Below are 115,343 nucleotides of genomic sequence, written 5' to 3'. Positions count from 1 at the left end.
CAGCATCGTTCCCGGATCGACTCTCGACGGCGGATTCCACATCTTCGTCAGCCAATGGAACACCGGCGCGGCCGACGGCTGGCCCTATCGGGCCATGCAATTCAAGATCCCCGTCGACCCGGTAGTGCCACTCCTGCGGGGCGTCACCGCCCCCGCGCCGATGGAAGCCCCGGGGCTCTCCCGGCAGGTACTCCGACAATTCCGGGTACCGACCGGTTGAGCCCGCGCGGCCGCCTGGTTCCCGAGGCGGAGATGAAAGAACTCAGCAAAGGTGAAGATACGACATGAGCAAGGACGATTATGCGAACGCGATCATTCGAGAAGGCCGACGCATGGGTATTACGCCCCGAGGGATCGTAATCGCTCTGGCAACTGCGCTCGTCGAATCCAACTTGGTGATGTACGCCAACCGGAACGACCCGGATTCCCTCAACTATCCATATGAGGCGCTGAGCTCCGATGCGAACAGCAGCGGACTTTTCCAGCAGCGCGCTCCGTGGTGGGGTACCGCCGCGGACAGGATGGATCCGGCGCGCAGCGCGCGAATGTTCTACAGCGCGTTGAAAGGGCTGCGCGAGGATTACAACGATACTTCACGCTCTCCCGGTTGGTATGCCCAGGCTGTGCAGAAATCGGCATTTCCGGGTAGATACGATCAGCGGATGGGGGAGGCGCAAGAACTCTACGACCGGCTGAGCGAAATTTCGCCCGCAGTCGGCGCGGCGCCCTCACCCGCTGGGTTCGGAAATGCGGGATGGGGTGAAATAATTCATAATTTCAACGGCCAGCCGGTCAGCCGCGAAGACATGATCAAATATATGGATGCTCGTCTGGAACGCGTCGAGCGAATGGTCATGGTTCTGCTCGACCGGGTCGGTGGCGCTGAGGCCGGGAATGCGGTAGCGCGGTCCCGCACTCCTCTGGAGCCGGTATCGGGGTGATTCGAGGACAGTCATGGTCATGTCTGGGCGGAGAGTTTCGTCCGCACCGCCGAGCCGGCGCCGGGATATGCCGAAACCGGTTGCTTTCGTGGTGATGCCGTTCGGCAGAAAATCTGTCGACCGTATCGAACCGCACATTCCGGCCGCCGTGGACTTCGACGCGCTGTGGGAAAACGTCTACAGGCCCGTACTGACCCACATCGGCTACGAGGCGGTACGCGCTGACCGTGACATAGGCGCGCTGATCATCGTCGATATGATTCAGCGGCTGACCCTCGCCGATCTGGTCGTCGCCGATCTGACTTTGCCCAACGCGAACGTGTATTACGAGATCGGTGTGCGTCACGCGGCCCAGCCGCACGGGTGTGTTCTCGTCGCGGCGGACTGGTCTCGGCCGGTGTTCGACCTCGCCCAGATGACTCAACTCCGCTTCCCGCTACCCGACGGCGCCGTTCCCGTATGGGTCGCCGAGCAGGCCAAACTGAAGCTGCGCAAGGACCTCGAGCGCTTCATCGACGGCACCTCACCAGTTTTCGCCGCCGTATCCGGTTATCCGGACCACATCGAACTGGTGCAGGCGAGGGCGTTCCGGGACATGGTTACGCGGTTGTCCTCCTTCGACGCCGACATCAGGTCGGTCCGTTCCCGGCCGCCCGCCGAGCGTGCCGCCGTCGCTCGTCGAATCGCGTCTCGCTACGGCCACCACCCCGCGGTGCGTGATGCCGTCGCGCTGCAATTGCTCCGATTGCTCTGTGAGACAGCGAAGACGCCCGCGGACTGGGATTTCGAACTCGAATACATCGACCAGCTTCCCGCCCGTCTGGTTCGCCACGACTACGTCGTCGGTCAGCGGGCCTTCGCATTGGCGAAGAAGGGGGAGATCACGGCGGCCGTCGGAGTCCTGGAGCAACTGATCGCCGACTACGGCGGAACTTCCGAGCGGTACGGACTACTCGGCGGACGCTACAAACAATTGATGCGGGCCGCGGACACGCCGGCGCAGCGGCGTTGGTATCTCGGCAAGGCGATCCAAAGCTACGAGAACGGTATGCGGCTGGACCTGAATGCCAATTACCCGGCATCCAACCTGCCGAGGTTGTACCGGGAACGCGGGCACGTGGACGATTCGCGGCGTGCCGAGGAGGCCGCCGTGATCGCGACGGAGGCGTGCCGTCGCGCGCTCGCGCTGGGGCTCGAGGACGAATGGAGCAAACCGACCCTGCTCGGGATGGCCTTCTACCGCGGTGACGTCGTCGCGGCGCGTGCCCTCCGCGGCCGAATCGAGGCCGAGGGGCCCGGGGCGTGGCAACTGGAGACGACCATCGAGGACCTCCGCGCCGACGCCGCACACCACCCCGACCGCGAAGTGCGGACGGAACTGACCACCGTGCTCGCAGCCCTCGAGGCACTGCTGCTCGAAATGGCTCCGACCGATGATCCCGCATCGACCCACTCCTCGGAGGGATCATGTCCGAGGAGCCCGTGACGGTCCTGGTCAGCGGACATATGGTCGACACACCGGAGCGTGTTCGGCCGCGATTTCCGCAGAGCGAAGTCGGTCGGGTCGCTGCCGAAATCGACCACATCTTCGAGGCCTGGGGGATCGGACCGTCGAGTACGGTCATCACCGGTGGAGCCCGTGGGGCTGACATTCTCGCCGCGGAGAACGCTCTCGGCCGTGGTGCCCGGGTCGTACTCTGTCTGGCCCATCCGCCGAGGCGATTCGAGCAGACCTCGGTCGAACTGCCCGGTACCGACTGGGCCGACCGGTTTCGGGGGCTGCTCCCGCGAGTGGAGGTCGACGTCGTCCAGGCCGAAGATCCGGCTTCGGATGACGTCTACGCGACCACCAACGCTCGAATTCTCGATCGGGCTCGAGCGCTCGATCCGCACCCGTATGTGCTGCTGGTGTGGAACGGGGAGGGCAGCGACGGACCCGGCGGCACCGGTGATCTCCTCGGTCGCCTGCGATCCGGCGTGCCCGACGACCGGGTTCGAGCCATCGATCCCACCGCGCGTCGCTACCAGGTTCGCCAGACCGCGCCCGGCAAGAAGAAGTTGCTGGCTCTCGACGGTGGCGGCGTCCGCGGGGTCCTCACCCTCCAGATCCTGCGCGGTATCGAGGAACAGTTGCGACGGCGCTACGGTGACGATCTGGTCCTCGGCGACTACTTCGACTACATCGGTGGCACCAGCACCGGCGCCATCATCGCGGCCGCTCTGGCGCACGGCCATCCAGTCGAGAAAGTCCAGAACCGATATCGAACACTGGGGTCGAGGGTTTTTCGAAAGCGGTTCTTGCCGATGCGGATGCGTTCGCTGTACCGCGACACCAGTCTGACTCGCGAGCTCGACGATTTCTTCGGCGCCGGACTCACGCTCGGCGACCCGGCCTTTCGCTCTCTACTACTGGTGGTATTGCACAACACCAATACCGATTCGGCGTGGCCGCTGAGCAACTGTACCGGCGCTCGATACAACCGCGCCGACCGATATCTCCAGCCTGCGGCCGACCGCAACCTGGATCTGCCACTGACGAAACTGATTCGGGGAAGCACCGCCGCCCCGGTCTACTTCCCACCCGAAAGTATACGAATCGGAGCCCGGGACATCGTTTTCCAAGACGGTGGCCTGACACCGTTCAACAATCCGGCACTGCTGATGTTCCTGATGGCGACTCTCCCGGAATACGGGCTGCGGTGGCCCACCGGTGAGGACAACCTCTTGATCGTCTCGGTCGGAACCGGATCCGCGGCGATGACACACAGCGGTATACGGACCGAGAATGTCAACCTCCTGTTCAACGCCCGCAATCTTCCGGCCGTATTGATGCACGGCGCCTCGGTCGGCCAGGACCTGATCTGTCGTTCCTTCGGGCGATGCCTTGCCGGCCCGCCGATCGACCGTGAGGTCGGCGCACGACTCGATGGCTCCGGCGCCGGCGGAAACAAGCTGTTCACGTATCTGCGATACGACGCCGACCTATCCGACGAGTCGCTGATCCGGGCGGGGATCACCGCCAAGCGAGACCGACAACAGATCCGTCGGCTCGACGCCCTGGCCGGTATGCCGCATCTGGAGGCGATCGGTACCGCTGTCGGCCGGAATATCGACCTCACCGAGCACTTCGGGGGTTTCCTATGAATTCGCACTTTCATGGCATGGGGTCTCGGAATAGATCGGTTTTCCGGTTGTCGTGTCGCGAGCCGATGTATCCGAAACCGGGAGGAGCCGGTGCATGTGTGTGAACGAGGATTTCTGGGATGATCTGCTCGCCCACGTCCGGCAGCAGGTGTTGATCCCGGTAGTGGGGCCCGATTTGACGACGGTGGAGGTCGGCGGTGCCGAACAGACGCTCACCACGCTCATCGGCCGACGCCTTGCCGAACGGTATCGGCTGACCTCGCCACCGGGGACGCCCACCATGGGCGAAGCGGTGGCGGCGTTCCTGCGAGAGCGCGGACGGGACGAGTTCGAGCGGTTGTATCGCGTGATCAACGGCATCATCGGGGAGTTCGATCCAGCGCCGGGGGATCCGCTTCGTGACCTCGCCGCGATCGCCGACTTGCGCCTGTTCGTGACCACGACGCCGGACCGGGTACTTGCGCAGGCGCTCGATGAGGTTCGTTTCCGAGGGAGGCCGGCCACGCGTGAGATCAGGTTCTCGCCGAGTCAGTCGACCAGCGAACAGGCGCGGAACGCGCAACCGGCCGCACCGGCCGATACCGTCGTGCTGAGTTTGTTCGGCCAGGCGGCCTCCACTCCGCAATACGCGATTCACGAGGAGGACCAGCTCGAGTGGCTGCATGCGCTGCTCAGCGATACGGCGAGCCTTCCCGACTGGCTTGCGTATCCGCTCAAGCATCAGCCGATGCTGTTCGTCGGCTGCGAGGTTCCCGACTGGCTCGGCCGCATTCTGCTGCGCATGGAGAGCACTACTCGGCTGTCGCTCGAGTCCAAGCAGTTCTTCTTCGTCCGTCCCTCGACCGCGGGGGAGGCGCCGCTATCGAACTTTTTCGCAACATACTGTCGCAAAACGCAGGTCCAGCAACTGCAGATGGAACCGGCCGCGTTCGTCGCGGAGCTGCGTAAGCGGTGGGAGGGGCAATCCGCCTCGACCCGACGCCTCCCGGTCGATGTCATCGGCCCGCCCGCTTCGAACGCGCCGACGATCTTCATCAGCTACATGCGTGAGGACGCCGACGCCGCCCGGAGGCTGTCGGACGCGATCAGCCGGCTGGGCGGGGATGTCTGGCTGGACGAGCGCCGGCTCCGCGCCGGGGACGTCTGGGAGCAGGACATTTTGACCGCCATCCGCAAGAGCGTCCGCTTGTTCGTCCCGGTCGTCTCGGCCAACACCGAGCGGGAGGAGGAAGGTTACGTGTTCCGGGAGTGGGACGAGGCGGCAGATCGATCGCGCTCGATTCCGCGTCGCCGCTTCATCGTGCCCGTCATCGTCGACCGGGACTACGCGGGTGATCCGAGTCGGTACCGGCAGATCCCAGATGTCTTCAGGCGCTTGCAGTTCGGTCGCGCGCCGGCAGGCGATCCGGATGCGCAGCTGCTGACGACGCTGACCTCCGAAATCCGTGCCATGCGACGGGCCGAGGTGGTGGCATGACCACCACAGCGGTGACCACGCAGCTCGACGCCGACAACCCGTGGCCGGGACTGGCGGCGTTCGAGGAAGACGCGCGCGAGTTCTTCCACGGGCGCGACCTCGAGGCGGAATTGTTGTTGCAGCACGTGCTCGACGCACCGGTGACGGTCTTGTACGGACGGTCCGGTCTCGGGAAGACGTCGCTGCTGCGAGCCGGCCTGTTCCCCCTGCTGCGCGAAAAGAAATTTCTGCCGGTTTACGTGCGCTTCGACGTCGAGCCGGGGGCTGCGCCGCTCACTCGCCAGTTACATCGGTTCGTCCGGAACGCGATTCGAGCCGAGGCGCCCGATACGATCCTGCCCTCGGACGACGAATCTCTTTGGGAATACCTGCATCGCGCCGACTTCGAGCTGTGGAGTGCGCAGAATTATCCCCTCACGCCGGTGATCGTGCTCGACCAGTTCGAAGAGCTCTTCACGCTCGGCGAGCGGATTGGCGATCTCGTCCGGGCGTTCCGGGATGATCTCGGTGACCTGGCCGAGAACCGCATTCCCGCCGACCTGGCCGCGCGGATCGACGCCGACGAGGCCCTGACCGCACGATTTCAGTTGCGGTCCCGCAATTACCGACTGGTGATCGTTCTGCGGGAAGATTTTCTTCCCGAGCTCGAAGGATGGCGTCGGCTCATTCCCGCGCTGGGGCGCACGCGGATGCGCCTGCTCCGGTTGCGGGGACGCGAAGCATTCGATGCGGTGCGCGAACCGGCCGGCGATCTGATGACGGATGCGCTGGCGCGCCGGGTGGTGAGCATCATCGCAGGCGAAGAACTGAACGCCGGCCGCGACGAGACCGCCCTGCCGGATGACGCCCATCTCGGTGACGGACTCGACGGCCCGGAAGTCGAGCCCGCGCTGCTGAGCCTGTTCTGCCGCGAGCTCAACGAGGAGCGGAAGCGGCGCGGCCAGTCGTTTTTCGACGAACAGCTGGTCGAGGACGCCAAGCGCGACATTCTGTCGAATTACTATTTATCGTGTGTGCGCGATCTGCCGCCTCGCGTCGCGCACTTCATCGAGTCTCAGCTGATCACCGAAAAGGGATATCGCAACAGCTATGCCCGCGAGGACGCGGTGCCTTCGTATCTGACCGACGACGAACTCGCCCGGCTGATCCGCAAGCGGCTGCTACGCCTCGAGGAGCGCTACGGCGCACAACGAATCGAACTGACTCACGATGTCCTCACCGGCGTCGTACGCGAACATCGCGACAAGCGGCGCGCCGAAGAAGAGAAGGCGGCGCTGGCAGCGCACACGGAACGTCAGCGAGCCGAACTCCAAGCCACCCAGCAATACGCGGCCGCGCTGCGGAAACGTTCGCGGATCCTCGCGGCGGTGCTGGCGATTACCGCCGTCATCACCGTGGTGGCCGTGGTTCTCGGTTTTTGGGCTCTCAGAGCAGGAAATGAGGCGCGGAACAACTTCCAGGACACCACCAGCATGAAGCTGGAGACTGAAGGACAGGGCATGCTGGAGGGCATCGAACCCGGGGGTGACATTCGTGCCCTTCAAGAGATACTTGCTGCCGAATCGCTGACCGATACGCCCCATGTCGGCTCTCTCTATGCCGCAGTTGTGCAGCGAGCGAACACAGCCAGGGCCATCAAAATTCCAGGAATCCACAAGAATGCACCCATGGCGTTGAGTGCTGATGGAAGCCGTCTGGCGTCGATCGCCGAAGATTCGCATCGTGTCGATATCTGGGATACGCGAACCGGCCAAGCTGTCGGTCAACCTCTCACAGGTGGGGAGAATAAGTTCTACAGTATCGCTGTAAGCCCCGACGGGACGCGCATTGCGGTGGGTTGCGCCTCCGGGGAGATGCTTTTCTGGGACGCACGAAACGGTCAGCTGATCGGGCGCTCCGAGCCGGCGGATTCACCAGACGTGGCAGTAGTCGAATTCAGTCCTGATGGTCGACGCCTGGCGTCCGGCAGCACTGGCGGGACCGTTCGCGTCTGGGATCCGGCCACCGGTCAGGCCATCGGGCAGCCACTGGCGGTCGAACCACTTTCCAACGTACCGTGGTGGGGTATTCAATCGGTGGCGTTCAGTAATGATGGCGAGCGCCTCGCGGCCGGGGCCAGCGACAATTCCGTAAGGTTGTGGAATATCGACACCGGTCAGCCTATCGCCCAGCCGCTCATCGTCCCCGTGCCGCCCGGCCACAACCCGGAGGTGCACAGCGTGGCATTCAGCCCAGTCGACCATCGCTTGGTTTCCGGGCACGGCGGCGGATTCATCGGTCTGTGGGACGGCGATACGGGTCAGCCCATCGGGCATCCGATCGTTGCCGACAGGATCGGAGTAAACACCCTGACGTTCAGCCCTGACGGGCATCATGTCATCTCCGGCGGCGAAGACGGAACCCTGCGGTTGTGGAACGGCGACACTATTGCGCCTATCGGTCAACCACTACGTGGCCACACCGGCCCCGTTTACGGTATTGCGTTCAGCGCTGATGGCAGCCGTATCTCTTCGGTAGATTTCGACGGGACAATCCGGTGGTGGGACGCGTATCGAGTTCGGCCGCTCATTGAACTGAGCGCCATCCGAGGAGCCGTATTCAGCGGCGACCGCAATCGTATCGCAATTGCTACCGGAGACGGCGCGGTGCATGTGTTCGACGAGGCAAACGGAAATTCCCTCGGCCCGCCACTCACCGGCCATGAAGATGTGATCACTGAGGCGCTCGACACTGATGGGCGTCGCCTGGCAACCGGCGATCACGACGGAACGCTTCGACTTTGGAACACCGACACCGGCAAGCAAATTTTCAATGTGAATACCACTCAAGATATAATCAACTGGATTGCATTCAGTCCTGACGGTCAGCGCGTTGCTACATCGGGCACGGACGGGACAGTTCTGGTGTGGGACGCTCGTACGGGTCGGTTGATGATGCGGGTAAATGAAGACCGCAAAGTCTTCGCAATTATTTACAGTCCGGATGGCAAGCGGATCATCGCCGAAGTCGGCTCGACCATCAGGCAATTGGACGCTCGTACCGGCGAACATATCGGCCGACCCATACGGGGACATGACTCACGGATCAATGACATCGCCTTCAGTCCCGATGGTCGCCGTATCGCCACCGCCGGTCAAGATGGGACTGTCAAGCTGTGGGATGCCGAGCACTGGAAAAATATACGAACGCTCCCCAGTCACCAGAAGCAGGTGACGAGTATCGCCTATAGCCGTGACGGCCGTTTGCTGGTCTCGGGCGACGCATCCGGGACATTCCGTCTGTGGAATGCCGAGAACGGCGAACCTGTCGGTGCGGCCATAGGCGCGCACGAGGACGTCATCACCGGGCTGGCTTTCAGTCCCGACGGACAGCGCATCGTTTCCGCCAGCTATGACGGCACGGTACGGGTCTGGCCGGCGCACGCGAACCAGGCAGATCTCTGGAGAGATCTCTGCAGCAAGCTCACGGTGAATATGAGTCACCAGGATTGGCGGAACTGGGTCTCGCCCAAGATCGGCTACCGCACAGTCTGCCAAGATCTGCCTGTCGCACGGGATGACGGTTCCCGCTGACGAGGATTGCGTACGTGTGGGCTGATGGGGTGATGAAACTGTCTGGCGGGGTACGCATCGCGATTCCGAGCCGAGTGCCCGCCGGATCGGCCGAAGTGCAGTGCCGGTGCATTGCTCGAGAGCGTTCGCGGGGGTGGGCGAGGCACGGCCGGGTTCGCGGTGTCCGGCGGTGACGGGCGGGCGTGGCTGAACCGGCTCGAAGCCGGAGTTCGGCCGACACGATTCGGTGTGTCGCTACAGATCCGCTGAATTCTGCTCGTCCGGGGTATTTTCGGAAACCGGTGCGACGTCGGGCACTGCCGCTGTTCCCTGGCTTGCCGGATTACCGGACTGTCCCACTGCTGCACGATCTTCGGTTCGAGTACAACTCTCAACTCTCACAGGGCGGGTGTGTTGTCGTGAAATGTCTACGGAGCGTTGCGGTCACGATGGTGATGGGTTGTTCGCTGACGCTGGGGCAAGTACCGGCCCTGGCCGAAAGCCCGCCGTCCGAGTCGCCCGCGTCGCCTACCTCCGCTCCGGCCGATCCGGCTACCGCGGACCAGGGCGTGCGGTCCACCTCCGAGCCGGATGCGCCGCCCGGGTCCAGCCGGGCCCAGCCGTCCGCTGCCGAGCCGTCCGCCTCTGACCAGGCTGCGCCGTCCGCCTCTCGACCGGCCACCCCACCCGCTTCCGAAGCCGCTCATCCGGATCCGGGTCCGTCGCCGTTCCAGCGATGGGTCGATGGCCATATTCCCGCGCCGTCGGCGGTCCTGCCGGGGACCGGTTCCGCTGCCTCCGCACCCGGTGTGCCGCCGGACTCCGCGGCGCTGTGGCACGCGATTCAATCCAGCCCGACCGGTGATCCGTTCTTCGACGCCACACCGGCGAATATCGCGCAGTACGCACCCGGTGACATCATCGAGTCGCGTGATGTCAGCTGGCCCGCGGTGCCGATGGTCTTCCTCACGGTGGTGACGCCGGTGCAGCGGGCCGTTCAGGTGAAATTCCGTACCACGAACTCCGCCGGTGCGCCGTCGTTCGGGACCGCGACGCTACTGTTGCCGTTCGGCCGGTGGACCGGCCCGGGAAGTCGCCCGGTGCTGCTGAACGCGCCGCCGATCAACGCGCTCAATCGGCGCTGCACTCCCGGTTACGTGTTCTCCCACGGATACGACATCACGGCCGGCAACGGGAACGATTTCGTCCCCTCGCCGACCATGTGGGCCGCGAGCCGGAACTACGCGGTGGTGATCCCGGACCACGAGGGGCCTTTGATGGCCTACGCCGAGCCGACCGTCGCGGGACACATCATGCTCGACACCGTGCGCGCGATTCGCCACCTGATGCCGGACCAGTTCGGACAGAGCCGATTCGCCATGACCGGATATTCCGGCGGCGCGATCGCCAGCTACGCCGCGACGATGCTGTCCAGCGAATACGCTCCGGAGTTGGCCCCCTACCTGGCCGGGGCCGCGATGGGCGGCCTGCCCACCGACTACGAATCCTTCGCCAAGACCTTCGACGGCACCTATGCCTCGGGACTGATGCTGAGCGTCACGCTCGCGCTGGCCCGGGAACATCCCGAAATACTCACCCGCATGAACCATGCGGCGCAGTGGGCGGCGATTTCCCCGATCAAGGATGTGTGCAGCTCCACCATCTCGGATATCGGGGCGTTCGTACCCTATGCGGCCGTGGCGAATATGCGCGACCCGCTGCACACCGAGTTCGCCGACATGATGTTCCGGCGATTGAGCCTGAAAGGCAGGAAGGCGGGCATGCCGATCTACATCTACAACGGCGTGCACGACCCCTGGATGCCGGTCGCGAATGCTGAGAAATTCTATGGCGAACAATGCGCTCTGGGAGTCGCGGCCACGAAGAGCATCGTGGGCGGTGAGCACATTATCGGGTACTTCAACGGCTTCTCCGGGTCGACGCAGTGGCTGGGCGAGCGTTTGTCCGGTGTCCCCGCACCCAACAACTGTGAGGTGGCGCCGCGTTCGGATGCCGCACCCCGATCCGGGACACCCTCCCCAGGACGGTGACCCGGGCCGCGGACAGCCGCTGAACAGACCCCGGCCAGGTAATCCGGCCACGGCGGCGATCGCCGTTCGTCGGGTCCGGATTACCTTGTCCCCGTGGATGATTCCCTTTGAGGGGACACAGCGGGCCGGCGGTCGTCAGCTCGGCATCGGAGCGACGGGTGTGACGAGCATTCGACCGGCGGTCGCGACGGATTGCTCGAGGGTTTGCAGTGTCATCCCGAATAGCATCTTGTTGTCGCGCTGCATCCACAGCACCTGGGTGGTGGCCCAAGCGGCGTCTCGGGCGCGGGTGATGCTGAAGCTGCTCAGGATGTGTTTGAGCGCTTCGGCATCCTTTGTCGCCAGCTTCAGCAGTGCGGGCTCGTATTCGGCGCGGACCTGAGCCTCGATTCTGGCGAGCAACTCGTTCACCTTGAGGTAATCGGCGTGCACCGGTTTGGTCTCGGGCGTGGTGTTCCGCTCCTTGCAGGTCTTGACCACCGCGATCGCCAGATCGTGATTGATATGCGCGTTCATCCCCGCCAGCGCGAACTGCAGTGGCCACACGGTGTGGTTCGACCTCGAATCGAAGACCGGCTTCCAGACCACGTTGGGGTGCTGGTTGTGCTTGCCCGCGTCGACCGCGTCGAAATACAGCTGCGCGAAGACGACATCGAGGCGCTCGATGAAATCGGGGTCCGCGAAGAAACCCGCGGTGAGCTGCTCCCCGACCAGTTCGGTGACACGCAGGTACATGTTGTTGAAGCTGGCGACTCCGTCGCGCGGATCGAGTTCGTCCTTGATGGCGTGCATGCGTCGGATAACTTCGTCGACGGGTCCGGGGATCTGGATAGATGTCATGCTGTCATCCTCCGTAGGTCGTTTCGTCCGTCATGCGGCATCATGTCGACGCCGCGTTGAATGCCGTGCGTGAACCATTCGTGCGGTGTCGTTCTCGATACGGTGCGATCATGCGGAAGCGGAACGCGACAGGTCCGCGGTGCTCATCGCCATCCTCGTCCGGGACCGGGCGGCTTCGGCACAGCATCGAGAGTACAGGTGGCAGTCCGGCCGGAGAAGCACGATCGGCGAATTCGAACGCGGGAGCGAGTACGGCGCGGTCAGATGACGTTGGCGGTGATCAACAGATTCCAGATCTCGTTCTGGTCGATGACTTCGACGCCGAGTTTCTCTGCCTTGGTGAGCTTGCTGTCGCCGACTCCTGCGCCGGTGATGAGTAGGTCGGTGTTGGCCGAGACCGACGATGCGGTTGTGGCACCGGCCTTTTCGCAGAGGCGCTGGAATGTCGGGCGGGCGACCTTCTCGCCGGAGCGGGGGTCGTTGATGGCGCCGGTGATCACCACTGTTTTGCCTTCCAGGGGTGCTCCCGCCGCGACGACGGGGGGAAGGTCCTCCTCGCGGACATCCAGGCTGACGCCTGCCTGCCGCAGTCGTTCGAGTTCCGGGCGCAGGCGGGTGAGGTTTTCGATGAGGGAGGCCGCGACCTTCGGTCCGATGTCCTCCACCGCGACGAGCTGCTCCTCGTCCGCGTCGGCGACTTCCTCGAGGGTGCGGAATCCGGCTCGGGCCAGGCGGGCGGCGGTCCCGTCGGAGGCCATCGGGATCGCCAGGCCGATCAGTGCGCGGCGCAGGCCGACCCGGCGGCTGGCGTCGATGGAGTCGATCATGCGGGTGGCCGAGACCTCGCCGATGCGATCGAATTCGAGCAGGCGTTCGGCGGTGAGTGTATAGAAGTCGGACGGGTGTTCGAGGATGCCCGCCTCGGCGAGGCGTTCGATCCACACCTGGCCGATGGCGTCGATGTCGGCGGCGGCCCGGGATGCCCAGTGAATGAGTCTGCGGACGGTCTGGGCGGGACAGGAAACGTTGGTGCAGAACAGTTCTCGGCTGTTGCCCTGCTCGGTGACCGGTTGTCCGCACGAGGGGCAGACCGTGGGTGGCACGATCTCGCGTTCGGCGCCCGTGCGCCGTGCGGCGTCGAGCACGCCCGCGACGAACGGGATCACATCGCCGGCGCGGCGGACCAGTACGGTGTCGCCGATCTTGATGTCGCGGGCGCGGATCACCTGCTGGTTGGCCAGGGTGGCCTTGGTGACCGTGGTGCCGCCGACGAACACCGGTTCCAGCCAGGCGACCGGGACGATCTTGCCGGTTTTGCCCACGTCCCAGACCACCTCGGCCAGCAGTGTGGTCTTCTCCTCGGCGGCGAACTTGAATGCCAGCGCGCCGCGCGGGGAGTTCGAGCGCGTCCCCGCCGCGGCGTAGGCGTCGCGATCGGCCAGGCGCAGCACGGCGCCGTCGATGTCGTAATCCAGTTCGTTGCGGCCCTGTTCGATCGCGGTGATCGCGGCCTGGGCCTGCTCGGCGTCCGCGCACAACCGCATCTGCGCGCCCGCGATTCCCAGGGCTCGCAACCCTTCCTCGAGGTCGACCGATGTGTTCTCGGCGGAGGTGTCCAGGTCGAAGCCGAAGAACTGGAGGCGGCGTTCGGCGACCGTGGCCGGGTCCTTGGCGCGCAGCGTGCCCGCCGCGGCGTTGCGCGGATTGATCAGCGGCTTGTCCGGATGCGCGGTGTTGTAGGCCAGGAAGGTCGAGCGCAGCATCACCGCCTCGCCGCGCACCTCCACCCGTCCCGGGACGGCGATCCGGCTCGGGACGCCGTCGATCAGGGCGCGGACCAGCATGGTCACGTCGTCACCGGTGGTGCCGTCACCGCGAGTCACCGCACGCACCAGTTGCCCGTCCTCGTACACCAGGGCCAGCGACAGCCCGTCGAGCTTGGGCATCACCACCACCGACTGACCGCCGAAGCGATCGAAGAAGGCCGCGACCTGCTCGGGTTTGGTGGCCTTCTCGAGCGAGAGCATCGGACGTGAGTGCCGGATCGGCGCGTGCAGCGCCGCGGGCGCACCGACCCGTTCGAGCGGATTCGGGTCGGGCGCCAGATCGGGGCGCGATTCGATCAACCCGCGCAACTCGTCCTCGATCGCGTCGTACTCGGCGTCGGCGACCAGCGGCGAGCCCTGGTAGTAGGCATCACGCAGCGCCACGACCCGGTCCGCGAGCTCTTGGATTCGTTCCCCGGTTTCCACAGCACAGGACGCTACCCAGACCCACCGACACGAAACCGTCAGGGCGGCGCATGTCGCCGAGTGACCTGCCGGAATCGGTGTGCGGTCATCCGGACCGGCATCAACGCGGTGACGGCGTCGCGGTGAAGAACCACGAGGCTGCTCGCGAACCGGCCGGGTGCGGTAGCCAAGTCGGTGTATTCGCCGGAGGAGGGCCGACACACCCGGTGCGGTTTCGGTGGTGTCCCAGGAGATCGGTTCGGGTGGATCAGCTGATCCGCTCGTAGGCGGCTGCCGCGCGCAGCACTGTGGCGTCGTCGAGGTGCCGGCCGATGAGCTGGATGCCGACGGGCAGGCCCGTGGCGGTCGTGCCCGCCGGCATGCTGATCGCTGGCTGGCCGGTGAGGTTGGCTATCGGGGTGAAGCCTTGCCAGGCGGTGGGTGACACCGCGCGGCCGTCGACTTCGGTGGGGCCCTCGATGTCCAGCGGGAAGGCGGGGACGGCCGCGGTGGGTGTGAGCAGCAGGTCGAAGCGGGTCATGATTCGGGCCATCCGGTTCGCGACGGTCTTGCGCATCAGGTTCGCCCGAGTGAAATCCTCTGCGGTCCAGCCGGTTTCGAGCATGGCGACCAGGTGTGGTGACATGCGTTCCCGGAATTCGGGCAGCAGGGCGCGCATGCCCACCAGGTCGGTCTCGGCCATGATCAGTGCCGTGAAGTGCTGCGCCGGATTCTCCCAGTCGGGCACGAATGCCGTTACCGCACAGCCGAGTTCGGATTCGAAAGCGGCGGCGGCGCGGTCCGCGGCCGCGCGCACCTCCGGATCGACGGCGAGATAACCGAAGTCGGCGCTGTAGCCGATGCGCAACCCGCGTACGTCCGGATCGCGGACGGCGGCCTGCCAGCCGACGTCCCCGGCGGGCAGCGTGTGCCGGTCGCGCGGGTCGGGTCCGGCCAGCACGGTCATCGCCAGGGCGACGTCACCCACGGTGCGCGCGATCGGGCCGATGTGTTCGATGCTCTCCCATCCCGAGACGCCCGGGTAACGCTCGTCGCGGCAGCCCGGATACACCGGCACGCGCCCCATCGAGGGTTTGAATCCGACCGTCCCGGTGAGCGCGGCCGGGATGCGGATCGAGCCGCCGCCGTCGCTGCCGAGCGCGAACGGGACGATGCCCGCCGCCACCGCGGCAGCCGATCCCGCGCTGGATCCACCAGGGGTGCGCGAAAGATCCCACGGGTTGCGGGTGGTGGGAAATAGCGGATTGGTTCCCGTTGCGCTGTAACCGAATTCGCTGGCGTTGGTCTTGCCCAGGCTGATCGCACCGGCGCGGTCCAGCCGCTCGACGCAGATGTCGTCTTCCTCGGGCACGAAATCGGCGTACACCACTGAACCCGAGGTGGTTCGAATGCCTTTGGTACAGATCAGATCCTTCACCGCGTACGGGATTCCGGCCAGCGGCCCGGCCGTTCCGGCGCGCAGGTCCCGCTCCAGCTGCCGGGCCCGGGTGCGGGCGATTTCGGGTGTGGGAGTGCAGAATGCGTGCAGTTCCGGGTCCGACTCGGTGAGCCGTCCCAGGGCTTCCTCGATGATCTCGACCGGGGACAGCGCACCGGCGGCGAGCTGCTGGACCAGCTCCGCGGCACTCGGTTGTGTGGTCCGCGCGCCGATCATGCCTGTGCCGCCTGGGTTTCGGTGACCATCGCGGAGACGGTCCGGGGCCGGCGCAGCTTCTCCATCGCGGTGTACACCAGTCCGGCGGCAGCGATGCCGACCACCGCATCGACCGAGCCCGGCATCAGATAATGCGCCGCGGTGGCGGCCGCGGCGCCCAGCGCCCACGCGGCGAAAGCGGTGGGGCGCAGAGACTCTCGTCCGATCGCGCGACGCAGCGCCAACTGGTCGACGATCAGCACCGCGCCGATCGGCGGCACGAAGATGCCGAGCAGGTTGAGCCAGTCCAGGAAATGACTCCACACCCCCGTGAGCGCGGTGACCAGGCCGACCACTCCGAGAATCAGTGCGACCGGGCGCATTCCGAGGCGGGTGATGCCGGACCAGCCGAGCGCGCCGTTGTACAGGCAGTGCGAGGCCACCGATCCGAGGTTGATGTACACGAACGCGACCGCGACGATGGTCAGCAGCGCGCTGTGCCCGGTCAGCAGGCCCAGGAAGCCGCCGCCGTCGGTGGCCGGATGCGCCGATCCGCCGACCGCGACGACCAGTCCGCCGATGGCGTAGGCGATGAAGTTCGACACCGGGAAGGCCCAGAAGGTCGCCCCGACACCGGCGCGGCCGCTCTTGGCCCAGCGCGTGAAATCGGCTGTCATGGTTCCGGAGTCGGCGAATCCGGCCACCACGATGCTGACCGCCGCTCCGAACGACAGCGCCGTGCCGCCGCCGTGATAGCCGAGCACCTGATGTACGGACAGCCCGTTTCCGGATGCGCCGAAACACAGCGCGACGACGGCCAGCACCACGAACAGCGGCGCGGCGACCATGCCGAGCCACGAGAGGGCCCGGATGCCGACGATGGTCACCAGGGTGTACAGCACACATCCGACCGCCGCTGCCGCCAGCGCGGGCCAGCCCAGCGCATCGCGCAAAGTCGTTCCCGTGAGCCCGATCTGGAAGGAGAACCAGCCGATGACGACGGTGGCGAGGAAGGCCGTGGCGATCCGGCGTCCGGTGCTGCCGAAGGTGGCCGCGGCCTGTTGCGAGAAGCTCTTGCCGGTGCGCCCGGCGATGTAGCTCAGCGCGCCGACGTAGGCGAACAGGATGAGGTTGCCCAGCAGCAGCGCGGCAAGGCCCGCGGCGATGCCGAGGTTGTAGACGATCACGCCGCCGAAGACCGCGTTGCCCAGGTTCATCGGGAAGCCGAACCAGACCGCGGCGATGGACAGCGTGCTGCGGCGGGCCGTATCGGGGACGGGCTCGTGCTCGTATTCCTCGGCCAGTTCGAGGTGCGGCTCGTGGGAGTTTTCGGACATGACTGCTCCAACGGAAGAGAGGGGACGCCTCCGGCCTCTTTGGTATTCCAAATAGCCGGACAGCACAGAGATTCGGGGTCGGCGTGCCGGATGTCAACCGCTTCTCCCTGCGGTGCTGTCATCGAGAAAATGGCGATCTACCTGTGTTTACATAGTCAGCCGAGGAGTATCGCGGGGAATTTGGCATACCAAACTTAACGTGCCGTTTTCAGTAGAAACAGACTGAGAACGTGCGTGTAACAGGCGGGGCGATTTGGCATACCAAACTCGGTGCGAGGATCCGGTCGACATCTGAAGGAGTGACACGTGCATCGAGTCGGAATGATCGTCCCCTCGTCGAACACCTGCCTGGAACCGGCGACCTATCGGATGCTGTCCGAAAACGACGGGGTGTCGGCGCATTTCGCCCGGGTGCCGGTCACGCGGATCGGACTCGACTCGGCCGCGGCGAGTCAGTTCGCGATCGAGCCGATGCTGGCGGCCGCCCGGTCCCTGGCCGACGCGGGCGTCGACATCATCGCCTGGAACGGCACCGCGGGCTCATGGCTGGGCATCGACCACGACCGCGCGCTGTGCGCCGCGCTCGCGAACGCGACCGGAATCGAGGTCATCACATCGACTTCGGCGCTACTGGACGCCTGCCGCGCCTACGGCGTCACGAGTCTCGGTCTCGCCGTGCCCTATACGGCCGAGGTGACCGAACGGATACGCGCGGTGTATCGGGACGAGGGAATCGACTGTGTCGCAAGCGAACACCTCGGTCTCACCGACAATGCCGCGTTCGCCGAGGTTCCGCAGGACCGGGTGCGGCGGATGGTCACGGCCGCGGGAACTCCCGACGCGCACGCGGTCGCGGTGGTGTGCACGAACGTCTTCGGCGCGGCCGTTGCCGCGAGCGCCGAGGCCGAGTTGGGCATTCCGGTGTTCGACAGCGTCACCGCGACGCTCTGGCGGACCCTGCGGTCCACCGGGGCCGCGGTGCCCGGCTGGGGTGATCTGCTGTGGTCCGGCAACTTGCGCAACGAATTCCAGCGCACGGTCGAGGCGCTACGCGATGCGACCGGAGCCGACCGAACCACCTTGCGCATCGATCTGCCCGAGCGCGGATTGCGGGTCGATCTCACCGCGGCGGAAGCATTGCGCGACGGGGTGCGTTCGATACGGCGGGACGCCTCGCTCGACCAGCGTCGGCTGAACACGGTCCAATGGCTGGAACGGCATCGTGAACCGTTGGTGCAGAACGATTTCCGCGACGATCCGCAGCCGCCGACCGCGCTTCGCGACGTCTACGGCGTGCGGGCGCAGATGCTCGGTCCGGTCGTGCGCGACGGAGTCATGGCGGGGTGGCTCTCGGTGCACAGCCTGAGCGAGCGTGAGTGGAGTGGAACGGACCGCAAATCCCTGGACGTCTCGATCGATGCGATTCACGGGATCCTGGACGAGGCCGGAAGACTCTGAAACGTGCACCGGCCCGCCGCTGTCCACGTCGTCGGGTGAAATCCCCAGGGGCTCAGGGCACCCGGTCATTGCCGAATAGTACGTGCAGCGCGATCGCCCGATTCTCCCGCACATGGCGCAGCGCGTGGTCGGCCGCGATGTCCGCGTCGCCCGAGGCGATCGCCTCGTACAGCGCCCGGTGTTCGCACCACAGCTGTCCCGGGTCCTCGATCTGCTGGAACAGCCATCGCAGCCGCCCTTCCAGCGGCCGCAGCAGTTCGGCCAGCAGCCGATTGCCGGCCATATCGATGATGTGCCGGTGGAATTCGGCGTTGGCCCGGCTGATCCGGTCGGGATGGCCGGACAGAGTCGCCCTCCGGGCCTTCTCGACCAGGTTTTTCAGCGTGCGCAGCTCTGCTTTGTCGGCCCGCAGGGTGGCCTCGCGGGCCGCGTATGTCTCCAGTGCCTCCCGGACGCCGAACAGTTCCTCGACATCACGCCGGGAAACTCGCTTCACCACGATCTTGCGCGGGGACAGCACCTCCACGAAGCCCTCGGTGATCAGCGTCTGGATCGCCTCCCGGACCGGAATCCGCGACACCCCGAACTGCTCGGCGAGATCGCGTTCCACGAGCCGGTATCCCGGCTGGAACTGCCCGGCGATGATCCGATCCCGCAACTGCTCGCAGACCTCGTCGCGCAATCGCGTCCATTCGAGGGCCGTTGTCATAGCCTGATCACCTCATCGGTCGAATATCGGTATCGCCCCGTCGCGTCGATATCACGGTATACCAAAGTGATTCCGCAACGCTGGGTTGTTCGTGCTCGGGTGGTGGCGACGGCCGTGACAAACGCTTCATAGCAGTTATTCACCGGTGAAAACGTGTTAATCCCTGATTAAGGTATACCAAGAAATCTTGACCCGATGAACTCCGCTGGGCATGCTTTGGCATACCAAAACTGATTGCGACGGAGGTTGTCGTGCGACGAGTGCACTTGACTGGGCCGCCACCCGTGAACGGGGCGATGATGTGCGTGGACCGCCGTCGGCCGTGCTCACGCGTCCTGGGCGGGACCGAGCGTCAGGGAGTGTCCGAGTGGGCCCGGATCGCCGCGACGGTGGCACTGTGACCACGGATCGCATGCCGGATCTCGTTGTCGCCCATGGGCTCGCTGTCGACGCGACGCATATCCGGCCCGCGCACATCGTCGTGGATCGCGGGCGGATCGCGGCGGTCCTCGACGCCGCGGAACCGGTTCCGGCGGCCACGCGGGTCATCGATGCGGCGGGCCGGGTCGTCATCCCCGGCGGCGTCGACGGCCACTGCCACGTAGCCCAGATCACCGGCCGCTACCGCACTCTCGACGACTACGAACTCACCTCCCGTGCGGCGCTGTGGGGCGGCACGACCACGATCATGGACTTCGGCATACCCCGCGACCGCACCGAGACCCCGCTCGCCGCGGCCCGCGCCAAGCTCGAACTGGCCCGGCGGGCGCGGTGCGATGTCGCGCTGCACGCGTGCGTGATCGACTGGGACACAACGGTTCCCGATCAGCTTGCGGAGCTGGCGGACCTCGGCATCCGGTCGGTGAAGGTGTACACCACCAATCGCGGGACCACGATGGCCGACGACGACACGGTGCTGAAGGTCATGCGGGAGATGGTCCGGCTGGACGGACTGACCTACGTCCACGCCGAGCACGACGCGATGATCGTCGACTGCACCGAGCGTCACGCCGCCGCTGGCACTGCCGGAATCCGGCATCTGCATCGAACCCGCCCGGAACTCGCCGAGGAGGCGTCCGTGCGTGAAGTGCTCGCCGTGGCCGAATATACCGGTGCGGCAGTGTATTTCGTCCATCAGTCGACGCCGGGCGCGGTCGATCTGGTCGGTGCGGCGCGGGCCCGTGGGCTCGACGTGCACTCCGAGACGTGCCCGCACTATCTGGCGCTCGACGAGCGCGTCTACTCCGCCGAATTCCCGGAGTGGTTCGCCTGCTGCCCGCCGATGCGATCACCGCAAACCGTTGCGGCGCTGCGGAAAAGGTTCGCCATCGGGGCGGTCGATACGATCGCCAGCGATCATTCCTGCTACGACCTGGCGCAGAAGCGCGAGCGTAGCGACGACGTCCGGCATATGCCGCACGGCCTGCCCGGGGTCGAGACGCGGATGCCGGTCACCTTCACGACGCTGTCCGACGCACTGGGCGCACCGTCTGATCCCGCCGTGCTCCAGCGGTTCGTCGAGGTCTTCTCGGCGGCCCCGGCCCGAATCAACGGTCTGCCCGGCAAAGGGCGCATCACCGTCGGCTACGACGCGGACCTCGTCGTCTTCGACCCGGACCGAACCCGCGCCGTCGCCGCGGCGGAGCTGCACATGGGCACGGACTTCTCCCCGTTCGACGGGCACGAGTTGCGCGGATGGCCGCAGATCGTCGTCGCCCGCGGCCGAGTCGTACTCGACGACAACGGATTCCACGATCCCGGCCCGACCGGGCGGTTCGTGCCGCGCGACGGGTACCGGGCGGGCGGCCCCGTTTCACGACACACGGATTCGCGTGACGGGAATTACGTCTTTTCGTAAGGTAGGTCGTAGACCGGGCATTCGGCTACACCGATAGTTTCCCGTGTGATCGCCTCGACCTGCTCCTGAGCCTTTTTCGCATCGTTCACCCAGGTCTTGTAGAAGTCGAAGGGGCATTCGGCGATGCCCTTGTCGCCGTCGCCGGAATTCCAGACCCCGGTATAGCCGCGGTGCAGCAGTTTGAACAGATGGTTCTGCGCCTGATCGTATCGACGGGCGGCGCGTATTTCGGGAATCGACAATTGTGCGTATTGGATTCCGTACTCTTCCGTGCCGGTCTCGCCGAGGGTGCGTCCGTCGAAGCCGATGATCGACGAGTGGCCGAAGTAGGTGTAGACGCCGTCGAACCCGGAGCAGTTGGCCACTGCCACATAGCAGTTGTTCGCCCACGCCATCGCCTTGGCCATCAGTATCTGCTGATCCTTCGCCGGGTACATGTAGCCCTGACAGCGAACGATCAGTTCGGCGCCCTTCATGGCGCAGTCCCGCCAGATCTCCGGATAGTTCCCGTCGTCGCACACGATCAATGAGAGTTTCATGCCCTTCGGGCCGTCGCTGACGTAGGTCTCCCCGCCGGGGTACCAGCCTTCGATCGGATTCCAGGGCAGAACTTTCCGGTACTTCTGGACGATTCGGCCTTCGTCGTCGATGAGGACGAGGGTGTTGTAAGGCGCCTTGTCCGGATGCTCCTCGTGCCGTTCGCCGGTCAGGGAGAACACACCCCATGTCTTGGCCTTCCGGCACGCGGCAGCGAAGATCTCCGTCTCCTCGCCGGGCACCGTGGCCGCGGTCGCGTACATTTCTTCCCGGTCGTACATTATTCCCATCGTCGAATATTCCGGGAATATTATGAGGTCCATGCCGGGCAGGCCGGTTTTGATTCCGACCACCATGTCGGCGATCTTCTTCGCGTTATCGATCACGTCGGCTCTGGTGTGCAGCCGGGGAATCTTGTAGTTGATCACCGCGACCCCGACCGTGTCGGGACTCGAGCCGATATCTCCATGACGCATGAGAGTCGCCCTTCCGCTGGCTCCGGCGAACCTCGCCGGATGTCATCGGATGAAACTATCTCGCATGGAGTCGGCGTCGTAATGTCGGCCGTGTAACAAAGGTATTTCTCATCCGGGGGTCGGTCGGATGACGGCTACAGCGGCAGCGGATCGGTCACCCGGATACGATCCATCAGAGCTGTCAGCAATTGTGTGACCTGTTCACTACCGATGGTGATCGAGGAAATGCCACTGTCGGCGAGCGCCTGATTCATGACCTTGTGCGTGAGCTGACCGCGCCGGGTCGGATACACCAGGACTCTGCGCCGGTCGGCGGCGTCGACGTTGCGATGCACCAGGTTGTCGGCGATCATGGCGTCGATCAGGCGGGTGAGCGTGGCGGCGTTGAGTTGCGTGACCTCGGCCAGTTGCGACATCGAGCGGCCCTGACCGTCGCTGACGGCGTTGAGTACGTGCCAGCGCCCGGGGGACGCCTCGCCCAAGCAGGTGGCGACAGTCTTGTCCAGTTCCTGTGATACCCGTCGCAACAGTCGGGCAAGCTCGTCCAGCCCGGCGAGGGCGGTACTATCCTCCACAATCAGCACTATACAGCGCCGTATGAGTCATTTTCAGTTGCAAGTATTACGGTGGTGGTTGCCATGACCGTTCGGAGCCTTCGTGATCGTCGTGAGTCGGTGGATCTCGCGCTGGCGGTGCCGCTGAGCGGCTCGGCGGGAATGTTCGGGCCGTCGTGCGAGGCGTCGGCAGAGCTCGCGATCGAGGACATCAACGCCGCGGGCGGCATCCTGGATCGGCCGGTGCGGTTGCATCCGATCGACGCCGCGGCGCCCTTGCCTGCGGTGGCCGCCCAGATCGACCGGATGATCGGCCAGGGGGTGATCGATGGCGTCGTCGGCTGGCATCTGTCGAATGCGCGCAAGGTGATCACCCCGCGGACGGCCGGTCGAATTCCCTATGTGTACACCACCTTCTACGAAGGGGGTGAGGATTCCGACGGTGTGTACATGGTGGGGGAGACCCCGGATCAGCAGTTGTTTCCCGCGCTGCGGTGGATGCGCGCCGAGTTCGGCGTCCGACGCTGGTGCATCGTCGGCAACGACTATGTCTGGCCCCGCGAAACAGTCAGGGCCACACTCGAATTCGCTGCCGATACGGATATCGAGGTGGTTGGCGCGAGTTTCGTCCCCCTGGGCGGGCGGGATTTCGGCGCCGCCCTCGAATTGATCCGGTCCTCGGCGGCGCAGGGTGTGCTGCTGTTTCTGGTCGGCGCGGACTGCGCGGCGTTCAATCGGGCGTTCGCCGCGGCCGGTCTCGATGAGCGCCGGGTCCGGCTCGGCATGATGATCGGTGAGGATGTCCTCTACGCCGGCGGCGTCGACAGTACTCGTGGATTGTTCACCGCCTGCGGCTATTTCGAGAGTGTGGTGTCGCCGGAGGGGATGGACTTCGGGGCCCGGTACACCGGCCGTTTCGGGGCACTGGCTCCCGCGTTGAACAACATCGGCGAGTCCTGTTACGAGGGACTGCTGTTGTTCGCGTCGCTGGCCGAGCAGGCGCGCAGTCTCGATCTGCGCGCCATCGAACGCACTGCCGCCGGCGCCGGCTACCACGGTCCGCGCGGCGAGGTCCGGGTTCGCGGCGTGCACACCACCCAGCCGGTCTATCTCGCCGGGGCCGATCGGCTGGATTTCACCGTTCACGCCGAACTGACCTCCTGATCGGTGCCGGGCTGGGGCCGAACATGTTCGGCCCCAGCCTGTTTCGGGACATCTCAGTCATGCACGGGCATGGCCTGCAGGCCCAGGTCCTCGGCCACGACCGTGTCGGCGTAGGAGGACGACTGGCACTGTTCGGCGCAATTCTTGGTGAGTGTGCACGTGAGCGAGGACACCGCACCGCCGTGGAAGGGGCAGTGGTGCACCATGTCCGGCAGTTCGTACCGCTTGCCGTCCACCACATCGAGCAGGGTCTGCCCGGCCCACAGCGGTTCCTTCTCGATCTCTTCGCGAAGCGGATTCGGCCGCGCCAGATAGTATTTGCCGCGCGTGAGGATCGCGATGATCGGTGTCAGCACGACGGCAACGGCCAGCGCGAGATAGGGCGACCATGCCTCCAGCAGGCTGCCGAACGCGCCGAAGTAGGCGAGAATGGACAGCACCGACCCGGCGAGCATGGACCCGAATCCGACCGGATTGATCGGATACAGATAGGCCCGCTTGAACTCGATGTACGGCGGGCTGATCTTCAAAATCCCCTTGTTGATCACCAGGTCCGCGACGATCGCGCCCACCCAGGCGATCGCGACGTTGGAGTAGAATCCCAGAATTGTGTTGAGCACGGTGAACATGTTGCCCAGCATCAGGGCCAGCGCGATCGCGATGTGCAGTGCCAGCCAGACCACCCGGCCGGGATGTACATGCAGTACCCGGCTGAAGAAGTTCGACCACGACAGCGACCCGGAATACGCGTTGGTCACGTTGATCTTGATCTGTGACAGCAGCACCATCACGGTCGCGATGGCCAGAGCCATTGCGTGACTGTGGATCAACGCGCCGTAGCCGCCGAGAAACTGCTCGATCGGCTCGGTGGCCCGGGTGAAGCCCACCTGTCCCGCGATGTAGAAGGCGAGGAAGGCCCCGCACAGCTGCTTGGCCGCCCCGAGGATCACCCATCCCGGACCGGCCGCCAGCACCGCGGACCACCAGCGCAGCCGGGGCGTCTCCGACTTCTCCGGCATGAATCGCAGATAGTCGACCTGCTCCCCGATCTGGGCGATGAGTGACAGCGCGACTCCGGCGCCCGCGCCGACGCCGATCGCCGTCACCCGTGCGCTGCCGCCGTTGCCCGCCCACGACAGGAATCCGTCGAATCCGGATGGGTCGCCGATCGCGATCATCACCAGCGGCGCCGCGAACAGGATCAACCACAGCGGTTGTGTCCACACCTGGAACTTCGCCAGCGCCGACATCCCGTACAGCACAAGCGGAATGATCAGCAGCGAGCCGATGACGTAGCCGAGCGGGAGCGGGATGTGGAACGCCAGCTTCATCGCCTGGGCCATGATCGATCCCTCGAGGGCGAAGAAGATGAAGCAGAAGCTGGCGTAGATGAGGCTGGTCAGCGTGGACCCGAAGTAGCCGAATCCGGCCCCGCGGGTCAGCAGATCCATGTCCAGGTTGTACTTGGCGGCGTAGTAGGCGATCGGGACGCCGGTCAGGAAGATCGTCGCGGCGGCCACCAGGATCGCGATCACGGCGCTGGAGGCACCGTGGGTCACGGCGATCGATGCTCCGATGGAATAGTCGGCCAGATAGGCGATCCCGCCGAGTGCGGTGACCGCGCACGCCAGCGGACTCCAGCGGCGGAAGGACTTCGGCGCGTACCGCAGCGAGTAGTCCTCGATGTCGTCGCGAGCGGCCCAATCTTGGAAACGGCGCCACCGGGAGGGGGCCGCGACCGGGGTCGGTTCTGTCGTCATGGTGTCGTTCTCCTCGCATTCGAGGCCGTTGGCTGCACGGGCTCGGTGAGGACAGACGCTATATTCGATACTTTCAAATGACTATAATTCATATGAAAATTAATGATCGGGAAACATGGGGCGAGTCTCGTAACGGCAGCTTAACCATCGGTTTTCGTGGCTGCGACACGGACCGCATTCGATTGTGGCCATACGAAATATGCTCAAATGAAAATGATGGTCCGGGCGATGGCTCGGCAGTCGGAGGTCGCTGATGCCCAGCTACGAATTCACCTGTCCGACGTGCGGGGGATTCGACCGCCGCCACCCCATGGCCGAGGTACCCGAGTCGGTGCCGTGCCCGCGATGCCGGCGGCAGGCTCGGCGACGTATCTCGGGCGGGGTCCTGCTGCGTTCCGGTTCGGCGGGCACACGTCTGCTCGACGCTACCGCGCGCACGGCGGCCGAACCGTCGCTCGTGGCCGCGCCGCCGCCGCGTCGCAGCCCGCGCGTCACCCGAAATCCCTTGCACCGCAAGCTCCCACGTTCCTGACGACTCCTACGCTCCGACGTCGAAGAGAGGTATCTCATGCCCGAGTTGCTGTACCCGCTGGATTCGTCCAAGCGGTTCACGGACCAGAAGTTCGTCGGCCACAACCGGTGGCATCCCGACATCCCGGCCGCGGTCACCGTCCGGCCCGGCGACGAGTTTCGGGTGCATGTGCGCGAATGGTTCGACGGGGCGATTCACAACGACGATTCGGCAGACGATGTCCGCAATGCCCCGCTCAGCACCGTGCACTGCCTGTCGGGGCCGTTCGCAGTCGAGGGCGCCGAACCGGGCGACCTGCTGATCGTCGACATCCTCGACATCGGTCCCATCCCGCAGGAGGACTCCGGCCCGCTGGCCGGTCAAGGCTGGGGTTACACCGGGATCTTCGCCACCGACAACGGCGGCGGATTTCTCACCGAGCACTTCCCCGACGCCTACAAGGCGATCTGGGATTTCAGCGGGCACACCACCACCTCCCGGCACGTGCCCGGGGTGAAGTTCACCGGGATCATGCATCCCGGCCTGATGGGTACCGCGCCCTCGGCCGACCTGCTGAGCACCTGGAACACCCGGGAGGCCGCCCTGATCGCCACCGACCCCGAGCGGGTCCCGCCACTGGCATTGCCGCCCGAACCCCGTGACGCGATCCTGGGTTCGCTGACGGGGCCCGAATTCGATCGCGTGGCCGCCGAGGCGGCGCGCACCGCGCCGCCCCGCGAGAACGGCGGAAACCAGGACATCAAGAACCTCACGCGCGGCAGCCGCGTCTTCTATCCGGTCTTCGTGGACGGCGCGAACCTGTCCGTCGGCGATCTGCACTTCTCGCAGGGCGACGGGGAGATCACCTTCTGCGGTGCGATCGAGATGGGCGGATTCATCGACCTGCGCGTCGATGTCATCAAGAACGGCATGCAGCTCTACGGCGTCACCGAGAACGCGGTCTTCCTGCCCGGCAACGAGGGCCCGGTGTACTCCGAGTGGTTGGCCTTCTCCGGAACCTCGGTCACCCTCGACGGCGAACAGCGGTACCTGGACTCGCAATTGGCATTCGAACGCGCCTGCCTGCACGCCATCGACTACCTGACCAACTTCGGGTACAGCCGGGAGCAGGCCTATCTGCTGCTCGGTGCGGCGCCCATCGAAGGACGTTTCTCCGGCGTCGTCGACATACCGAACTCCTGTGCCACCGTGTACATTCCGACAGCCATCTTCGACTTTCCGATAACCCCGTCCGCCGCGGGACCGGTGCGAATCGACCCGGGGATCGGAGCGCCCCGCACCGCCCGCTGACGCGAGTTCCCCTGCGCTACTTCAGCTCTGGGTGTTCGGAGTAGAGCTCGCGCAGGATGGACAGGTCGAACAGTTGCTCGGCCTTGATATCGATCTTGGCCTTGGCCAGGGCCTCGATATTTCGTGCGATCAGCTGATCGGTCATGGAGAACAGGCCGTTGGCCTTGGTGTCGTCGGAGACGACGAGATCGTTCTGCGCCTTGGCCTCGTCGGTCTGCTCGGCGAGGTCGAGGCGCTGGTCCTTGCCGTAGACGTCGACCGCGAGATGGGCGCTTTGCGGCGAGTCGGCGACGGCGTCCTTCCAGCCCTTGATCTCCGCGGTGAGAAATGCCTTCAACTTGTCTCGTTCGGAGTCGATGGTCTGCTGGCGCACGGTCAGCGTTTCGGCGGTGAGCGGGAGGCCGAAGTCCGCGAACAGGAAGTGCGCGGTCGGAAATCCCTTGGCCGCCAGGGTGATCGGCTCGTTGGTCACATAGCTGACCCAGCCGTCCACCTCGCCGTTGGCCAGCGGCGTCGGGTCGAACTGGGCGGGGACGATCTTGACGTCGCTGGATGTCATGCCATTCGCGGCGAGCAACGCCCCGAAGATCAGCTGATTGGTATCCTGCACACCGATCTTCCGGCCTTTCATCTCCGCCGGTGAGGTGATCGGCTTCGCCGCCGAACTCACGATGCAGAACGGGTTCTTCTGATACGTGGTGCCGACGATCTTGGCCTTCAGCCCGTCCAGAACCGCGGGCGCGGTCGTCTGCGGCGCGGAGGTGCCCAACCAGATCTTGCCGGTGTCCAGGCCCGCCTCCACCGAGGTGCTGGCTGCGCCGCCGGAGATCAGATCGACGTGCCCGAAACCGGCGTCGCGGTAGTAGCCCTTGCTGTCGGCGAAGTACTCACCGGCGAATTCGATGTTCTTCAACCACGACAACTGGACCGCGACGGTGCCGTATTTCGACCCGTCGGCGGTGGTGCCGTTGTTCCCTGCCGACGACGAGCTCTTGCCGCAGGCCGCCAGCACGCCGGTGCCGCCGAGCGCGACGCCGGCGAACGCGGAAAAGCGGAGGAAGGACCGACGGTCCAGGGATGAAAGCTTCTGGGCCGACGAGGGGCCGTGCACGCGTGTCATGCCGGAAATGTAGGGCGCTTCGATTTCGAATACTTTGCTATCGGGATAATTCCGGCGGCGCGTCAGCTCTTGCCGGTCTCCGCGCCGAAGCGAGCCAGGACCAGGTTCTCCAGCACGCCCACGATCGCGTACAGCAGGACCGACACGATGGTCACCAGCGCGATGCACGCCCAGAGCTTGTTGTACTGGAACGTGGGGATGGCCCGGATCAGGGTGGCGCCCAAACCCGTTCCGCTGCCGAGCCATTCGCCCAGCAACGCACCGATCAGCGCGCCGGGCACCGAGATGCGCGCCGCCGCGAACACCGCCGGCAGCGCGGCGGGCATCGCGACCATCCGCAGCCGCGTCCAGCGCGAACCACCGTATGCGGCAACGAGTTCCATCGCCTGCCGGGAGGCCGAGCGCAGACCGGTGATGATCATGACCAGCGCCGGGAAGAACACCACGATCGCCGCCAGCACAGTCACTCCGAGAACCCCGCGACCGAAGACCAGCACGACGATCGGTGACAGCGCCACCAACGGTACCGACCGCAGCAGCATCGCCACCGGCATGAACGACTGCTCCACCGCGGGCAGTGTGACGAACAGCGCCGCCGCCGCCAGCGCCGCGAGCATGCCGATGCCGAACCCGGTCGCCGCGTCCTTCAGGGTGATTCGCAGATCGGACAGGATCGCGTGACGAGCGGTGTCGGAGTCGGGCCCGGTGATCAGATAGGACCACACATCGCCCGGTGTCTTGCCCACTCGTGGCCCGACCTGCGGGAAGGCATACAGGAACGCGTACCAGATCACGAGCATCAGAATCAGCGAGATGACAAGCGGAAGAAGGAATTTCACGATTCGCACGAGGATGTTCACGAGCGCGCCTCCCGTGCGGTCCACGGCGCGAGCGCCCGCGCCAGCACGGCGACCACCGCGTAGCCCAGGCCCGCGAGTGCCGCGGCGGCCAGCGCCATGCCCCAGGTTCGCGGCACGTTGTAGGACGTCTGGGCCGCGGTGAGCGCGACGCCGATACCGCTGTCGACACCACCGAGATATTCACCGATGATCGCACCGAGCACCGCAGAGGGCGCGGCGATCTTCAACGCCGCCAAGGTATTCGGCAGGGCGGCGATGAGCTGCACGCGCCACAGTCGTTGCCAGCGCCCGCCGCCGTAGGCTCGCACCAGATCGAGGCTGGTCCGGTCGGCCGAGCGCAGGCCCGACACCGTGCCGACCATGGTGGTGAAGAAGCAGTACATGGCGGCGAGGAAGACCGTCGGCGTGCGGCCGCCGAATACGACGAGAATGATCGGCCCCAGCGCGAGCAGCGGTGTGCAGTAACTGAGTATCGCCAACTGCGTGACCAGCGACTCGATCGGCGGTACCAGCATCACCAGGATCGCCAGCGCGATCGCCAATGCGTTGCCCGCCGCAAACCCTTGCAGTGCACCGTAAGCCGTGATCCGGAAGTTCGGCCCGTACAGCGACCAGCCATCGGTGTACATGGTGTGCAGCACGCGCCACGGGCTCGGTACGGTGCCACCGGCGACCTCGAGATCGGCCAGCAGCCACCACAGCGCGAGCAGCGACGCCAACCCGAGCAACCCGCCGACGCGCTTCATCGCGCCGTCTCCGGAACATCCAGCGCCGCTTCGGCTTCCGCTTCTATCCCGCCCTGACCACCGCGGCCGAACAGCAGCTCGGACAGATAGTCGTGCAGCTCGTGGAAGTCCGGGCTGCGCATCATGTCGGGTGTCCGGGGGCGCGGCAGGTCGATCTTCACCGTCTCCACGACCCGGCCCGGCCGGGGGCTCATCACCGCCACGACATCGGACAGGAACACCGCCTCGCCGATACCGTGCGTGACCATCAGCGTGGTGGCGGGTTTCTCGGTCCAGATGCGCAGCAGTTCGAGGTTGAGCCGCTGCCGGGTCATATCGTCGAGCGCGCCGAACGGCTCGTCGAGCAGCAGTACGCTCGGCTCCAGCACCAGCGCCCGCGCGATCGAGACCCGTTGTCGCATACCGCCGCTGAGTTGTGCGGGCTTGGCCTTCTCGAAACCCTCCAGCCCGACCAGCGCGATCAGATCGGCGATCGCGGCGGCATCGACCGGCAGCCCGGCGACCTGTAACGGGAGTTTGATGTTGGATTCCACACTGCGCCAGGGCAATAGCGCGGAATCCTGGAACGCGATCCCGAACCCGTGCCGCCGCCGCAGCTCGGCCGGTGTCGCACCGTTGATACCGGCCGCACCGGCCGTGGGCGTCTCGAGCCCGGCCAGAATGCGCAGCACCGTCGACTTCCCGCACCCCGAGGGACCCAGCAGGGACGCGAACGCACCCTGCTCGGTATCCAGGTCCACCGAATCCAGCGCCGACACCGTGCGCCGCCCCGCTCGAAACGTCTTGCTCAGGCCGCTGATGTGAATCCCGGTGCCCGCGGCTTCCTTCTCCATGCGGTAACCCTAGGAGCAGCCGGTTGCGCCGATATTGCGAATCGGCACACCAGATTTCCGGGGCGTTACGGTGATGTGGCGACCGGTGCGCGCGTAGAGCCACCGCCGCCCTCAACGCCCGCGCACGGCCATGGATTTGGGGCCGACCAGCCCCGAAACCGAGGACCTTACGCCACCGTTTCATCTACCGCTTTTGAGGAACACGGCACTGAGCGACGCAGATGTCGACGACCAGCACTGCGGGACGTTCACCGGCCCCGAGCCGGGCGGCGAAGCCGCGGCGGCGGTAGTCCTCGGCCAGATCCGACCTGTGGCATCTCCTCGGCCTCGCCGTATCCTTGGCGAAACGGTGAGCGAGATCAAGGACTACCAGGTGTTGATATGCCCGGGTGACCACGTGCCGCTGTGCGTCTCCCGGGTGACCGCCGGGTTCGCGGGGACCGCGGACGGGTCGATCGGCGTGAGGCGTTGCAGCTCACCCCAGTCCTGATCCCAGTTGTCCTCCAGGTAGGTGGCCAGGGTCTGCGAGCGCAGGAGTTGCTGGCTCCAGCCCAGCGGGCCGCCGCCGACGTGGCTCTCCCACATCGTGGTGTCGTGCGCGCCCAGCCGGTTGGGCAGAATGCGCCAGCTCGGGACCTGGGCGATGCCGTCCTTGTGGTCGAACGGCCGCTGGCACGGGAACTGCAGGCCCACAGCCCAATCCAGGAGCACGGGCTGTGTCGAGCCGACCAAGTTCTGGAGTGTGCGCGTGCGCGGGATGCGCGGCGGGGTCAGCGCGACCCACCGTTGCGGGTCGAGGTTGTGATCCTTGGCCATGATGCGAATCACGTTCGCCTGCACGGGAATTCGATCCAGCGGCACCCGCAGGTCGCGCCAGGACGGGGCCGGGCCGATATCGATCGGGGTCAGCTTTCCCAGCGGGCGTGCGCTCGTCGCGGAATCGGTTGTGCCGTATTGGATCTGCACCGGCTCACCGCCCACGGGCCGGCCGTCGGGGCCCTCGGCCTGGATTCGGCCCGCCGCGGCGATCGAGATGATGTCGTTGTGGTCGTGCTGATCGGGCAGCCGGTACCAGCCGGTGACCAGGTCGGCCGGTTCCTGCTGGTCGTAGGTGCCGAGCTCGGGCGTGGTCGTCGAATCGAGGCCGTACGGCAGTGGGGCGCCGCCGGTTTGGGTGGCCGCGTCGGTGCGGGTCTCGGTGGCGGACTTGTCTCCGAAGGATTTGGCGATGCTGGTCGACTCGCCCTTCTCGTCGGGGGAGCTGACGTCACCGACGCCGTTCGGCACGAAACCGTGTGCGCCGCCGGTGAACGTGGTGAAGGCGTCGCCCGTGAGCGGCTTCATCATCGAAGCGCCGGGGTCGGGCTCGACCAGCACCTTGTCCGCCAGCGCGCACGGATCGCCCAGTGCCGCATGGATATTCGAGGATGCCAGGGAGAATCCCGGATGCTGGTTCAGCGCGCCCGCGGCGAACGAGGCGACCTGGAACACGACCAGGATGGCCGCGGCCGCCGTCAGCGGCGGGAACTTCGCCAGACGCCAGGCGCGCGGTGACACTCGATGCGGCGTACCGGGTTTCGGCGCCCGCACATGCCACCAGATCGCCAGCAGCAGACACAGCGCGGCGATCATCAGGAATATCTCGCTGAACCCGGTGCCGTCGACGGACGGTGACCGGTCCCACCACGGGATGCCGAAGCTCGACACCCACCACCACTCGTTGACGCTGGTGAAGATCTGCGCCAAGGCCAGCGACACCACCGCGGCGAACAACGCCCGATTGCGCGGCGAACGCATCACCCGAGGTCCCACCGCGACCGCCGTGAGCACCGCCACCGATCCGGCCAGACCGGCGTAGACCCCGTTGTGGTGAGTGAATTTCGTCGGGCAGACCGCCATCAGCACCATCGACCCGAACGTCACCCCGAGCAGGCGACGCGCCGGTCCGGCCGCGGTGAACGGGATGCGGCCGCCCTTGCGCAGCAGGACCAGGACGCAGACCGCCAGGCTCAGCCACATGGCCACCATGCCGAACCGGCGGGCAATGGAGCCGTCGGCCGAGGGCATGAACAGCCATTGGTAATTCAGGTATTCGTTGTACCAGGGGTCCGACGGTCCGACGATATTGTGCACACGCTGCATCTCCTGCATCGCCGAGAGTGGTTCGACGGCGAATGCGAAGGCCAGCACCAGCATTCCGGACGCGAGCAGCGGCGCCAGCAGCGCCCCGTACGCCCGGATCCAGGCAACGGGCGGTGGTGCGGATCCGGCCCGGGCACCGGCGAGCTCACGCGCTTTCGGTATGCCGAATCCGACCGCCGAGCGCAGACCGGCCAGCAGCGGCGCCAGGCAGATCACCCCCGACGGGGCCGCGGTGAAACTGAACGCGCCGACGAGGATCGCGAGGGCATACGGCAGCAGCCGGTGCGTCGCGATGGCGCGTTCCACCAGGCACCAGGTGAGCAGGACACAGACCGCGACGACCGGTTCGGGCCGCAGCCCGTTGTTGTAGGGCAGCCATACGGCCAGGAAGGCCAGCGCACCGGTCCACACCGCCACCCGGTCGTGGCGCACGGCCGCTCCGAGCCGGGGAATCACCTCCCGGCTAAGCGCCAGCCAGGTGACCACGGCCGCGAGCAGTGTCGGCAGCCGCATCCACGGACTCGCGACGCTGATCTCCGACATGTGCGCGATGATGTCGTAAGGCGGTGTGCCGACCGGGTTCTCGGGCACGCCGAAGAACCGGAAGTAGTTGGCCATGTAACCGGATACCAGCGAGGTGCGCGCCATCCCGAACTGGTAGCCGTCGTCGGAGGTGGTCGCTCCGATGAAATGCCACACCAGCAGGGTCCCCAGGACGACGAAGTCGACCCCGGTGAACCGCCACCACCGCTGCGGCAGCAGACGCCGCAAGCCCCGGCCGTCGCCGCGGTCCAGCCGGTACAGCGCCACCAGCGCGATCAGCGTGAACACCACGGCCAGCACTTCGGCCGCCCGCTTGGCCGACGTCGGCGTGACCGAGAACCGGCTGTCGACCTGCGCCACGACCGCGGCCCCGTCGGGTTTGGGCAGATCGCTGAAGATGCCGACGACCTGCGGTCGCCAGTCACCGGGCGGCAGCACGGTCGGTTCGACGTCCGATCCGTGGACGGTGACCCTCGTCGAGGACATGTCGGCGTGCACCGTCAGGGTGCCGCCGCCGATCGCGCCGATGGGCACGTTCAGCAGCGACTGGTTTCGCAGCACGACCTCGAGCCGGGCGGGCTCGCCGCTCTGCGCGGGCTGCACGCGCGCGACGAACCCGTACTTCTCCAGCTGTGGCGCACCCTCGGGCAGCGTCGAGGCCAGTACGCCGCCGTGTGCGCTCAGTTGCGTCATCGACCGGCCCGGGATGGTCGCGTCGAAGGTCAACGGCGCGTAGGTGACCAGCGGCGCGTTGACGCTGCGGGGCGAATCCTGTTGTGGCCACGAGAGAGTCGTGTGGTCCACCTGCACCGGCAGCAGCGGTACCGCGATGGCGCACAGGGCGCCGAGCAATCCGGCGATGAGGGCTAGCGACTTGGCCCATGTGCCGCGCCACGTACCCGATGCCCCGGGTTTCGCGCCCGCGGCATGCGCCCTGTCCGCCCTTACCAACGTGTCGACCACGGCCGCCGATGCTAGTGTGATGCTTCCGTTATCCGCGATTCGCCCACTGTTTCTCAGCCTGCGTTCAGGGTCGGTGCCGCACTCCCGCCCGGCTCAGCGGACTCTTTCGTACTTCGCGGGGATGTCGGTGTACTCGCGGCGGATGGCGACCTTCGCGAGCTTGCCCGACGGTAGCCGGGGGAGCGGCTCGTCGCGGAACACGACATAGCGCGGCACCTTGAAATCGGCCAGCTCGCGGCTGCAGTGCTCGATGACGACGCGGGGGTCGTGCTGCCCGGTGGTGACCAGGATCGCCGCTGGCGTCTCGCCGAACTTCTCGTCCTCGGCGCTGATCACCGCGACCTCCTCGACCCCGTCCAGGCCGCTGATCACCTGCTCGATCTCGACCGGGGAGATGTTGATTCCGCCGGAGATGATCAGATCCTTCATCCGGTCCACGAATCGGAGCCTGCCCTCGGCGTCCACGACGCCGAGGTCGCCGGTGTACAGCCAGCCGCCGCGCAGCGCCCGCGCGGTGTTCTCCGGGTCCCGCCAGTAGCCCGGCGTGACTCCGGGCCCGCGCAGCAGCACCTCGCCCGGCTCGTCCGGATCACACGGGGTGCCGTCGTCGCGGATCACCTTGAAATCGGTGAATATCGAACCCGTGCCGCAGCTGTCGGGATGTTCGGCGGCGTGCTCGGGCCGGGTGCTCGTCCCGACACCGCCCACTTCGGTCAGGCCGTAGATCTGCCGCAGCGCAACGCCTTTCGCGCCCCACGCCTCGAGCAGCCGCACCGGGACCGGGGCCCCGCCGGTGATGGCCATCTTGATCGAGGACAGGTCCGCCCGCGCGAATTCGGGCGATTTCGACATCGCCTCGAAGATCAGCGGGACCCCGAAGATCGTGGTGATCCGGTGCCGCTGCAACAGATTCACCGCGCGGCCCGGGTCGAAGCTCGGCTCCACGACGAGCGTGCCGCCCAGCAACGTCGTCACGCACAGCCCGGTGACCAGCCCGGGAGTGAAGGCCAGCGGCAGCACGAGCAGGCTGCGCGAGCCCGGCCGCATGCCCTCCTCGGTGAGCGTGAACTCGAAAGCGATGTTCAGCAGGGTCTGGTTGGTGCAGATGACGCCCTTGGACAGTCCGGTGGTGCCGCTGGTGAACAGCACGATCGACGGGTCCGTGGGATCGATGTCGACGACGAAGTGGTCTTGCGCGCCTTCGCGGAGTTCGGGGACGCCGGTCAGCGGATATGTGCCGAGCCCCGGCATCTGCGCTTGTACCGCCGGCATCACCTGCAGCCCGGCGGGGTCGGCGACGACGAGCCTCGCGTCGGCGTCGGTGAGGATCTTGCGCAACTCGGCGGCCACCAGCCGGGGGTTGAGCGGTACCAGGACCGCGCCGGTCTTCAGGATGCCGAGTGCGGCCACGCACCAGTCCAGGGAGTTCCCGCCCAGCAGCCCGACCCGGTCGCCGGGGCCGACGCCGGTGTCCGCCAGCCGCCGGGCGAACCGGCTGCTCCAGGACTCCAACGCCGAGTAGGAGACCTCGTCCTGCGCGACGATCAGCGCGGTCTGTTCACCCTTGGTTCGTGCCCACCAGCGCAGTGCGGAGACAACAGAAGCAGCCATGGTATTCCCTCACCTTCGAGGCGCTCGCTACTCATCCGCGATCTTCTCGCTCGACGATCGCCAGCACCACGATAATCTAATGACTTTAGATATTGAGGGAGTTTCGCCCGATTCGTCGCCCGGCCTGCTTCGATCCGCGGCGGTCTCACCGTGGCAGGTACTCGTTGGTCCAGTTGCCTCGCGGAAGCTTGGCACCCTTGGGAACCGCGCCCGTCTGCTTGATGAAGTTCATGCTGGTTTTCCACCCGTCGGCGCTCATCGCGCCGGTCTCGGGCCAGTCCACCTGCCGCAGGCTCGCCAGCAGGACCGGATCGGCGATGGTGGAGAACGTCTGCTTCACGATGCTCACCACGTCGGATTCGTGCCCGCGGATGTACGCGCTGCCCTGCTGGACCGCCCGCACGAACCGGCGAACCAGCTCGGCGTTCGTGGTGGCGTAGTCCTGCCGCACCGCGATGATCTGGCCGTACCCGCTCCGGGGCACCGACCACGCGGGCACCGTGTCCGGACCGGCCACCACGACCCCGTCACCGTCGTCCTGCACCGCCAACGGCGTGGGTTCGGAGGTGACGAACCAGTCGATCCGGTTGTTGCTCAGAGCCGCCTTGTCGGCCGCCGGGCTCGGCAGGGACGCGTAACGAACCGTATTCGGCGAAACCCCATACTCCCGAAGGAAGATGCCTGCCTGTCCCTGGGTGGTGGCCGAACTCGCGCCGCCGACCGATCCCCGCAATGCCCTGGCCACCTCCGCGGGCGGGGTATCGGCGGTGAGGTGGTGTGCGCGTGCGAATTTCGTGCTGACGATGAGGCCCAGTGGCGAGCCCGCACCGTCCACGGACACGGCGAGCTGCGGAATCTTCCGGTTGACCGCGTTGATGAATGTCGTCGGGCTGTAGTTGAGGAACTGCACGGAGTCCGATTGCAGCGCGGCGGCATCCAGCGACGAGGTCAGGGTGACGAACTCGACCTTCAGCCCTGCCGCGCGGAAGTACCCCTTCGCGTCGGCCACCCGCAACGGCGCGTCGAAGATCGTGCCGGCGACACCGACGGTCACCCTCGTCAGACCGTCGGCCTCGCTGGAACCGCAGGCCGCGAGCAGGCCCCCGCACAGCGCGAGCACCATCGGGATCACGGCGCCCAGCCGGGCGGTCCTGGATCCGAGGCGTCGTTGCCTCTTCATGTCCATGGGTCAGCCTTTCATCGGTGGTTCAGCTCGCGCGCCCACTCGGCGGCCTTGACCGTGTTGGCCATGAGCGTCGCGATGGTCATCGGACCGACTCCACCCGGTACGGGGGTGAGTCGTTTGGCGTGGCCCACGAGTTCCCGGGCGCGCACGTCGCCGACCAGGCCCTCGGATGTCCGGTGGATACCGACATCGACCACCGTCGCGCCGGGCTTGACGTGCTCCGGCCCGATCAATCCCCGCACCCCGGTGGCGACTACCAGGACGTCGGCCGCGCGGGTCACCGCGGCCAGGTCGACGGTGCCCTTGTGCGCCACCGTGACGGTCGCGTCCCGGTTCATCAGCATCTGCGCCATGGGCCTGCCGACCAGATCCGAGCGTCCGACCACGACGGCGTTCGCGCCGTCGATCGTCACCCCCTCGGAGTCCAGCAGCTCGATCACTCCGGCCGGTGTGCACGGTCGCAGGCCGAACTGGTCGCGAGCCAGCAATCCCGCGCTGAGCGTCGTCAGGCCGTCGACGTCCTTGACCATCGGGATCCGATCGATCAGGGCCGCCGCGTCCAGCCCGTCGGGCAACGGCAGTTGCAGCAGGATTCCGGACACCGAAGGATCCTGCGCCAGCGCATCGATGACCGTCGCGACTTCCTCGTGCGAGGCGCTCGACGGGACTGTCCGGTGCAGATCGCGCATGCCCAGCTTGCGCACTGTTCGCCGTTTGCTCGCTACGTACACCGCGCTCGCCGGATCCTCACCCACCAGGACCGTGGCCAGTCCCGGTGCGGTGTCCGGGGTGAACGACGTCGCGATGTCGTGGGCGACCCGCTCCTGGATGCGTCGTGCCACGCTCTTGCCATCGATCCACCGCGTCACCCGAGTGCCCCTCTCACGCGAAGACGATCGTGTGATTGCCCTGCCGGAAGACCCGGTCCTGGGCATGCCAGGCCACGGCTCGGGACAGCACCGCGCGTTCCACGTCCGCGCCGCGACGTTGCAGTTCCGCGGCACTGTCCGCGTGGGACACACGCACCACGTCCTGCTCGATGATCGGGCCTTCGTCCAGGTCCTCGGTGACGTAGTGCGCCGTCGCGCCGATCAGCTTCACCCCGCGTTCCTTGGCCTTCGCGTAGGGCCCGGCGCCGATGAAGGCGGGCAGGAACGAATGGTGGATGTTGATGATCGGCACTCCGACGCGGTCGATGAAATCTCCCGACAGGATCTGCATGTACCTGGCGAGGACGACGAAATCGACATTTCCCTGGAGCAGCCGCAGATGCTCGGTTTCCGCGGCGGATTTGTCGGGCCCGGCGGAGGGCACATGGAAGAACGGGATCCCGAACCCACGGACCTCGGTCGCGGTGTCGACGTGGTTCGAGACGACCATCGCCACCGAGACCGGCAGTTCGCCGCGCCGATGCCGCCAGAGCAGGTCCAGCAGACAGTGGTCCGACTTCGAGGCGAAGATCGCCATCCGCTTACGCACCGCCAGGTCGCGCAGCGTGAAGTCGAGGTCGAAGCCCTCGCGCAGCACCGTGTCCAGATCCGTGCGGACCGCGGGCAGCAGCCCGGGCAGATCCCGCGCGGAGAAGACCGTCCGCTGGAAGAACGCGCCGCCGCGCGGATCATCCGAATACTGGTCCAGCGATACGATATTCGCGCCGTGTCTGCTCAGCACGCCGGTCACGGCCGCGACGATGCCCGGCCGGTCGAGCCCCTGCACCGTCAGCGATGCCAAGGGTTCCCGGTCGCCCGTCGTCGCGGACGCGGGCCCCGCGGCCGGTCGCAGGTCGCGCACCGCCGTCATGATCTCGCTTCCTCGCCGAGGCCTGCGGTGAAGTCCGTGATCCACTCCACCGTCGCCTCCACTCCGCCGAAACTGTAGAAATGGATCCGCACGTCGCCGTGCCGTTCGGGTTCCCACCGCCGAGCCAGATCGCGCAGGAACCGGTCGGGCCCCGCGGTACCCATGAGGTTGGTGATCGAGAACCCGTACTTGCGCACGATCCCGGCGCTCGTGCCCACCCCGAACCGGGTCGCGTACCGCACCAGGCGCCGGATGCCCGCCGGGCCCGGCACGCCCACGCGTATCGGCAGGGCGATCCCCCGCGCGCGGACCTGCTCGACCCAGTCCAGCACCGCGTCCGAGTCGAAACCGAACTGGGTGACCACCGAACCCGCCAGCCCGGCTTCGGTCAACAGCGCGGCCTTGTCCGCCAGCGAACGCCACAGCACGTCGGTCGCGATCTCGGGATGGCCCTCCGGGTACCCGGCGATTCCGGCCTCGACCAAGCCGAACCGTTGCGGCACAGCGCTTTTCAGAACCGATAACGCGTCCGGGTACGGTCCGAGCGGAACCGCCGGATCACCGCCGACGACGAACAGCCGATCGGCGGCGGACACATCTGCGAGGCCCGACAGGAACTCCTCGAGTTCGCCGGGCGACCGCAGCCGCCGCGCCGCCACGTGCGGCACCGGGATCAGCCCGAGGGCGCCGCACACACCTGCCGCTTTTACCCGGGTCTCCAGATCCTCGCTCTCCAGATAGGTCAGGTGCACCCGCGTTCCCAAAGGGATGTTCGCCGCGGCCGCGGTCAGCCGGTCGACGTCCTTTCCCGTGATCTCCAGGGAGAAGTCGGTCAGCAACGAAACCTCGCGCGGGCTCATGACCGCGAAGCGCCGCGATAGCGGGTGCGGGCGAAGCTGTCCAGGGGGGCGGCCTCGACGGTGGCGCGAACCTCGAACTGCTCGTGCGGCTCCACCGAAGGCTTGTCCGACACCGGGTCCTCGCCCCAGAGCACCCGAACCTGCGTGCCCGGCCGCGCGAATTGCTCGTCGACGACCGCGAGCGACACGACGGCCTGGTCACGCACCACGTACCCGCAGTCCATCGAGATGCCCACCCGCTCGCCGCCGACGCGCACCTCGTCCATCTGGAACTGTCCGTAACGTGCCTTCGGCAGGGAGAAGTACTTGAACGTCGGCCCCGGAGTCCACAGTGAGGAGAAGATGCGCCCGGCGTCCTCGGGATTCCAGACCAGGGTCACCTTGCGCCGCTGCGGTCCCGCGGCCCGGTCACGCAGGGCGTCCATGCCCACGAACTCGTGATCGAACTTGACGTGCCGTCCGTAGCCCAGGTCGTACGGCGTGACGTAGTAGTCGGTCACGTCGCTGGAGAACAGGCTGCCCGCCAGCGAACCCGCGCTGCCCGCGGGAAGCCACTCGCGATACCCGGTGAGCGTCTCGTCGGTGTAGATGGCGGGCATCGGGCCCGGGATCCAGCCCGACTCCAGATTCGCCGTCGAGTAGGCCACCGACCCGACCTGCTGAAGTCCGAATTCCCCGCCCACGCGAAGGATCTCCGCGCGCACCGTGGTCCCGTCCGCCCAAGGGCCGAACAGTTCGAATCCCACCTGTCCGGCCATGCCGTGCCGGATCGCCCGCACCGGCTTGCCGGCGATGGTGAACGCGGTCATGCCGAAGAACCGCACCTCGGGCATCGGTTGCCCGGTGAGTTTCTCCACCAGGGCCGCGGTCGCGGGACCTTGGATCTCGTAGCGGTAGAGCTTGGGCGGCAGGCCGCCGCGCTCGATGGACTGCGGGTCGCGCTCGACCGTCACGTCCCAGTCGCCGGTCAGCGCGTTGTACTCGACCCAGTCCAGCGCCGTGCGGCGGCCGACGAGATCGGCCGACCGGTCGCTCAGCCCCACCAGGACGCAGTCGCCGATGTAGTACCCGTCGTTGTTGACGGCCACGAACTGCTTGGCCTTGTTGTTTCCGAACGTGGCGAAGCTGTTCACGCCCAGGTGTTCCAGCAGCCGCACAGTATCCGGGCCCTCGACGAAGAGGTCGACCATGTGGTGCGACTGGTCCATCAGCACGCATGAGGTGTGCCATGCCAGCGCTTCGGCCCGCCAGTTCGTGAACTCGGCCGGGACGAAGCCGAAACCATGCGAAAAGGCACGTCGCGCCTGGTTCCGCAGGAGTTCGACCGGGTTGCCCACCCGGTCGATCGCCGCCTGAAGGCTTTCCTTCACTGCCTCACCCACGTTGTTCCTTCCTTCGAGCGGACGCGCCGGGCGATCTCTCCGGCGCCTGGCTCAGGTTCGCAAAACGCGGGTCCCCGGCGCACGGTCCTGGAGGCCAAGACGAACGCCTGGCGATTTGTGTTCGAACACAAAAGGCCAGGACGGTGGCCTGCGGCTTCGTTCGGTGGTATCAAAGTCAGGACCAACCGATCTCCAGGAGCGTCCGATGAGCCCATGTGCTGTGCATCGTGCAGAGCAGCGTCGGTGAGCGTTCCGGACAGCAGAGTGATGGACCTGCATCAGATCGTGGCGCTGTGCAGCGAACTGTCCGGTGTGGCGACGGCCGACGGTGATCTCGGCCAGATCGTCGCGCTGGTCGCCGGCCGGGCCGGGGTGTGGGCCGCGGTGGTGGACGATTCGCTGTCGGTGCTGGCCCTCGGCGGTGGCCCCGAACCCGGCGAAGCCGACCTGCTGGGCACGGCGCTGGACAGCGACCGGGAAACGGTCGCGCAGTTGATCTCCGCCGCCGCGCAGATGCGCCGCGCGCTCTCCCTCCCGGCGTTCGGCGCCCGCGCAGTCTCGCTCGTCGTCGCGCCCATCCTGGTGGGCGACGACGCTGTGGCCTATCTCCTCACCGCGGGACACGACGCGGACGAGACCGGGGAGGACACCCGCATCATGGTGACCGAGCACGCGGCCATGGTCAGCGCCGTGATCCTGGGCCGCCGCCGGGTCGTGGCCATCGCGGCGGGACGCGCCCGCCGCGAACTGTTCGACGGACTGGTCCTCGTCGGGGATCGCACCGAAGCCGACATCGAAGGCTGGGCACGGCATCTGGGCATCGAGCCGGGGCACCGCCAGCGAGTGCTCCTGACCGCGGTGGACTCGCCGCAGGGCGCACCAGCGCCCGCGGTCACCGATCTGGTCGAGAACCTGATCGCCACGCGCTGTCCCACCGCGACGGTCGTCAACCGCGGCGCCGAGGTCGTCACGCTGGTACCGGGCGACGACGACGAGGGCCTCGCACGCAGACTCACCGGCCTGGCGAAGCTGTGCCGGGAGACGGTCGGCGCGCGGTTTCCCGGAATCCGGATCGTCGCGGGCCTGAGCGATTCGCATACCGGAACGGCCCGCATCAGCACCTCCTACGAGGAGGCCAGACGCGCGGTGGACATCGGGCGAACCTTCCCGGGACTGTCCGAGGTCACCGTATTCGCCGACCTGGGCGTGCACCGGCTGCTGGCCCAGGTGCGCGACGTCGCGGAACTCGGCCGATTCACGCGGCACGTGCTGGGCGATCTCCTCGACTACGACCGGGCCAACGGAACCGGCTTCGGCGAGACGCTCGCGGTGTACTTCCGGGAGAACGCGAGCCCGCAGCGCGCGGCGGCTCTGCTGCACACCCACCCGAACACGGTCGCCTACCGGCTGCGCCGGGCCGCGGAGATCGCCGGGGTGGATCTGGGTTCGTATACTGATCGCCTGGCGGTGCAGCTGGCTCTCGAGATCCTCAACGGACTAGGCGGTGACCTGTGCGCGACCTCATCCTGAACGCCCAGGGGGCGCCGGTGCTGGGAGCCTACGTGGTGCCGCGCGAGAGCGACCGGGAACAGGCGGCGCGTGCGGCGGCCGCGGTGCGCGAGGCCGGGGCCGATCTGGTCGTCACCGCGACGTCCGGGCCCGAGCGGTCGCGCTACACCAGCACCAACCAGGCGATCGATCTGGCCGCCACCTGCCACGACCGCACCGGTGTACCCGCCGTCGCCACGGTCACCACGTGGAGCCGCACGGTCATGGCGTTGCAGGCGCACCTGCTGGGCGGGCACGCACGCGGTGTCACCCGGCTCGTGTGCGGCAACGGCAGTGCGCCCAGTGACGAGGCGCTGTGGGGCGAGAGCCGCTGGGCCGTCGACGTGGTCGAGCTCATCGAGCTGCTCGGCAACCTCAACGAGGGCATCGACCGGCACGGCCTGCGCCTGGAGACCCCGACCCATTTCGACATCGGAGTCCGCATCCGCGCGGTTCCCCGGCTCACCGCCGCCGACCGGGCGCGCATCCGGCGCAAGATCGATGCGGGAGCGCACTTCATCGTCACCAGCCCGGTCTACCGGGCCGAAGCTCTCGAACCGCTGCTCGACGTGATCGACGGCGACGTCCCCGTGGTCGCGACCCTGCACGCCCTGGGCTCGGCAGCCGAGGCGGACCTGCTGCGGGACGAACTCGCGCGGGACTGCATCCCCGCGAAACTGGTACGACGCATGGAAGGTGCGGCGGACGGCGCGGCCGAGGAGGGCGGCAACATCGCCGTCGAGGTGGCGGCCGAGGTCGCCACCGCAACCCAGGGTGTGCTGTTGTCCCGCTCCGACCAGCCCGACCTGGTGTCGCGCATCAAGGCGGTACTGCCCCGTCCGGTCGTCAAGTCACCCTGAGAACGTATGCCGCGGCCTCGAATACCGCTGTGTCCCAGTCACTTATGGAGAGTCGCGGTCGAACGGCGTTGTCTCTCGGTCGATCATGGGATGTGCGGTCGAATGCCGTGGTCTTTCGGTCGCGCACGGGGTGGAACAGTCGAATGCCGTCGCCTCCCGGTCGCTCACCGGAGGCAGTGGTCGCTCTACTCAGACGGACACGCATTCGTCGAGGAAACCGAGCAGGCCCTGGGCGAATACGTCGTTGTCGTCGCCCGCGACCATGTGGCCCGCGCCGTTCACATCGATGAATTTGGCGTGCGGGATCAGCGTGAGCAGTTCGCGCGCCCCCTCGGGGCTGACGATGCGTGATTCGCTACCGCGGATGAGCAGCGCGGGCACCCGGATGGCGCGCGCCGCGGCGTTGGCGCGGGCGGTGAGTTCGCGGGCGGTCTCCTCGGCGGAGCGGCCTTCGCCGCGACGGTCGAGGAACTCCGGATCCCAGTGCCAGTACCACCGCCCATCCCGCTCGCGCAGGTTCTTGCGCAGCCCGGTCGGGCGCGGCGGGCGCTTGCGGTGCGGGTTGTAGGCCATGACGGCCGCCGCGGCGTCGTCCAGCGAATCGAACCCCTCCATGCCCGAGCGCATGAACGCGGTGATCTCGGCGCTGCCTTCGGGCTCGATCCGCGGGGTGACATCGACCAGGACGAGTCCGCGGGCGAGCGAGGGGTCCTCGCCCTGGGCCAGCAGCGAGGTCAACCCGCCCATCGACGCGCCGACGAGTACGGGCTGCTCGTCGAGGGTGGCGATGACCGCGCGCAGGTCGGCGATCATCGCGTCCTGGCTGTAGTCCGCGTCGGCGGACCAGCCGCTCTCACCGTGCCCGCGTGCGTCCAGGGCTATGGAGGTCCAGCCGTATTCGGCCAGGCGCGCACCGGTCTGCTGCCACGAGTGGCGGGTCTGCCCGCCGCCGTGCAGCAGGAGTACGACCCCGTGGTGGTCGGGTGCGATCCAGCGGTCCGCCGCGAGTGCGACGTCGCGTCCTCCGATCGTGAGATGTTCCGGTGTGACCGACATTCGCGGGTCCCCTGTTCAAGTTTTCGGTGATAACACAAGCGTTTCCCAACACTGTATGACCCGTCCTGCGAGACAAACAAAACTTCGTGTCTCATGTCACGGAACCCCGGCTTTCGCCGCGATCCGGACCGGGCTGTGTTCGGTCGTTCCGCCGCAGACTGCTTGAAGCAGCGGAGCAGATGGCGTAAACCTAATGGCATAAGATTTAATTCTGGGAGGTGTCGTGGCCGAATACGATGTCGAGCGCGAGAAACGAATCCGCCGTCTGCTGGTCCATCTGAAGGACGGGACCACCGACCAGTTCGACGGCACGGTCGAGTTCTTGCCGGAGGAGTTCACCGATCCGGCGGTGGCCAAGCGGGAGCGCGACCTGATCTTCGGGCGCGTGCCCTCGATCGTCGCGCACAGCTCGGAAGTGCCGCGGCCGAACGATTTTCGCACGCTGCGCATGCCGCGCAACAACGTGATCATCGTGCGGCAGAGTGACGGCGGGTTGAAGGCCTTCGTCAACCAGTGCCGCCACCGCGGTGCGCTCCTGGAGGAGCAGCCCGCGGGCAAGTGCAGGCTGTTCTCCTGCGGCTATCACCGCTGGTCCTACGACACCGATGGCAAACTCCGCACGATCACCCGCGAAAACACCGTCGGCGAGTTCGACCACGAGAAGTTCGGGCTGATCGAACTGCCGGTGCAGGAGCGGCACGGATTCATCTGGCTGGTGGACAAGGCGGGCGCCGAGATCGACGTGGCGGCCTGGCTCGGACCGGACGTGGACCGGATCATGGCCGACTACCACCTGGACGATCTCGTGTCGTTCCGCTGGGAGGGGTTCGACGAGCCGGTCAACTGGAAGGTCATGCAGGACGCCTTCGTCGACGGCTACCACATCCAGTACGCGCATCCGAACACCGCGGGCAAGATCATCCACACCAACGTCTACGCCTTCGAGGATTTCGGCCGCCACGCCCGCTGGCTCGCGCCGCGCAAGACGATCGATCGCTGGATCGACGAGGACCCCGGCCAGGACAGCCTGGCGCGGCACGTGACCGAGAGCCATTTCCTGCTGCCCAACAGCACGTTGCTGCGGCTGCCGGACGACCACTTCGAACTGCTCACCTTCCGCCCGCATCCGAGGGATCCGGGACGCTGCTGGATGGAGATGCGGGTGTTGGTGCCGCCGTTGGAGGCCACCTCATTCGACGAGGACAAGTGGAACCGCCGGTGGGAGAAGAACTGGCAGATCCTGCTGGATGTGTTGCACCAGGAGGACTTCCCGCTGCTGCGCAGTTCGCAGGAAGCGATGTTCAGCGAGGACGCGGGCCCGATGCTGTACGGCCGCAACGAGATCGGCAACCAGGTGTTTCACCGCGAAGTTCAGAAACTCCTGGCGAAGTGATGGCGGAGCAGGTATTCCCCTCGGTCCCGGCCGATCTCGTGCAGGTCGTCGAGCAGCACGGCCGCGCGGTAGCGGCCGGCGACAATGCGGCGGTCCTGGCGGACTTCCGGCCCGACCGTGCCGCGCAACTGATCGCGTCCGCGGCACTGCCGCCCGATCTCGTGAAGTCCGAACTGGTCGACCTACGGCTGGAGGACAGCGGGCTGTACGCCGCTCGGATCAAGTACACCGCGGCCGACGGCGCGCAAACCGTGCTGCGGTCGCGGTGGCTCGAACTGCCGGAGGGCTGGCGGGTCACCCAGGTCCGGAACCTGCCCGAGACCCCACCGCGGATGAAGGACACCGGCCCGAACGAGGACGGCAGCGACACCCCGCACTGGGAGGGGCTGCGCGTCGGCGAACTACGCATCCCGCAGTGCGAGGACTGCGCGAACTGGATCTGGCCCACGCGGCCGATCTGCCCGCGCTGCCACGGTTTTCGCGTTTCGTGGAAGGCGGTCGAGCCCACCGGGACGATCTTCTCCTGGACCCGCACGTGGCAGCTGTTCGAGCCGGAGTTCTCCGGGCATCTGCCGTTCGTCACCGTGCTGGCCGAGTTGCCGCAGGCGGGCGGGCGGCGTCTGCTGGGCGTCCTGCTCGACGCCGACGGCGTGGATCCGCAACTGGGACAACGGGTTCGGGCCGAGATCGAGGCCGCGCCCGACGGCGGCTGGCCGGTGTTGCGCTGGCGACTGAGCTCGGATCAGTGAGGACGGGACGGAAATGACCGCAGGACAAGGATTCCGGGGCGCCGCGGCTGTTGTCGGCATCGGCAGCCCGCGCTACCACAAACGGAACACCAGCGAGGATTCCGTGCTGACGCTCGTGCTGAAGGCGATCCTCGCCGCGTGCGAGGACGCGGGCGCGGACCCGCGGGCCATCGACGGCTTCGTCTCCTACGCCAACGACCACAGCGAAGGCGTCGGGGTGGGCGCCGCGCTCGGCATTCGGGAGCTCCGCTGGTCGACGATGGTCTGGGGCGGTGGCGGCGGTGGCATCGCGGCGGCGATCAACGCGGCGGCCGCCGCGGTGGCGACCGGACAGGCCGAATGCGTCGCGGTGTACCGCGGTATCACCGAAGCCGACGACGGGCGGCGCAGCTACGGCAAGGACCATTTCCAGCCGCTGCTCACCGCCCACGGAATCGTGTCGCCCGCGCAGATCTGCGCCCTGCGTACGCAGCGGTTGCTGGAGGCGGACGGCGTCCCGCGCTCGGCGCTGGAGGCGCTCACCGAGGTCTCGTATCTGCATGCTCAGCGCAATCCTGACGCGGCCGCGTACGGCAAGCCGTTGAAATCCGGGGTGTACGCGGATTCACGCTGGATAGCCGAACCGTTGCGGCTCTACGACTGCTCGCGCGAGAACGACGGCGCCAGCGCACTTCTCGTGGTGTCGGCGGAGCGGGCGAAGCAGTTCGCGCATGCGCCCGCGTATGTGCTGTCCGGGGTGCAGGGCGCGGGGCCGGACTGGGGTGAGCAACTGGAGAACGAGGAGGCGTACACGAGCGCGGGATTCCATCCGGCGCTGGTGTCGCGGATGTGGGACTCCGCCGGGATCAAGGCGGGTGAGGTCGACGTGGTGCAGGTGTACGAGAACTTCACCGGGCCCGCGGTCGCCTCGCTGATCGACGTCGGGCTCTGCCCGACCGGCGCCGCGGCCGGTGAGTTCATGACCGTGGCCAACTTGCGGGCCCCGGACGGGAAGCTGCCGGTCAACACCTCCGGCGGCAATATCGCCGAAGGGTTCGTGCACGGCATCGGCCTGGCGGTGGAGGCGGTGCGCCAGATCCGGGGCACCTCGACGAATCAGGTTGCGGGCGCGGATATTTCGCTGCTGCTCGGCGGCCCGATGGCGCCGCTGGTGAGCGCGACCGTCTTCGGCTCGGAGGCGGTGCTGTGAGCCGCGCCTGAGGGCCCGGCCCCGGTGAGGCGATCGCGGTCCCGACGTCGATGACGCACCCGGGGAGGAGTCCGGGGCCGGCTCCACGGGCAGTTCGGCGGCAATCCCGTTGGCCGCCTGAGAATCTGCGTGTCCTCGACATGGTCCCCGCGTGCGTCGCCGAACCGGCCCGCGGTCGCCGCAGGAGTCGGACGGCTCCCGGTGCCGGAAACGTTTGCGGCGAAACACGGTTGGTTCGAAAATTTTACCTGCGGAACGACGCTCCGACCGTGCGATGCGGGACCATCGGACAATGACAGCGGTCGCCGAGTCCATGCACTATCCTCCGGGGATTTTCGATGGCTACCACGTCGACCATCACCCGGCCGCACACGATGAGATGTTCGATCCGGTGGGACGGATTCGTCAGCCCTACAGGGGAATTCACAAGGCTCTGGTTCGAATGGGCACCGGCGAGCTGGCCGCGCGCTCGGATGCGCTCGGCCGGGCGTTCATCGACCAGGGCATCACGTTCTCCCTGTCCGGGCAGGAGCGGCCGTTCCCGCTGGATCTGGTGCCCCGGGTGATCGCGGCCGGGGAGTGGGCGCGACTGGAGGAGGGGTTCCGGCAGCGGGTCAGGGCTCTGGAGATGTTCCTGGCCGATATCTACGGCGAGCAGAATATTCTGCGCGACCGGGTGATCCCGCGGCGGATCATCACCAGCTGCCCGAACTTCCACCGCGAGGCGGTCGGCATCGTCCCGCCCAACGGGGTGCGCATCCATGTCGCCGGAATCGATGTGGTGCGGGACGAACGCGGTGTGTTCCGGGTGCTCGAGGACAACCTGCGCGCACCGTCCGGGGTGTCGTACGTGATGGAGAACCGTCGCACGATGGCGCGGGTGTTCCCGGATCTGTTCGCCTCGCACCGGGTGCGTCCGGTGGGCGACTATCCGAGTCATCTGCTGCGGGCGTTGCGCGCCTCGGCGGCCACCAATGCCGCGGATCCGACCGTCGTGGTGCTCACGCCCGGTGTGTTCAACTCCGCCTACTTCGAGCATTCGCTGCTGGCCCGGCAGATGGGGGTGGAACTGGTCGAGGGCCGGGATCTGTTCTGCCGCGACAACGTCGTCTACCTGCGCACCACGCACGGTGAACGTCAGGTCGACGTGGTGTACCGGCGTATCGACGACGATTTCCTCGATCCCATGCATTTCAATCCGGATTCGGTCCTGGGCGTCGCGGGAATCCTGAACGCGGCGCGCGCGGGCAACGTGGTGATCTCGAGCGCGGTCGGCAACGGTGTCGCCGACGACAAACTGGTCTACACCTACGTCCCTGCCATGATCGACTACTACCTCGGCGAGAGCCCGTCGATCCCGAATGTGGACACCTTCCGCTGCTGGCTCGACGACGAACGCGAGGAGGTCCTGGACCGCATCGATGAGCTGGTGATCAAACCGGTGGAGGGCTCCGGCGGATACGGCATCGTCTTCGGGCCGGACGCCTCGCCGGAGGAACTCGAGACCATCCGCGGCAAGGTCCGGGCCGAGCCGCGCAATTGGATCGCCCAGCCGGTGGTGCAGCTGTCCACGGTGCCGACCAAGATCGGCGACGGGCTGTCCGCCAGACATGTGGATCTGCGGCCGTTCGCGGTCAACGAGGGTGATGGGGTGTGGGTGCTGCCCGGCGGCCTGACCCGGGTCGCGCTGCCGGAGGGCTCGCTCGTGGTGAATTCTTCTCAGGGCGGCGGCAGTAAGGACACCTGGGTCCTGGCCTCGCGCACGCTCGGCGAGCGGGAGGAGGAGGCCACCGCCGAACTGGTGAGTGAACCGGCCGCCACCGATCACACCGATCAGAGCCGCACGCTGTCGCTCACCCAGTCTCAACAGCAACAGCAACAGCAGTAGGAGGTTGTGATGCTGGCGCGGAACGCGGAATCACTGTTCTGGATCGGGCGCTATGTCGAAAGGGCCGACGACACCGCGCGGATCCTCGACGTGACGGTGCATCAACTGCTCGAGGACGTCACCGTCGATCCCGACCGGGCGGCGCGAAAGTTGTTGCGGGTATTGGGAATCGCCCCGCCCGGTGGCCAGTTGGACGTCTGGTCGGTCACCGAACTGGTGGCCTTCGACAGCCGGCAACCGGCCTCGATCGTCTCGTCCATCTCGGCCGCGCGGGAGAACGCCCGGGGCGCGCGGGAGGCGACCTCGGCCGAACTGTGGGAGTGCCTGAACACCGCCTACAACGGGCTCGGTGGCGCGGTGCGCGCGGCCCGGGATCTGGGACCCTACGAGTTCTTCCGCTACGTCGAGGACCGCGCGGCGATGTTCGCCGGTCAAGCCGAGTCCACCCTCAGCCGCGATGACGGCTACCGCTTCCTGCTGCTCGGACGTCTGCTCGAGCGCGTGGATATGACTGTGCGCCTGCTGCTTTCGCGCGGCGGCGAACCGAGCAACTCGCCCGCCTGGGTGAGCGTACTGCGTTCGGCCGGGGCGCACGACGCCTATCTGCGCACTCATCGCGGAGTGCTGGATGCCCATCTGGTGGCCGAGTTCATCGTGCTGGACCGGCTCTTCCCGCGTTCGGTGTTCCATTCGGTGCAGTTGGCCGAGATCTATCTCCAGGAACTGGACCAGGTTCCCGGCGCCCGGATCGTGGCGCGCAACGAGGCGCAGCGCCTGCTCGGCCGGGCTCGCAGTGAACTCGAATTCCTCGCTCCCGGAGTACTTCTCGAGGCCTTGCAGACCCGCCTGGCCGACCTCCAGCAGACCTGCCGGGACGTCAACGAGGCCATCGCCCTGCAGTATTTCCACGCCGCGCCGTGGGTCGCCTGGACCGACGCGCGCCACCACTTCGGCCCCACCGAGGTGGTGGACGGAGAACTGTGAGAGAGGAACAGCCATGGGCTGGCGTATGAGGGTGGTCCACACCACGGGATTCGCCTACGACGACGCGGTCACCCGCTCCTTCAACGAGGCCAGGCTCACGCCGCTGACCGACGGCCGGCAGAACGTGATCCTGAACAGGGTCGAGACCACTCCCGCGACTCGTCCGTACCGCTACATGGACTACTGGGGTAGCGCGGTCACCGCCTTCGACCTGCATGTACCGCACTCGGCCCTGGAGGTGACCGGACTGTCGGTGGTGGAGACGGAGTCCGGCGCGACTCCTTCCGGGGCCCAATTGTCCTGGGACGAACTGCGTTCTGATGAGAACCTCGACCGCTACGCCGAATTCCTCGTGCCCACCCAGCACGTCCCCGCCGACGGCGAATTGGCCGATGTCGCCGAAAACCTCTCTCGCGGTGTGGATCCGGGCGAGGCGGTCCGGCGCGTGGCCGAGTGGGTGCATTCGCGGATGACCTACGTCCCCGGCACCACCTCGGTGCACACCTCCGCGGTGCAGGCCTGGTCGGACCGCAAGGGCGTCTGTCAGGACTATGCCCATCTGAGCTTGCTGTTGTTGCGCGCCATGGGAATTCCCTGCCGCTACGTCTCGGGCTACCTGCATCCGGAGCCGGATGCCGGGATCGGCGAAACCGTCGCGGGCCAGAGTCACGCGTGGATCGAGGCGTTCACCGGAACCTGGTGGGGCTACGATCCCACCAATGCCACCGACATCGATGAACAGCACATCTCCGTCGGCGTCGGCCGCGATTACGCCGACGTCCCGCCGCTGAAGGGAATATTCCACGGCGGCCGTTCCACCGATCTGGACGTGATCGTGGAGATCACCCGGCTCGCCTGAAATCGGTGGTAGGTACCATGGTCTTAGTACCATGGACGATTCCTGACGGGCGGAAAGGGTGGTTGCGGTGGCCCAGGTGGACGAGCATCCGGACATCGACGAGTTCGATCTGTCGGCGGTGCTGCATGCGCTGTCGGACAAGAACCGCCGCAGTGTCATCGCGCAGCTCGCCGCGGAGCCGCCGGGAACCGAGCAGTTCTGCAGTGTGTTCGGGCTGCCGTGGGCGACGTCGACCCGGACGCATCACTTTCGCGTGCTGCGCAACGCGGGGCTGATCTGGCAGCGCGACGTCGGCAACGGCCGGATGACCCGGCTGCGCCGCGACGACATGGACCGCGCCTTCCCCGGTTTGCTGGACGCGATCCTGGCCGCCGACGGTGCGGCCAGGGCGCGGAGCGCGTGAGGAGGCCCTAGCCCCGCCCGCGCGCCTTCGGGACCGAACCTGTCCCGCCGGTCACCACGCGACCGGCAACGATAGCGGCCGGTGCACGAGAACGCCGGTGTCCCAGGTGATTTCGGCGGGATCGACGCTGAGCCGCAGTCCGGGGAACTCGGCGACGAGTCCGCGGAGCGTCTGCACGATCTCCATCCGCGCCAGCGCCGCGCCCATGCAGTGGTGCATGCCGTAACCGAACTGCAAGTGGCGCTTGCCTTTCCGGGCCGTGTCCACCACCCAGGGATCCGGATAGACCTCGGGATCGCGGTTCGCGCTGTGCGCATCGGCGTAGACCACGTCGCCCGGTAGGAGCGAGCCGCCGGAGACGACGACCTCCGCGGTGGCGATCCTCGGGAACGTCGAGATCCGCCCCAGCGGGAGCAGGCGGAGCAACTCCTCCACGACAGCGGGGATCTCGTCGGGCTGATCGGCCAGGTGGTCCCACAGTTCGGGCCGGGCCAGCGCCACGTAGGCGATCTTGGCGATCACCGACAGGACATTCTGGTCGCCGCCGACGAGCGACCCCAGGAAGATCGCGGTGTATTCGGCGTCGGTCACGGGCGGCGAGACCGCGTCGCGCTGTGCGAGCAGGTCGAGGATCAGGCCGGGGGCCAGCTCGCGCCGCCGCGCGACCAGGTCCTCCAGGTAGTGGTACAGCGTCCAGAAGTCCGCCACCAGTTGGGGCACATCGGTGTCGTGGGCGAGCTGCATCTGCCGGGACAGCCCGCGGAAGTACGCGACATCGGACGCGGGGATGCCGAGGTAGTCGATATTGACCTCGATGGTCAGCGGATCCAGCACTGTCGACATCAGGTCGGCTGTCCCGGAACGCCGCTGCTCGACCAGCGCCGCGATCACCGTGTCGAGGGCGCGCCGCACGCTGGGCGCCCGCCGCTGCATGGCCGCCGCGCTGTAGGCCGATGCGACGAAGCCCTTGAGCCGCCCGTGATCGGGATGGTCGAGGTTGAGCAGCATCTCGGTGGGCATCGTGGTCGGCAGGAAGGACGCACCGTCCTCGGTGTTGGTCCGCGCGCGGGCGAAACCGAGGTCGGTGAGCACCTGGTACACGTCGGCGTATCGGGTGAGATGCACCGCGGCGTGCCCGCTGGGCAGGCGGACCTGCGGCAGGCCGCCGCGGGAGAGCTGCCCGAGCGGCTCGATCATGTCCGGCGGCCGGATTCCGGGGACCGTGCGCAGGTCGAATCGGACGGCGGGAGGTGTCACCGATGTCATGATGGGGCTCCTTCGGATGAGGACGGAAGTTCCTCCGCCGGGGTGCCGGCGGGGGAGGTCGGGGCGGACGCGCGGGTGCGGATCGCCACGATGAGTGCGGTGAGGATCGCCAGCAGCGCGATCACTGTGACGACGGTGACGACGAACGCGCTGCGATACACATCCGGATGGCCGAATTGGCCCGCCGCGGTGTCGTCGGCGGCCGCGCCGTGCAGCCGCGTGCCGACGATCGTGGACAGGATCAGGGCATAACCCGCGACGAAGACGGCCTCGCTGCCGATCCGGAAGAAGTTGAGCAGACCGGCCGCCGTTCCGGCGCGGTGCGCCGGGACGACCGAGAGCGCATGCCCGTCGACCAGGCCGATGGGCAGCCCGAATCCGAGGCCGAGCAGGATCATCGGCACGATCACCAGGGCGATGGAATGCCCAGCGGTCAGCAGCAGTATCCCCGCGTTGCCGAGCAGCAGTGCGCCCAGGCTGAGGTACACCACGACGCCGACGGTGAGTGCCCGGATCCGGGAGACCAACTGCGCCACGGCAAGTGGCGCGAGCAGCACCGGAATCGTCATCGCCAGCATCACCAGCCCGCTCGTTCCCGCGGACAGGTGCTTGAGGCCGCTGAAGGCCGAGGGCAGGTAGGTCAGCAGTGTGACGAAGCCGATCGATCCGGCGACCGGCACCAGGCACATCGCGAGGAACTCGCGGCCGCGCAGCAGCGAGACGTCCAGGATCGGCCCGCGCGGCCCGGCGGGCGGTTCGGCGGCAGGCAGCAGCGGGGTGCCCGCCAGCACGATCGCCAGGATGACCGCGTGGACGGCGAACACCCCGCGCCAGTCCAAGGCGGTGACGAGCAGTCCCGAAATGGTCGGCCCCAGCGCCAGGCCGAGCCCGTTGACGGTGCCGAAGATCGCGAAAGCCTGTGTGCGCCGGGCTCCTTCGTAGCTGCTCGACAGCAGCGAGCTGGATCCGGTGAGGATCGCGGCCGCGCCGATGCCCGCGACGAATCGCGCCAGATCCAGCACCAGCAGGTTCGGCGCCGCGGCACTGGCCACGCTGCCCACCGTGACGACCAGCGCGCCCGCGGCGAAGGTCCGGCGATGGCCGACGCGATCGCTCAACGCGCCCCAGGCCAGGGTGGCCAGGGCGAACGCGACGTTGAAGCCGTTGACGACCCATTGCAGCGCAGTGGGATTCGCGCCCAGGTCGGCGGAGATGTGCGGCAGCGCGATTGCGGTGCCCGCGATGGCGGTCGGGGTGATGAATTGGGCCGTGAGGACGACCGGAAGGGTCCACCTGCTCGGCGTTGCCACCGCGGATGTCGCGGCGTCGTCGGTATCAACCGACATGAGGTCCTCCTTGGGGAACGGATTCATGGTGGGTGCGTTCGGACGAACACCCGGGACGGTCGATCTGCGAGTAGCTACGATATATGTAGTAGGTACTACATCTCTAGTATCAACGATTCGGAATCTCGTGCAACAGGAGGTCGCACCCGCATGACCAGGCGAGAACGTCGCGTCGACGTCGCGATCATCGGAGGCGGACCGGTCGGCATGCTGCTGGCGGCCGAACTCGCGCTCCAGCGGATATCGGTCCTCGTGGTCGAGACGCGGACCGAGCCCGACGACCGCCCGCGGGCCGGGACGGTGCACGCGCGGTCGCTGTCCCTGCTGGCGCGCCGTGGTTTCCTGCCCGCCGCGCGGGCCCGCGACATCGTCCGGGACGCGGGGGCGATGCGTCGCGCTCCGTTCCAGTTCGCGGGTATGCCCGTGCTGTCGATCACCGCGCCCGCGGTGGAGCCCGCGCCGATAGCGGGCATAGCGCAGGCGCGTCTGGAAGCCGCCTTCGAGCGCCGGGCGCGAGCGCTCGGAGCCGAGGTGCTGCGCGGGCATACGGCCCGCGCGGTGGTCGCCGAGGACGATCTGGTCCACGTGCGGGTCGAGACGGCCGCCGGGGGCATCGGTGAGCCGATCACCGCGCGCTACGTGGTCGGCGCGGATGGCGCCCGCGGCCTGGTCGCCGGGTGCGGCGACTTCCCGTCCCGTGCGGTACCGGCGACCATGAACGCCATTGCGGGCCTTGCGACTTCGCTCACCCCCGACATTCCGCCCGGCTGGCATCACACGCCGGCGGGGTGGACGCTGCACAACCCGAATCCGGGCGGCGCGGCCCGGATCATCGCCCTGGACTTCTCCGGCCCCGCCGCCACCCGGGACATCCCAGATACGGGCGAGTACCTGCAGCGGCTCGGGACGGTGCTCGGCGCACCGCCCGCCCTGGCCGATATCTCGCGGTTGACCCGCTTCAGCGACTACGGCCGGTTCCGCACGCGCATGCGCTCGGGCCGCCTGCTGGTGATCGGCGACGCCGCGCACGTGCACTACCCGCTGGGCGGGCAGGGCCTCAACACCGGCATGCAGGACGCGTTCACCCTGGGCTGGCGGTTGCACCGGGTGCTGACCGGACGATCGGACGACTCGCTGCTCGAGGACTGGTCGCGCGAGCGGGTCGCCGTGGCCGAGGCGGTCGTCGCGAACACCGTGCTGCAGTCGCGCATGATGAACCCGGCGATGACCGATCTGCGCGACGCCGTCGTGGCCATGCTGGGCGTTCCCGTCGTCCACGACGCCGTCGCCGAGCTGATCAGCGGTCAGTTCCAGGCCGGATTCCAGCACGATCTGGTGGTGACCCGGGACGACGGCTCGACCCGCACGCTCAGCGAATTGCTCACGGCAGGAAAGAGTGTCGCGATCCGGCCGGACCGCGACACCCCACTGCCGACCGAGGAGCCCGGCTGCGTCGTGGCCACCGGGAAGGTGACGCCGGAGCAGCCGTGGGTCTCGGCGCTGGTCCGGCCCGACGGCTACCTCGAGCGGACCTGCTGAGCCGCGCCGCTCAGGCCGGAGAGCGGGCGGCCACGGCGGCGCGGACATCACGGATGGCCTGATCGGTGTCGTCGAATCGGATGGCCGTCCAACCGGCCCGCTCGGCCGCCCGGCAGTTCTCCGCCAGATCATCGACCAGCAGACACTCCCGCGGATCGAGGCCGTTGCGTTCGGCGGCCAGCGCGAAGATCTCCGGGTCGGGTTTGCGGAAGCCGACCTTGCACGAGTCGACCAGATCGGTGACCACGTCGTCGAGTCCGATCATGGGCCGCCAGTACGGTTCCCACTCCACCACGTTGTTGCTGAGCACGCCGACGCGCAATCCGGCATCGGCCAGCTCGACGACCAGATCCCTGATCTTCGCGTTCACCACGTGCCCGGCGAACCACTGCCGCCCGAAGTCCGGTTCGCTGCGCGAGAGATCCAGCTCCGGATCCCACGAGCGGATGGCGGCGTGCAACTTGCGCACCCAGGTGCGCTCGTCCAGCAGTGCCAGCTCGATCGGGGCCAGCGGCGGCAGCCGGTATTCCGCGCCGACCGCGGCGATGGCCCGTTGCAGTGTCGCGACCGGGATGCCCGTCTCGCGCTCGTAGCGCCCGAACAGGTCCGGCAGCGACGGCGAGAGCACGCCGCCGAAGTCGAACCACAGGAACGGGTTCGGGCCGATGGGTGTCGCGCCGCTCACTGGACCATCGTCCAGACGTCGACCGGCTGCAGCTTGAGATGCACCCATCCCGAGGCGATCGAATCCTCGCCCTGGCGCAGGTCGACATCCGCGAGTGCGCCGTGGCCGTCGTCATCGGGCCGCACCGAGGAGTGCGCGAGCGTATCGCGTTCGAACTCACCGAATCTGGTGAACTCGATCCGTAATCGGTGCATGACCATCCGGCTGGTGTCCAGCCCCAGCGTGGCGTTGGCCGCCGCCATCGCCACCTGGCGGGCCGCCTCGAACTGCAGCATGCCCGGGACGTGGTCTAGCGCGTGATCGAACAGGGATGGGTGATTGATATCGATGATCGTCAGTGCCCGCAGTTCCCCGCCGGCGAGCTCGGGGTTGGCCAGTATGGCGTTGCGCGGGTTGTGCCTGCCCACCGACCCGGGCCGCATCCGGGCCACGTGGCTCACCGATGGGATGCTGTATTCCGGTGTGAGACCCAGGCTTTCGCGGCCGCGCTGGCGGATCCGCCGCCAGACCTCGCCGGGCATCCACTGATACGTCATCTCCTCGCGGGCCGCGACCTTGCCCTCGATGGCGGCTACCATCTCCAGCGTCTGCCCGATGACCGCGCCCTCGCGGGTCTTCTGGCGCACGACTCTCGCCTCGATCACGCAGTGCCCCGGGCACGCCCCGATGCGCAGCGTGTCCTGGTCCAGGATTTCGAAATCCGCCGCGCTGAAGATGAACTTCTCGGCGCGATCGACGCCGAGGAAGGCATGCGCGTAGTAGATCGCGACCTGACGGAAGATCTCGATCAGCAGCAGCGGATCGTAGGTGGTGGCGGTGCCGCGATGGTCGCTGAAATATGAGTGGTTGCGCGGCAATTGGGCCGCGAACGTCGCGCCCTCGGCGGTTGGCCGGGCATCGGTGAGGAAGACCTCGGCGATGGATTCCCGGTGCACGATGCCACGGGGTATGTTGCGGTCGAACGACAATTCCTCGAGCCTGACGGACATGAGGTTTCCTTTCCGGGGTGGAAATGTCGTGGGGGTAACGGCTATTCGGTCCGGACCGCGATGTCGTAGGACCATCCGTTCGCCACGTTTCGGGGTGGATCGAACAGCGTGTCGAGGTTGAATACGGTGGACGTCGCGGCCACGCTGTTCCGGTCGGTGTACAGCGGGATCGCCACGGAGTTGTCGAGGATGTAGTGGGTTACGTTGTCGAACAACGTCTTTCGCTGATTCGGATCGGTGGTCTCGGTGGCGGCGAGCAGCCATCGATCGACCGTCGGGTCGGCGAGTTTGGCACCGGCCACGATGGATCCGAGGGTGATGCCGTCCACCTGGCCGTACTTCAGGTCCGGTGTGGTCGAGCCGAACGCGCGGTTGAGCTGCAGCGAGAGGTCCAGGCCGCCGACCTGCCGGGGGAACGCTTCGTAGTCGTCGCGCGCGAGCAGGTCGTAGACCTGTGCGTTCTCGACGTACTGCGATTCCACGTCGACGCCGAGTTCCTGGCGCAATTCGGCCTGCCACGCCTTGAGCACGTCGTCGAGTGGATAGGTCGGGATGGTCGCCAGGAGCCGGACGCGTAGCGGCTCGCCCCGGTCGTTCGCGCGAATCGCACTGCCGCCGTGCGTTTTCCAGCCCGCCGCGTCGAGCAGGTCGCGGGCACGTCGCGGATTCGGCGGGGTGGCGTTGTCGTATCGGGGGTCGAAGTACTTGCTGTCCGGGGAGATCAGGCTCCACGCGCGGCCCTGGCTGCGCCGGGTCACCGCGTCGATGATCGCCGTGAGATCGACACCGTGCGCGATGGCGTCGCGGACCCGGGGATCGGTGGTCGGCCCGTGCGTGAGATTGAGCATGATGACCGTGGTGGCCGCCGCCGAACCCGTTTGCGCGTACTGGAATCCGTCGACGCCGCGGAACAGCGGGATATCGGTCGCCTTGACGGTGCCGATCGCGTCCACCTCGTGACTGCCCAGCAGTTCGGCGCGCACGGAAGCCTGCGGAACATACCGGACCACCAGCGTGTCGAGATGGGCCGGGCCCTGATGCCGGGCCGTGGCCGGGCCCCAGTGATAGGCGGGGTTCTTGCGGAAGCGGATCTCCTGCCCGTGCACCACCCGGTCGATGACGAACGGACCGGATCCGACCAGGCCGTTCCCCGCGATCAATGTCGGATTGTCCGCGTGCAGGGTGTTCGGAGCGACCATCGCACCGCTCAGGCCCGCCAGTGTGGACAGCAGGTCCGCGCGCGGCGTGGACAGGGTGATCCGCACCAGGTACGGATCGAGCACGTCGACCGCGCTCACGCTGGAGTACTGCAGGACCCCGAGGGTTGTCCAGGACGGGTAGTGCGGGTCGCGAAGCAGGTCGATATTGGTCTTGACCGCTTGGGCGTCGAATTTCTCGCCGTCGTGGAAGGTGACGTCCTGGCGCAGGTGGAAGTCGTAGACCCGGCCGTCCGGTGACACCGTCCACGAGGTTGCCAGCCAAGGGTGGAAGTTCTCGTGCGCGTCCTCGGAGATCAGGCTGTCGTAGCAGTTGCGCAGCACCTGTTCCGCGTCGAAGGCCGCGCCGTAGTGCGGGTTGAGACCGCGGTCGGGGAATTGGTCGAGAGCCAGGGTGAAGGTCCCGCCGGCCCCCGGGCGGCCGGACGGGCCGTACGAGCCGCCGGAGCCGGTGTCCCCGGAGCATGCGCTCGTGGTCAGGACCAGCAGGGCACTGGCGATGGCACAGGTGAGACGAAAGAGCATGGAACGCAACGGCGGTGCCTTTCGGATGCGGCGGGGCAGCGGGGTCAGAGTTGGGGAATCGCGTCCAGAAGACGGCGCGTGTAGGGGTGGGATGGCGCCTCGAAGATCTGCTCGGCCGTGCCCTGCTCCTGCACCCGGCCGCGGTGCAGCACCAGGACGCGGTGGCAGACCTGGCGGACGACAGCGAGGTCGTGGGAGATGAAAAGCATTGCCAGTTCGGCATTTTCGGTGAGATCGCGCAGCAGCTCGAGGATCTGCGCCTGCACCGAGATGTCCAGCGCGGACACCGGCTCGTCGCAGACCACCAGCCGGGGGCGTGAGCCCAGGGCGCGCGCGATGTTGACCCGCTGGCGCTGGCCGCCGGACAGTTCGCGCGGATGACGCTCGGCCACCGATTCCGGCAGCTGGACGGCGTCGAGCAGACGCCGCACCTCGGCGGTGCGGGCCGCCCGGCCGGGAACGACCGTGGCCACACTCTCGCCGATGATCTCCCCGACCCGGTACCGCGGATCGAACGAGCCCACCGAATCCTGGGCCACCACACCGATCGAGCCGGGTCGGCGGGTCCGCGGCGTGAGCGGCTCGCCCAGGAAGACGACCGCACCGGCGTCAGGGGCCAGCAGTCCGGTGGACAGCGCGGCGATGGTCGATTTCCCGGAGCCGGATTCGCCGACGATGCCGAGCACTTCGCCCTCCGCGATCTCGAAGCTCACCTCTTCGGCCGCGATTGTTCGCTTGCCCCGCACCCGGTACGACTTGGCCAGGTTCGTCACGCTCAGAACCGGCGCTCGCCCGGCCGGGGCCGGGGGACGACCCGAGCCGGACGGGATCGCGGCGATCAGCGAGCGGGTGTACTCGTGGGCGGGTTCGTCGATCACCCGCCGCGTCGGCCCTTGCTCCACGACCCGGCCCGCACGCATAACCAGCACGCGGTCCGCGATCGAGGAGACGACCGCGAGATCGTGACTGACCAGGATCACCGCGCGGCCGCTGCGGGCCTGCGCGACGATCAGTTCGAGAACCTGGGCCTGGACGGTGACGTCCAGCGCGGTCGTCGGTTCGTCGGCGATCAGCAGTTCCGGATCTCCGGCCAGGGCCGAGGCGATCAGGGCACGCTGGCGCTGGCCGCCGGACAGGCGGAAGGGGCGCTGGCGGCGTGTGGTCCGCGGGTCGGCGATGCCGACCGCGGTCAGCAGCCTTTCGATCCGGCCGGTACGTTCGCGTCGCGGCACGTCGAGCAGACCCTCGGCGATCTCCTGCTCGACCCTCCGCAGCGGATCGAGGGCGGTCAGCGCATCCTGCAGGATCAGTCCGATCCGGTGTCCTCGCACTGTGCGCCAACGTGATTCGGTGTAGCCCAGCGCGTCCGCGCCGAATATCTCGAATCGGTCGGCGCGCACCCGGGTCCCCGCCCCGGCGAGACCGGCGAGGCTGCGGGTGGTGACCGATTTGCCCGACCCCGATTCGCCGACGATCGCGAGTACCTCGCCGCGCCGCAGGGACAGGTCCACGCCGCGCACGACCTCGTCGGCGCCGAAGCCGATCCGCAGATTCTCGACGTGCAGCACGGTGTCGGTGGCGACCGCGCCGGGTGTTCCGGTCGTGGTGGTCATCGTCCCTCCCGTCGTTCGAACCGGCGCCGGACCTCGTGACCGACGGCGGTGGTGGCGATGACGGTCGCGGTGATCGCGACGCCGGGGAACAGCGCGGACCACCAGGCGATCCGCAGATCGTCGCGGGACTCGGCCAACATGGCGCCCCATTCGGGCGTGGGCGGTTGCGGTCCGAAGCCCAGGAAACTCAACGCCGCGGTGCCCAGGATCGCGGTTCCGAGTCCGAGGGTGATCAGCACCGGCAGCGTGCCGATCGCGTTGGGCAGCACATGGCGCAGCACGAGCAGCGCACGCGATCGGATGAGCAATCGGGCCTGCGTGAGGTATTCGGATTCGACGACCACCTTGGTCTCCGCGCGCATGACGCGGGCGAACCGCGGAGCCGCCGCGACACCGATGGCCACCACGAGATTCGTGGTTCCACTCCCGACGATGGCGATGAGCACCAATGCCAGCAGAATCTCGGGAAATGCGCCGAACAGATCGAACAGCCGTGACAGCGCGGCGTCCAGGACCCGGTTGCCCAATCCGGCCAGCAGGCCTAGCGGTACGCCGATGACCACCGCGACCGTCGTGGCGGCCGCTCCGATGAACAGCGACAGGCGAGTTCCGTGCACCAGGCGGGTCCATACGCCGCGGCCCAGCTGATCGGTGCCGAGCGGATGTCCGAAGGACGGGGCCGCGTCGGTGTGCGTCAGGTCCACGCGCAGGGGGTCGGCGGGCGCGAACAGTTCCGGCCGGACGGCTGCGATCACAACCAGCGCCAGGAACACCAGGGCCAGCAGCAAACCGATCGAGGCCGGCCGGCGCGCGACGGCCCGGCGGCGAAGTGCGCCGATGGTGGATGTCATCTCGAATCCCTTTGCAGCCGTGGGTCTATCCAGAGGTAGGCGATCTCGATGGCGACCGTCGCCGCGAGGTAGATCGCGGCGGTGAGCAGGGCGACGCCCAGCACCACGGGCAGATCCTTGTAGGTGACCGCCTCGACGGTCACCCGCCCCAGCCCGGCGCGGCCGAACACCTCCTCGACCACCACGGTCCCGGTGAGCAGGCCGCCGACCGCCCAGCCCGCGAGGGTCGCGGCGGGAATCAGCGAGTGCCGCAATCCGTGTCGGAACCGCAGCCGGGTCTCGCCGATGCCGCGGGCGCGGGCGGTCACCGCGAACGGCTGCTCGAGCGCGCGTTCGATGCCGACCCGCATCACCTGCGCGAGCACCGCCGCGATCGGTAGCGCGAGCGTCAGGCCCGGCAGGACGATTCGTTGCGATTCGCCGCCCGAGGTGACCGGCAGAACATGCAGGGTGAAGGCGAAGATCCAGATCAGGATCAGGCCGAGCCAGAAGGTCGGCGCGGAGGCGAGAGTCAGTTCCGCGCCGCTGACCGCGCGGGCGAACGGGCCGCCGCGTCCGGCGGTCGCGACGGCCAGCGTCGGCGCGAGCAGCAGGACGAACAGCGCGGCGACACCCGCCAGGCGCGCGGTAGCCGTGAATTCCTGGTCGAACAGGACCTGGGTGACCGGCTCGCCGCGCACATACGAATAGCCGAGGTCGCCGTGCGCCAAGCGGATCAGATAGTGCCCGTACTGGGCCAGGAGCGGACGGTCCAGGCCCCATTCCCGCTCGACCCGCACGCGCTGGTCCGGATCGCCGGAATCGCCCATGATCGCGGTGACCGGGTCGCCCGGCGCCAGATGCACGGCCGCGAACGCGAGAGTGACTGCCGCCCAGGCTGTCCCGGCCAGCGACGCGGTGACGGCGAAGGCGCGGCGCAGCAGCGCCCGGCGCGCGGCGGCGCTCATCGCTCGATGGGAGCGCCGACGATGCTCCCCCACTCGGTCCAGGATCCGTCGTACACGCGAACTCGCGGGTCGTGCAGCAGATCGGTGAATACCAGCCAGCCGAGTGCGGCACGGTGTGACAGGCGGCAGTAGAACACCAGCTCAGGCGCGTTCTCGGCATCGAGTTCGCTTATCCGCGAGCGTAATTCGTCCGGTGGCAGGATTCTGCCGCTCGCGTCGAGCAGTTCGCGCACATGCAGTGGCCTGGCTCCGGGGATGCGGCCGTGCCGCTGTGCGCCGTGATCGATCGGCTCCTGGCTGGGGGCGACCCGCGCACCCGAATACTCCTCGGGTGAGCGCAGATCCACGATGACAGTGCTGGTGTGCAGCGCATCGCGGACACCGTCACGGTCGATGACCACTGATGGTGACGGCGTGACGACCGGAAGCGGGGTCGCGACATCCGCCGCGCCCGCCCGGTGGAATCGGTGGACCCCGGCCGCGGCGTCGCGTCGCCATGCGGGCAGCCCGCCGTCGAGATAACGCAGTGAACCTCCCACGCCGACCGCCGTGGCGACCCACAGGGCGTAGGCGGCGAACTGGGGCGGATCACCCGCTAACACGACCATCGATCCGGCGCCCGCGCCCAGTGCCCGCAACCGCTCGGCCAGTGTGTCGGCGGTGGCGAACTCCCGCCGCGTCGCGTGCCAGAGCAGGTCTTTCCAGAAGACCGCGTGCGCGCCGGGGATGACGCCGGATCGACCGTCGTGGGCGGGGTCGTCGGTGACCTCGACGACCACGACGTTCTCCTCGGCCGAACGGTCCGCCAGCCACGTTGTGCTGACGATCCTGCTCGGGGCCAGATCGGTCATCGGTTCACTCCTGGATCCTCGTCGCCGGACATGGATGTGAAACATATATTCGAGTGGATCGTTTTGTAACCGGATAAATCAGCCAGAGCCAAATTATGTTTCCACGGTAGTTGTGCGCATAACTTCGTCCGATGATCACGTTCGATTCGAAGGGACACCGCTGCCGATGAGCGACGAACGTTCCGCCCACCTGGTCAGCGCCGACGATCTGATCGGCGCGCCGCCACCCGATCTGGTGCTGCTGGATGTCCGGATCGGCCCCGACGGGCGGGCCGACCGCGACCGCTACCGGCGCGGGCACCTGCCGGGAGCCCATTTCGCCGACCTCGACGAGGACCTGGCCGGACCGGTCACCGGCCGGTCCGGCGCACGGCCGCTGCCCGAGGCCGCCGACCTGACCAGCGCGTTCCATCGTTGGGGTATCACCTCGCGCAGTTCGGTTGTGGTCTACGACGATTCGAGCTCGACCGCCGCTGCTCGCGCGTGGTGGGTGCTGCGCTGGGCCGGCCTGGCCGACGTTCGACTGCTCGACGGCGGGCTGTCGGCCTGGGTGTCCGGCGGCGGCGTACTGAGCGCGGGCGATCCCGCGCCCGGCGACGGTGACGTCATCGCGCTGCCGGGATCGCTGCCGACCGTCGACATCGACCAGATCACGCCGGTGGCCCAGCGCGGTGCCCTGCTCGACGCCCGCGCGGTTCCCGACTACCTGGGCCGGAACGGGTCGATCGGCCACATCCCCGGCGCGGTGAGCGCCCCGGTGCACGACGACCTCACCGCCGAGGGCAGGCTGCGCGACCACGCGCGGCTGGTCGACCGGTATCGCGAATTCGGAGTGTTCGACACCGGTTCGCCGGTGGCGTGCTACTGCGGCAGTGGCGTCGCCGCCGCCCTGCAGGTGCTCGTGCTGGCCACTCTCGGAGTGGACGCGGCGCTCTATCCCGGTTCGCTGTCGCAGTGGGCCGCGGATCCGGCCCGGCTCGTGATCCGGGACAGTCTCGCCGCGCCGCGCGATTCGGTCACGGTGGCGGCGGACGAATCCGGTTCCCGTTCGACGGGCCGGAACGCATGAGCACGCGCGAGGGCGGCCATGTCATCCTCAACGCGAATCTCATTCCCGGCGGCGTGATCGGCAGCCCGTGGCGTCGATCCGACCGTCCGGGAGCGCATTTCGTGTCGATCGAGCACTACGTCGAGGTCGCGCGAATCGCCGAGCGCGGCCTGCTCGACGCGGTGTTCCTGGCCGACGCGCCGGACCTGCACGCCAAGGACTGGAATGCGCCGAGCCGGTTGCTCGACCCGATCGTGGCGCATTCGGTGCTCTCGGCGCACACCGAACGCATCGGCCTCATCGCCACCGCGACCACGTCGTACAGCGACCCGTACAACCTGGCCCGCCAGTTCGCCGCGCTGGCCGCGGTTTCGCACGGCCGCGCCGGGTGGAACGTCGTGGTCACCGGCGGTGACGCCGCGGCCCGCAACTATTCGCTCGACGAAGCGCCCGCCAAGGCGCTGCGGTACGAGCGGGCCGAGGAGTTCCTGGATGTGGTTGCCGCGCTGTGGGATTCGTGGTCGCCGGGCGCCCTGGTCGCGGACCGGAGCACCGGCCGCTATCTGGACCCCGCGCAGGTTCGCCCGATCGACCACTCCGGCAAGCACTTTCGCGTGGCGGGACCGTTGAAGGCGCCGCCGCTGTCCGACGGCAGGCCGGTGCTGATCCAGGCGGGAGCCTCCACACACGGGGTCGCGCTCGGCGCCCGGACCGCCGACGCGGTCTACACCGCGCACGCCGATGCGAATTCGGCCCGGCGCCGGCGCGAGGAGATACGCGCGCTCGCGACGGCCGCAGGCCGGAATCCGGACACGATCAAGCTGCTGCCCGGCCTGATCATCGTCCTGGCCGACACCGAGGCGGCCGCTCGCGCACGGGAACGCGAGCTCGCCGACCTGATTCCCGATCACGTGCAGCTGGCCAACCTCGCCGACCGCCTCGGGGTCGCGCAGGACGATCTCGACCTGAACGGGCCGATCCTGTGGGACAGGGTGCCGCCGGAGGCCGCCGGATCACGCGGGCAGCGTGCGGTGTTCCTGACGTTCGTGCGCGAGCGCGGCCTGGACACCAGGGGAGCGGCCCGGCTGCTGGCCACCGGCGGACTGCACGCGACGATAGTCGGCGCGCCGGAGCAGGTCGCCGATCACATCGAGAGCTGGTATCGCTCCGGGGCCTGCGACGGATTCAACCTGATGATCGATGAATTGCCTTCCGGGCTGGGCACCTTCGTGGACACGGTGGTGCCGATTCTGCGGCGACGCGGGCTGTTCCGCACCGAGTACACCGCACGCACGCTACGAGGACACTACGGACTGTGAGCGCGACGACCCACCTCGACACCCGCCGGTGGTCGCTGTTCGTACAGGTCCGCACCGGCCCGCCCGCCGCGGACATCTACCGCCGCGCCATCGCCGTCGCCGTCGAGGCCGAACGCCTGGGTTTCGCCACCATCTGGTTCGCCACCCGGCACTTCGCCGCGCACCACGCCGCGCTGCCGACGGTATTCCCGCTGCTGGCGGCGGTGGCCCAGCACACCGAGCGGATACGTCTGGGCAGCGGCGTGGTGGCGCTGCCGTTCGAGAACCCGGTGCGCCTGGTGGAAGACGCCGCGGTCACCGACGAAATCGCCTGCGGCCGATTGGAACTCGGCATCGGCAAAGGACTGGGTTTCGGGCTGTCCGCGACCGTCTACGCCGGTTTCGGCCTGGATCGAGCCGATCGGGAGACGCTGTACACCGAGCGGCTGGCCACTGTGCATTCCCTTCTGGAACACGGCAGGGTCGCCCCGGACGTGCCGCTCTATCCGGACCCGGCCTCCCTGCGGGCCCGCGTGTGGCAGTCCACCGGGAACGTGGAGACCGCCCGCCGCGCGGCCCGCGTGGGGGATGGGCTACTGCCGCATGCCAATTCGGAGGCGAACGGCCCCGGTGGCGTCGAGCGGCTGATCGACGCCTACCTCGATGCCCGCGGCCCGGACAGCACACCCCGGATCGGCGCCACCGTCGCGCTCCTGCCGGGCACGACCGATGCCGACGCGCGTGCGATCTTCGACGAAGACGTGCGCCGCAGCCCGGCCTATTACGCGGGCAAACTCGGCGACGCCGACCGCTACCGGCGCGAGCTGTCGATCCGATGCGCCGGGACGGACCGTCTCGTCGCGGAACTGTCCGATGCGCTATGGGCCGCCCGAGCCACCGAATGGCTCTTTCACGTGCCGCTCGCCCTCGAACACGGCCGCTATATGGACTGCCTGCAACGGATCGCGCGGGATATCGTGCCCGGCTTGACATCCACGACCTGTACCTGAGACCGGGGCCGCCGGACCGGGCCCGGCGGCTTCCCGCTCAGTCGAGGAATTCGCGATGTACGGCCCCGGCGACCGCCGCCACCGCGTCGGCGAGTTCCGCGATGCCGTGCGGGTCGTCCGGCAGTTGCGGGACAGCGATCCGCAACCGGCCCTGAGCGGTCTGGCCCACGAAGGACCGAGCGCCGGGGCCGACGCTGATGCCGAGGCGGGCCAACTCGATCAGCGCGCCGGTCTCGTCCTTCACCTCGACCCAGACCACCAGGCTGTTCGGCCCGGACCGGGCCGCGACTCCCCGCTCGCGCAGCGCCTCGACCAACGCGGTCCGGCGAGTGCGGTAACGCGTTCGAGCGGTCGCCACCACGGCGCGGGTATCGGGATCGGATACCAGGTGCACCAGGGCGTTCTGCAGGATGCGGCTGTTGGCGGCGATGCCGTGCACGCGCAGCCGGATGGCGCGTTCGATGAGATGTGCGCTGCCGCCGATCACGCAGGTCTTGAGATCCATGCCGTATGCCTTGCAGTAACTGCGCACCCGCACGGTGGTGTCGGGAAAGGCCGCGCCCAGCGATGGCGCCTGGGCATGTGCCAGCGGCCCGATCGCGTCGTCCTCGACGATCCACGGCCGATGCTCCGCGGCAGCGAGGACCGCGGCCAGTTCGGTGGCCCGCTGCGAGGTCAGCGAGCCCGCCTCCGAATACGCGCCCTCGGGTTGCAGCACCACCACCGACGGACGCTGTCGCAGCGCGTCGGCCAGTGACTCCGCTCGCGCGCCGCACTCGTCGGACTCGATCCCGATCACCCGGCAGCCGACCTCGGCGAGTGTGTCGAGAAATCCGGGTATCACCGGCTCCTCCACGGCGACCAGGGAATTCGGCGCCGCCGCCGCCTCGACCGCCAGCAACAGTCCTTCCGATCCGCCACTGGCGGTGACCATCGACTCGGGCCGGAACGGCCAATTCGCGAGCATCGCGTCGCGGAGGCGATCGGTGATGTACTCCCGCCCCGGATTGTTGAGCTGTTCGGTCCGCAAACCGGCCAGCATCGCGGCGGTCAGATCGGGCTGCAGATCGTGGTCCGGACTTCCGGTCAGCAGATCGCGTTCGGCCCACGACCGCGACGCCGCGCCCGCTGCACCGGCCACGACGGTGCCACCCCGGCGCTTGGTTTCGATCAGTCCCTCACGGCGCAGCGATCCCCAGGCCGCGACGATGACCCGGGTGCTGAGTCCGGATCGTTGCGCGAGCTGGCGGATCGTCGGTAACCGGGTGCCGACAGCCAGCGACCCATCGCGGATCAGCTCCGCGGCGACGTCGTGGACCTCCTCGCCGGTCTTGGGGCCGTGCTCGGCGAGCGAGGCGATGAGCAGGTCCGAGCCCTCGAGAGCCGTCATCGGCATACCCGGGAAGTCATACCCCTCACCGTGCCCAATACATAACCTCCGGTCGAGTATTTATTTCTCATTGTAGTGGAAACATATCAGGCACCCGGACCATGCCGATGTGGGCATATCCGGCGTCGGTGCAGGCAGGGCTGGTCAAGCACGAACGGTCGTCCGGGAGAGAATGGCCAGTAGCAGTTCCGCGCGCACGCGAGCCAGGCTCAGGTCACAGTTGAGAAGAGATTGGATCGTGGCGAGCCGGTTGCGCATGGTGTGCCGGTGGATGCCGAGGTGCGTCGCGGCCGACTCCCAGTGGCCGTTGGCCTCGAGGAATGCGCGAAGCGAGAGCAAGAGCTCACTGCTGTGTGACTTGTCATGTGCGACAAGAGGTTCCAGTACGGCGGACGCGATGGTTTCCAGGACGTTTCGGCTGGCTTCTGAGGTAAGGAGCGTGGTTCCGGTCATCGTGGTGAATTCCAGTGGCGCACCGCCCGGGGTGGCGGTCGACGCGGCCAGGAGTGCGGCGTCGACGGCGTCGGTGAGGCGGGGGAGTGGATGCTGGGCGCTGATGCCGACGCGGATCGTCCGCCGGAGGGGGTTGCGAAGTCGATCCAGGAGCAGATTCGCCGGCTCGGTGCCGCTGCCCGCTGGTAGCAAGACGATGGCGCGGTCCTGTGTCGCGTGCGTGAACTGGGGGCGGTCCAGGTGCTCGAAGATGTCGTCGAGCGCGTCCCCGACGGTGGCGACCTCCCCTGCGTCGCGGCACAGTACGGCCATCGCTCGAACCCGGCCGTGTTCGTCGGCCGCCGCCTCGAGCAGATTCCAGGATGACGCGTTCGGGTGCTCGCCCAGAGCGATTTCGAGCGCTCGGGTATTCAGCGATCGCCGGGCGGATTCCAGCCGGGCGGTCTTCGCGAAGTCCAGGGCGAGAAGGGAACTGGCATGTCCGAGGAGTATCCGGTCGACATCGCTCAGCGGCGTCTCGGTGATCGCGACCAGCTGCCCGTACCGCCTGCGTTCGACGGCGATCTGCTGCCAGGTCACCGTTCCGCCGGTCGGGTCGGTGGACACTCCGCTGTCGGCGGTGCGGACCTCGGCGGGCAGGGGCGCTGTCGAATTCGCGGATCGCGTCGCGGGGTGCAGGTGCACGGCCGCGCCGGTGTTGTCGAGCATGATCACCCGCCCCCCGAGTGAGTCGGCGAGTTCGCGGACGACCGCGGCGGCACCGTCGTCGACGACCGCGCGGGTCATCCTCGGCTGGGCGTGCGAGACACGCAGCGTGTCCTGGTAGCGCAGTTCGGCGAGGCGCCCGGACACCCGTTTGATGATGGCGGCGAACGGGGTCGGCAGGGGGACTTCGATGAGTGGCAGGCCGATGTCGTCAGCGATCCGGATCAGTTCCGCGGGTACTTCGAGATGGGTCAGGCCGGTGCCGAAGCCCAGCCCCGCCACACCGCACGCGTGCAGTCCGCGCAGGTACGCGGTGCGCGCCCGGCGGCCGGACGGCAGGCGCAGGCCGGTCGTGAGCACCAGCTCACCACCGGACAGCCAGGCGAACGGCTCGGTGAGCTCGGTGGTCAGCACGAGTTCCACCGCGCGATCCAATCCAGCCTCGCCGCCTTCGAACGCCAACCCGAGATCGGTCTGCGCCAGCACCCATTCCAGGGAAACCGCCGAGGCGCCGGCCGGCTGCTTCACGTGCGGAGGGCCGGGCGACGAGAGGTGGACGAAATGTCGAGTTCCATGACATTCGACTGTACATAACGGCACTATCGCTCAGTACGGTCCGCGGAACAGACTCGGGGGTCGAATTCGAAAAATCGAGGAGTACCGACCGATGTCCGATCTGACAGCACTGTCGACCGACGTTCCCACCGAGCTCTGGCTGGCCGGGAAACAGGTACCGGCGGATTCCGGTGGACGGTTCCCGGTCCGCAATCCGGCGACCGGCGAGGTGCTGACCGAGATCGCCGACGCACGCGCCGCCGACGGGCTGCGTGCGCTGGACGAGGCGGTCCGCGCGCAGCCGGGCTGGGCCGCGACCCCGGCCCGCGAACGCGCCGAAATCCTGCGCAGCGCATGGGAATCGGTGATCCGGGCGGCCGACGACTTCGCCATGCTGATGACCCTCGAGATGGGCAAGCCGCTCGCCGAGTCCCATGGTGAGGTCGCGTACGGCGCGGAATTCCTGCGCTGGTTCGCCGAGGAGGCCGTCCGGATCAACGGCCGCTACACTCATTCGCCCTCGGGTAAAGGCCGAATCCTGGTGACCAAGCAGCCCGTCGGTCCCACGCTTGCTATCACTCCGTGGAACTTCCCGCTGGCCATGGCAACTCGCAAGATCGCACCCGCCCTCGCGGCCGGGTGCACGATGATCGTCAAACCGGCGGGCGAGACGCCACTGACGATGCTGCTGCTCGGCCGGGTGCTCGCCGAGGCCGGAGTCCCGGCGGGTGTGCTGTCGATCCTGCCCACCTCGGATTCGGCCGGTCTGACCGATCCGCTGCTCGCGGACGGCCGACTGCGCAAGATCACCTTCACCGGCTCGACGGGTGTGGGAAAGATGTTGCAGGCCAAGGCTGCCGAGAACATGTTGCGCAGCTCGATGGAACTCGGTGGCAACGCGCCGTTCGTCGTGTTCGACGACGCCGACATCGATGCCGCGGTCGAGGGCGCGATGCTGGCCAAGATGCGTAACCTCGGCGAGGCGTGCACCGCGGCCAACCGATTTCACATCGACAACCGGGTCCGGGCGGAATTCACCACCCGGCTGACCGAGCGGATGCGGTCGCTCGAGATGGGGCCGGGGCATGTTCCGGGCGTCCAGGTCGGACCGCTGATCACCGAGAAGCAACGCAATTCCGTCGCGGAACTCGTGGACGACGCCGTCGCCAAGGGCGCTGTCGTGGCCACCGGCGGCGCACGCGCTGGAGATGTGGGCTACTACTACGAACCCACCGTGCTCGCCGATGTTCCGCCGAATGCCCGGATCCTGCGGGAGGAGGTCTTCGGGCCGGTCGCCGCGATCATCGGCTTCGATGGCGAGCAGGCGGGCATCGACGCGGCCAATGACACCGAATTCGGTTTGGCCGCATACGTTTACACCACGAACCTGGAGCGCGCGCTGCGCGTGGCCGAGGCGGTGGAGTCGGGAATGGTCGGCGTCAATCGCGGCGTGATCTCCGATGTCGCCGCCCCCTTCGGCGGAGTCAAGGAATCCGGTCTGGGCAGGGAAGCCGGTTGCGAGGGCATCGAGGAATATCTCGAGACCAAGTACATCGCCCTGCCCTGAGCCGCGGTCCGGGTGTGCCGATCCCTCTGCCGGAGCAAGGGGTGAGGTTCCGCTCGCGGTAGGCGCAGGTGGCGGGCTCGGCGAAGGCCGGGCCCGCCGCACCGGTGATGGGCCGGAGGCGGCCCGACCGGCGACCTGAACTCCTGCTGGCAGAACAAGATCGACAATCCACTGTCTTCTGTCGCCTGTAGACAGTAGGCATGGTTTCGATCTACTCTCGATGTATGCACTCCTCGAACATCGGCGTTCGATCAAGCGGCGCAATCGATTTCGCCTCTGCCGTCGTCGTCGCATCCCGTAGCCGGGGCCCGTCGTGTCCGGCCTGAACTCGAATCCGGCATCCTTGGGATTCATCGGCCTGGGCGTCATGGGGTCGGCGCAATGCCTGAATCTGCTACGCAAGTCCGGGATCCCGGTCACCGTTTTCGATCTCGACCCCGATAACCTGGCCCGCCTCGTCGACGCCGGAGCGAGCCTGGCGCCGTCCGTTGGGGACGTCGCGTCGGTGTCCGACGTGGTGTTCCTGTCGCTTCCCGGCGGCCGGGAGGTGAGCTCGGTGCTGCACGGCGACGGGGGAGTGGCCGACCGGGCGCGGCCCGGAACCCTGGTCGTGGATCTGTCCACCACTCCCGTGGAGGTATCCCGCGAGGCGCATCGTCTCCTCGGGGCCAGAGGGCTCGGTTTTCTGGACGCGCCGGTCGCCCGCACCCGAAAGGCCGCGGTAGCAGGCACATTGGCGATCATGGTGGGCGGTTCGGCGGCCGATTTCACCAGGGCGCGCCCGCTGCTGCACATGATGGGCACCGATGTCACGCACTGTGGTCCGGGCGGTGCGGGTGCGCTGATGAAACTGCTCAACAACACGGTGGTGTTCGAGACCGTCGTCGCGCTGGCCGAGGCGGTGACCGTCGCCCGGCGCAGTGGCCTGGTCACCGACGAGATGCTGTTCGACGTGCTGGGTTCCGGATCGGCGGCCAGTTTCGCGTTGGAGAACCACGGTCGTTCCGCGCTGTTGCCCGACACTCACCCCACGGGGATCTTCCCGGCGGCATATATGCGCAAGGACATCGGCTACACCCTGGACGCCGCCGCCGAACTCGGAGTCGAACTCCCCGCCGCCACACTGGCACACGACCTGCTGAATCGGCTGTGCGAGCAGGGATACGGCGAGAACTACCACACGGCGGTGGTGCGCCTGATCGACGGGCCCGAAAAGTGAGGCAGGACAACGCGATCCCCGCGACGCTGATGCGGGGCGGCACCAGCAAGGGCCTGTTCCTGCATTCGCGTGACCTGCCGCCCGCAGGCGCGCTGCGGGACGCGCTCATCCTGGACCTGATGGGCAGCCCGGATCCGATGCAGATCGACGGACTCGGCGGAACCTACTCCAGCACGAGCAAGGTCATGATCGTCGAGCCCGGACCGGGTGAGTGGATCAGCTACTGGTTCGGGCAGGTCGGCATCGATCAGCCCGTTGTGGACTGGCGGGCCAACTGCGGCAACCTGACCACCGCGGTCGCGGCTTTCGCGGTCGACGAGGGTCTGGTTCCCGCGGTCGAACCCGTCACCCGCGTGCGGTTGCTCAACCGCAACACCGGAGTACGGGTCGAGGCGGAAGTGCCCGTGCACGCGGGTCGCGCCCGCACCGAGGGGGCGCATCGGATCGCCGGTGTACCGCGACCCGGCGCGCCGATCACCACGCGTTATCTCGATCCGGGCGGATCGGTCACCGGACGACTGCTGCCGACCGGCTCCGCACGGGATGTCCTCGATCTCCCGGGGGGTTCGATCGAGCTGTCGCTGGTCGATGTGACCGCCGCCTTCGCCTTCGTCCGCGCGGCTGATCTCGGGGTGGTCCCACACTCCCGAACGGTCGCCGAACTCAACGGCGACCACGCGCTGCGGGATCGCGTCGAGGAGGTCCGCGGCGCTGCCGCACACCTGCTCGGAGTGGTCGAAAAGGCAAGTGCGGCAGAGGTTCTCTCACCCACGGTACCGCGCATCGTGCTCGTCGCGCCGGGCCGCCCGCCGACCAGCGATCTCGAGGTGACAGCGGTGTCGATGGGGGCCGTCCACCGCGCGGTGCCGATGACGGCCGCGCTGTGCCTGGCGGCCGCGGCACAGTTGCCCGGTACCATTCCGCACGCCTGCGCGGGCGCAGCGGCCGGTGAGCTGCGGATCGGGCACCCGCTCGGTACCGTGAGCGCCCTCGCCGACGTCCGGATCGGATCGGGCGGGTGCGCGTCGGTGGCCTCGGTCGGTGTCGTCCGCACGGCCCGCCGCCTGATGAGCGGCGCCGCGTACCCAGCCTGCCACCATAGCCCGACGAGCACCGGAGAAGTCCCAGCATGACCACCGAAAACGACCACCCGCACGGCGATTTCGACAGTTCGCTGTTGCGCCCGCGCCGCCTGGTCAACGAGATCGTGCCGATTCTGCGGCAGCAGATCCTGTCCGGCCGGTTCGCCCCGGGGGAGCGGCTGAACGAGATCAAGCTGGCGGCGATGTTGCAGGTCAGCCGTCCGCCGATCCGGGAGGCGCTGCAAGCGCTGCGGGCGGAGGGCCTGGTGCGCACCGTCGCGGGCCGGGGCACCTATGTGGCCAGTTTCGACCCGCAGGCCATCGAGCATCTGTCGGAGGTCCGCCAGGCGCTCGAATGCGCCGCGGCGCGCCTGGCGGCGATCCGGGCGAGCGACGACCGCATCGACGAGCTGGCAAAGCTGTTGCAGCGCACCGAGGATGCGATCGCGGACCCCGGTCGGCCCTACCCGCGCGATCTGGACTTCCACGAGCAGATCCTCGAGATGAGCGGCAATCCGAAACTCGTCGAGGCGTCCCGTGGCGTGACGACCCAGCTCGAGCTGGCCCGCGCTCGCTCGGGCGGGATCCCGGGCCGCGCGCAGGCCGCCTACACCGAACACCACCGGATCCTCGAGGCGCTGCGCGCCCGCGACGCCGACGCGGCAGCCGAGGCCATGGCGGCGCATCTCGACGCGGCCCGGGCGCACGTCCGGCAGTTGCTGCGCAGCGGCGACGCCGCCGAAGCGGCGCGGTCCGATGCCGCCGGATCGGCGAAACCGAAGGAGGCGCGATGAAAAACGCGATGATGATGATCGACGGCGAATCCGTCGCGGGCACCGCGACCCGGGATGCGGTCAATCCCTACACCGACGAAGCCTGGGCTACCGTCCCCGAGGCCACACCGGCCGAGGTCGGCCGAGCGGTCGAGGCCGCGCAGCGCGCCTTTCACGACGGCTGGCGCAGGACCCCCGGAGTCCGGCGGGCCGCGCTGATGCACGCACTGGCCGACGCGCTCGAGGCCGAGGCCGAACCGATGGCCCGGATGGAATCCACCGACAACGGCAAGATCATCCGGGAAACCCGTAACCAGATGGCCTTCGCCGCACGCAATCTGCGATTCTTCGCCGGATACGCCGACAAGATCTACGGGCGCACGATCCCGTTGGACAACCCGGGTCTGTTCGACTACACGCGGCGGCGGCCGTTCGGCGTCGCGGCCCTGATCACCGCCTGGAACTCGCCGATCGGCCTGCTCGCCAACAAACTTCCGCCCGCGCTGGCCGCCGGTAACACCGTGGTCGTCAAACCCTCCGAGCACGCCTCGGTCACCACCTGCGAACTCGCCCGGCTGGCCGCCGAAGCCGGTTTTCCGCCGGGGGTGATCAATGTCGTCACCGGCGGCCCGCAGACCGGTGACGCACTCGTCACGCATCCGGGAGTCGCCAAGATCAGTTTCACCGGCGGCAGCGCCACCGGCGCGCACATCGCCGAATCCGCTTCTCGCCGAATGGTTCCGGTCACTCTCGAACTGGGCGGGAAGTCGCCGAACATCGTCTTCGCCGACGCCGATATCGACCGCGCGGTGGTCGGCGCGGTCTCGGGAATCTTCGCCGCGGCCGGGCAGACGTGCGTCGCCGGTTCCCGGCTGCTGGTGCAGCGGCCGGTGTACGACGAAGTGGTGGCGGCCATCGCGGCGCGGGCCGCGGCGATCCGGCTCGGCGACCCGCTCGATCCGGAGACCGAGATGGGCCCCGCGGCCAACCGGCCCCAGTACGATCGCATCCTCGGCCTCATCGACGCCGCCCGCGGCGAGGGCGCCGAACTGGTCTGCGGTGGCGGTCGCGCCACCGGTGACCGCCTGGACACCGGATTGTTCATCGCCCCTACTATTTTCGGCGATGTCACCCCCGACATGCGGATCGCGAACGAGGAGGTTTTCGGCCCGGTGCTGTCGGTGATCCCATTCGAGGACGAGAAGGACGCCGTCCGCATCGCCAACGACGTCGACTACGGTTTGGCCGCCGCGGTCTGGAGCCGTGACATCGAGCGTGTGCACCGGGTCGTCGACCAATTGGAGGTGGGCACCGTCTGGGTGAACACCTACCGCAGCACGGCCGCGCAGGCTCCGTTCGGCGGCGTGAAACGCAGCGGCTACGGCCGTGAGCGCGGCGCCGACGCACTCGACGAGTACACCTACACCCAGAACGTGATGATCGACTATTCCGGGTCCGCCCGGGATCCGTTCACGATTCGCACCTAATCGAATTAGCCTCCGTGCGTTGATAATTCGGTGCGTTGGAGTTGATATTCCGTCCGGCACGGCATAATTCCGCGCCACATCGCCCTATCTGGAAGTGCCCCATGGCCGATCAGGCTCGCAGGGTCGTCATCGCGACTTCATCGGAAGTGCGTTCGAATGGCACATACGCGCCCGGTCGTCGCCGTCGTCTTCGGTGGCCCCGCCGAACGACCGCCGCGCCGACCGATGGCGTGGGTGGGCGATGCCGGCCGCCAACTCGTGACTTCACCCCCTCTCATCGGAAGGAATTGCTGTGTCGATCGAGGAATACGACGTCGTCGTGGTCGGCGCCGGGAACGCCGCGTTGGTCGCCGCGCTCACCGCGCACGAGGCGGGGGCCCGGGTGGTCGTGCTCGAGGCCGCCTCACGGGCGGAACGAGGAGGTAACAGCCGCTTCTCCGGTGCCATCTTCCGTGCCGTGCACGACGGATTGGATTCGCTGCGGCCGATTCTGGCCGACACCGACCCGGAGGTGCTCGAGCGGGTGTCCGTGGCGGCCTACACCCGCGGGGATTACATCGACGACTGGTTCACGACCTCCCAGGGACGGCCGCCGCGGATGCTGGTGGAGCGGGTCGTCGACCAGTCGTTCGACACCCTGGTCTGGATGCGTGAGCACGGGGTGCGGTGGGAGCTGACCGCCGACAAACTGTTCGACCCCGCTCACCTCGACGGTGTCTACGCGCTCACCCCCGGTGGCGCGATCCGGTCCCGGGGCGAGGGGGTCGGCCTGGTGGCGGCGTTGTTCGACGCGGTGGAGAAGGCCGGCATCGAGGTCCGCTACGACTCGCCCGCGTCCGGTCTGATCACGCGCGGCTCCGCCGTCGACGGTGTGCTGGTCCGGCGGGACAGCGGGGTCGAGGAGGTGCGCGGGGTCGTGGTGCTGGCCTGCGGCGGGTTCGAGGCCAACCCGGAGATGCGGCGGCGTTATCTGGGCGAGGGCTGGGATCTGGTGAAGGTGCGCGGCACCCGGTTCAATATGGGCACGATGCTGGCGAAGACGCTCGACGCCGGAGCGCAGCCCGCCGGGCACTGGGGCGGCTGCCACGCCAGCCCGCAGGACGCCGCTCATCCGCCGGTCGGGGATCTGCGGCTGACCGACAAGCTGGCCCGATACTCGTATCCCTATGCGCTGCTGGTCAATTCCGCCGGGGAGAGGTTCGTGGACGAGGGGGAGAACCAGGTGTTCCTCACCTACGCCAAGACCGGAGCGGCCATCCTGCGCCAGCCCAGGGCGGTGGCCTATCAGATCTTCGATCAGCGGACGGCCCATCTGCTCGAACCCCGATACCGCACCGCCACACCGGTCGAGGCCGGGACCTTGACCGAACTCGCCGCGCGACTGGATATCTCGGCCGAAACGCTGGAGACCACGGTCGCGGAGTTCAACAAGTCGGTGGCCGCCGACGCGGACGTTCGATTCGACCCCACCGCCCTGGACGCGGTGTCCGCGCGCCCGGACGGGCAACCGCCCAAATCCAATTGGGCTGTGCCCCTGGATCGTCCGCCCTTCCTCGCCTACCCGGTGACCTGCGGCATCACCTTCACCTACGGTGGCCTGAAGGTCGATGCCGAGGCGCAGGTGCTGGATGTGACCGGACGCCCGATGCCCGGGTTGTACGCGACCGGCGAGATCGCCGGTGACTTCTTCCACTACAACTACGCCGCGGGCGCGGGATTGATGCGCGGCGCGGTATTCGGGCGCATCGCCGGAGCGAATGCCGCCGCCCGCGCGACCGGGGTCCGGCAATGAGCCTGCCGGATCTGCTCGGTCCGGGGCGGCTCACGGTCGTCCCCGGCGCCGCCAACGCCCTGACCGCCCGAATCATCGAGGACTGCGGGTTCGAGTGCGTCTACGTCACCGGGGCGGGCATCGCCAACACTCATCTGGGCGTGCCCGATATCGGGCTGCTCACCTCGACCGAGCTGCTCACCCACGTGGCCGCCATCCGGGGTGCGGTCGACCTGCCGCTGATCGTCGACGCCGACACCGGTTTCGGCAATCAGCTCAATGTGCGCCGTACCGTTCGGGACCTGGAACGGGCCGGAGCCGACGCGATCCAGCTCGAGGACCAGACCTTCCCGAAGCGCTGCGGGCACTTCGCCGGTAAGAGCGTCGTGCCCACGGCCGAGATGGCGGCGAAGATTCGAGCCGCCGTCGACGCCCGCCGCGACGAGGAGACCCTGATCGTGGCTCGGACCGACGCCAGGGCGGTGACGAACCTGGACGACGCGATCGCCCGGGCCAACGCCTACCGCGCGGCCGGCGCCGACATCCTTTTCGTCGAGGCGCCGATTTCCGAGGCCGAGATCGAGACGATCGCCGCGCGGGTCGCCGGGCCGAAGATCCTCAATCTGGTCATCGGCGGGGTGACGCCGCTGGTCTCGCCGGAGCGTCTGCGCGAACTCGGCTTCTCGCTGGTACTGCATGCGAATCTGCCGCTGCTCGCCGCGGTGCGCGGAATGCAGGAGGCGCTGGGCGCGCTGCGCGCCGACGCGCTCGCCGACGCGCCGCTGGCCACCTGGTCCGAACGCCAGCGCCTGGTCCGGCGTGCGGAGTTCGAAGAACTCGAAGCACGATATCGCACCGACACCGAGGAGCCATGATGCCCACGTCGACCAGCACCGCCCGACCGGCGCACCAAGTCTTCGGGGTCAAATTCGCCGAACACCCGAAAGGCACACGCGGAGAATACTTTCACGGCTCGGCGGCCGCGCCGCGCGATGCCGTGATGCCCATGGACTACTTCGTCTGGCTGATCCGCACCGAGGCGGCCGACATCGTGGTCGACGTGGGTTTCACGCCCGAGATGGCGAATCGGCGTCTCCGCACCTATTTCCGGCGACCGTCGGAGGCGCTGGCGCTGCTGGACGTGGACTGCGCGACCGTGCCGTGGGTCGTACTGTCGCACTTCCACTATGACCACGTGGGCGAGGTCGCGGCGTTCCCGAACGCGCGATTCGTCGTGCAGGAGCGGGAGATGGCCTTCTGGACAGGCCGTTTCGCCACCCGCCGGGAATTCCACAGACTCGTGGAGGGCGAGGACATCGTGCGGCTGGTGGAACTCGGCCTGAACGGACGTCTGCACTACGTCGACGGTGAGGTCGAGCTGGTACCCGGCGTCGGAGTGCACCTGGTGGGCGGTCACACCGCGGGCACGCAGGTGGTCAGCGTCGCCACCGCCCGCGGCACGGTCGTGCTCGCGGCGGACGCCTCGCACTTCTTCGGAAACGTGTGCGACGACGTCCCGTTCGCCGTGCACACCGACCTGCCCGACACCTACGGGGCCTTCGACACCATGCACCGGCTGGCCGGCGCACCCGAGCTGATCGTGCCCGGCCACGATCCCGAAGTCCTGACGCGCTTCACCCCGGTGGACGGATTGACCGGAACCGCGGTGCGGATCGCGTGAACAACCGGCCGCTCAACCCCCGATGAGGGCCGTGGGCAGCACCATGGCGTGTGCGAGCGCCGCCAGATCCCGTGTGACGCCCGGCCTTTCCCGCAGGGCGGGGTTCTGTGAGATATCCGTGACGACGCCGATCGTCGCCTGGGCGAGAGCGCGTGCGTCCTCGGTCGCCAGCCGGATATAGCTGTCGATCAGTGTGTCGAGGATCTGCGGCGGAGCGTGTACGGGCGCGAGCGCCTCGGCGGTCACGTAGAGCAGGCCCTGTGCTCCTCGGTTCAGGATGTCGCGCAGGACCTGGGATTTGCCGGACGCGTGCTGATAGAACGTGCTCACCGAAATCCCCGCGGCCGGGGCCATGTCGTCGATCCGGACGTCGTGGAAACCGTGTTCGTCGAACAGGGTGGCGGCGACCTCGAGGATCCGCTCGCGGCGTCCCGCCGGCCGCCGGTGCGCCGGGGCCGGTGTCGGCGATGCGGCGCGGAGCGGCTCCGGGAGGTCCGGCGATGGCTCGGGCGACGGCCGATTGGATCTCCATCAACCGGTCCGGCGCGAGCCCGTCGCGGATGCCGCTGGTGTTGGAATACATTGTGAGAACGGCGAACCCGAGCAGTTCGGCCTGCTCGCGGGGTAGCTCGGGGCGGCCGTCGCCGATGCTCGCGGCGATCCGGTCACCGACGCTGGAGAAGTGGGCGCGGAACATCTCGCGTTGCGCGGGCTCGAGGTGGCGCTGCTCTCGCCGCCACAATGTCGCCTCGTCGCGATTCGCGGTCAGGTCCCCGAGGCCGTCCAGCAGGAGGTCCAGTCGTTCGCGCGGGGTGGCGCCCGCGGTGTCCGATCGTCTGCGGAGTTCGTCGACGATCCGTACCTGTCGCGTCAGCGCGGCGACGAGGATATCGTTCTTGCCCTTGAAGTGCCGGTAGACGGCCGGGCCGGTGAGACCGACCGCGGCGCCGATCTGATCGATGCCGACATTCTGGTAGCCCAGCCTCCGGAAGAGGTCGCCGGCCGCTTCCGCGATCTGCTCGGCGCGCCGGCCGCTGCGCCCGGACGGCCGGGGCGTCACCGTATCGGTGGCGGAATGCGAGCTCGTCGGTCGGGACATCTCAGCGGCCTCCGGTCGGCTCGATCACGGGCATCGGTCTGGCATCGGGCGCGAACATCCGGCTGCCCGGTCCGCTCAACCTTGTTCCGACAGCATCATGGCGCGGGCCAGCGTGCGCAGTTCTTCATGGATGTCCGGTCGGGTGCGGATGCGCCGGGTCTGGGAGAGATCGGTGATGACGCTGATGATGCTGAGAGCGACCGCGCGGGCGTCGGCGGCGGAGTAGTTCGGGTGCAGGGCGCAGAGGGCGTCGATCCATTCGTTCACGTACTCGCGCTGGGATTCGCGCAGTGCCTGTTGGACTTCGCCGGAGAGGTAGATCGCATCGGTGACCAGGATGCGCATGGTGCGTCCGTGCAATCCCAGCGCCTGCTCGATATATGTGCGGACCAAGGTTTCCAGGACCTCGTCGGGGGTCTCGGCGTGCGCGAGGGCCTCGGCGGTGATGTAGAGCAGGCCCTCGGCGCCGCGTTCCAGAATCGCCTGCAGGATTTGGGTCTTGTTCGGGAAGAGCTGATACAGCGTCGCGCCGGAGATGCCCGCGGCCTTGGCGATGTCGTCCACCCGGACGTCGTAGAAGCCGCGGCTGTCGAACAGATCGGCCGAGGCGGCGATGATGCGTTCGCGGCGGCCCGCGGGCATCCGTTCGGTCTGCGTCGCGGCTGGGCGCGCACCGGGATGTTCGGCTGGGAGGGCGCAGCGGACCACCGCCCACGCGATCGAGCTCTGCACCGCGGCGAGGCGGGATTCGTCGAGCCCGGCGCGGATTTCGCGGGTGTTGCCGAACAGTGAGAGCAGCGCCAGAGACAGCAGTTCGAGCTGTCCGGCGCTCGAATCCGGCCGGGAGGCGGCGATGGCGGCCCGGGTGAGTCTTTGGACCCTGCCGAACTCCGCGCGGAAGGCCCCGCGTTCGGCGGGCTGCAGGTGCCTGCGTTCGCGCCGCCAGAGCATCGCCTCGTCACGGTGGACGGCGAGATCCTCGAGTTCGGCGAGGAAGGCCGCCATCCGCTCGTCGGGAGCGCCCTCGCCCTCGGCGGCGCGGCGCGCCATGTCCTCGACGAGTTCGACCTGCCCGATGAGGGTGTGGACCAGAATGTCGTGCTTGCCCTTGAAATGCCGATACACCGCGGGCCCGGTGAGTCCGACAGCGGAGCCGATGTCGTCGATGCTGACGTTCTGATATCCGGCGTCCTGGAACAGATTCGCGGCCGCCTGAATGATCTGCGCGCTGCGCTGTGAGCCCCGGGTTGTGGGGCGTCGGCCGTTCGGCCCGGTACCGGGTTTCGCCGATGAGACAGTCACCGTCCCATCATGAACGGCCGCTGTGGTGTGCGCCCCGTTCCCGTGCCGGTCGGTGCGTGCAGTGCGTCGTCCGGCGACCATCACAGACCCCTCCTAGCGTTCACTGGACAGATTCGAGACTAACTGACATTTCAATCGTTCGCGGAAATAGTGCTATTGACGATGAGATGAGCCGAAGTTTACATTCACTACAGAGACTTGGATCACAGATTATGAGGAGACACGACATGTATCCCGGCCAACACGTCTCCGATCACCCCGACCGCCCGGCGATCATCATGGCCGCCACCCGCGAGACGCTGACCTATCGGGAACTGGACGAACGGGCGAACCGGCTCACGCATCATTTCCGCGCGCTCGGCCTACGCCGCACCGACCCCATCGCGATCTTCATGGAGAACCACCCGGAGATGATCGTGACCATGGCGGCCGCCGAGCGGGCCGGGCTCTACTACACCCCGGTGAATTCGTTCCTCGCCGCCGATGAGGCCGCCTACATCGTGCGCGATTGCGGAGCGAAGCTCGTGGTCAGCAGCGCCGCGAAGCGGGAGGTGGCGCGCCGTCTGCCCGAGCTGTGTCCGCAGGTCGAGCACTGGCTGATGGCGGACGCCGCCGAGCAGCCGTTCGAGGACTTCGCGGCCGTCGTCGAGCGGTATCCGGTCACCCCGATCGACGGCGAGCGGCTGGGCACGCCGATGTTCTATTCCTCGGGCACCACCGGACGTCCCAAGGCCGTCAAGCGGCAGCTGCCCGACGTCGCCCCGGATACCCAGCTCGGCATCGAGGAGATGGGCAAGCGGCTGTTCCACATGCGCGAAGGGATGGTGTTCCTGTCCCCGGCCCCGCTGTACCACTCCGGTCCGCAGTCCACCATTTCGATCGGATTGCGTTTGGGCGCAACGCATATCGTGATGGAGAAGTTCGACGCGGAGACGTTTCTCGCGTTGATCGAGGAGTTCCGGGTCACCCACACGATGGTGGTGCCGACCATGTTCTCGCGCCTGCTGAAACTGCCGCGCGAGGTCCGGGACAGGTACGACCACTCCTCGCTGGAGGTGGCGGTGCATGGGGCCGCGCCCTGTCCGCGGCAGGTCAAACAGGACATGTTCGACTGGTGGGGACCGGTGATCTACGAGTACTACGGCGGCACCGAGGCCAATGGCACCTGCGGGTGCACTCCGGAGGAGTGGCTGGCGCACCCGGGCACGGTGGGGCGGGCCTTCTTCGGCGAGATCGTCGTCCTGGACGCCGACGGCAACCAGCAGCCGCCCGGTACGCCCGGCACGATCTGGTTCCGCGGCGGCAACAGCTCGTTCGAGTACCTGAACGATCCGGCCAAGACCGCCGAGGCACGCGATCCCAGCGGCACCATGTCCAAGATCGGCGACATCGGCTACCTGGACGAGGAGGGTTACCTGTTCCTCACAGACCGGCAGGCATTCGTGATCATCTCCGGTGGGGTCAACATCTATCCGCAGGAGATCGAGAACCTGCTCATCACCCATCCCGAGGTGATGGACGCGGCCGTATTCGGTGTTCCCGACGAGGATTTCGGCGAGGCGGTGAAGGCGGTGGTGCAACCGCTCGACCCCACCGGCGGCACCCCGGAGCTGGCCGAGCGGCTGCGCGAGTTCTGCCGGGAACACCTGGCGGGCTTCAAGTGCCCCCGCACGGTCGATTTCATCGATGAGATGCCGCGGCTGCCCACCGGCAAGCTGTACAAGCGCGTCCTGCGCGACCGGTACTGGCCCCAGCCCGCCTGAACCATGCCGAAACCGCCGGAGCCGTTGCGCTCCGGCGGTTTTCGCGTGTATGAAGTTGCTGCGCCGCAACGGCGTACCGCTGCGGTAGCTGCGAAATGCGGTTCGGTCTCAGTGCAATTCCGCTGCACCGAGTGTGCGATGGTGTTCCGCCGCAACGGAACACGGCGTTGTCGAACCGGACCGCTCAAGCGACGGCATCCCGCGCGCGGAAGGCTCGGGCACCGAGCGAGCTGGACGCCGGTCGTCGAGCCGGAGTAGGTAGCGATGGTGCCCCGCTGTGGCGGAAGGCAGTTCGCCGCAGCCTGGATGTGATTGCGGCGGGGGTATGCGAGAGCGCCTCGCTCCGGCGGGTGCGCGACGGGTGGCCTGGCCCGCCGGACGCACGGCGATGTCCCGCCGCCTGTGCAGGTGGCGGGACGCCGCGGAGTTGTTCAGCCCTGGGACGACGCGGTGGTGGCGGCCAGCGCGACCATGTCGGGTACGAACGGCTGGTGGGCCAGCAGGCCGCCGTCCACCCGGATGGTCTCGCCGTTGATGCCAGAGGACGCGTCCGAGGCGAGGAACAGGTACACCTGCGCCAGCTCGGCCGGGCCGTTGAGATCCGGTGCGGGCGTATGGCGGCGGTAGATGTCGGTGATCGCGGCCGGGAGTTGCTGGGCCGGGGGAGTGCGGGTGGTGCCGGGGCAGATCGCGTTGCAGCGCACGCCTTCCCGGCCGTACTGGGTCGCGGTGTAGGCGGTCAGGGCCAGCAGAGCGGCCTTGGTGCAACCGTAGCCGGTGAGGCTGGTGTCGCCCGCGAAGGCGTGGGTCGAGGCCGTGTTGACGATCGATCCGCCGCCCGAAAGCAGATGCGGCAGTGCGTGTTTGGTGGTGAGCAGCGCGCTGCGCAGATTCACCGCCAGGACATCGTCCCAGGTCTCGATCGGCATGGTCGCCACCTCGCCGTCGTCGGCCGGGAAGACGCCCGCGACGTTCATCAGCAGGTGCAGACCGCCGAAGCTCGTTACGGCGGTGTCGATCAGAGCCCGGATCTGTTCCTCGGAGCGCAGATCCGTCTCGACCGCGAGCGCGACGCCCGGGCCGTGCTCGGCCTCGAGCTGTTTCGCGAGCGTCCGCGCACCCTCGATGTTGATGTCCGCCAACACCACTCGGGCGCCCTCGGCGGCGAAGGCGGCCGCTGTCGCGCCGCCGATGTTGAGCCCGCCGGGATCGACGAGCGTCGCTCCCGTGACGATCGCGACCTTGCCGGTGAGTCGTCCCATGATGGTGTCCTTCCTTCGACGTCGACGATCTCCCGCACGACTTCGGTTGTCCCGCCGTGGATCCGGGCGCCCGCGCGGCCGGGCGCGGGGACGCATAGTCGTCCGGAGTCGGTGGAGCGTGCTGGAACGCACGCGAGCAGTTAACGCTAACTTCGGCATGTTTGGTTGTCAACGGAACTCAATAGCCAGCTTGTTGGCAAAAAAACTGTGGCGATACCTTCAAATGTTAATTTGAGTTGTGTTACCGTCGTCACATTGCAGAGGTTGGGGCTGCTGATTTCGACAGAGATGCGGAGGAAGTCCGATGGCGCGTACCGAGTCGCTTGCCCGGGTGGAGAAGATGTACATCGACGGGTTCCCCGACGCGACCGATGCCTCGATCGAGGACCTGCGAGCGAGCTACGATGCTCTGCTGTTGCAGTTCCCGGTGCCCGAGAGTGCGACGGTGGCCGAGGGAGAGATCACCGGGGTGCCGACGGTGACGGTGACAGCCGCTGGTGCGGCGACCGACCGGGTGGTGGTCTGGTTCCACGGCGGCGGCTATGTGCTGGGCAGCGCGAAGGCGTTCGCCGAGATGGCGCACGGGCTGTCCCGTGCCGCCGGAGTCACCGTGATCCTGCCCGATTACCGTCGTGCGCCCGAGAACAAGTATCCGGCCGCGGTCGAGGACGCGGTCGCCGTGGGTGCCGCGGTACTCGAGCGGTACGGTTCCGGCGCGGTGGCCTTCGGCGGTGACTCCGCCGGTGGCGGGCTGGCGGTCGCCGCGATGGTCTCCCTTCGCGAGAACGCCGCCGCACTGCCCGCGGCGGCGGTACTGATCTCGCCGCTGCTCGACTTCTCCCGCAGCGGTGCGAGTGTCGCGACCAATGCCGCCACCGACATCGCGGTGTCCGACAGCTCGATCAGCGATCTCGGCGCGGCCTACCTACAGGGCCACGACGAACGCGATCCGCTGGCCTCGCCGCTGTTCGCCGAGCACGGCGGGCTGCCGCCGGTATTGGCCATGGTCGGTTCCGCCGAAGTGCTGCTTGATGATTCGCGCCGCTTCACCGATTCGGTGCGCACCGCTGGCGGCGTCGCCGTGCTTTCGGTCTACGACGACATGTGCCATGTGTGGACCCTGTTCTCCTCGGTGCTGCCCGAGGGCGCGCGGGCGCTCGACGAAGCGGGCGCATTCGTGAACAAATACCTCCCGGCCTGATCCGCCGCCCCCACCAACCTCACCCCACGTTCGAAGGAGTCACCCATGAAGGTCACCTACCAGATCTTCTTCACCGGCAAATCGCCCGAGCTGAGCGATGCCGAGTTCTACCGGCGCGAGATGGCGTTGGCGGAACTGGCCGAACCGCTCGGATTCGAGGGAATCTGGTGTGTGGAGCATCATTTCGACGGTCCCTACTCCATGTGTCCGGACAACTTCGCGGTGCTGTCCTACCTCGCCGCGCGCACCGAGCGGATCACGCTGACCACCGGCGGTGCGATCCTGCCGTGGAACGATCCGCTTCGGGTCGCGGAGAAGTTCGCGCTGCTGGACAACCTGTCGGGTGGCCGGATGCAACTCGGTGTCGGCCGCGGCCTGTCGAAGCTGGAGTACGACACCTTCGGCATCGATATGGGCGAGGCCCGCGGCCGGATGGAGGAGAGCCTGGACATGATCCTCGCGGCGCTCGACAGCGGCGTCATGGAACATGCGGGCGAGTTCTACACGCAGAAGGCCGCGCCGATCCGGCCCGCACCGCTGAAGAAGATCTCGAATCGCGACGTGGTGAGCATCGCCATGTCGCCGGAGTCGCGGCTGACCGCCGCGCAGCGCGGCACCGCCGTCGCGTCCTTCGCGCAGTTCCCGGTCGAACAGCATGCCGCCGATTTCGAGCAGTACCGCGAGGAGTACCGCAAGCATCACGACGACGAGCCGCCGCGGGTGGTGCTGTCGGACTCGGTGTACTGCTCGGAGGACGCCGCCGAATGCGAGGCGACCTCGAAGCAGGCGATCTACACCCACTTCGCGCTGACCACCGCGCACTACGGGCTGGACAAGTCGGGTCACTTCGACAACATCAGCGGGTACCAGAACTATGCCGCCATGGCCGACGCGATGATCGCGGCGGGCAAGGAGGCCGCGGCCGAGGGGTATCGGTCGGCTCAGCTGTGCGGCACTCCGGCGGAACTGGTGGAGCGGATCAGGCAGCGGTACGAGGCGTTCGGCGACTACGACCAGAACTGCGGATTCTCCTGCGGCGGAATGGATCACGACAAGGCCGAGGCCAGTATGCGGCTGTTCGCGGAGAAGGTGCTCCCGGAACTGCGCCAGCTGGGCATCCCGGTGCGCGAGCCCGCCGCCGTCTGATCCGCCGAAGAGGCATTGTGATGCCGGTTCCGGAACTGGCGGCCGCGTTCAAGGACGCGATGGCCGCGGTGTGCACACCGGTCGCGGTGGTGACGGCGATGGACGGCGAACGCCCGCACGGCACCACGGTGAGCGCGTTCGCCTCGTTGTCCATGGCCCCGCCCTCGCTACTGGTCAGCCTGGACCGCGGATCGGACCTGCTCGCGCTGATCACGGCCAGCGGTGAGTTCGGGGTGAACATCCTGGGGCACAACCAATCCCGGCTGGCCGCGCGGTTCGCGCGCAAGGGGCCGGAGAAGTTCGACGGGGTGGCCTGGTCACGCACGGACGGCGTGCCGCGGCTGGACGGCGCGCCCGGCTGGTTCGCCTGCCGGGTGGCGCAGGCCGTGGAGGCGGCCGATCACGTGGTGCTGATGGGTGAGGTGCACGCGGTCGCGAGCGCACCCGCCGCGCCGCTGACCTACCACGCGCGAGTATTCGGCACTCATCGCGTGCTGAGCTGATCGGGAGCGGGACGGCCGGCTGCCTCGGGCGACCGGCCTTCCCGCGCGTCCGCCCTCGCCGACGGCAGCGCGTCCGGGGCGGGGTTCCTGGTACCTGCGGCTGTCGAGAGCCTACGCACAGAGCAGAATTCGATATTAACCAATCAGTCTATTCAGCTGCATTATCATCTGCATTGACGTCATTTTCAAACATAGTTAGTATTCACATTTGTGGCTCGGATCACGCTGGCCGCAAGGTCCGGCCGGCATCGCAACGACACAGGAGACATCAGGTGAACGCACACAGGCTGCAGGGCAGGGTCGCACCGGTTTCGGGTTCGGGCCGCGGCATCGGGCGCTCGGTCGCCGAGAAGCTCGCCGCCGAGGGAGCCAAGGTCGTGGTCGACGATCTGGATCCGGAGGTGCTCGTGTGCGGGGGCGGGCTGTGACGGTGGAGGCCGCGCCCGGCCGGGCGGCGCGTGAGTACGAAGAGGTGCGGTTCGAGGTCGCCGACGGCGTCGCCGTGCTCACCCTGGACGCCCCGGCCCGGCGCAACGCCATGCGGGTGCAGATGCTCCTGGACGTGTGGCACGCGCTGGACCGCGCCGACCGCGACCCGGTGGTGCGGGCGGTGATCCTCACCGGCGCCGGACCGGCGTTCTCGGTCGGCGCCGAGCTGGACGGACCGGACACCCTGGTCCGGGCGCTGAACTCGGATGTGGACGGGCACACCCCGACCGGCTACCGGGAACCGGCGGGCCGGATCACCGAGCGCATGTTCAGCATGCAGAAGCCGGTGATCGCCGCGGTGAACGGTGACGCGGTCGGCGGCGGGGCCTCGCTGATCGCGGGCGCGGACATCCGGATCGCCAGTGACACAGCGCGATTCGGGTTCGTGTTCACCCGCCGCGGCGTCGTGCCCGAGGGCGGCTCGTCCTGGTTCCTGCCCCGGCTGGTCGGCGTCGGGAAGGCCGCCGACTGGATCCTGTCCGGCCGGGTGTTCGACGCCGCCGAAGCGTACGAGGCCGGTTTCCTGACCCGGATCGTGCCCGCCGCGGAGGTGCTGTCCGCCGCGCACGCGTGCGCGGCGCAGTTCGCCCGCGACACCTCGCCCACTTCGGTGGCGCTGGCCAAGCGATTGCTCGCGGCGAGCTGGGGCACGCCGCTGCCCGGCCAGGCCGCGGCGGAGGAGTCGCGCATCTACGCCTCGCGGGTGGACTCTCCGGATGCTCGCGAGGGGATCCTGTCCTTCCTGGAGCGGCGTCCCGCCGCCTTCCCGCCGCTCGATCCGAGCCCCGCCCAGCGGTTCTGACCCGCACGTCCGAAAGTAGCGCCCATGAGCACAGCGTTCACGAACTGCCAATACGGCGCGGACGCCGAGCGGACCCACGACTTCGCCGGTATCGCGAACTTCAACGAGAGTATGTACGTCAACTTCCTGGACCCGGTTTCGCAGCTGGGCGGGCTGATCCGCATCGGCAACCGGCCCACGCTCGGGTATGCGGAGGCGTCGGTGCAGCTCACCCTGCCCGGTGGCGCGATCGCGTTCCGGGCGGGGCGGGAGTCGAGCCATGCCAATGATGGCTTCGCGAGCCAGGGCCTCGAGATCGTGGCCGAGGAACCGACTCGCACCGTGCGGATCATCTACCGGAACACGGTCGCCCGGATCGCGACTCCCGCGCTGCTCGCCGACCGCGGCAGGCAGGCGCTGAAGAACTCGCCGTCCGAGCCGTGCGAGATCTCGCTGACGTTCGAAGCCTCCACCCCGCTGTTCGTCACCACCGACGACGACGGCGACTGCACACCCGGCTCGTCCACCATCGCCAGCGATCACTACGAACAGTTCGGGCACGTCACCGGCACGATCCGGGTGGGCTCGCGCACCTGGACGCTGGAGCGTGCGACATCGTTCCGCGACCATTCCTGGGGCCCGCGCGAATGGGCGTCCTATACCGGGGAGTGGCTGGCCGCCTGGCTCGCCGACGGCACCGCGATCACCGCGTACGGCGAATTCGAGCCGTCGGGAGTGCGCGCCTCCGGCGGCGTCGTGGTGACCGCGGACGGCGGCTTCCACCCGATCACCGACTACACCGTGCACACCGACTACGCGGGCGAGGCCACCTACGCGGGCAGGCACACCGGATTGGTGCGTGCCAGGGGATTGCCCCTGTTGATCCTGGACGGGACCATCCGGCACTTCGTGCCGGTCACCCAGCGCACCGAGGACCGCGCGCTTCGAATGGGACAGATGACCGTCGAGTTCGCGCACGGTCTCGGCGGCTGGGGTATCGCCGAATTCCTGCGCCCGATCCGGTCCTGAACACGAGAAGGACAGCCATGCCACACGAGGTCTACCGCTACGCCGCCTTCCGCACCTCGTGCGGCCTGATCCAGGTGGACGGCGACGGTACCGAGACGGAGCTGTTCCGATGACGGCCGACACCTTCCTGGACGATCTGACCGCGGCGCTGGACGCGGCCCTGGCCGCCTCGGGCACACTTCGGCTGACCGAGGTGGACCGGCGCGGCGAGGGGAACTCCTGGGAGACCTATCTGGTCGGCGCGAAGTGGGTCGGCCCGGCCGGGCCCGGTTCGGCCGAGTACGCGGTCAAGCGCAGGCCATCCAGCGGCATCGTCACCGACTACGACGTGGCGCGCGAGGTCGCGCTGCTGGCCGCCGCCGCGTCGATCGGACTGCCGGTGCCGGCGGTGATCACTCACGATCCGGAACGTTCCCGGGGTTTCTTCGTCATGGAGAAGGTGGCCGGGGCAATTCCGTTGCCCGCCAATGTTTCCCGGATCGTCCCGGACCCGGCGAGCCGGGAAGGGCTGGGCCGCGAGGTGGCTCGCGCGATGGCCCGCCTGCACGCCGCCGACCCGGCCTCGCTCGGCCTGACCTGCCTGGGGCCGGTGCCCGATCCGACGCGCACCGGTGCGATCGAGAACGCGGCCTGGACCCGGAACTATCAGGAGGTCGCGGATATCCGGATCCCGGTGCTCGACCTCGCGCTGGCCTGGCTGGATCATCGCAGCGATCTGGTGTCGGAACGAGTATCTCTGGTGCACAACGACTTCCGGGTCGGCAACCTGGTCGTGCGGGACGGCGAGCTGGCCGCGGTCCTGGACTGGGAGACCGCCCATTTCTCCGATCCGGTCGCAGACATCGCCTGGTTCGCGCAGCGCACCAGCCGGGGCCGCTCCCCGCTGCTGTGCAAACTCATTGCGCTGCAACCATTCCTGGACGAATACGAGGCGGCCGCGGGCTGGCGCCCCGAGCCCGCGACGCTCACCTGGTGGGCGGTGCAGTCGCTGACCAAGACCGCCATCGGCTGCCTGCAGGCGGTGCGGGTCTACAACACCGGCGGCCGCGACGATCTGCGCTACGCGACCATGGCCAACAGCGTCTACTACAGCCTCGGCTGGCTCGGCCGCATGCTGCGCGACCGCGAATGGGGGCACTGAAATGACCGGCTACTCGACCGATCTCACGCAAATACTCACCACCGTCGCCGAAACCCTGCACCGGCGAGTGCTGTCCGACCTGCCGGACGGCCCGGCCCGCCTGGAACTAGCCGCCGTACTCGAACAACTGGACAATCTCACCGGCCGAATCGACTGGGACGCAGAACATCTCGCCACCATATGCGCCCGCACCGAAAACCTGGCCCGCACCCTCGGCTTACCGCCACACGAGGACCCGCCAGGCGTCGACACCCTACGACAGCGCCGCGCCGCCGTATCCGCGGTGCTCGCCGCAACCTACCGAGACAATCGCACCGCCCCGAACGTCATCGCCGATGCCGTCGCGGAATTCACCGCCGAGGACGTGGCCGACCAGATCACCGGCGCACTGCGCGGCGCATTCGCCCCGACGAAGGGAGACGACCGATGAACGATCGGGAAACCTTCGCGCACAACGATACTGGTCGCCTGGACCTTGTTCGCCGACTTCATGCCGCAGGCCCGCGGGCACTCACCGACCTCGCGGCCGGACGTGTCGTCCTGCTCGCCGATTCGTGCACCGGCGAGGGACATCTGGTGCTGCCAGCGCAGTTCGCCACCACCGCCGCGCTGGCATTCCTGATCCGGCACACCTCCGGCTTCGTGGAGGTCGCGCTCGGCGCCGCCGATCGCGCCCGCACCATCCGCACGATGGCCGATCCACACAGCGGCCCAACCGATTTCACCAGACCCGGCCATGTCGTTCCGGTGCGCGCACACGGCACCGGCGGCCTCGCCGACGCCGTGGTGAACCTGATGCGCCGCGCCGGTGTCCACCCGATGGGCGCGCTCGGCACACTCGTGTCCTCGCGCGATCCCGCACGCATGGCCGACCGGGGTGGATGGCGCGAGTTCGCGGCCGCGCACGGACTGTCCGTGCTGCCGCTGCGGAGTACGGAGACCGCGCTCAGGGTGACCGGCCGCACCGGATACCGGTACCCCGCAAGCTGACTCGAGTGTTCGCCGGGCGCGGACCGGGTGGAGACGGCCAGCAGCCCACGCACGCGAAGGCTCAGGCGAGTCCGAAGGCCCGCAGCGCCTGCCACCACCACGTCGGCGGCTGGCCACCGAGCGGCCATCCGGGCGCGCTCGGGTCATCGCGGTATCCCTGCGGAACCGCGTAGCCGTGCCGGCCCTGGTTGCCGCCGTTCTGATTGTCGTTGTGGCCCGGCTGCTGTTGCTGGGGCTGCTGCTGGTTCTGGCCGGGTTGGGCCGCGGGGGCGGCCGACGCGATCGTGGGGGCGGCGATCGGCGCCGCCAGGAGTGTGCACGCAATCGCGGTTCTCGCGACGTAGCTTCGTACGGATCGTCGGGTGGGATTCGCGTTGTTGTGCGCTGTCATCTGGATCCTCCGTCCTCGGACTCACGGGCTCTGAACAATCGGGACATCATCTCGCGGACAAGGGATTCGGCCTGGAGATAGTGCAGGGGAACGTCCCGAGCCTGTGATGCTACTCGATACCTCCGACGAGACAAGTGTTCCGGCAATACCGCTCATTTACTTTCAATGAAGCGAACAAGGCCGCTCTCGCCCTGCGAAGGACGGGAGCGGCCCTGTCGATCGGCTTGCGTCGATCAGCGGTTACCGAATGGCCCCGAGGGCGCGGTTACTTGCTGATCAGCACTCTGCCGGACGATCGCGTAGGAGAAAAAGCCTACAGCGCAGCGGAGCCGGAGAAGAGTGTGCCCAGCAGGCCGTGCCAGGCGGCGCTACCCGTCCCGATGACACCGTGAAAAATGGCGCTGCCGAAGTCGATTGCTGCAGATCCCATTGTGAAAACCCTTTCTGGGAGGAAATATTCGCCGATACGCTCTGATTGCGTTATCGCACCTGGGCCACTCTTCAGTGCGCGGTTCGACGAACTATGCGAACTGTTTGAAAGAACGCTGTGAATCGATGAAGGTGCTGTTCGGCGCGAATGGGCACGGCCGATCGGGAAGGGGCCGCAGGGCTTCGGGATGTCGCAGATGCGTCGTGGCGATCGTTCAGCGGGCAGCAGACGACCCGCACTACTGCCGGGTGCTCACCGAGACATGAGCACTTGTCTCGGTGAGCACCGACTGCCCGGCTCGTCCTGCGGGGGACGGCAGAGCGCGCTCACGAAAGATCTGCGGAAATCTCGTGATACGTGGGGATCGCTCGATACTGCCGCCCCGGCAACCGGGTGTATCCAGCATCGCATTCCGGGTCGCCGGTGGAACCGTTTCTTCCAATGGTTGAACATGAAAGTTCGTTCAGGTTTACCGGAGCGCCGGCGGTCGCCGAATATTCGGAATGAGTTCTTGCTTCACCCGATGCTGAACGGCCGGCCCCACAGGGTTTTCGTGGTGTCCATGACGTTGTCGTGGACCAAGACCGTGATGTACGAGCGAGCCTCCGCCGCACCGGCACAGCCGTCGATGGACAGCGCGTGATCGACATACTGGTTGGTGCCCTCGAGCCCGGTGAAGTTGAAGATCTGCACCTGTTTCGTCGCCACCTGGCCCGGCTTGAGCTTGATGCCCACGCTCGGATCGCTGAACGGTGTGAGGTTGCCGTCGGAGTCGACGCCCACGCCCAGATCGCCGTCGCCGACCGACAGGCCGTCCTCGCCTCCGCCGCCCCCGCCGCCGCCCCCGCCTCCGCCGCCTCCGCCGCCGCTATCGCCGCCACCGGGGGGCGCACCGCCTCCGCCCTCGTCGTCTTTGTCTTTGTCCTTGGGTTGACCGGCGCTGTCGCCGCTGCCCTCGACAGTGACCTTCTTGCCGAGATCCACCTGGCACCCGACCAGATATCCGGTCTCGATCCGGCCGCCGGACACCTTGACACCGGCCGGTGCGGTCACATGGATCGAGGTCACTCCCGACACCCACGCGTTGCGAGAGAGCGGGCTCGAGGCGATCGACGGTGAGATCGTGGCGTGCTCGCCGGTCCGATCCACATTCACCGTCAGACCGTCCTTGGTCTTCAGCTGGCCATGACCGTCCGGCAGCGGGACCTGAGTGTCCGCGTGCGCGGTACCGGTGACCAGTACCGGCACAACTGCCAACGTCACGAACGCCGTACCCAGCGCATTCCGCATCGTCTGTCTCCTCCTCATCCGATGCTGAACGGCTTGCCGTACAGCGAGACCTCGGCAGAGCCCTTGTCGTTCTGTACCGTCAGGATGCTCACCGCGCGTGCCTGCGCGTATCCGGCGCAACCGCTGACCTGCACGGCGCGATCGCTGTAGGTGACGCCGATCGCGCCGGCGGTGGGATCGAGCGTCTTCGTGTCGAACTTCACCACCTTCACCGCACCCGGCACGAGATTGATGCTCGGGGTGAGTTCCGGATATGCCGAGCTGGTGTCCACGTACATATCGCCGCCGATCCCCACGCCGCCGGACAGGTCGACTTGGCAGCCGATCACGTAGCCCGTGGCGAGCGTGCCGGATTTGGCGCCGTGGACGGTGGCGTACACGACGCCGGACATGGCCGCGGTGCGCGACAATCCATTGGACGCCAGTGACGGTGAGATCACCGCGCGTTCTCCGGTGCGGGAAAGATCCACCTGAACGCCCGTGGCGGTGGTCAGTGCTCTGTCGCCGTTCGGTAGCGGCACCTGGGTATCCGCGTATGCGGTACCGGCGCTCAACAACACCACCAATAGCCCGGCTCCGGCACCCCAGCGGCTGCCATCAGTCAGTTTCATTTCCTACCTTCATCGGCCCGCGCAAATAGGCGGGTGGTCAGTGACCGCCGTTACACTGTCAGTCGAATGTCAGCGCCAGCTGATAGCTACCTGGAAATTCCGGGATAACCGCATGTCGGTTTGCCTTCGAAGCCGGCGGTCGATCCTGGCCACCGGACCCATTCGCCGCCATCGGTGTCGAACCGATCGTGTCCGAGGCTCCGGCCCACGCGTATTCGCATGTCGCGGTGCGGATTCGCGCGCATCGGTATGTCGATCGGGCCTTGTGGATGGGCAGTGAACCGGTGCGCGAAGCGGTGTGCAAGCCGGATTGTATTGATAGTAATTTTTTCCGGGACCGGCTCGGTGGACCGTTGTCTCGGAGAGTATCGGAGTCGGCCGGTTTTTCGTTTCAGAAGCTTTCGTGCTCGCATCTGGAATCCGGTTTCCGGATGCCCCGCAGGGGTGTGGTGACGACACGGGTGCCCACCGGTCGAGCGGCTCCGACATCGCATATGGCGCGGCGGACTAGGGGAGATTCGGGGCAATTCATCGGAGACGAATTATTCCGATGAACTATGGCGTGGTATTCGAGATGCCGAGCTGAGGGGAATGCCGATCGAGGTGCGCATCGGTATGGGGTACGCCGTCGGCCGGAGTGCTCTTTTGAATGCGCCCGGCGGGCGATCGAGCGTCATTTCAATCAAGGAAAGTCTTCTCTACACAGGTCGTCTGTCTTCGTATAGCTTCTGCCCGGTATGACGGCAACTGTCCTCTAACGCCTTTAGCGGGCTTGTGCGTGTTATACGGGCGCCCCGGTCATCGGGGCGCTTTCATCGAATTCAGTGAGGGCAATAGATGAGGGAAAATCAGAAGGCCGGTGACGCGTGGGTCGCACGGGCCGTCGGCATTGCCGTCGCGTCGACGGCTGCAATCGGGATGTTGTCCACGGGCGCCGCGAATGCGGATACGTTCGTCCCGCTTCCGAACGGGCATATCGATCGCCCGGGTGTCACCATCGACAGCGTTGGCAACAGCGTGAAGATTTCGCCGTCGCTTGCGGCCAACGGTGCCGGCCGTGTGGCATGGCTGACGAGTCACATCTCCACGAAGGTGCAGACGCCCGATGGCAAGGTCGGCCCGTGGAACGGTCCGAAGAACGATGACGGCACCAACAACTCCTCGACCCACGGCTCGTCCGCGATGTCGGTGGGGTACCTGGTCGGCTGCCAGGTGAGTCTGGGCAGTCTGTCGGCCGGTATCTCTGCGGGCATCAGCACCAGCCCGTCGCTGTCGGGGTCGTTGTCGCTGCCGTTGGCACCGGGTGAGGTGAAATTCGTCAACTACGACCAGATCGACATGACCAAGAGTGGTGAGTACTTCTTCGATCTGAAGGATCAGCAGGTCGAGATCCAGGGGTGTGGAGGGTACGCGCAGGCGCGTCAGGTGGTGACGGTGGAAATCATCGGAACCGAGTACGCCAAGACCAACCTTTACGGTCAGCCGTTCAGCCTCGGCTGACATCCGCTGTGTCACATCCTCTTTCGCTGCGATCTGCAAGGAACTTCGCTCATGCTCAAAATACATAAGGGCACACTGGCCCGGCTGGCGGGCATCGGTGTAGCCGCCGGTACCGCCATCGGGTATTTCTCCGTCGGGGCCGCGTCGGCCGACACCTTCGTACCGCTGCCGGGCGGATCCGTCACCCAAACCCTCGGTGACGGCACCGTCGTCACGGTGTCGATCAACGGGGAGTCGGCCAAGATCAGCCCGTCGATGGGTGCCACGCCGTTGCATCGCAACGTGTGGACCAGCGCTCACGGTGAGATCAACCTGCGCGGCGGCCAGGCCGGGTCCAAGGACACCTACACCAAGTTGCGGCCGGGATACATCGTCGCCTGCCAGGTCGACATCTCCAGCGTCACCCCGGGCGGCGACGCGTCGGGTTCGACCGACCTGACCGCCGACAGCCCGAGCCTGTCCACCTCGGCCGACGCGTCCGGTGACCTGAGCCTCTCTGCCGGGCAGGCAAAGATCCGGTACCTGCTCGATCTGGAGTCTCCGGACGACTACGGCGCCGAGAGCCACTCCGCCAGGCATAAGGTCGTCGGTCCGCACAACGGTGTGACCTGGACCGATGAGACGTTCTCGGTGAATGGTTGCGCCGGTTACGCCCAGGCGCGGTCCTTCGTGGAGGCGGCTGTCTACACCGGCCACACCGTCGGTTATGTCACCGTGTGGGGTAAGCCGTTCAGCATCGGCTGATTCGGCCGGGTAACGGCTTCGGCCGTGCTCCGGGCCACACTGTCGCAGAACGTGATCGTCTCGGCGCGATATGAGTTCGACCCCGGAACCCTGTCTCCCACCGCTCATGCGGTGTGGGGCGGGGTTTCTTGCGATTTCGGGGGAGACTTCCAGGTTACTTTCAAGTTCTACCCAGGTCGTGGCGAATCGTGTGCGGAAAAGTTGGCCTGAATGCCGGAAATGTCGGGGAAGGTGGTATCTGAGTGGCCAGATATTCCAATGGTGAGTCCGTCTTGTCCCGGTTGGTTCGATTGCTCGAAGCATTCGGTCAGGACTCACAGGTGTCCGTATCGGAGCTATCGCAGCGCACTGGGCTGCCGTTACCGAGTGTTTCGCGGATGGTCGCCGAACTGGTCGATCACGGCTGGTTGCAACGCGGCGCCGACCGGCGGGTGTCGATCGGGGCTTCGATGTGGGAATTGGTGTGCCGGGCGGCGCCGGTCGGGGAGTTGCGCCAGGCGGCGCTGCCCTATATGACCGAGTTGCACGCGCGCGTCGGGCAGCACGTCAATCTGGCGGTGCGGCAGGGGCGTGACGTTTTGTTCGTGGATCGGCTGTCCGCGCCGGGCGCGGTGCGGATAGTGGTGAACCGGGCGAGCCGGTTGCCGCTGAGCGTGTCGGCCCCCGGCCTGGTGCTGTTGGCGAATGCGCCCTCGCAGTTGCAGGACGAGGTGCTGGCCGGTCCGCTGCCCGCTCTCGGTCCGCGGTCGGTGACCGATCCGTGGGCGTTGCGGGCGCTGCTGAGCGAGATCCGCAGGGCCGGCAACGCGATATGCAGTGGCTGGCTGGATCCGGTGTCGGCCTCGGTGGCGGTACCGCTGTCCTCCGGCGGCCGGGTCATAGCGGCGTTGTCGTTGGTGGTTCCCAACGAGGATCCCGCCAAGGGAGTACCGGTGCTGCAACATGCCGCGGCGCAGATCTCCCGGGCGCTGGCGCAGGCGGGCGTGTCCGACGTCGTGGAACCGAAGCCGGGGACGAGCAACGATCTCGTGGGTGCGCGGAACTGGCGGCCCATGGGTGAACGGCCTGCCGGGGCATTGCCCTCGCAGCGCCTGCGAGATTCGATGAAGGGTCGCTGAGGCCGCCGTGGTAGCGCGCCGACCTGAGGCGGCGGCATCTTCATCATGCTTCCAGGATTCGCCCAGCTTTCGTCGAAAATGGGCTGTGAAAGTTACTCGACGTGGGCAAATCGGATAAGCCGGCGCGGGTGATGGTCATCGATGACGATGCGATGATTCGTGAGCTGCTCACCGCGAGTCTGCGCTTTCAGGGGTACGAGGTCCAGACCGCGGCCGACGGTGTCGAAGCGTTGGATCTGGCCCGGCGCTTCGGTCCGGACGCCTTGATCGTGGACGTCATGATGCCCGGGATGGACGGGTTCGGTCTGCTGCGGCGGCTGCGCGCGGACGGGATCGGTGCGCCGGTGCTGTTCCTCAGCGCCCGGGACGGGGTCCAGGACAAGATCACCGGATTGACGCTCGGCGGCGACGACTACGTGACCAAACCGTTCAGCCTGGAGGAGGTCATCGCCCGGCTGGGGGTGATTCTGCGGCGGGCCGGATACGGCACCCGCGACGATGACGTCTCGTATCTGCAGGTCGGTGACATCGTGCTCGACCAGGACCGCTACGAGGTCCTGAAAGCCGGTGTGCCGGTGCATCTCTCGCGCACCGAGTTCGCATTGCTGCGGTACTTCATGCTGAACGCCGGGACCGTGCTGAGCAAGGTGCGGATCCTCGACCACGTCTGGCGGAACGAATTCGGCGGCGACAGCGGCGGCATCGTGGAGTCGTACGTGTCGTATCTGCGCCGGAAGGTGGACACCACCGAACCCAGGATGCTGCACACCCTGCGCGGGGTCGGCTATGTGCTACGTGAGCCGGTGAACCATCGATGAGTTACGCCATGTTCTCGTCCGTGGTCCAGCAGGACGGGACATGGAGTTCGGCGCCGCGGCGGCCGGTCGCGCGTCCCGGCGTCCCGGCGAACGCCTATTCTCCGAGGGTGCGACGTGCAGCGGAGGAGGACCGGGCCCGGCGCTCGCGCTTGAGCCCGCAGCGGGAGGCAGAGGTCTATTCGACCATCGTGGACCTGCTGCGCGAGGTCGGCTACGACGCCATGAGCATGCAGATGGTCGCCACCGCGGCGCATTGCAGCAAGGCGACCCTGTACCGCTGGTGGCACGGTAAGCCGGGCATGGTCGTGGCGGCGCTCCGGCACCTGCAGAATCAGATCGGCATGACGACTGCGATCGCGATCGATACCGGAAGCCTCGCCGGTGATCTGCGGGAGTTCGCCCGGGGTCTGGGCAGTACCTCACCCGCCGATCGCGAGCTGCTGGCGACCATGGTCGGGGCGGGCCGCCGGATTCCGGAACTACAGCAGGCCATGCAGGAGACGTTGGCTCCCTCGGCCCTGTTGACGCCGGTGCTACAGCGTGCGGCCGAACGAGGCGAGATCGCCCCCGAGGATCCCGCGGCGGCGTTCGCCGAGCAGATGCTGCTGGGTGTGGCGCTGGCCCGGCCGGTCGTCAACGGCATCGAACCGGATGTGGACTATCTGGTCACCTTCGTGGACGAGGTCCTGCTGCCCCTGCTGACCGGCGCCCGATCGACACGGACCCCGGCCGGAGGCCGCGGCGCGCGGAAGTCGGCGGCACGGGGTCGTGCACGGTGAGGCGTGCCGCCCACCCCGGTGTCACTCGGACGGCGGTTCGCGATCGTCCAGGTCCGTGGTCCCGCACCGCAGATCGAGCATCGGCGGGAACAGGATGCGGAAGCTCGCGCCCTGTCCCGGACCGGTCGACAGATAGATCCGTGCGCCGTGCGCGGCGAGAATCGCGGTAACGATGGCCAGCCCCAGGCCCGAGCCGCCGGGATGCGACCGGGAGCGGGGCGCGCGATAGAAGCGGTCGAAGACGCGCCGGGCCTGGTCGAGAGGGATTCCCGGCCCGTTGTCGCGGACCGCCACACTGACCAGATCGCCGATCCCGGTGGGGTCGGTGTCGGCCCCGGCCGCGGCGACCGCATGCGGCGGCGGGCCGCTCGCGCGATCGACGGTCACCTCGATGACGGTGCCCGGCGGGGTGTGCGTCACGGCATTGCCGACGAGGTTCGTGATCACCTGCCGCAATCGATGCTCGTCACCGAAAACCCGCTGCGGGCCCGCGGGCGTCCGCACGTGCATAATCCGTTCGGGCGCACGGATACTCGCGTCGTGAACGACGTCGGCCGCGATCACGGCCAGGTCCACGTCGGTGAGATCGAGGGGGCGTTCCTCGTCGAGCTTGGCCAGTAGCAGCAGGTCCTCGACCAGGACTCCCATCCGGATGGCCTCGCCCTCGATCCGGCTCATCATGCGCTCGAGATCGGCGGGGTGTTCGGCTCCGCCGTGCCGGTACAGCTCGGCGTATCCGCGAATGGAGGTGAGCGGGGTGCGCAGCTCGTGCGACGCGTCGGCGACGAAGGCCCGCAACCGGGCCTCGGAGTCCTCGAGTTGCCGCATCGTGGTCGACAGGCGCGCCAGCATCACGTTGAACGCACGCCCGAGCCGACCCACCTCGGTTCGGGGGTCGGTGTCCTCGACCCGGCGATCGATATCGCCGTCCGCGATCGCCTCCGCGGTGTGTTCCACCCGGGTCAGCGGCGAAAGCCCGGCCCGCACCAGCAGCGCCGCGACCATCGCGAGCAGGGCGATGAGCCCGATGCCGATGACGATCTCGATTATTCGCAGCTGCTGGATGGTGGCGTAGTAGGTGTCCAGGGATATCGCCACCGCGGCGGTGCCGCCGTCCGGGTCCGACGAATCCGGGGGTTCGACGACCACGACGACGCGCCATTTCGTATTTCCGCTCCGCTCGCCCACCGTGAAGGGTTTGTCGCCTCGCGCGCGCACCGCCGCGACATCCATCGGCGGCAACAGCAGCCGCGCATCGCCGACGCCGAGCTGTCCGATCGCCGTGCCGTTGGTGTCGAAGAACAGCACCCAGGCACTCGACGGGTACAGCGAATCGTTCTGGTTCGCCGGCGCCGGTGGCGGCGGTGGCGGCCGATCGGCCGTGGCGAAACTGCTTGCGGTACCGGTGATCTGGTCGTCGATCCGGTCCATCTGCGAGCGAGCCAGCAGCGTGACGCTCAGGGTGCCGAACGTGGTCAGCCCAGCCGCGGTGATGACCAGCACGGCGACCAGCAGCCGGGTGCGCAGGGGCCACCGCCGGATGTGCTCGGCGATCACCCCGGGTGATCCGATCGCCGCAGGACGTACCCCAGGCCGCGCACGGTGTGGATCAGGGGGGCTCCCTCGGCGTCGACCTTCTGCCGGATCCGGCTCACGAACGTCTCGACCACGCGGCTGGCGCGGCGCTCCCCGGCGCCCCACACGTTGTCCAGGATCTGCTTGCGGCTCAGCACCTTGCCGGAGTTCAGGACCAGGTAGCGCAGAACGTCGAATTCGGTGGGAGACAGCGTGATCGGCGAACCAGCGCGCCACACCTGATGGGCGTCGACGTCGAGCAAGAGGTCGTCGTATCGAAGTCGGCGGTCGCCCTCGGGGCGCGCGGTCCGGCGCAGGATCGCGCGCAGCCGCACCACCACCTCTTCGATGCTGAAGGGTTTGCTCACGTAATCGTCGCCGCCGGCGGCCAATCCGGCGAGCCTGTCCTGCACCGCGTCGCGAGCGGTCAGGAACAGCACCGGCGCGTCACAGCCGATGGTGCGCAGCCGCTGCGCGACGGTGAACCCGTCGAAATCCGGCAGCATGACATCCAGCACGAGGATGTCGGGGGAGTGCGCCATCGCCATGTCCAGGGCGGCGCTGCCGTCGTCGGCGGCGTACACCTGAAAACCGTTGAGGCGCAACGCGGATCGAAGCAGGTCCAGGATGTACGGCTCGTCGTCGACCACCAGAACGGTCGGCGCCGCCGGATCAGTTCGACTGCTGTCCACGGAACACACGATATTCGGTCAATATTTCTCCAAAACCGCAGGTCGCTGATTGGCATGGAAAAGCCCCGGTAGGGCCCGCGGCGATGCCGGGGCCCTACCGGTCGTGCGATGGGTTCCGATCAGCGGTGCGGCGCGGGTGCGCACGCGGGCTGACCGGGGTGGCCGCAGTTCTGCTGCGGCGCGGGCGCCGGCTTGGGCGCGGGCTGCGCGGCGGCCGAGGAGGCCAGAGCCACGGGAGCACTCAGCAATCCGGCGACGGCGAACGCCGCCAGGACGCCGCGGGCCGACTTCTTGGTGATAGACATTGCTGCATACCTTTCTCTGGAAGGGAAACGGGCACAGGGTACGAATACGGGAAGCACCCGGAATCGGCAGGCGCTGGAATCCGTGGATAATTCGCGGGTTCTCCCGATGATTCCGCACCGCTGTGCCCGCCTATTTTCGAGTTCGGGTCCTGCGCCGAACTCGAAATCATTTTCATGCGACAATGGAATTCGTGAATGTATTCAGGGTGATTCCATCATCATGAAACTCTTTGGGGCGGAATGCGATTCAGTAGAACCGCAAGGCGTCCGCCCAACGTCGAACGAATGGTGTGCGATCACGGTGCTCGTGCTGGTGAGAGCCCAACTCACGGTGTTTCCTCCCCGCATGATCGACCATCCGAATCGCTGACACAGATACAATGTCAGTTGAATGTCAACGCCAGCTGGCAATCGGCTGGATACCGGATGGAAGGTCGCCGACGGGAATGCGCTCATCGCGCCGTCGGTCGCGCGGTCAGGTCGTACACGGTCTTCCCGTCGACTTTCGTGGCGGTGAAGTGCTGCTGCACCCAGGCGGCGATCTTGGAGCTCTCGGTGGTCGTACCCCAGCCCGGCATGTCGCTGGACAGGTAGTAGTGGATCCGCCCCTCGGTGACGTAGCGCTGGAACTGTGCCAGCGTCGGCGACGGGTCCATGCTGCTGAAGCCGCCGATCGGCATCACCGGCTGCCGTACCGCCAGCTGTAGGTCCGCCGACGCCATCGCGCCGGGTGTCGCGGCGACCCAGGTGAATCGCTGGGCGTCCGCGCCCAGTCGCGCCACCAGTTCGGGCCCCACCGTCTCGGAGCCCATCGGCGGAACGTCCGAATCGGTCTTCGGCCCGGCGAGTACGACGGAACCGGTGTGCGGGGTCGCGATCGTCTCCACCGAATAGGCGGCGGGGCCCGCGAGAGCGGTCACGATCGCGGCGATGGCGCCCGCGACGGCCGGCCGATCCGGGCGAGGTACGAGCAGCAGCAGCGTCGCCACCGCGCCGAGCGCCGTGACGACCCAGCGCAGCCAGGGCACGAAATCCGGTGTGCGCGAGAGCAGGATCACCGAGGTCACCGTGGTGAGCACGGTCGCGACGGCCAGTACGATGCGGATCGGGTACCGGTGCCGCTCGCGCCACACCAGCACCGCGGCCAGACCGGTCAGTCCCGCCACCGGCGCGGCCAGCGATACCGTGTAGTACTGGTGGAACAGTCCCTTCATGAAGCTGAACACCAGGCCGGTCACCAAGGCCCAACCGCCCCACAGCAACAGCGCCGCCCGTTGCGGATCGGTGCGGGATGCCCTGCCGCGCACTATTATTCCGGCGACCAGCAATATCAGGGCAGCCGGAATCAGCCACGCCACCTGACCGCCGATCGACTCGGTGAACATTCGCCCGATGCCCGCGTCGGAACCGAAACCGGGCATATGCGGCATGCTCTTACCGTTGCCGATACCCGGCATCGAGCCGTTGCCCATGTCGGGCATGGAGCTATTACCCATATTCGGCATCGGGCCGTTGCCCGTATTCGGCATGTCGCTCATATTCGGCATGGAACCGCCGCCGAGCCGCTGCAATCCGTTGTATCCGAGCGTCAGTTCGATGGTCGAATTATGTTCCGAACCGCCGAAATACGGTCGCGAGCCGACCGGCCAGAGCTGGGCGGTCAACACCCACCATCCCGCGCCCGCCACCATTGCCGCGCCGGCGGCCAGAAGTTGCAACAGACGTTTTCCCAATCGCGGCGGCCCGGCGACGAGATAGGTGATCGCCAGCGCGGGCAGCACCAGCAACACCTGGAGCTGTTTGGCCAGGAAACCGAGCCCCACCAGCACCCCGCACAGCACCAGCCAGCGCCAGCGCCCGGAGTCCAGGGCGCGGGTCATCGCCCACACCGACGCCGTCATGAGGAACACCAGCAGCGCGTCGGGATTGTCGAACCGGAACATCATCGCCGCGACGGGCGTCACGGCCAGTGCCAGCCCGCCGAGCAGCCCGGCCGCGGTTCCGGCCGTGCGGCGCAACGTGATCCAGGTCAGCAGCACCGAGGCCACGCCGAGCAGCGCCTGCGGTGTGAGCATGCTCCACGAATGCAGTCCGAACAGCCGGACCGAGATCTCCATCGGCCACAGCGAGGCCGGTGTCTTGTCGACGGTGATCGAGTTCGCCCAGTCCGAGGAACCGAAGAAGAACGCCTTCCACGATTTCGCGCCCGACTGCACCGCCGCGGCATAGAACGAGTTGGCCCAGCCGTTGATCGACAGATTCCACAGGTACGCGACAGCGGTGCCGATCAGGAGTGCGGCCACTCCCGCATACTCCCACAACCGGTTTCTCGGTATGGCACTGTGCTGCCGGGTGCGTTTTTCCGGCTCGGGACCGGAACGGCGATGCGTCGCTGTTGAATTGGGCACCGTGTCAACCTCGATGGTTATGCCACGCGCGAGGCTGGGCTCAGCCTGCGAATTCGCTGTGAGTCGAATATCTCAACCTGCGGATTCCCAGGTCGTCGGCGGACTTTCGCCTCCCGGGGTAAGAATCGATAACCGTTGCCGTCCGTGCGGGTTCCCACTCGTGGATAGACTACGAGCGTCAGGAGAACTGAACGGTTCCGTTTCGATCAAGGGCGTCGCTGACCGCGACCGGCAAGGCCAGGAATGAGCGTTACACAGAGCATCGAGTACCCGCAGACGCAACAGGCGTGCCCCGAGGCCCGCATCCTGATCATCGACGATGAGCCGATGATCCTCGACCTGCTAGCGGCCGCGCTGCGATATCAGGGCTTCGAGGTGATCACCGCCTCGACCGGCACGGAGGGTCTGGATCTGGTCTGCAGAGTGCGCCCCGACGCGATGCTACTGGACGTGATGATGCCGGACATGGACGGATTCGGCCTCCTGAAACGCCTCCGCCAGGACGGTATCGACGTGCCGGTCCTGTTCCTGACCGCCCGGAACGAGGTGCAGGACAAGGTCGCCGGACTGATGCTGGGGGCCGACGACTACGTCGCCAAACCGTTCAGCCTCGAGGAGGTGGTCGCGCGCGTGCGGGTGATCCTGCGCCGCGTCAAACCGTTCGCCGACGATCGCGCGAGTCTGAAGGTCGGCGATATCGAACTCGATGTCTACGGCCATCTGGTGTGGAAGGCCGGTCGCCCGGTGCGGTTGTCGCCGACCGAATTCGCCCTGCTGCGATACTTCATGCGCTATCCGGGCACCGTGCTGAGCAAGGACCGCCTGCTCGAGGACGTGTGGCACTACGAGTTCGGCCGGGACACCGGACTGGTCGAGTCCTACATCTCCTTCCTGCGCCGCAAGGTGGACACCACCGATCCCAAGATGCTGTGCACCCTGCGCGGCGTCGGCTACGTGCTGCGCGCGCCCGCATCCGATTCGAACTGACGGCCGGTCACGACACCCGGCTTCCGCCGCCGGGGTCGTGCTCGTCCAGGATCGTCCGGGCGACCGTCTCGGCGTCGGCGCACTGTTGCGATGCGGTCCGCACCGCTGGATCGGACCTGGTGACCTGCTGAGTGAGGTTGACCAGCAACGGTTGTGGCGAACCGGTGTCGACGACGAGCATGCACGCGGTCTTGGCCGCGCCGCTGTCCAGGCCCGCGGCCCACTGGCTGCCGGCCCGGACCGCGTAGTAGCGGCCGTCGATCAGGAACCGCTCGAACAATTGGGCATAGTCCTTGTCGACCATGGTCGCGGTGATACCGCTGCCGTCGTCGTCGGGGTAGTCCCGTCGCCAGAACTTCCCGAACGGCGTCGCCGTGGTCATGACGCTGATGACGTTCTCGTGTGCGCCGCTCACCCAGCAGCCGTGTCCCGGCACCATGGTCGTGGCCCGAATCCCTTGCGGCACACCGGCGATCTTGTCCAGGCGCGGTGTGAACGCGGCACATTCGCCACCGGGCGGTAAGACCGGCTCGCGGTTGGTCAGGAACCGCAATGCGGTGTCGCCCACCGAATTCGGCGACAGCGTCGCGGCGTGGGGACCGCTCGACGAACTCGTGCCGCACCCGCACACCGCCAGCATCGTTCCCGCCACGATCGTGAGAATCGCCACGAGCCGCGCCGAGAACATCGGGGCCGCAGCGGATCTGCCGCGAACCCGCGAGCCGGTTGTTGCCATGGTGTCGGAACCTACTACGTCGCACGTTCCCGTGTCCGGGCGACCGCTTCGCGGCTGCCGCGTCGCACCGGCCGGTGATCGGCATTGCGTTGGCGGACAGCGGACTATCGCCGGACACCCTGCTTCGATCGTGATGTCGGCGTGTGGGTGCGGTGATACCGGCACGCTCGATGGTGCCGAAGGTCTCAGTCGGCGTCGAGCAGCAGGACGGTCAGCGTGCGCGGGCCGTGCACGCCCTGGACGCGCTGCAATTCGATATCGCTGGTGGCCGACGGGCCGCTGATCAAGGTGAGCGGCCGGGCGGGATCCAGGCGGGCCAGGAGTTCGGGGACGCTGCGTACGATGCGGTCGGTGGGGAGCAGGCAGATGTGGTGGTCGGGGATGAGGGTCAGCGCGCGGCGGCCCTGGCCCGGCCCGGCGTCCAGGGCGATGGTGCCGGTCTCGGCGCAGGCGGCGGCGCAGGTGGTGACGACGGCGGCGATGGCGTCGAGTTCGGTGGTGCCGAGGGCGGGGTCGTCGCGGCGGGCGTCGGCGGGTGTCCAGGATGCGGGCAGATCCGCTGGTACGACGCAGGTGTGCCCGTCGAGCACGTTGGTCAGCACGTCGATCGCGGCGGCCGCGCTGGTGCGGTGCACGCGTGCGCCGTAGTCGGTCAGGCGATCGGTGAGCAGGGTGATCAGCTGTGCCGGACCGGTTTCGCGGATGCGCTGGTAGTCGCGCCGCGGCGGCGGTCCCCCGGTGTCGCCGAGGGCGGTACGGATGCGCGCGAGCATGGCCTCGCGGGTGCTCATCGGTTCTCCCACCAGGTGCGGAACGTTTCCGGTGGCGGCGCGGGCAGGTCGCGGGCGCTGGTCCACGCCGACATCGGCGGCGGCAGCACGCTGATCGCGCCGCGCCGGTTGCGCAGCAGACGGCCGACCCGCAGCAGGCGCGTCGCCGCGGTGAAACGGCGGGACGAGCGCATCACCCAGGACGCGGCGGCCATACCGGCCGATTCCGCGGTCGGCCCCCGATGCGCGGCCGTGGCCTGTGCGCGCAGATGCACCAGGATGGACGGAATATCGATGCGCACCGGACAGACGTCGTAGCACGCTCCGCAGAGTGTGGATGCGTAAGGGAGCGAAGGGTTCTCGGCCACACCGGTCAACTGCGGGGTGAGCACCGCGCCGATCGGGCCCGGATACACCGAGCCGTAGGCGTGGCCGCCGGTGCGTTCGTACACCGGACACACGTTGAGGCAGGCCGAACACCGGATGCAGTGCAGCACTTCACGTCCCACCTCGTCGGCGAGGGTGTCGACCCGCCCGTTGTCCAGCAGCACCAGGTGGAACTGCCGCGGTCCGTCGCCGGGGTGCACGCCGGTCCACAGTGAGGTGTACGGATTCATCCGCTCGCCGGTGGACGAGCGCGGCAGCAGTTGCAGGAAGACCTCCAGATCCTGCCAGGTCGGCACCAGTTTCTCGATGCCCATGACGGTGATCAGGGTGTCCGGCAAGGTCAGGCACATCCGTCCGTTGCCCTCGGATTCGACCACGGCGAGGGTGCCGGTGTCGGCGACGGCGAAGTTGGCCCCGGAGATCGCGACCTTCGCGCCGAGCATGGTGCGACGCAGATGAGCGCGGGCGGCGGCGGCCAGGGCGGGCGGGTCGTCGGTGAGGTCCGGGTCCGCCCCCGGCATCTCGGCGCGGAAGATGTCACGAATCTCGCTGCGATTGCGGTGGATCGCGGGCACGAGGATGTGCGAGGGCCGATCGTGCGCGAGTTGCACGATGAGTTCGGCGAGATCGGTTTCGTGCGCGGTGATTCCGGCCTCGGCGAGCGCCTCGTTGAGGCCGATCTCCTGGGTGGCCATGGATTTCACCTTCACCACCTCGGATTCCCCTGTGGCGATGACGAGTTCGGTGACGATGCGGTTGGCCTCGGCCGCGTCGGCGGCCCAGTGCACGGTGCCGCCGCGCGCGATGACGTTGCGCTCCAACCGGATCAGCAGCTCGTCCAGATGTGCGAGGGTGTATCGCTTGATCTCCTGGCCGGTCCGGCGCAGTTGCTCCCAGTCCTCGACCTCCCCGACGACCGTGGCGCGTTTGGCGCGGATGGTCGCGGTGGCCGCGCCGATGTTGTGCCGCAGTTGCGGGTCGGCGACCGCTCGACGGGCGGCGGCCGGGAACGGCGCGGATCCGTGCAGCGGTGATTCACCGGGGGGTTTCGGCACGCCGAGAAAGGTCCGGCTCATACGGGGGCCTCCTGCCGAGTCTGGGGTACTGCCTTGCGAATCATGCTGTGGCCGAGAGGATCTCGGCCAGATGCAGGGTGCGCGCACCCGAGCGCAGCCGACTCAGGCCGCCGCCGATGTGCATCAGGCAGGACGAATCGGCGGCGGTGCAGGTGTGCGCGCCGGTGTCCTGGACGCGGCGCATCTTGTCGGCCAGCATCGCGGTCGACACGTCCGGATTCTTCAGCGCGAACGTTCCGCCGAAACCGCAGCACTGATCGGCGTCGGGAAGTTCGACCAGGTCCAGTCCCGAGACCCGGCGCAGCAGCCGCAGCGGCCGGTCGTCCACGCGTAGCATCCGCAGGGAGTGACAGGTCGGGTGGTAGGTGACGCGGTGCGGATAATGCGCGCCGACATCCTCGACCCCGAGTACGTCCACCAGGAATTCCGACAACTCGTACGTGTGTGCCGCGACGTCGTCGGCCGCGGCGGCCAGTCCGGCGTCTCCGGCCCGGCGGGCGAGCTCGGCGTGCTGGTGGCGCACGGAGCCGACGCACGAGGCCGAGGGCGCGACGATCGCGTCGTATCCGGCGAAGGCGTCGGCGTGGTTGCGCACCAGGGGCAGTGCGGGGCCGGGATATCCGGTGTTGATGTGCATCTGCCCGCAGCAGGTCTGGGCCGGGGGCACCACCACCTCGTGTCCGAGCCGTTCGAGCAGGGTGACCGTGGCCCGGCCGACGTCGGGGAACATCGCCTCGACCAGGCAGGTGATGAACAGCGCGACTCTCATGCGGCTCTCTTCCGCGCGAGGGCGGTGACCCGGTCCAGCGCGGTCCGCCAGGCCGGGTCGCCGCTGGGCGAGTAGTGGGCGGGTGGATGCGTGTGTGCCACAAGGTACCGCGCGCGCCGCCAGTCGGGCAGGACATCCGCAGCGATGGCCTGGGCGAGCAGATTGCCCAGCGCGGTGGCCTCGGCCGGACCCGCGGTATTTCGGCTTCGTGGCCTTGGCCGATCGCGTCTCGCAGCGGGTGCTGTATCTGGTGGGTGCGGCCCTCGGTGTGCTGGCCTGGTGCGTGCTGGTGTTCTTCACCTCCTCCGGCATGCCGTGCGAGGCTGACCCGCGAGCCGCGGCCGGACCGGATCACCGGCCGCGGCGATTATGCTCGCATCGTCACGGGAAGGACACGCGATGGCGGTGAGCATCAAGGAAGTGGCCCGGCGCGCCGGAGTGTCGCTGGGCACGGTCAGCAATGTGCTCAATCGGCCCGATCAGGTCTCCGCGGCGACGCTCGAGCGGGTCCGCCGGGCGATCGCCGAAACCGGTTATGTGCGTAACGATTCCGCGCGTCAGCTGCGTGAGGGCAGCAGCCGCACGCTGGCCATGGTGGTGCTGGACATGGCCAATCCCTTCTTCGCCGACGTCGCGCACGGCGCGGAGGAGGAGGCCGCGCGCCACGGCGCGATGCTGGTGATGTGCAACAGCGGCGACGATCCGCGACGCGAGGAACGTCATCTCGAGCAGATCGCCCAGCAGCGGATGCGCGGGGTGCTGATCACCCCGGCGGACGGTGACGGCGAGCCGGCCCTGCGCACGCTGGCGGCCCAGGGCGTACCCGCGGTGCTGGTCGATCGGCACAGCGACCGGCCGGACCGCTGCTCGGTCTCGGTCGACGACGTTCTGGGCGGGCGTCTGGCCGCGGAACATCTGCTCGCCACCGGACACACCCGGATCGGTTTCGTCGGCGGCCCGCAGGCGGTGACCCAGGTGAGCGAGCGCCGCCGGGGCGCGGCCGCCGCGATCGCCGCCGCGAATGCGCGACTCTACGACATCCCCACCGCCGCACTGACTTTCGAGGCCGGACGCGATGCCGCGGCCGCTCTGCTGGACAGCGCGGATCGGCCGACCGCGGTCTTCTGCGCCAACGACCTGCTCGCCCTCGGCGTCTTGCAGACACTGATCCTGCGCGGTCTGACCGTACCCGGTGACATGGCCGTCATCGGCTACGACGACATCGATTTCGCCGCCGCGGCCGCGGTGCCGCTCTCCTCGATCCGCCAGCCGCGCGAGGAACTCGGCCGCACCGCGGCGCGTCTGCTGCTCGAGGAGGCCGCGGGCGACGGCACGCACCGGCATCGGCACGTCGTGTTCATGCCGGAACTGATCGCCCGGCGCTCGACCGCCGCGTGAGCCACTCTCGTTCCGTTCCGCGCAGCTGCCCCTCGGTCTGACTTGCGCGACCGCATGCTCAGTCCGTCCCGAGCGGGCTGCACACCGGTTCTGTCGTGGCTGCCCACTCGGTCTGTCGTGGGTGAATGCACAGTCGGTCGGTTTCGGGCGCCTCGTACGGTCGTTGACAGCGGGTCTGCGGTGGCCGGGCCGGGCGCATGATCGATATCGACTGTGGCGCAAGGATATCCGGCAATCCAGCGTGGGCGGCAACGCGATTGCGGAGACGGACCTACTCGGCCTCCTGCCGGGCGAAACGCTCGCGAACATCGGGACGTTCACGCAGGCGCTCGGGATACCCGGGGCCCATCCGCAGCCGGGAATCATCGATCGTCATCGGCTCGTCGCAGTGCTCGCAGACCACCTTGACCTGGGTGTCGTGACCACACGCGGTGTGGTGCACGGTGATCGGCGCGCCCTCCGGACCGGCCAGCCAGCGATCGCCCCACCGGTTGATCGTCAGCAGCACGCTCCAGAAGTCCGCGCCCTTCTCGGTGAGCACGTATTCGTACCAGGTGGGTTCGACGTGGTAGGGGCGCTTGTCGAGCAGGCCCTCGTCCACCAGTCGGCGCAGGCGGTCGCTGAGGGTGTTGCGGGCGATGCCCAGCTGCTGCTGGAAGTCGTCGAAGCGGCGGATCCCGTAGAACGCCTCGCGCAGCACCAGCGGCGTCCACCAGTCGCCGAGCAGATCCATCGTCCGGGCGATGGAGCAGGGCCAGCGGGCGAAAGACGTGCGCTTCATCCTGCGAGAATACCGATTTCACGAGGAGACCTCGCAGCAGACGACCGGCTCGTGTGGCGGGTGCGGACGGGGAACCGCAGACGCGTCCCGCGGCTGCGTTCGGGCCGCGGACCTGGCGTTTCAGGTATCACTCGATGCCGAATCGGTGTTCGACGGGTATCGCTCGCACCGCATAGCCTCTGTTCACACCCAATGCCGGGTGACCCGGACCACAACCGTGGCCGGGGATGCAGGAGGACGAGAATGCTGAAACCGGAATCCGGAGAGCTCGCCGCGGCGGGCCCGGCCACACCCGCGCGCCCGGACCGGCCGCGCCGGATCCCCACCCGGTTCGTCGTGCTGGGAATGCTGTTCGTCATCACGGTCGTCAACTACGCCGACCGCAGCTCGCTGTCGATCACCGGTACCAGCGTGCGCACCACCCTGGGCTTCTCCGCGGTCCAGCTCGGCTACATCTTCTCGGCGTTCAGCTGGGCGTACGTGGTCGCGCAGTTGCCCGGCGGGATGCTGCTGGACCGGTTCGGCGCGCGGCGGGTGTACGCCGGCAGCCTGGCGCTGTGGACGCTGGCGACCGCGGCGACCAGCCTGGCCGGGCTGATCAGCACGCGCGTGGTGGTGGCGCTGGTCGTGATGTTCGCGCTGCGGCTGCTGCTGGGCGTCTTCGAATCCCCGGCCTTCCCGGCCAACGCGCGCGTCGCGACGATCTGGTTCCCGACCGCCGAACGCGGTCAGGCCACCGCGGTGTTCAACTCCGGCCAGTATTTCGCGACCGTGCTGTTCGCGCCGGTGATGGCCTGGATCACCCACGAATTCGGCTGGCGCTGGGTGTTCGTCATGCTCGGCGCGCTCGGGCTGGCGATGGCGATTCTGTGGTGGGGCTGGATGTATCCGCCGCGCGAGCACGGGCGCGTCACGCCCAGCGAACTCGAGACGATGACCAGCGGCGGTGCGCTGGTCGACATGGATTCGGCCCCCTCGACCGCCGCGCGGTCCCGCATCGACCGGCACATGCTCGCCCGCGTGCTGTCCACCCGGCCGCTGTGGGGAATCTCGGTCTTCCAGTACGCGGTGAACTCGCTGAGCTACTTCTTCATCACCTGGTTCCCGATCTACCTCACCCAGGCCCGGCACATCTCGCTGGTGCACGCGGGATTCATCGCCGCACTGCCGGCGCTGGCCGCGTTCATCGGCGGCCTGTTCGGCGGATTCATCTCCGATTTCGTACTGCGGCACGGGGTTTCGCTGACCCTGGCGCGCAAGGCGCCCGCCGCGGCCGGACTGCTGCTCGGTACCGTCATCGCGGTCGCCGACTTCACCGACAGCACCACCATCATCGTGCTGATCATGACCACCGCGTTCTTCGGCAAGGGAATGGGCTCGCTGGGCTGGGCCATCACCACCGACGTCGCGCCGACCGAGGCCGCCAGCATCTTCAGCTCGCTGACCAACGGCCTGGGCAATATCGCGGGCATCGTCACCCCGATCGTGATCGGGTACATCGTGGATCGCACCGGATCGTTCGACGTGGCGCTCTGGTTCGTCGCGGCGCACGGGGTGCTCGCGGTCGTCGCCCTCGTGGTCATGGGGCCCATCCGGCGGCTGCGCCTGCCCGACCGGGCCGAGGTCAGCGCGTGAGGACGGCCGTGGCGAGCGTGCGGCGCAGACGCCACGGCAGGGCACGGAACAGCGACGTCATCGCGGCGGCGGTACCCGGCAGATCGTCCCGGCCGGACAGGTAGGCGCGCTGTGCCGCGATCGGCAGGGCGAAGAAGGCGTCGAAGAAGATCGGCAGATCGGCCGGCGGGAGGGCCAGCAGCGCGCGCAACCCGGCCTCCCGCGCCAGGTGAACCGCGCGGGCCGGCGCGGACCCGGTCGATGCGCCCGCGACGACCGCATCGGCGGTGGTCAAGGCCGCCGCGACGCTGTAACCCGTTGCGGGGTGCAGAAATCCGCCCGCGGCCCCGAATCGTCCCGCGCCCGGTCGCCCGCCCTGGAGTGCGAACCGGACGCGCTCGACCGGCTCGGAACCGTCGAATTCGATGCCGCGACAGCGCATCCGGGTGTGCAGGCGGTCGCGCAACCGGGTCTGATCCAGTGCGGGACGTCCGGCCAGGCAGGTCTCCTCGAGCAGGATCCCGGCCGCACCCAGTGGCACGGCGTACAGGAACGAGCGCGGCTCGCCGGGGGATGCGCCGTTGTCGGCGCGCCAATCCATGAACATCGGCTCGTCCCACCGATCCCGTTGCAGCACAACGCCGTAGGCGGTCTGCTCGGCCCGACCGGGGGAGCGGGGGACACCGCGCGCATCGATCACCCGGCGGGCGTGCCGGACCTCGCCGCCGGACAGCCGCACCGATTCCGGAGCCCGCGACAGGCGGGGGCGCAGGATCTGCTCGACTCGATCGGTCACCACCGTCGCCGCGCCGATCTCGAGCGAATCCTGCAGTGCGGCAGTGTGAAAGACGGTGTACGCCCGATCGATCTCGAATCGCCGCGTCCCCCACGCGACCGGCCGGGCCACCGTGGCCGCGATCGCGGCGGGGGAGATCCAGCCGGGCAACTCGTCCGCCCACGCCGCGTAGGTCGCCTTCCAGCGCCGCGTGGGCCGGGGATCCACGACGGTGACGGTGAGCCCGCGCACGAGCGCGCGGTGCGCCAGCGCGCG

The 115,343-nt window shown here is 67.7% G+C and carries 98 protein-coding genes and 2 pseudogenes (1 of these 100 running past the window's edge); 52 read left to right on the top strand and 48 right to left on the bottom strand.

The window, feature by feature from the left end:
• The 7 genes from NM2_RS23090 to NM2_RS23060 form a co-directional block, all read left to right on the top strand.
• Positions 1-220: the final stretch of a DUF4185 domain-containing protein gene (locus tag NM2_RS23090; protein WP_084531446.1), read on the top strand. 3,071 nt of this gene lie to the left of the window's left edge; only the last 220 of its 3,291 coding nucleotides appear in the window; its start codon lies beyond the left edge, outside the window; the stop codon is at positions 218-220.
• Between the two features lie 64 nt (positions 221-284).
• Positions 285-941 carry a hypothetical protein gene (locus NM2_RS23085; RefSeq protein WP_067672546.1) on the top strand — a complete coding sequence of 219 codons (657 nt, stop codon included), beginning with the start codon at positions 285-287 and terminating at the stop codon, positions 939-941.
• 67 nt (positions 942-1,008) lie between these two features.
• A complete protein-coding gene (locus NM2_RS23080) occupies positions 1,009-2,427 on the top strand; it encodes a tetratricopeptide repeat-containing protein (RefSeq protein WP_067672543.1) in 1,419 nt (472 codons plus the stop codon).
• Positions 2,409-4,085 carry a patatin-like phospholipase family protein gene (locus NM2_RS23075; RefSeq protein ID WP_084531445.1) on the top strand — a complete coding sequence of 559 codons (1,677 nt, stop codon included), beginning with the start codon at positions 2,409-2,411 and terminating at the stop codon, positions 4,083-4,085. The genes NM2_RS23080 and NM2_RS23075 overlap by 19 nt, the downstream gene beginning before the upstream one ends.
• Positions 4,086-4,365: 280 nt before the next feature.
• Positions 4,366-5,562 (top strand): toll/interleukin-1 receptor domain-containing protein, encoded by a 1,197-nt coding sequence (locus tag NM2_RS23070; protein ID WP_169816226.1) that lies wholly within the window; start codon positions 4,366-4,368, stop codon positions 5,560-5,562.
• Entirely contained in the window at positions 5,559-9,134 is a 3,576-nt protein-coding gene (locus NM2_RS23065; protein ID WP_067672537.1) for a WD40 domain-containing protein, read from the top strand. Before NM2_RS23070 ends, NM2_RS23065 begins: the two co-directional genes overlap by 4 nt.
• A gap of 398 nt (positions 9,135-9,532) precedes the next feature.
• Positions 9,533-11,164 (top strand): lipase family protein, encoded by a 1,632-nt coding sequence (locus NM2_RS23060; RefSeq protein ID WP_157121251.1) that lies wholly within the window; start codon positions 9,533-9,535, stop codon positions 11,162-11,164.
• A gap of 135 nt (positions 11,165-11,299) precedes the next feature.
• Here the strand turns inward: NM2_RS23060 and NM2_RS23055 are convergent, their stop codons facing one another.
• The 4 genes from NM2_RS23055 to NM2_RS23035 form a co-directional block, all read right to left on the bottom strand.
• A complete protein-coding gene (locus NM2_RS23055; RefSeq protein ID WP_067672534.1) occupies positions 11,300-12,004 on the bottom strand; it encodes a DUF5995 family protein in 705 nt (234 codons plus the stop codon).
• A gap of 260 nt (positions 12,005-12,264) precedes the next feature.
• The gene (gene ligA / locus NM2_RS23045; protein WP_067672528.1) at positions 12,265-14,256 is read right to left on the bottom strand and encodes an NAD-dependent DNA ligase LigA; all 1,992 of its coding nucleotides are present in this window, start codon (positions 14,254-14,256) and stop codon (positions 12,265-12,267) included.
• A gap of 247 nt (positions 14,257-14,503) precedes the next feature.
• Positions 14,504-15,910 (bottom strand): amidase, encoded by a 1,407-nt coding sequence (locus tag NM2_RS23040; RefSeq protein WP_067672524.1) that lies wholly within the window; start codon positions 15,908-15,910, stop codon positions 14,504-14,506.
• Entirely contained in the window at positions 15,907-17,226 is a 1,320-nt protein-coding gene (locus tag NM2_RS23035) for a purine-cytosine permease family protein (protein ID WP_067672520.1), read from the bottom strand. The genes NM2_RS23040 and NM2_RS23035 overlap by 4 nt, the downstream gene beginning before the upstream one ends.
• A gap of 306 nt (positions 17,227-17,532) precedes the next feature.
• Here NM2_RS23035 and NM2_RS23030 point away from each other — a divergent pair, with 306 nt between their 5' ends.
• Positions 17,533-18,684, top strand: coding sequence for an aspartate racemase/maleate isomerase family protein (locus NM2_RS23030; RefSeq protein ID WP_067672517.1), 1,152 nt, complete (start codon positions 17,533-17,535; stop codon positions 18,682-18,684).
• 52 nt (positions 18,685-18,736) lie between these two features.
• Here the strand turns inward: NM2_RS23030 and NM2_RS23025 are convergent, their stop codons facing one another.
• Positions 18,737-19,393, bottom strand: coding sequence for a GntR family transcriptional regulator (locus NM2_RS23025; protein WP_067672514.1), 657 nt, complete (start codon positions 19,391-19,393; stop codon positions 18,737-18,739).
• Between the two features lie 397 nt (positions 19,394-19,790).
• Here NM2_RS23025 and NM2_RS23020 point away from each other — a divergent pair, with 397 nt between their 5' ends.
• The gene (locus NM2_RS23020) at positions 19,791-21,251 is read left to right on the top strand and encodes a dihydroorotase (RefSeq protein ID WP_245718171.1); all 1,461 of its coding nucleotides are present in this window, start codon (positions 19,791-19,793) and stop codon (positions 21,249-21,251) included.
• Here the strand turns inward: NM2_RS23020 and NM2_RS23015 are convergent.
• Both NM2_RS23015 and NM2_RS23010 read right to left on the bottom strand, forming a co-directional pair.
• A complete protein-coding gene (locus tag NM2_RS23015) occupies positions 21,236-22,264 on the bottom strand; it encodes an aliphatic amidase (protein WP_067672511.1) in 1,029 nt (342 codons plus the stop codon). The genes NM2_RS23020 and NM2_RS23015 overlap by 16 nt on opposite strands.
• Before the next feature lie 134 nt (positions 22,265-22,398).
• Positions 22,399-22,839, bottom strand: coding sequence for a MarR family winged helix-turn-helix transcriptional regulator (locus NM2_RS23010; protein ID WP_169816225.1), 441 nt, complete (start codon positions 22,837-22,839; stop codon positions 22,399-22,401).
• Between the two features lie 63 nt (positions 22,840-22,902).
• Between NM2_RS23010 and NM2_RS23005 the strand changes: the two genes are divergently transcribed.
• Positions 22,903-23,982, top strand: coding sequence for a substrate-binding domain-containing protein (locus tag NM2_RS23005; RefSeq protein WP_067672508.1), 1,080 nt, complete (start codon positions 22,903-22,905; stop codon positions 23,980-23,982).
• A gap of 53 nt (positions 23,983-24,035) precedes the next feature.
• On the opposite strand, the gene NM2_RS23000 is transcribed toward NM2_RS23005, so the two are convergent.
• A complete protein-coding gene (locus tag NM2_RS23000) occupies positions 24,036-25,742 on the bottom strand; it encodes a purine-cytosine permease family protein (protein WP_067672505.1) in 1,707 nt (568 codons plus the stop codon).
• Between the two features lie 253 nt (positions 25,743-25,995).
• Between NM2_RS23000 and NM2_RS22995 the strand changes: the two genes are divergently transcribed.
• Positions 25,996-26,274, top strand: a complete 279-nt coding sequence (locus NM2_RS22995) for an FmdB family zinc ribbon protein (RefSeq protein ID WP_067672502.1) — start codon at positions 25,996-25,998, stop codon at positions 26,272-26,274.
• Between the two features lie 36 nt (positions 26,275-26,310).
• The gene (gene fmdA, locus NM2_RS22990; protein ID WP_067672499.1) at positions 26,311-27,564 is read left to right on the top strand and encodes a formamidase; all 1,254 of its coding nucleotides are present in this window, start codon (positions 26,311-26,313) and stop codon (positions 27,562-27,564) included.
• 16 nt (positions 27,565-27,580) lie between these two features.
• Here the strand turns inward: fmdA and NM2_RS22985 are convergent, their stop codons facing one another.
• The 11 genes from NM2_RS22985 to NM2_RS22935 form a co-directional block, all read right to left on the bottom strand.
• Positions 27,581-28,684 (bottom strand): ABC transporter substrate-binding protein, encoded by a 1,104-nt coding sequence (locus NM2_RS22985; protein WP_067672496.1) that lies wholly within the window; start codon positions 28,682-28,684, stop codon positions 27,581-27,583.
• A 62-nt stretch (positions 28,685-28,746) separates the two neighbouring features.
• Entirely contained in the window at positions 28,747-29,544 is a 798-nt protein-coding gene (locus tag NM2_RS22980) for an ABC transporter permease (protein ID WP_067672613.1), read from the bottom strand.
• The gene (locus tag NM2_RS22975) at positions 29,541-30,290 is read right to left on the bottom strand and encodes an ABC transporter permease (RefSeq protein WP_067672493.1); all 750 of its coding nucleotides are present in this window, start codon (positions 30,288-30,290) and stop codon (positions 29,541-29,543) included. Before NM2_RS22975 ends, NM2_RS22980 begins: the two co-directional genes overlap by 4 nt.
• The gene (locus NM2_RS22970; protein WP_067672490.1) at positions 30,287-31,123 is read right to left on the bottom strand and encodes an ABC transporter ATP-binding protein; all 837 of its coding nucleotides are present in this window, start codon (positions 31,121-31,123) and stop codon (positions 30,287-30,289) included. Before NM2_RS22970 ends, NM2_RS22975 begins: the two co-directional genes overlap by 4 nt.
• Before the next feature lie 366 nt (positions 31,124-31,489).
• Positions 31,490-34,771, bottom strand: a complete 3,282-nt coding sequence (locus NM2_RS22965) for an arabinosyltransferase domain-containing protein (protein WP_067672487.1) — start codon at positions 34,769-34,771, stop codon at positions 31,490-31,492.
• Positions 34,772-34,864: 93 nt separating this feature from the next.
• Complete coding sequence (locus tag NM2_RS22960) at positions 34,865-36,382, bottom strand: class I adenylate-forming enzyme family protein (protein ID WP_067672484.1); 1,518 nt, start codon at positions 36,380-36,382, stop codon at positions 34,865-34,867.
• Between the two features lie 145 nt (positions 36,383-36,527).
• The gene (locus NM2_RS22955) at positions 36,528-37,568 is read right to left on the bottom strand and encodes an ABC transporter substrate-binding protein (protein WP_157121250.1); all 1,041 of its coding nucleotides are present in this window, start codon (positions 37,566-37,568) and stop codon (positions 36,528-36,530) included.
• Positions 37,569-37,579: 11 nt separating this feature from the next.
• The gene (locus NM2_RS22950; RefSeq protein ID WP_067672481.1) at positions 37,580-38,437 is read right to left on the bottom strand and encodes a bifunctional 5,10-methylenetetrahydrofolate dehydrogenase/5,10-methenyltetrahydrofolate cyclohydrolase; all 858 of its coding nucleotides are present in this window, start codon (positions 38,435-38,437) and stop codon (positions 37,580-37,582) included.
• Positions 38,438-38,450: 13 nt separating this feature from the next.
• A complete protein-coding gene (gene purU / locus NM2_RS22945) occupies positions 38,451-39,368 on the bottom strand; it encodes a formyltetrahydrofolate deformylase (protein ID WP_067672478.1) in 918 nt (305 codons plus the stop codon).
• The gene (locus NM2_RS22940) at positions 39,365-40,228 is read right to left on the bottom strand and encodes a methylenetetrahydrofolate reductase (protein ID WP_067672476.1); all 864 of its coding nucleotides are present in this window, start codon (positions 40,226-40,228) and stop codon (positions 39,365-39,367) included. The genes purU and NM2_RS22940 overlap by 4 nt, the downstream gene beginning before the upstream one ends.
• Complete coding sequence (locus NM2_RS22935) at positions 40,225-41,610, bottom strand: aminomethyltransferase family protein (RefSeq protein WP_218025967.1); 1,386 nt, start codon at positions 41,608-41,610, stop codon at positions 40,225-40,227. Before NM2_RS22935 ends, NM2_RS22940 begins: the two co-directional genes overlap by 4 nt.
• A gap of 243 nt (positions 41,611-41,853) precedes the next feature.
• Between NM2_RS22935 and NM2_RS22930 the strand changes: the two genes are divergently transcribed.
• Together NM2_RS22930 and NM2_RS22925 are read left to right on the top strand one after the other, a co-directional pair.
• Positions 41,854-43,140: a PucR family transcriptional regulator gene (locus NM2_RS22930; protein ID WP_169816224.1), complete on the top strand. Its 1,287-nt coding sequence runs from the start codon at positions 41,854-41,856 to the stop codon at positions 43,138-43,140.
• Positions 43,122-44,018, top strand: a complete 897-nt coding sequence (locus NM2_RS22925) for a methylenetetrahydrofolate reductase (RefSeq protein ID WP_067672468.1) — start codon at positions 43,122-43,124, stop codon at positions 44,016-44,018. The genes NM2_RS22930 and NM2_RS22925 overlap by 19 nt, the downstream gene beginning before the upstream one ends.
• Positions 44,019-44,207: 189 nt before the next feature.
• Here NM2_RS22925 and NM2_RS22920 read toward each other — a convergent pair whose 3' ends face one another.
• Entirely contained in the window at positions 44,208-45,074 is an 867-nt protein-coding gene (locus NM2_RS22920; protein ID WP_067672465.1) for an alpha/beta fold hydrolase, read from the bottom strand.
• A gap of 223 nt (positions 45,075-45,297) precedes the next feature.
• Between NM2_RS22920 and NM2_RS22915 the strand changes: the two genes are divergently transcribed.
• From NM2_RS22915 to NM2_RS22885, 7 genes are all read left to right on the top strand, one after another.
• Positions 45,298-46,467 carry an aromatic ring-hydroxylating oxygenase subunit alpha gene (locus tag NM2_RS22915; protein ID WP_067672461.1) on the top strand — a complete coding sequence of 390 codons (1,170 nt, stop codon included), beginning with the start codon at positions 45,298-45,300 and terminating at the stop codon, positions 46,465-46,467.
• Complete coding sequence (locus tag NM2_RS22910) at positions 46,467-47,216, top strand: Zn-ribbon domain-containing OB-fold protein (RefSeq protein WP_067672458.1); 750 nt, start codon at positions 46,467-46,469, stop codon at positions 47,214-47,216. The genes NM2_RS22915 and NM2_RS22910 overlap by 1 nt, the downstream gene beginning before the upstream one ends.
• A 13-nt stretch (positions 47,217-47,229) precedes the next feature.
• Positions 47,230-48,405: a thiolase C-terminal domain-containing protein gene (locus NM2_RS22905; RefSeq protein ID WP_067672455.1), complete on the top strand. Its 1,176-nt coding sequence runs from the start codon at positions 47,230-47,232 to the stop codon at positions 48,403-48,405.
• 292 nt (positions 48,406-48,697) lie between these two features.
• Positions 48,698-50,293, top strand: coding sequence for a circularly permuted type 2 ATP-grasp protein (locus NM2_RS22900; protein WP_067672452.1), 1,596 nt, complete (start codon positions 48,698-48,700; stop codon positions 50,291-50,293).
• Positions 50,294-50,302: 9 nt separating this feature from the next.
• On the top strand, positions 50,303-51,277 hold the full coding sequence (locus NM2_RS22895; protein ID WP_067672449.1) for an alpha-E domain-containing protein: 975 nt from the start codon (positions 50,303-50,305) through the stop codon (positions 51,275-51,277).
• Between the two features lie 13 nt (positions 51,278-51,290).
• Positions 51,291-52,136, top strand: a complete 846-nt coding sequence (locus tag NM2_RS22890) for a transglutaminase family protein (RefSeq protein WP_067672446.1) — start codon at positions 51,291-51,293, stop codon at positions 52,134-52,136.
• 67 nt (positions 52,137-52,203) lie between these two features.
• Positions 52,204-52,539 (top strand): ArsR/SmtB family transcription factor, encoded by a 336-nt coding sequence (locus tag NM2_RS22885; RefSeq protein ID WP_067672607.1) that lies wholly within the window; start codon positions 52,204-52,206, stop codon positions 52,537-52,539.
• A 51-nt stretch (positions 52,540-52,590) separates the two neighbouring features.
• On the opposite strand, the gene NM2_RS22880 is transcribed toward NM2_RS22885, so the two are convergent.
• Together NM2_RS22880 and NM2_RS22875 are read right to left on the bottom strand one after the other, a co-directional pair.
• A complete protein-coding gene (locus NM2_RS22880) occupies positions 52,591-53,805 on the bottom strand; it encodes a cytochrome P450 (RefSeq protein WP_067672444.1) in 1,215 nt (404 codons plus the stop codon).
• Positions 53,802-55,151, bottom strand: coding sequence for an MFS transporter (locus tag NM2_RS22875; RefSeq protein ID WP_084531450.1), 1,350 nt, complete (start codon positions 55,149-55,151; stop codon positions 53,802-53,804). Before NM2_RS22875 ends, NM2_RS22880 begins: the two co-directional genes overlap by 4 nt.
• 150 nt (positions 55,152-55,301) lie before the next feature.
• Between NM2_RS22875 and NM2_RS22870 the strand changes: the two genes are divergently transcribed.
• Positions 55,302-56,690: an FAD-dependent monooxygenase gene (locus NM2_RS22870; RefSeq protein ID WP_067672441.1), complete on the top strand. Its 1,389-nt coding sequence runs from the start codon at positions 55,302-55,304 to the stop codon at positions 56,688-56,690.
• Positions 56,691-56,700: 10 nt separating this feature from the next.
• Here NM2_RS22870 and NM2_RS22865 read toward each other — a convergent pair whose 3' ends face one another.
• From NM2_RS22865 to NM2_RS22835, 7 genes are read right to left on the bottom strand one after another with little or no spacing between them, the layout of a single operon-like run.
• Complete coding sequence (locus tag NM2_RS22865) at positions 56,701-57,375, bottom strand: HAD family hydrolase (RefSeq protein ID WP_245718170.1); 675 nt, start codon at positions 57,373-57,375, stop codon at positions 56,701-56,703.
• Positions 57,372-58,364 (bottom strand): AfsA-related hotdog domain-containing protein, encoded by a 993-nt coding sequence (locus NM2_RS49255; protein WP_067672438.1) that lies wholly within the window; start codon positions 58,362-58,364, stop codon positions 57,372-57,374. Before NM2_RS49255 ends, NM2_RS22865 begins: the two co-directional genes overlap by 4 nt.
• 41 nt (positions 58,365-58,405) lie before the next feature.
• Positions 58,406-60,106 carry an ABC transporter substrate-binding protein gene (locus NM2_RS22855; RefSeq protein WP_067672435.1) on the bottom strand — a complete coding sequence of 567 codons (1,701 nt, stop codon included), beginning with the start codon at positions 60,104-60,106 and terminating at the stop codon, positions 58,406-58,408.
• A gap of 44 nt (positions 60,107-60,150) precedes the next feature.
• Positions 60,151-61,719: an ATP-binding cassette domain-containing protein gene (locus tag NM2_RS22850; RefSeq protein WP_067672432.1), complete on the bottom strand. Its 1,569-nt coding sequence runs from the start codon at positions 61,717-61,719 to the stop codon at positions 60,151-60,153.
• Positions 61,716-62,570, bottom strand: coding sequence for an ABC transporter permease (locus NM2_RS22845; RefSeq protein WP_067672429.1), 855 nt, complete (start codon positions 62,568-62,570; stop codon positions 61,716-61,718). Before NM2_RS22845 ends, NM2_RS22850 begins: the two co-directional genes overlap by 4 nt.
• The gene (locus tag NM2_RS22840; RefSeq protein WP_067672426.1) at positions 62,567-63,517 is read right to left on the bottom strand and encodes an ABC transporter permease; all 951 of its coding nucleotides are present in this window, start codon (positions 63,515-63,517) and stop codon (positions 62,567-62,569) included. The genes NM2_RS22845 and NM2_RS22840 overlap by 4 nt, the downstream gene beginning before the upstream one ends.
• Positions 63,514-64,368 (bottom strand): sulfurtransferase, encoded by an 855-nt coding sequence (locus tag NM2_RS22835; protein ID WP_067672423.1) that lies wholly within the window; start codon positions 64,366-64,368, stop codon positions 63,514-63,516. The genes NM2_RS22840 and NM2_RS22835 overlap by 4 nt, the downstream gene beginning before the upstream one ends.
• Positions 64,369-64,534: 166 nt before the next feature.
• Here NM2_RS22835 and NM2_RS22830 point away from each other — a divergent pair, with 166 nt between their 5' ends.
• The 3 genes from NM2_RS22830 to NM2_RS22820 are packed head-to-tail and all read left to right on the top strand — an operon-like array spanning position 64,535 to position 67,724.
• Complete coding sequence (locus tag NM2_RS22830) at positions 64,535-65,437, top strand: sulfurtransferase (protein WP_067672420.1); 903 nt, start codon at positions 64,535-64,537, stop codon at positions 65,435-65,437.
• Entirely contained in the window at positions 65,434-66,735 is a 1,302-nt protein-coding gene (locus tag NM2_RS22825) for an NtaA/DmoA family FMN-dependent monooxygenase (RefSeq protein WP_067672417.1), read from the top strand. The genes NM2_RS22830 and NM2_RS22825 overlap by 4 nt, the downstream gene beginning before the upstream one ends.
• A complete protein-coding gene (locus NM2_RS22820) occupies positions 66,732-67,724 on the top strand; it encodes an LLM class flavin-dependent oxidoreductase (RefSeq protein ID WP_067672414.1) in 993 nt (330 codons plus the stop codon). The genes NM2_RS22825 and NM2_RS22820 overlap by 4 nt, the downstream gene beginning before the upstream one ends.
• A 37-nt stretch (positions 67,725-67,761) precedes the next feature.
• On the opposite strand, the gene NM2_RS22815 is transcribed toward NM2_RS22820, so the two are convergent.
• Together NM2_RS22815 and NM2_RS22810 are read right to left on the bottom strand one after the other, a co-directional pair.
• Positions 67,762-69,114 (bottom strand): aminotransferase class I/II-fold pyridoxal phosphate-dependent enzyme, encoded by a 1,353-nt coding sequence (locus NM2_RS22815; protein WP_067672598.1) that lies wholly within the window; start codon positions 69,112-69,114, stop codon positions 67,762-67,764.
• Between the two features lie 144 nt (positions 69,115-69,258).
• The gene (locus NM2_RS22810) at positions 69,259-70,800 is read right to left on the bottom strand and encodes a PucR family transcriptional regulator (protein WP_245718169.1); all 1,542 of its coding nucleotides are present in this window, start codon (positions 70,798-70,800) and stop codon (positions 69,259-69,261) included.
• A gap of 139 nt (positions 70,801-70,939) precedes the next feature.
• Between NM2_RS22810 and NM2_RS22805 the strand changes: the two genes are divergently transcribed.
• The 8 genes from NM2_RS22805 (at position 70,940) to NM2_RS22770 (ending at position 80,407) form a co-directional block, all read left to right on the top strand.
• Positions 70,940-72,394 (top strand): NAD-dependent succinate-semialdehyde dehydrogenase, encoded by a 1,455-nt coding sequence (locus NM2_RS22805; RefSeq protein WP_067672411.1) that lies wholly within the window; start codon positions 70,940-70,942, stop codon positions 72,392-72,394.
• 313 nt (positions 72,395-72,707) lie between these two features.
• A complete protein-coding gene (locus tag NM2_RS22800) occupies positions 72,708-73,613 on the top strand; it encodes an NAD(P)-dependent oxidoreductase (RefSeq protein WP_157121246.1) in 906 nt (301 codons plus the stop codon).
• Positions 73,610-74,746 (top strand): PrpF domain-containing protein, encoded by a 1,137-nt coding sequence (locus tag NM2_RS22795; protein WP_169816223.1) that lies wholly within the window; start codon positions 73,610-73,612, stop codon positions 74,744-74,746. The genes NM2_RS22800 and NM2_RS22795 overlap by 4 nt, the downstream gene beginning before the upstream one ends.
• Positions 74,743-75,489, top strand: coding sequence for a GntR family transcriptional regulator (locus NM2_RS22790; RefSeq protein WP_067672408.1), 747 nt, complete (start codon positions 74,743-74,745; stop codon positions 75,487-75,489). The genes NM2_RS22795 and NM2_RS22790 overlap by 4 nt, the downstream gene beginning before the upstream one ends.
• On the top strand, positions 75,486-76,955 hold the full coding sequence (locus NM2_RS22785; protein WP_067672405.1) for an aldehyde dehydrogenase: 1,470 nt from the start codon (positions 75,486-75,488) through the stop codon (positions 76,953-76,955). The genes NM2_RS22790 and NM2_RS22785 overlap by 4 nt, the downstream gene beginning before the upstream one ends.
• Before the next feature lie 292 nt (positions 76,956-77,247).
• Positions 77,248-78,747, top strand: coding sequence for an FAD-dependent tricarballylate dehydrogenase TcuA (tcuA, locus tag NM2_RS22780; RefSeq protein WP_169816222.1), 1,500 nt, complete (start codon positions 77,248-77,250; stop codon positions 78,745-78,747).
• Positions 78,744-79,601: an isocitrate lyase/PEP mutase family protein gene (locus NM2_RS22775; RefSeq protein WP_067672402.1), complete on the top strand. Its 858-nt coding sequence runs from the start codon at positions 78,744-78,746 to the stop codon at positions 79,599-79,601. Before tcuA ends, NM2_RS22775 begins: the two co-directional genes overlap by 4 nt.
• Positions 79,601-80,407 carry an N-acyl homoserine lactonase family protein gene (locus NM2_RS22770; protein ID WP_067672583.1) on the top strand — a complete coding sequence of 269 codons (807 nt, stop codon included), beginning with the start codon at positions 79,601-79,603 and terminating at the stop codon, positions 80,405-80,407. The genes NM2_RS22775 and NM2_RS22770 overlap by 1 nt, the downstream gene beginning before the upstream one ends.
• 12 nt (positions 80,408-80,419) lie before the next feature.
• Here the strand turns inward: NM2_RS22770 and NM2_RS51770 are convergent, their stop codons facing one another.
• From NM2_RS51770 to NM2_RS22760, 3 genes and pseudogenes are all read right to left on the bottom strand, one after another.
• Entirely contained in the window at positions 80,420-80,737 is a 318-nt protein-coding gene (locus tag NM2_RS51770; RefSeq protein ID WP_245718172.1) for a hypothetical protein, read from the bottom strand.
• A 604-nt stretch (positions 80,738-81,341) separates the two neighbouring features.
• Positions 81,342-81,506, bottom strand: a pseudogene (locus NM2_RS51760) (TetR/AcrR family transcriptional regulator); the annotation flags it as partial.
• A gap of 75 nt (positions 81,507-81,581) precedes the next feature.
• Positions 81,582-82,808: a TetR/AcrR family transcriptional regulator gene (locus NM2_RS22760; protein ID WP_067672580.1), complete on the bottom strand. Its 1,227-nt coding sequence runs from the start codon at positions 82,806-82,808 to the stop codon at positions 81,582-81,584.
• A gap of 227 nt (positions 82,809-83,035) precedes the next feature.
• On the opposite strand from NM2_RS22760, the gene NM2_RS22755 reads away from it, so the two are divergent.
• On the top strand, positions 83,036-84,571 hold the full coding sequence (locus tag NM2_RS22755; protein WP_067672399.1) for an AMP-binding protein: 1,536 nt from the start codon (positions 83,036-83,038) through the stop codon (positions 84,569-84,571).
• 431 nt (positions 84,572-85,002) lie between these two features.
• Here NM2_RS22755 and NM2_RS22750 read toward each other — a convergent pair whose 3' ends face one another.
• On the bottom strand, positions 85,003-85,833 hold the full coding sequence (locus NM2_RS22750) for an SDR family NAD(P)-dependent oxidoreductase (RefSeq protein WP_067672396.1): 831 nt from the start codon (positions 85,831-85,833) through the stop codon (positions 85,003-85,005).
• Between the two features lie 304 nt (positions 85,834-86,137).
• On the opposite strand from NM2_RS22750, the gene NM2_RS22745 reads away from it, so the two are divergent.
• From NM2_RS22745 to NM2_RS22710, 9 genes and pseudogenes are all read left to right on the top strand, one after another.
• On the top strand, positions 86,138-87,034 hold the full coding sequence (locus NM2_RS22745; RefSeq protein WP_067672393.1) for an alpha/beta hydrolase: 897 nt from the start codon (positions 86,138-86,140) through the stop codon (positions 87,032-87,034).
• A gap of 45 nt (positions 87,035-87,079) precedes the next feature.
• Entirely contained in the window at positions 87,080-88,180 is a 1,101-nt protein-coding gene (locus tag NM2_RS22740; RefSeq protein WP_067672390.1) for an LLM class flavin-dependent oxidoreductase, read from the top strand.
• A gap of 20 nt (positions 88,181-88,200) precedes the next feature.
• Positions 88,201-88,683 carry a flavin reductase family protein gene (locus NM2_RS22735; protein WP_067672387.1) on the top strand — a complete coding sequence of 161 codons (483 nt, stop codon included), beginning with the start codon at positions 88,201-88,203 and terminating at the stop codon, positions 88,681-88,683.
• 272 nt (positions 88,684-88,955) lie between these two features.
• Positions 88,956-89,084 (top strand): annotated as a pseudogene (locus NM2_RS49250) (3-oxoacyl-ACP reductase); the annotation flags it as partial.
• Between the two features lie 8 nt (positions 89,085-89,092).
• Positions 89,093-89,974: an enoyl-CoA hydratase-related protein gene (locus tag NM2_RS22730; protein WP_245718168.1), complete on the top strand. Its 882-nt coding sequence runs from the start codon at positions 89,093-89,095 to the stop codon at positions 89,972-89,974.
• Positions 89,975-89,998: 24 nt separating this feature from the next.
• Positions 89,999-90,982 carry a DUF7064 domain-containing protein gene (locus NM2_RS22725; protein ID WP_067672381.1) on the top strand — a complete coding sequence of 328 codons (984 nt, stop codon included), beginning with the start codon at positions 89,999-90,001 and terminating at the stop codon, positions 90,980-90,982.
• 109 nt (positions 90,983-91,091) lie between these two features.
• Positions 91,092-92,123, top strand: coding sequence for a phosphotransferase family protein (locus NM2_RS22720; RefSeq protein ID WP_067672378.1), 1,032 nt, complete (start codon positions 91,092-91,094; stop codon positions 92,121-92,123).
• A 1-nt stretch (position 92,124) separates the two neighbouring features.
• The gene (locus tag NM2_RS22715) at positions 92,125-92,553 is read left to right on the top strand and encodes a hypothetical protein (protein WP_067672375.1); all 429 of its coding nucleotides are present in this window, start codon (positions 92,125-92,127) and stop codon (positions 92,551-92,553) included.
• Positions 92,550-93,113 (top strand): 3,4-dihydroxy-2-butanone-4-phosphate synthase, encoded by a 564-nt coding sequence (locus tag NM2_RS22710; protein WP_067672373.1) that lies wholly within the window; start codon positions 92,550-92,552, stop codon positions 93,111-93,113. Before NM2_RS22715 ends, NM2_RS22710 begins: the two co-directional genes overlap by 4 nt.
• 61 nt (positions 93,114-93,174) lie before the next feature.
• Here the strand turns inward: NM2_RS22710 and NM2_RS22705 are convergent, their stop codons facing one another.
• The 3 genes from NM2_RS22705 to NM2_RS22695 form a co-directional block, all read right to left on the bottom strand.
• A complete protein-coding gene (locus NM2_RS22705; RefSeq protein ID WP_067672370.1) occupies positions 93,175-93,504 on the bottom strand; it encodes a hypothetical protein in 330 nt (109 codons plus the stop codon).
• Between the two features lie 946 nt (positions 93,505-94,450).
• Positions 94,451-95,224 (bottom strand): MspA family porin, encoded by a 774-nt coding sequence (locus tag NM2_RS22700; protein WP_067672367.1) that lies wholly within the window; start codon positions 95,222-95,224, stop codon positions 94,451-94,453.
• A 14-nt stretch (positions 95,225-95,238) separates the two neighbouring features.
• Complete coding sequence (locus NM2_RS22695) at positions 95,239-95,835, bottom strand: MspA family porin (protein WP_067672364.1); 597 nt, start codon at positions 95,833-95,835, stop codon at positions 95,239-95,241.
• Positions 95,836-96,672: 837 nt separating this feature from the next.
• Here NM2_RS22695 and NM2_RS22690 point away from each other — a divergent pair.
• From NM2_RS22690 to NM2_RS22670, 5 genes are all read left to right on the top strand, one after another.
• Positions 96,673-97,335, top strand: a complete 663-nt coding sequence (locus NM2_RS22690) for an MspA family porin (protein ID WP_067672362.1) — start codon at positions 96,673-96,675, stop codon at positions 97,333-97,335.
• Positions 97,336-97,386: 51 nt separating this feature from the next.
• Positions 97,387-98,079 (top strand): MspA family porin, encoded by a 693-nt coding sequence (locus tag NM2_RS22685; protein WP_067672359.1) that lies wholly within the window; start codon positions 97,387-97,389, stop codon positions 98,077-98,079.
• 242 nt (positions 98,080-98,321) lie between these two features.
• Positions 98,322-99,197, top strand: a complete 876-nt coding sequence (locus NM2_RS22680; RefSeq protein ID WP_084531434.1) for an IclR family transcriptional regulator — start codon at positions 98,322-98,324, stop codon at positions 99,195-99,197.
• A gap of 131 nt (positions 99,198-99,328) precedes the next feature.
• Positions 99,329-100,015 carry a response regulator transcription factor gene (locus NM2_RS22675; RefSeq protein WP_067672577.1) on the top strand — a complete coding sequence of 229 codons (687 nt, stop codon included), beginning with the start codon at positions 99,329-99,331 and terminating at the stop codon, positions 100,013-100,015.
• 107 nt (positions 100,016-100,122) lie between these two features.
• Entirely contained in the window at positions 100,123-100,794 is a 672-nt protein-coding gene (locus tag NM2_RS22670; protein WP_067672574.1) for a TetR/AcrR family transcriptional regulator, read from the top strand.
• A 21-nt stretch (positions 100,795-100,815) separates the two neighbouring features.
• On the opposite strand, the gene NM2_RS22665 is transcribed toward NM2_RS22670, so the two are convergent.
• The 4 genes from NM2_RS22665 to NM2_RS22650 all read right to left on the bottom strand — a co-directional run bounded on the left by NM2_RS22665 (position 100,816) and on the right by NM2_RS22650 (position 105,669).
• Positions 100,816-102,351 carry a sensor histidine kinase gene (locus NM2_RS22665; protein ID WP_218025966.1) on the bottom strand — a complete coding sequence of 512 codons (1,536 nt, stop codon included), beginning with the start codon at positions 102,349-102,351 and terminating at the stop codon, positions 100,816-100,818.
• On the bottom strand, positions 102,348-103,061 hold the full coding sequence (locus NM2_RS22660) for a response regulator transcription factor (RefSeq protein ID WP_067672353.1): 714 nt from the start codon (positions 103,059-103,061) through the stop codon (positions 102,348-102,350). The genes NM2_RS22665 and NM2_RS22660 overlap by 4 nt, the downstream gene beginning before the upstream one ends.
• A 119-nt stretch (positions 103,062-103,180) precedes the next feature.
• A complete protein-coding gene (locus NM2_RS22655; protein WP_067672350.1) occupies positions 103,181-103,366 on the bottom strand; it encodes a hypothetical protein in 186 nt (61 codons plus the stop codon).
• Between the two features lie 452 nt (positions 103,367-103,818).
• The gene (locus NM2_RS22650; protein WP_084531431.1) at positions 103,819-105,669 is read right to left on the bottom strand and encodes an ArnT family glycosyltransferase; all 1,851 of its coding nucleotides are present in this window, start codon (positions 105,667-105,669) and stop codon (positions 103,819-103,821) included.
• 348 nt (positions 105,670-106,017) lie between these two features.
• On the opposite strand from NM2_RS22650, the gene NM2_RS22645 reads away from it, so the two are divergent.
• Positions 106,018-106,761 (top strand): response regulator transcription factor, encoded by a 744-nt coding sequence (locus tag NM2_RS22645; protein WP_067672348.1) that lies wholly within the window; start codon positions 106,018-106,020, stop codon positions 106,759-106,761.
• Positions 106,762-106,768: 7 nt separating this feature from the next.
• On the opposite strand, the gene NM2_RS22640 is transcribed toward NM2_RS22645, so the two are convergent.
• The 4 genes from NM2_RS22640 to NM2_RS22625 form a co-directional block, all read right to left on the bottom strand.
• On the bottom strand, positions 106,769-107,497 hold the full coding sequence (locus NM2_RS22640; protein WP_157121245.1) for a hypothetical protein: 729 nt from the start codon (positions 107,495-107,497) through the stop codon (positions 106,769-106,771).
• A 185-nt stretch (positions 107,498-107,682) separates the two neighbouring features.
• Complete coding sequence (locus NM2_RS22635) at positions 107,683-108,288, bottom strand: LutC/YkgG family protein (protein WP_067672343.1); 606 nt, start codon at positions 108,286-108,288, stop codon at positions 107,683-107,685.
• On the bottom strand, positions 108,285-109,730 hold the full coding sequence (locus tag NM2_RS22630; RefSeq protein ID WP_067672340.1) for a lactate utilization protein B: 1,446 nt from the start codon (positions 109,728-109,730) through the stop codon (positions 108,285-108,287). Before NM2_RS22630 ends, NM2_RS22635 begins: the two co-directional genes overlap by 4 nt.
• Before the next feature lie 40 nt (positions 109,731-109,770).
• Complete coding sequence (locus NM2_RS22625; RefSeq protein ID WP_067672337.1) at positions 109,771-110,499, bottom strand: (Fe-S)-binding protein; 729 nt, start codon at positions 110,497-110,499, stop codon at positions 109,771-109,773.
• A 208-nt stretch (positions 110,500-110,707) separates the two neighbouring features.
• On the opposite strand from NM2_RS22625, the gene NM2_RS50280 reads away from it, so the two are divergent.
• Both NM2_RS50280 and NM2_RS22615 read left to right on the top strand, forming a co-directional pair.
• Positions 110,708-110,908: a hypothetical protein gene (locus tag NM2_RS50280; RefSeq protein WP_067672334.1), complete on the top strand. Its 201-nt coding sequence runs from the start codon at positions 110,708-110,710 to the stop codon at positions 110,906-110,908.
• Positions 110,899-111,897 (top strand): LacI family DNA-binding transcriptional regulator, encoded by a 999-nt coding sequence (locus NM2_RS22615; RefSeq protein ID WP_067672331.1) that lies wholly within the window; start codon positions 110,899-110,901, stop codon positions 111,895-111,897. The genes NM2_RS50280 and NM2_RS22615 overlap by 10 nt, the downstream gene beginning before the upstream one ends.
• Positions 111,898-112,168: 271 nt before the next feature.
• Here the strand turns inward: NM2_RS22615 and NM2_RS22610 are convergent, their stop codons facing one another.
• The gene (locus tag NM2_RS22610) at positions 112,169-112,678 is read right to left on the bottom strand and encodes a winged helix-turn-helix transcriptional regulator (protein WP_067672327.1); all 510 of its coding nucleotides are present in this window, start codon (positions 112,676-112,678) and stop codon (positions 112,169-112,171) included.
• A gap of 243 nt (positions 112,679-112,921) precedes the next feature.
• On the opposite strand from NM2_RS22610, the gene NM2_RS22605 reads away from it, so the two are divergent.
• Complete coding sequence (locus NM2_RS22605; RefSeq protein ID WP_067672324.1) at positions 112,922-114,313, top strand: MFS transporter; 1,392 nt, start codon at positions 112,922-112,924, stop codon at positions 114,311-114,313.
• On the opposite strand, the gene NM2_RS22600 is transcribed toward NM2_RS22605, so the two are convergent.
• The coding region (locus NM2_RS22600; protein ID WP_245718166.1) for a lycopene cyclase family protein at positions 114,303-115,343 on the bottom strand (1,041 nt) is incomplete at its 5' end. The two genes, NM2_RS22605 and NM2_RS22600, sit on opposite strands and share 11 nt — an antisense overlap.

It is taken from the genome of Nocardia miyunensis NBRC 108239 (assembly GCF_001613065.1).
In the GTDB taxonomy this organism is placed as follows: domain Bacteria; phylum Actinomycetota; class Actinomycetes; order Mycobacteriales; family Mycobacteriaceae; genus Nocardia; species Nocardia miyunensis.
The sequence above is the reverse complement of the archived record's forward strand: the minus strand, read 5'-3'. Positions and strand labels throughout refer to the sequence as shown.

What these genes read in the sequence shown, in the direction of transcription:
- NM2_RS23085 (WP_067672546.1), top strand. Translation starts at nt 285, where the DNA reads ATGAGCAAGGACGATTATGCGAACGCGATCATTCGAGAAGGCCGACGC.
- NM2_RS23080 (WP_067672543.1), top strand. Translation starts at nt 1,009, where the DNA reads ATGCCGAAACCGGTTGCTTTCGTGGTGATGCCGTTCGGCAGAAAATCT.
- NM2_RS23075 (WP_084531445.1), top strand. Translation starts at nt 2,409, where the DNA reads ATGTCCGAGGAGCCCGTGACGGTCCTGGTCAGCGGACATATGGTCGAC.
- NM2_RS23070 (WP_169816226.1), top strand. Translation starts at nt 4,366, where the DNA reads ATGGGCGAAGCGGTGGCGGCGTTCCTGCGAGAGCGCGGACGGGACGAG.
- NM2_RS23065 (WP_067672537.1), top strand. Translation starts at nt 5,559, where the DNA reads ATGACCACCACAGCGGTGACCACGCAGCTCGACGCCGACAACCCGTGG.
- NM2_RS23055 (WP_067672534.1), bottom strand. Translation starts at nt 12,004, where the DNA reads ATGACATCTATCCAGATCCCCGGACCCGTCGACGAAGTTATCCGACGC.
- NM2_RS23040 (WP_067672524.1), bottom strand. Translation starts at nt 15,910, where the DNA reads ATGATCGGCGCGCGGACCACACAACCGAGTGCCGCGGAGCTGGTCCAG.
- NM2_RS23035 (WP_067672520.1), bottom strand. Translation starts at nt 17,226, where the DNA reads ATGTCCGAAAACTCCCACGAGCCGCACCTCGAACTGGCCGAGGAATAC.
- NM2_RS23025 (WP_067672514.1), bottom strand. Translation starts at nt 19,393, where the DNA reads ATGACAACGGCCCTCGAATGGACGCGATTGCGCGACGAGGTCTGCGAG.
- NM2_RS23015 (WP_067672511.1), bottom strand. Translation starts at nt 22,264, where the DNA reads ATGCGTCATGGAGATATCGGCTCGAGTCCCGACACGGTCGGGGTCGCG.
- NM2_RS23005 (WP_067672508.1), top strand. Translation starts at nt 22,903, where the DNA reads ATGACCGTTCGGAGCCTTCGTGATCGTCGTGAGTCGGTGGATCTCGCG.
- NM2_RS23000 (WP_067672505.1), bottom strand. Translation starts at nt 25,742, where the DNA reads ATGACGACAGAACCGACCCCGGTCGCGGCCCCCTCCCGGTGGCGCCGT.
- NM2_RS22995 (WP_067672502.1), top strand. Translation starts at nt 25,996, where the DNA reads ATGCCCAGCTACGAATTCACCTGTCCGACGTGCGGGGGATTCGACCGC.
- fmdA (WP_067672499.1), top strand. Translation starts at nt 26,311, where the DNA reads ATGCCCGAGTTGCTGTACCCGCTGGATTCGTCCAAGCGGTTCACGGAC.
- NM2_RS22985 (WP_067672496.1), bottom strand. Translation starts at nt 28,684, where the DNA reads ATGACACGCGTGCACGGCCCCTCGTCGGCCCAGAAGCTTTCATCCCTG.
- NM2_RS22975 (WP_067672493.1), bottom strand. Translation starts at nt 30,290, where the DNA reads ATGAAGCGCGTCGGCGGGTTGCTCGGGTTGGCGTCGCTGCTCGCGCTG.
- NM2_RS22970 (WP_067672490.1), bottom strand. Translation starts at nt 31,123, where the DNA reads ATGGAGAAGGAAGCCGCGGGCACCGGGATTCACATCAGCGGCCTGAGC.
- NM2_RS22960 (WP_067672484.1), bottom strand. Translation starts at nt 36,382, where the DNA reads ATGGCTGCTTCTGTTGTCTCCGCACTGCGCTGGTGGGCACGAACCAAG.
- NM2_RS22955 (WP_157121250.1), bottom strand. Translation starts at nt 37,568, where the DNA reads ATGGACATGAAGAGGCAACGACGCCTCGGATCCAGGACCGCCCGGCTG.
- purU (WP_067672478.1), bottom strand. Translation starts at nt 39,368, where the DNA reads ATGACGGCGGTGCGCGACCTGCGACCGGCCGCGGGGCCCGCGTCCGCG.
- NM2_RS22940 (WP_067672476.1), bottom strand. Translation starts at nt 40,228, where the DNA reads ATGAGCCCGCGCGAGGTTTCGTTGCTGACCGACTTCTCCCTGGAGATC.
- NM2_RS22920 (WP_067672465.1), bottom strand. Translation starts at nt 45,074, where the DNA reads ATGTCGGTCACACCGGAACATCTCACGATCGGAGGACGCGACGTCGCA.
- NM2_RS22910 (WP_067672458.1), top strand. Translation starts at nt 46,467, where the DNA reads ATGGCGGAGCAGGTATTCCCCTCGGTCCCGGCCGATCTCGTGCAGGTC.
- NM2_RS22905 (WP_067672455.1), top strand. Translation starts at nt 47,230, where the DNA reads ATGACCGCAGGACAAGGATTCCGGGGCGCCGCGGCTGTTGTCGGCATC.
- NM2_RS22900 (WP_067672452.1), top strand. Translation starts at nt 48,698, where the DNA reads ATGACAGCGGTCGCCGAGTCCATGCACTATCCTCCGGGGATTTTCGAT.
- NM2_RS22895 (WP_067672449.1), top strand. Translation starts at nt 50,303, where the DNA reads ATGCTGGCGCGGAACGCGGAATCACTGTTCTGGATCGGGCGCTATGTC.
- NM2_RS22890 (WP_067672446.1), top strand. Translation starts at nt 51,291, where the DNA reads ATGGGCTGGCGTATGAGGGTGGTCCACACCACGGGATTCGCCTACGAC.
- NM2_RS22880 (WP_067672444.1), bottom strand. Translation starts at nt 53,805, where the DNA reads ATGACATCGGTGACACCTCCCGCCGTCCGATTCGACCTGCGCACGGTC.
- NM2_RS22875 (WP_084531450.1), bottom strand. Translation starts at nt 55,151, where the DNA reads ATGTCGGTTGATACCGACGACGCCGCGACATCCGCGGTGGCAACGCCG.
- NM2_RS22870 (WP_067672441.1), top strand. Translation starts at nt 55,302, where the DNA reads ATGACCAGGCGAGAACGTCGCGTCGACGTCGCGATCATCGGAGGCGGA.
- NM2_RS49255 (WP_067672438.1), bottom strand. Translation starts at nt 58,364, where the DNA reads ATGTCCGTCAGGCTCGAGGAATTGTCGTTCGACCGCAACATACCCCGT.
- NM2_RS22855 (WP_067672435.1), bottom strand. Translation starts at nt 60,106, where the DNA reads ATGCTCTTTCGTCTCACCTGTGCCATCGCCAGTGCCCTGCTGGTCCTG.
- NM2_RS22850 (WP_067672432.1), bottom strand. Translation starts at nt 61,719, where the DNA reads ATGACCACCACGACCGGAACACCCGGCGCGGTCGCCACCGACACCGTG.
- NM2_RS22845 (WP_067672429.1), bottom strand. Translation starts at nt 62,570, where the DNA reads ATGACATCCACCATCGGCGCACTTCGCCGCCGGGCCGTCGCGCGCCGG.
- NM2_RS22840 (WP_067672426.1), bottom strand. Translation starts at nt 63,517, where the DNA reads ATGAGCGCCGCCGCGCGCCGGGCGCTGCTGCGCCGCGCCTTCGCCGTC.
- NM2_RS22835 (WP_067672423.1), bottom strand. Translation starts at nt 64,368, where the DNA reads ATGACCGATCTGGCCCCGAGCAGGATCGTCAGCACAACGTGGCTGGCG.
- NM2_RS22830 (WP_067672420.1), top strand. Translation starts at nt 64,535, where the DNA reads ATGAGCGACGAACGTTCCGCCCACCTGGTCAGCGCCGACGATCTGATC.
- NM2_RS22825 (WP_067672417.1), top strand. Translation starts at nt 65,434, where the DNA reads ATGAGCACGCGCGAGGGCGGCCATGTCATCCTCAACGCGAATCTCATT.
- NM2_RS22815 (WP_067672598.1), bottom strand. Translation starts at nt 69,114, where the DNA reads ATGACGGCTCTCGAGGGCTCGGACCTGCTCATCGCCTCGCTCGCCGAG.
- NM2_RS22805 (WP_067672411.1), top strand. Translation starts at nt 70,940, where the DNA reads ATGTCCGATCTGACAGCACTGTCGACCGACGTTCCCACCGAGCTCTGG.
- NM2_RS22790 (WP_067672408.1), top strand. Translation starts at nt 74,743, where the DNA reads ATGACCACCGAAAACGACCACCCGCACGGCGATTTCGACAGTTCGCTG.
- NM2_RS22785 (WP_067672405.1), top strand. Translation starts at nt 75,486, where the DNA reads ATGAAAAACGCGATGATGATGATCGACGGCGAATCCGTCGCGGGCACC.
- NM2_RS22775 (WP_067672402.1), top strand. Translation starts at nt 78,744, where the DNA reads ATGAGCCTGCCGGATCTGCTCGGTCCGGGGCGGCTCACGGTCGTCCCC.
- NM2_RS22770 (WP_067672583.1), top strand. Translation starts at nt 79,601, where the DNA reads ATGCCCACGTCGACCAGCACCGCCCGACCGGCGCACCAAGTCTTCGGG.
- NM2_RS22755 (WP_067672399.1), top strand. Translation starts at nt 83,036, where the DNA reads ATGTATCCCGGCCAACACGTCTCCGATCACCCCGACCGCCCGGCGATC.
- NM2_RS22750 (WP_067672396.1), bottom strand. Translation starts at nt 85,833, where the DNA reads ATGGGACGACTCACCGGCAAGGTCGCGATCGTCACGGGAGCGACGCTC.
- NM2_RS22745 (WP_067672393.1), top strand. Translation starts at nt 86,138, where the DNA reads ATGGCGCGTACCGAGTCGCTTGCCCGGGTGGAGAAGATGTACATCGAC.
- NM2_RS22740 (WP_067672390.1), top strand. Translation starts at nt 87,080, where the DNA reads ATGAAGGTCACCTACCAGATCTTCTTCACCGGCAAATCGCCCGAGCTG.
- NM2_RS22735 (WP_067672387.1), top strand. Translation starts at nt 88,201, where the DNA reads ATGCCGGTTCCGGAACTGGCGGCCGCGTTCAAGGACGCGATGGCCGCG.
- NM2_RS22725 (WP_067672381.1), top strand. Translation starts at nt 89,999, where the DNA reads ATGAGCACAGCGTTCACGAACTGCCAATACGGCGCGGACGCCGAGCGG.
- NM2_RS22720 (WP_067672378.1), top strand. Translation starts at nt 91,092, where the DNA reads ATGACGGCCGACACCTTCCTGGACGATCTGACCGCGGCGCTGGACGCG.
- NM2_RS22715 (WP_067672375.1), top strand. Translation starts at nt 92,125, where the DNA reads ATGACCGGCTACTCGACCGATCTCACGCAAATACTCACCACCGTCGCC.
- NM2_RS22710 (WP_067672373.1), top strand. Translation starts at nt 92,550, where the DNA reads ATGAACGATCGGGAAACCTTCGCGCACAACGATACTGGTCGCCTGGAC.
- NM2_RS22705 (WP_067672370.1), bottom strand. Translation starts at nt 93,504, where the DNA reads ATGACAGCGCACAACAACGCGAATCCCACCCGACGATCCGTACGAAGC.
- NM2_RS22700 (WP_067672367.1), bottom strand. Translation starts at nt 95,224, where the DNA reads ATGCGGAATGCGCTGGGTACGGCGTTCGTGACGTTGGCAGTTGTGCCG.
- NM2_RS22695 (WP_067672364.1), bottom strand. Translation starts at nt 95,835, where the DNA reads ATGAAACTGACTGATGGCAGCCGCTGGGGTGCCGGAGCCGGGCTATTG.
- NM2_RS22690 (WP_067672362.1), top strand. Translation starts at nt 96,673, where the DNA reads ATGAGGGAAAATCAGAAGGCCGGTGACGCGTGGGTCGCACGGGCCGTC.
- NM2_RS22685 (WP_067672359.1), top strand. Translation starts at nt 97,387, where the DNA reads ATGCTCAAAATACATAAGGGCACACTGGCCCGGCTGGCGGGCATCGGT.
- NM2_RS22675 (WP_067672577.1), top strand. Translation starts at nt 99,329, where the DNA reads ATGGTCATCGATGACGATGCGATGATTCGTGAGCTGCTCACCGCGAGT.
- NM2_RS22655 (WP_067672350.1), bottom strand. Translation starts at nt 103,366, where the DNA reads ATGTCTATCACCAAGAAGTCGGCCCGCGGCGTCCTGGCGGCGTTCGCC.
- NM2_RS22645 (WP_067672348.1), top strand. Translation starts at nt 106,018, where the DNA reads ATGAGCGTTACACAGAGCATCGAGTACCCGCAGACGCAACAGGCGTGC.
- NM2_RS22640 (WP_157121245.1), bottom strand. Translation starts at nt 107,497, where the DNA reads ATGGCAACAACCGGCTCGCGGGTTCGCGGCAGATCCGCTGCGGCCCCG.
- NM2_RS22635 (WP_067672343.1), bottom strand. Translation starts at nt 108,288, where the DNA reads ATGAGCACCCGCGAGGCCATGCTCGCGCGCATCCGTACCGCCCTCGGC.
- NM2_RS22630 (WP_067672340.1), bottom strand. Translation starts at nt 109,730, where the DNA reads ATGAGCCGGACCTTTCTCGGCGTGCCGAAACCCCCCGGTGAATCACCG.
- NM2_RS22625 (WP_067672337.1), bottom strand. Translation starts at nt 110,499, where the DNA reads ATGAGAGTCGCGCTGTTCATCACCTGCCTGGTCGAGGCGATGTTCCCC.
- NM2_RS22615 (WP_067672331.1), top strand. Translation starts at nt 110,899, where the DNA reads ATGGCGGTGAGCATCAAGGAAGTGGCCCGGCGCGCCGGAGTGTCGCTG.
- NM2_RS22610 (WP_067672327.1), bottom strand. Translation starts at nt 112,678, where the DNA reads ATGAAGCGCACGTCTTTCGCCCGCTGGCCCTGCTCCATCGCCCGGACG.
- NM2_RS22605 (WP_067672324.1), top strand. Translation starts at nt 112,922, where the DNA reads ATGCTGAAACCGGAATCCGGAGAGCTCGCCGCGGCGGGCCCGGCCACA.